This window comes from Sphingomonas paludis (assembly GCF_053502515.1).
Map to the genome: position 1 here is coordinate 732724 of NZ_CP187558.1, position 113374 is coordinate 846097.

A 113374-nucleotide genomic window follows, 5' to 3' on the forward strand; every position below is an offset into this window, starting at 1 on the left:
CGCTGGGTCGATCTGCTGGCGACGCCGGAACGCGACGCGGGCGGGGCCATCACCGGCTATATCGGGGTCAGCGTCGACATTACCGAACGGCGTCACATGGCGGAGATGCTGGCCGAAACCGATCGGCAGCTGGGGCTGCTCGCCACCCATGCCAGCGACGCGATCTTCCGCATCGGCCTGGACGGGATCTGCCGCTATGCCTCTCCGGCGGTGCGCGACCTGCTGGGCGTGCCGTCAAAGGTGGTCGTGGGCTACAACATGCTCGACCGGTTCCATCCCGACGATGACCAGCGGGTACGCGATACCTTTGCCGCGCTGGCGGCGGGGCAGAGCGACCAGCTGGTCGTCGATTACCGGACCCGGTTGTTCCTGCCCGATCAGCCCTGGCTGTGGGTGGAGGCGAATTGCAGGCTCGTCCGTTCGGCCAGCGGCGCGCCGGAGGAGATCATCGCGTCGGTCCGCGACATCTCCGCGCGTAAGGCGCTGGAGATGCAGTTGAACGCCGCCCGCCAGCGCGCCGAACAGGCAGCGGCGGTCAAGGCGATGTTCCTGGCCAATATGAGCCATGAAATCCGCACGCCGATGAACGGGGTGCTGGGCTTTGCCGATCTGCTGCTTCATTCCGACCTGCGCCCCGAACAGCGCCGTCAGGTCGAACTGATCGCCGAATCCGGCGGGTCCATGCTGCGGCTGTTGAACGACATCCTCGATCTGTCAAAGATGGAGGCGGGCCGGTTGCAGGTGCTGGCCGAACCGGTCGATCCGGTGGCGCTGGTGCGCGGCGCGGCGGCGCTGTTCGAACCGGTGGCTGCGGACAAGGGGCTGGCGCTGACCGTGACCATCGATCCGGCGATGCCCGGTGCGGTGCTGACCGATTCGCTGCGGCTGCGCCAGATCCTGGTCAATCTGATCGGCAATGCGGTCAAGTTCACGCAGCACGGGTCGGTCGATATCGTGCTTGCGCCCTGCGACCGCGCCGGTCAGCCGAACCTGTGCATCACCGTCAGCGACACCGGCATCGGCATCCCTGCGGATCAGCATGACGCGGTGTTCACTGCCTTTGCCCAGGCGGAAGCGGGCACGGCGCGGCGATTTGGCGGAACCGGGCTGGGGCTGGCCATTTCGGCGCAGCTGGCCGAACTGATGGGCGGGCGCATCTCGCTGGACAGCCGGCCGGACGAGGGGGCGTCCTTTACGCTGGCGTTGCCGCTGCGCCTGGCGAGCACGCCCGGCGACGATCTGCCGCTGCCCCTGCCCGAGCGGCCCGCGCCCGCCGTCCGTACCGTGACGTCGCCGGTTGCCCCCGTCACCGGCCTGGCCGGTCCGCGCGTGCTGGTGGCCGAGGATCACGACATCAACCGCGCGCTGATGGCCGATATCGCCGTTGCCGCCGGACTGAACGCCGATTTCGCGGTCGATGGCGAACAGGCCGTCGCGATGGTGGTCGCCGCGGCCTTTGCCGGCCGGCCTTATGCCGCCGCGCTGATGGACGTGCAGATGCCGGTGCTGGACGGCCTTGCCGCGACGCGAAAGCTGCGGGCAGCGGGTTTCGATGCCGCCCGGCTGCCGATCGTCGCGCTGACCGCCAATGCCTTTGCCGAGGATGTGGAACGGTGCCTGGCCGCCGGGATGCAGGCGCATCTGGCCAAGCCGGTGTCGGTCGCGGCGGTCCGCGACACGCTGGCCCGGTTGCTTGCCGATCCACCGGCTGCCGTGCCGGGCGGTGCCGCCGCCATCGTTCCCGACCCGGCATTGGCGGCGCAATATGCCGAACGGCGCGATGCGGCCGTCGAACTGGCCCGCAGGGTGGCGGCAGGCGGCGGTGATGCGTCGACGCTTGCCGATACGCTGCACAAGCTGGCTGGGGTGGCCGGCCTGTTCGGTCAGGGCGCGCTTGGCGATGCGGCCCGCGATGCCGAACATCGCCTGCGCGGCGCATCGCCCGATGCCGTGGCCGCCATCGCTGCCGACTGGCTGGCCGCCGCCGGGGTCAGCCCGCAATCAGCCGATGCGCCCGACCGATCGCAGCCAGCAGCGCGTCGGGCGGCACCGGCTTGACCAGCACGTCGACTGCGCCCGCAGCCTTCGCCTGTTCGGTCAGCGCCGGATCGACCGATGCGGTCATCAACAGCGTGGGCAGCGCCGCCAGCCGGTCGGCATAACCGGCCATCACCGCCGTTCCCGTTGCATCCGGCATGTGCTGATCCATCAGCACCACGCCCGGCGGCACCGTATCCGCCACCGCCAGCCACGCCGCCCCGCCATCGAAACAGCGCAGTGCCAGCCCGGGCATCAGCCCGAGCAGCAGCGCGGTCGAATCGCGGATCATCGCATCGTCGTCGATCAGATAGACGTTGATCGTCATTCCCGTTCTGCCCTTGCCCCTGGCCCGCGTTCCGGTCCGCCGATTGGCGAATGGCGCCGAACCGGTTATGGACCCGTCAATGCCCAATGAAACCCCCGAAACCCGATCCGTCCGGCTGCTGCGCGTCGGCGAACAGGTGCGCCACATCCTGTCGGAGATCCTGCAGCGCGGCGACGTGCATGACGACATGCTGGCCAGCCACATGGTCAGCGTCACCGAAGTTCGCATGTCGCCCGACCTGAAGCATGCGACCGTGTTCGTGAAGCCGCTGCTCGGCAAGGACGAGGCGGCGGTGCTCAAGGCGCTGCGCACCAACACCGCCTATCTGCAGCGCGAAGTCGCATCGCGGGTCCAGCTGAAATATGCCGCCCGGCTGAAATTCCTGGCCGACGAAAGCTTCGACGAGGGCAGCCGCATCGACCAGCTGCTGCGCGACCCGCACGTCGCCCGCGATCTGGACGGCGAGGACTGACCCGCTACCAGCGGCAGAAACGGTCCACGGCCATCCGGTAGCTGTCGGCATAATGGTGCTCGACGGCGCGGGCATAATCGGCCGCCCCGGCCTGGCTCGCGGCGATGCTGCGCTCGGTCGCTTCGCTGACCATCGCCCAGGTGGCGGCATCGCCCGCCGCCTCGCGCACCCGGTCGCGATAGAATTGCGCGACCTGATCCGCGCTCAGCCGGTGATTGTGCCCCGCCTCGTTCGGCACCCGGGTCAGCAGGTCCATCACCCCCAGCCGGTCGACCATCCGCCAGCCGGGATAGGGGCTCCGGTCGGCATAATCGTGCACGAACAGCGCACGGCCCGGTACGGCGGCAAATCCGGCCAGATAAGCGAAATGGTCGAAACAATAGAACCAGTAGGGCACGGCATCGCGCCCCGGTTGCGGTTCGGGGACGAACAGCATTCCCTTCTTCATCACCTCGGTGAACATGAACAGGCTGTCGCCATAGGTGTGATAGGCAAGCTGGGCGCACATGCTTTCGAAATAGGCGCCAGGCTCGCGGATGGCGGCGTGCCATTCCAGCGTGGTGACGCCCGCATCCGCCGCCGCTTCCTCGATCAGCGCGGCAATGGCGGGATTGAAGATCACGCCCTCCAGGTCCTCCGACGACAGGATGACGGTGCCGCAATTGCGGGCACGCGCGTCGGCGATCATCCGTTCCAGATGGCCGGTATCGCCGTTCAGCAGCGCCCAGGCAGCCGGATGGTGTGCCGGATAGCCGGGCTGGGGCTCGTACCAAACGCCCCGCGCGGCCAGCGCGTCGGCATTCAGGTTCAGCAGATGCTGAAGATAGGTCGATGCGGTCTTGTGAAACCCGATATGCACGATCAGCCGCATGGGCGCCTGTCCTCCCGATCGCGGCCCGGTCTAGTCCGGCATGGTTAACAGTGTGGAAACGCGGGCGGGGGCTGGCATTGCGCCGCGCCAGCCGCCAACAAAGGGTCATGGCCAAGCTCTATTTCTACTATGCCTCGATGAACGCGGGCAAATCGACCACGCTGCTCCAGGCCGATTTCAACTATCGCGAGCGCGGCCAGCGGACGATGCTTTTTACCTCTGCCGTCGATGATCGGGCGGGCCGGGGCGTCATCGGATCGCGCATCGGCCTGTCGATGCCCGCGCACTGCTTTGCTCCCGCAACCGACCTCTATGCCGAAATCGCCGCCGCCCATGCCGATGCGCGCATCGATTGCGTGCTGCTGGACGAGGCGCAGTTCCTCAGCACCGCGCAGGTCGATCAGCTGGCGCGGGTGTGCGATACGCTCAACATCCCGGTCCTTGCTTACGGTCTGCGCACCGATTTTCTGGGCCAGCTCTTTCCCGGATCGGCCCGGCTGCTCGCCATCGCGGACGCGCTGATCGAGCTGAAATCGGTATGCGAATGCGGACGAAAGGCGACGATGAACCTGCGCGTCGATGCCGATGGCAATCCGGTGGCCAGCGGCGCGCAGACCGAGATCGGCGGGAATGATCGCTATGTGGCGCTTTGCCGACGTCATTTCATGGCGGCGCTGGCGGGTTAGGGCGTGCGGCTGGCGTCGATCGCGCCCTTCAGCGCCTCGGTCCGCGCGATCAGTTCTCGCCGTTCGCTGCCCGACAATCCGGCGCTGCGATAGCGCCGCTCGGCCGCCGCGATGACCGCCGCCTGTCGCCGGAGCGCACGTTCCTCCCCGCGCGTGATCTGGCCGCTGCGCCGCGCCGTGCGCAGGTCGCGTCTCAGGTCGGACAGCATGGGGCGGACGCCCGGATCGGCGGGGGGCGGGGCATCGGGCACGGCGGACCGGCCCCCGTCCCAGATCTGGGCACCGGCGGGGGCCGCCGCGACCATCAGCACCGTCAGGACCAGGAATCGCATGTCATCCTCCTGAACCGCAATCCAGCATGGCGGCGATGAACGCTGCATTGACGTGCGCGCGGTCAGGGGCCACCTGCCGGGGATGATGGATACCGTCTATACGATCGCCACCTGGCTGATCCCGCTGATCATCGCCATCGTGTTTCACGAAGTGGCGCATGGCTGGGTGGCGCGGATGCTGGGCGATCCCACCGCCGCGCGGCTTGGGCGGCTGTCGTTCAACCCTATCCGCCATGTCGATCCGTTCGGCACGGTCGTGCTGCCCATGGCGCTGGCGCTGGCCAGCCTGCCGATGTTCGGCTGGGCAAAGCCGGTGCCGGTGCGGCGCGAACGGCTGCGCAACCCGCGCTGGCACATGATGCTGGTGGCGCTGGCGGGGCCGGGGATGAACATCGCGCTCGGCCTGCTGGCGACGGCGATGCTGGGGGTCGTCATCGCATTCAGCGGCGGGGAATTGCCCGTCGGCGTCATGGGCTTCGTCGCGCAGAACCTGTACAATTTCATCGTGATCAACGTGTTTTTGTCGATCTTCAACCTGCTTCCCATCCCGCCGTTCGACGGGGGGCATGTGGTCGAAGGGGTGCTGCCGCGCGCCGCCGTTCCCGCATGGAACCGCATCGGGCGGCTCGCACTGCCGGTGCTGATCATCCTGCTGGTCGTGCTGCCGATGGTCGCGCCCCAGGCAAACGTGCTGCTGCGCGTCGTCGGGCCGATTGCGCAAGAGGTGATCGGCTGGATGCTGTCGCTGATCCAATGAGCGTGCATGGCTGGATCATCCTCGACAAGCCGCTGGGGCTTGGCTCGACGCAAGGGGTGAGCGCGGTGAAGCGCGCGCTGCGCCAGGGCGGTTATGGCAAGGCCAAGGTCGGCCATGGCGGGACGCTCGATCCGCTGGCGACCGGCGTGTTGCCCATCGCCATCGGCGAGGCGACGAAGCTCGCCGGCCGGATGCTCGACAGCGACAAGGTGTACGACTTCACCATCCGCTTCGGCGAACAGACCGACACGCTGGATGCCGAAGGCCGGGTGATCGCCACCAGCGACGTGCGCCCCTCTATGGCCGAGGTCGAAGCGGTGCTGCCCCGCTTCACCGGCCCCATCGACCAGGTGCCGCCCGCCTATTCCGCGCTGAAGGTGGACGGGGAGCGCGCCTATGACCGGGCGCGGGCGGGCGAGGACGTGGTGCTGGCCAGTCGTTCGGTGGTGGTGCGGTCGCTGACAGTTCCTCCCCTGCAAGGGGAGGTGGCAGCGCGAAGCGCTGACGGAGGGGTGACAAGCCATCGTGAGGGCGACACCCCTCCGTCGCGCTGCGCGCGCCACCTCCCCTTGCAGGGGAGGATCGACGAAATCACCCTCTCGGCCCACGTCTCCAAGGGCACCTATATCCGCAGCCTTGCCCGCGACATCGCGCTGGCCCTCGGCACCGTCGGTCATGTCACCATGCTCAGGCGGACAAAGGCCGGTCCGTTCGGGCTGGATTCGGCGATATCGCTGGACATTCTGGCCGATGCTGCTAAGGACCGCGCGCTTGAACACCATATCCTGCCGTTGAGGGCGGGGCTGGACGACATCCCGGCTTTCTCCCTCTCCCCCGATCAGGCAGGGCTGCTCCGACAGGGGCGGGTTCTGGTCGGGACTGCCGCAGCCGATGGCCTGTGCTTTGCGATGCTGGACGATGTGCCGGTTGCGCTGGCAGAGGCGATGTCCGGGGAAATCCGGGTGGTGCGCGGCTTCAATCTGGATTGATGTCGAGGGAAACGCATTCATGACGATTACCGCAGAGCGCAAGGAAGCGCTGATCAAGGAACATGCCCGCGCCGACAGCGACACCGGCAGCCCGGAAGTTCAGATTGCCATCCTGTCGGAGCGCATCGCCAACCTGACCGAACACTTCAAGACCCACGCCAAGGATAACCATTCGCGCCGCGGTCTGCTGATGATGGTCAACAAGCGCCGCTCGCTGCTTGATTATCTGAAGAAGACCGATGCCGATCGCTACACCACGCTGATCGGCAAGCTCGGCCTTCGGAAATAATGCAATCGTTCGGCCCGCCTCGGCGGGCCGTTTACGTATTGCGTTATCCCGGCGAAAGCCGAGATCCAGAGCCGCAAGCGCATCCTGCGTGGCTCTAGGCTCCTGCCTTCGCAGGAGCACGGACAAGAGGGGCGGCAATTCGGCCGACCGTCTTTGGGGCACGACAGCCCCGTGACCGCGCGGGCCGGTGAAGCCCGCAGATAGGCCCCCGCCTGCATAGGGCAGCGGGAGTGAAGGAAATCCAATGTTCGATCACAAGAAAGTAAGCATCGAGTGGGGAGGCCAGACCCTCACCCTCGAAACGGGCAAGGTTGCCCGTCAGGCCGATGGCGCCGTCATCGCCACCCTGGGCGAAACCGTGGTGCTGTGCGCCGTGACCGCCGCCAAGAGCGTGAAGGAGGGGCAGGATTTCTTTCCCCTGACCGTTCACTATCAGGAAAAATTCTCGGCCGCCGGGCGCATCCCGGGCGGCTTCTTCAAGCGTGAACGTGGTGCGACGGAAAAGGAAACGCTGGTTTCCCGCCTGATCGACCGTCCGCTCCGCCCGCTGTTCCCGGATGGGTTCTACAACGAAATCAACTGCATCGCGCAGGTGCTGTCCTATGACGGCGAAAACGAGCCGGACATCGTGGCGATGGTCGCCGCGTCGGCTGCGATGACCCTGTCGGGCGTGCCCTTCATGGGCCCGATCGGCGCGGCGCGCGTCGGCTATGACGGCACCGACTATATCCTCAACCCCTCCGACAAGCAGGTCGAGGAAGGGATGCTGGACCTGGTCGTCGCCGCCACGCACGACGCGGTGATGATGGTCGAATCCGAAGCCAAGGAACTGTCGGAAGAGGTCATGCTGGGCGCGGTGCTGTTTGCGCACGACGCCTGCCGCACGGTGATCGAAGCGATCATCAAGCTGGCCGAACAGGCGGCCAAGGAGCCGTGGGAGCTGAAGCAGCAGGCCGATTCGGCCGAGGTGAAGGCGCGGCTGAAGTCGATCATCGGCGACGACCTGAAGGCGGCGTACCAGCTGACCGACAAGTCGGCGCGTCAGGATGCGATCAACGCCGCCCGCACCAAGGCGCGCGAAGCGATGGCCGACCTGAAGGACAGCGATCCCCAGGCCTATCTGGCGTCGCTCAAGCTGGTGAAGAAGCTGGAGGCGGACATCGTCCGCGGCGCCATCCTGGACACCGGGATGCGCATCGACGGTCGCACCACCACGCAGATCCGCCCGATCGTCGCAGAGGCGCATTTCCTGCCCCGCGCGCACGGTTCGGCGCTGTTCACCCGCGGCGAGACGCAGACGATCGCTACCTGCACCCTTGGCACCAAGGATGCGGAACAGATGATCGACGGTCTGGGCGGCCTCTCCTACCAGAGCTTCATGCTGCACTATAACTTCCCGCCCTATTCGGTCGGTGAAGTGGGCCGCTTCGGTGCGCCGGGCCGCCGCGAGGTTGGACATGGCAAGCTCGCCTGGCGCGCGCTGCACCCGGTGCTGCCGTCGAAGGAGGATTTCCCCTATACCATCCGCATCACCAGCGACATCACGGAGTCGAATGGCTCGTCGTCGATGGCGTCGGTCTGCGGCGGATCGCTGGCGATGATGGACGCGGGCGTGCCGATCAAGCGGCCGGTGTCCGGCATTGCCATGGGTCTGATCCTGGAAGGCGACAAGTTCGCCGTCCTTTCCGACATCCTGGGCGACGAGGATCACCTGGGCGACATGGATTTCAAGGTGGCGGGCACGTCCGAAGGCATCACCACGATGCAGATGGACATCAAGATCGCCGGCATCACCAAGGAGATCTTCGAAACCGCGCTGATGCAGGCCAAGGAAGGGCGTGCGCACATCCTGGGCGAAATGGCCAAGGCGCTGGGCGAAACCCGCACCGAGCTGTCGGCCCATGCGCCGCGCATCGAGACGATCACGATCGACAAGTCGAAGATCCGCGACGTCATCGGCACGGGCGGCAAGGTGATCCGCGAGATCGTGGCGACCACCGGTGCCAAGGTCGATATCGACGATGAGGGCATCATCAAGGTGTCGTCGTCCGACCATGCCCAGATCGAGGCCGCGATCAACTGGATCAAGGGCATCGTCGAAGAAGCGGAAGTCGGCAAGGTCTATACCGGCAAGGTCGTCAACCTGGTCGATTTCGGTGCGTTCGTGAACTTCATGGGCGGCAAGGACGGGCTGGTCCACGTCTCCGAAATCCGCAACGAGCGCGTGGAAAAGGTGTCGGACGTCCTGAGCGAAGGCCAGGAAGTCAAGGTCAAGGTGCTGGAGATCGACCCGCGCGGCAAGGTTCGTCTGTCGATGCGCGTCGTCGATCAGGAAACCGGCGCCGAGCTGGAGGATACCCGCCCGGCACGCGAACCGCGCGCTGAGCGTGGGGAGCGCGGCGACCGTGGCCCCCGCCGTGAAGGCGGTGGCGGCGACCGGGGCGGCCGGGACCGCGACCGCGGTCCGCGCCGCGACCGCGGCGATCGTGGCCCGCGCCCCGAGCGCGCCGAAAAGGATGACGGCGGCGACATCGGCCTGCCGTCGTTCATCACCGAGGAATGACGCACCCATAACGGGTTGAAGTGATTAGGGGGGTCTGGCGACAGGCTCCCCTTTTCATTATGGCGGTTGCGGGCAGCCCCTTTTCGGCGCCATCTGATAAAGCTGCGCCGGATCAATGCTCTAAGTGGAAAAGGGGGCTGAATGCAGTCGACGCATGTTCGAAAACGGCAACGCTTCCTCGAGCGGCTGCCCCTGTTTGCGGATCGGCCCGCCGTCGCGCTGGCGCTGACGCTGATCATGAGCGGCGTGGCAATCGCGCTGCGCTTCGCCACCGATACGCTGCTGCCCTCCGGCTTTCCCTATGTCACCTTTTTCCCGGCCGTCATCCTCGTCTCGTTCCTGCTGGGCGTGCGGATGGGATTGGTGTCGGCGGTACTGTGCGGCCTGGTCGCCTGGTATTTTTTCATCCCCGAACTGGGCAGTTTCCGGCTGCAAGGATCGGGCCTGGTCGCGCTCGCCTTTTACGCATTCGTCGTCGGCACCGACATCCTGCTGGTGCATTTCCTGCAACAGGCCAATGTCGGTCTGGCGGCCGAGCGCGAGGTCAGCCGCTCGCTGGCCGAAACGCGTGCGCTCCTGTTCAACGAACTTCAGCACCGCGTGTCGAACAATCTGCAGGTTGCGGCCGGGCTGTTGTCGCTTCAGCGGCGCGGCGTCGCCGATGTGCAGGCGCAGGCCGCGCTGGACGAGGCTGCTCGCCGGCTGGCGCTGATCGGCCGGATCAGCCGACAGCTCTATCATGCCGACGGCGCCGCCCGTTCGCTGCACGAATTCCTGAAACCGCTCTGTGCCGATATTGTCGAGGCGAGCGGCCAGACCGGCATCGAATGCCGGATCGAGGCGGAACAGGATGCCGCCGTTTCGCCGGATCAGGCGGTGCCCCTGGCGCTGATCGTGGCGGAGGCGATGGCCAATGCGATCGAACACGGCTTTGCCGGGCGAGATGCGGGCATGATCCGCGTGCTGCTAAGCCGGGATGGGAGTGGGCAGATGCAGGTCGATGTCAGCGACGACGGCCACGGCCTGCCCGATGGCTTCGATCTGGCCAACAGCGACAGCCTGGGCCTGCGCATCGCCGCGATGCTGGCCAGGCAACTGAACGGCACGTTCGAACTTTTCGCGTCCAGCGGCACGACCGCCCGCCTGGTCCTGCCCGCCTGAACGGAACGAAGCGGCGCTTCCCGCGCTTGAGGAAGGATATCCCCCAAGACGGAGAAGCAGCATGGACGACGCCCGCATCTGGTCCTTCGAAGAAAGCCTGTGGACCGGCGATGCCGATCACTACCGCGAATCGATCGATGCCGAATGCGTCATGGTCGTCCCGGCCGAACCCCATGTGATGACCGGCGAACAGGCGATCGCCGCGGTCAGCGAAACGCCGCGCTGGGCACAGGTCACCCTGTCCGACCGGCAGGTGATGCGCCCGCAGGAAGGGCTGATCGTGATCGGATACAAGGCCGTGGCATCGCGCGGCGATGGCGAAGCCTATACCGCCTGGTGCACCTCCACCTATCGCCGGCTGGCGCACGAAGAATGGCGGGTCGTTCAGCATCAGCAAACGGTACCGCCCGTCGCCTGATCAACCTTCGCTCCTGAGCGGGCGGGCGAGCAGCGCGCCGATCACGTCGGCCACGTCCGCCCCGTTCAGCAGCGCGCAGACCGCATCGACCACCGGCATTTCGACCCTGGCGGCGCGGGAGGCCTCGGCCAGCACCGGCGCGGTGGATGCACCCTCCGCCACCGTCCGCCGGTCGGTCAGCAAATCGGCGGCCCGCCGTCCCTGACCAAGGCCAAGCCCGAGCGAGAAGTTGCGGCTGCTGGTCGATGAACAGGTCAGTACCAGGTCGCCCAGCCCCGACAGTCCGGCCAGCGTTTCCGCCCGCGCACCCAGCGCCAGGCCGAACCGCGTCATTTCCGCAAAGCCGCGCGCGATCAGCGCGGCGCGCGCATTCTGGCCCAGCCCCGCCCCCTCGACAACGCCGCACGCAATGGCGAGTACATTCTTGACCGCGCCGCCCACCTCCGCCCCGGTCATGTCGTCGGTGACATAGGGGCGGAAGGTCGGCAGGGCGATCAGTGCGGCCAGATCCCGGGCCAGCGCCGCATCCGCCGCCGCCAGCGTCACCGCCGTCGGCTTTCCCGCTGCGACTTCATGGGCAAAGGTCGGGCCGGACAGCACGGCGATCGGTGCACCCGGCACCGCTTCGGCGGCGACATGGTGCATCAGTTTCAGCGAGCCTGCCTCGATCCCCTTGCTGCACAGCATCAGCGGCGCGGCGATCGGGGGCAACCCGGCCAGCACGCCGCGCATCTGCTGGGCCGGGGTCACCACCAGCACGGCGCGGCAATCCGCCAGCATGGACAGCTCGCCGGTCATCGCAATGGCCGGGGACAGCGCGACGCCCGGCAGATACAGGTCGTTCTGGCGCGTGGTCGAAACCGCGTCGATCACCGCCGCGTTGCGCGCCCACAGCCGCACGTCGCGCCCCGCCATCGCTAGCACCTGCGCCAGCGCGGTGCCCCACGCGCCCGCGCCGATGACGCCGACGGGCGCGCTCATGCCTTCACCCCTGCGCCGCGCACGGGCGCTGCATCGGGATCCAGCGGCCAGCGCGGCCGGGCGGGCAGGTCCAGCGGATCGGTCAGCCCGGCGGCGAACCGCTCCGCCCCGGCCCAGGCGATCATCGCCGCATTGTCGGTGCACAGCCACAGCGGCGGCGCGACAAAGGGCAGGCCATGCGCCGTCGCCAGCGCCTCCAGCGCACCGCGCACCGCCTTGTTCGCCGCGACGCCCCCCGCCACGACCAGCGCGGTTGGGCGCGCGTTGCCATCCATGATCCTCCCCTGCAAGGGGAGGTGGCGCGCGGAGCGCGACGGAGGGGTGTCGTCCTCACGATGGCTTGTCACCCCTCCGTCAGGCCTGCGGCCTGCCACCTCCCCTTGCAGGAGAGGATCGGCAGTGGCCGCGGAAAACACCTTGCCCAGCGCGATGCGGGTGCGATCGACCAGGCAATCGACCGCTGCCTGCTGGAACGATGCCGCAATGTCCTCCGGCCGATGGCGCCCAGATTCGACCGCGCGCAGCACCGCGCTTTTCAGGCCCGCGAACGAGAAATGCGGCTCGCCCGTGCCGACCAGCGGGCGGGGTAGCGGCACGGCTTGGGGATCGCCCATTGCCGCCAGCCGCTCGACAGCCGGTCCGCCGGGGTAACCAAGGCCCAGCAGCTTGGCCGACTTGTCGAACGCTTCCCCCGCCGCATCGTCGATGGTCGTCGCCAGCCGCCGATACTGGCCGACGCCCTGCACCAGCAGCAACTGGCAATGCCCGCCGGACACCAGCAGCAACAGATAGGGAAAGGCCAGATCCGCATCGGCCAGCCGCGGGCTGAGCGCATGGCCCTCCAGATGATTGACCCCGATCAGCGGCTTGCCCGCCGCCAGCGCCAGCGCCTTGCCGGTGACGAGACCCACCATCACCCCGCCGATCAGGCCGGGTCCGGCCGTCGCGGCAATGGCATCGACATCGCCCAGCGTGACGTTTGCCTCGGCGAGCGCCTGTTCGATCAGCGGCCCCAGCATCTCGACATGCGCGCGCGCCGCGATTTCGGGAACCACCCCGCCATAGGGCGCGTGCGCCGCCTCCTGCCCCGCCAGCTTGTGCGCCAGGATGCGGCGGTCGCCGGTCACTAGCGCGGCGGCGGTTTCGTCGCAGCTCGATTCAAGACCCAGGATCAGCATGGCTTTCCCTTAGCCCCGCCACCCGCTAGCACAAGCCATGGCTCTCTCCGCTCCCTTCCGCCTCGGCACGCGCGGCTCCCCCTTGGCACTCACTCAGGCCAACATGACCCGCGCCGCGCTGATCGCCGCGCATGGCTGGGATGACGCGGATGTAGAGATCGTCGTCATCAAGACGACCGGCGACCGGGTTCAGGACCGGGCGCTCGCCGAAATCGGCGGCAAGGCATTGTGGACCAAGGAACTGGACCGCGCGCTGTTGGAGGGCGAGGTCGATGCCTGTGTCCATTCGATGAAGGACGTGGAGACGATCCGCCCGACGCCGATCGCGCTTGCCGCCATGCTGCCGCGCGCCGATGTGCGCGACCGGTTGATCGGGGCGGACAGCATCGATGCGCTGAAACCCGGCGCGGTAGTCGGTACCAGCTCGCCGCGCCGCGCGGCGCAGCTGCTCAACCTGCGGCCGGATCTGTCGATCACGCTCCTACGCGGCAATGTCGACACCCGGCTGGCGGCGGTATCGGGCGGCACGGTGGATGCGACGCTGCTGGCTGCTGCCGGGCTGGAACGGCTGGGCAAGGCCGATGGCACGGCCGTTCCGCTCGACGTGATGCTGCCCGCCCCGTCGCAGGGGGCTGTGGGCATCGAGGTGAGGGGGGAGGACGAACGCTCGCGCGCGATCATCGATGCGATCAACCATGCCGATACCTGCATTTGTGTCGGAGCAGAGCGGGCGATGCTCGCGGCACTGGGCGCGGATTGCCATTCGCCCGTCGCCGCGCTCGCCCGGATCGAGGGGGATCAGGTGGTGCTCAAGGCCCAGCTGTTCAGCATGGACGGCGCCGAAACCGTGGCCGGACAGGCCAGCGGTGCCATCGGCGACATCGCCATGTCGGAGGCGCTGGCCGCCGACCTGCTCGCCCGCGCGCCCGAACCCGTCGCCCGGCTGTTCGCGGGGCAATGATCCGGCCCATCGCCGTGCTCCGCCCGGAACCGGGCAATGCAGCGACGGTGGATCGGATCGAGCGGGCGGGGCGGCGCGCCATCGCATCGCCGCTGTTCGGGGCAGAACCGCTGGCATGGTCCGTGCCGGACCCCATCGCCTTTGATGCCATCGTCCTGACCAGCGCCAATGCCGCGCGGCTGGCCGGGCCGGGGCTGGGCGCCCTGTCGCACCTGCCCGTGCTGGCGGTGGGGGAGGCGACGGCGGATGCGGCGATTGCGGCCGGGCTGAACGTTTCGGCGACCGGCGGCGGCGATGCCGAGGCGCTGGCCGAACTGGCGATCGAACGCGGCATCCGCGCCGCACTGCATCTGGCTGGCCAGGATCACCGCCCCCTGCCACCGGCGGTCGTGCGGGCGACCGTCCCCGTCTACCACATGGTGCCGCTGACCCCCGATCTGGCCGCGATTATGGGCGCCATCGTCCTTGTCCATTCGCCTGCGGCCGGCGCGCGGCTGGATATGCTGGTCAGGGAACAGGGGCTGGACCGGACGGCGATTGCCGTCGCAGCGATCAGCGAAAGCGCGGCGGCCGTTTGCGGCACCGGCTGGGCCGCGCTTGCCGTTGCCGCCCGCCCGCGCGAGGCGGCACTGCTCGACGCCGCCCTTGCGCTGGACGATTGACCCGGTGCGGCGCGACGGGGATAAGCGGGCATGATGATGCCGACCAGCGATCCGATCAGCCCGTCGTCCGTACAGCCCGGCCGGGCGTCGCGCGGCGGCTGGCTCGGTGTGCTCATTGCCTTTGTCGCCGGGCTGGCCGCGATGGCGGCTGCGTTCTGGTATTTCGGGCCGCAATTCGATCGCTGGCGCAATCCGGCCGATCAGCCGGCACCCTTGCCCAGCCCGGCGTCCGACGATCCCCAGCTTGACCCGGCCCAGCGCAACAGCCGCGTCGCTGCGCTGGAGGCGCGCGAAACCGAACTGGCCGAACGGATCGCCGGGCTGGAACAGCGATTGGCCAGCGTCGACACCGACACCCGCCTCGCCTCCAGCTTTGCCAGCCGCGCCGAAAGCCTGCTGATCGCCTTTGCCGCCCGCCGTGCCATCGATCGTGGCCTGGCGCTCGGTTATGTCGAGGGGCAGCTGCGCACGCGTTTCTCCGCGTCCGAGCCACAGGCGGTTTCCACCGTTGTCGCCGCCGCGCGCGAACCGGTGACGATCGAGGAGCTGCGCGCCGCGCTCGACACGCTCGCCCCGCGTCTGCTGGCACAGGGCCGGTCCGAAAGCTGGTGGGATGCGCTCCGCCGCGAACTGGGCCAGCTGGTTATCGTCCGCCAGGAAACGGCCCAGAGCACGCTGCCCTCCGACCGGCTGGCCCGTGCCCGCCGCCTGCTGGATGCAGGGCAGGTTGAGGCCGCGCTGGCAGAGGTCAGCCGGATGCCCGGCGCATCCGATGCCAGTGCCTGGATGGCAGCCGCCGGCCGCTTCATCGAGGCGCGTCGCGCGCTCAATGCCCTGGAAACGGCGGCGATCCAGGGGCGGGTGATCGCACCAGCACTGCCTGCCACGCCTTCCCTGCCCAGCGCCCCTGCGATAGAGACGCCCGCAGAACCGGTGCCGGTCCCCGGCACCTGAACAAGACGATACAGGAGCGGATGATGGCCGATATGGGCCGTTTCGACTGGGCCGATCCCTTCGGCCTGGATTCCCAGCTGACCGATGAGGAGCGGATGGTGCAGGGTGCTGCCCGCGCCTATGCGCAGGAACGGCTGCTGCCGCGCGTCACTCGCGCATTTCTCGACGAAAGCTTCGACCGGGCGATCATGCACGAAATGGGCGAGCTTGGCCTGCTCGGCCCGACCATTTCCCCGGAATATGGCGGCGCTGGCCTGGGCTATGTCGCCTATGGCCTGGTCGCGCGCGAGGTGGAGGCGGTGGATTCGGGCTATCGCAGCGCGATGAGCGTGCAGTCCAGCCTGGTGATGCACCCGATCAACGCATATGGGTCCGAGGCGCAGAAGCGGAGATATCTGCCCAGACTGGCCAGCGGCGAATGGGTCGGCTGTTTCGGCCTGACCGAGCCGGATGCGGGCAGCGACCCGGCGGGGATGCGCACCCGCGCCGAAAAGACCGCCAACGGCTATCGGCTGACCGGCGCGAAGATGTGGATCACCAATTCGCCCATCGCCGATGTGTTCGTCATATGGGCGAAATCGGACGCGCATGGCGGCAAGATCCGCGGCTTCGTGCTCGAAAAGGGGATGGCGGGCCTGTCCGCGCCGAAGATCGAGGGCAAGCTGTCCCTTCGCGCCTCGATCACCGGCGAAATCGTGATGGACGGGGTCGAGGTGGGCGAGGACGCGCTGCTCCCCAATGTCGAGGGGCTGAAGGGGCCGTTCGGTTGCCTCAACCGCGCGCGCTACGGCATCGCATGGGGCACGATGGGCGCGGCCGAGGCGTGCATGAACGCCGCCCGCCAGTACACGCTCGACCGGCACCAGTTCGGCCGGCCCCTCGCGGCCAATCAGCTGGTGCAGCTGAAACTGGCCGACATGCAGACCGAAATCGCGCTGGGGCTTCAGGCCGCGCTTCGCGCAGGGCGGATGTTCGACGACGGTACGCTCGCGCCAGAGGCGATCAGCATCATCAAGCGCAACAATTGCGGCAAGGCGCTGGCCATCGCGCGCCAGGCGCGCGACATGCACGGCGGGAACGGCATTTCCGCCGAATTCCATGTGATGCGCCACGCGATCAACCTGGAAACGGTCAACACCTATGAAGGGACGCATGACGTCCATGCGTTGATCCTGGGCCGGGCGATCACCGGCATCGCCGCCTTCTGATGACGGCGATCCCCGATCGTCAGCCTGTGCTGGAGGGCGAGCTGGTCCGGCTCCGCCCGACGGTCGCTGCCGACTACAACCCGCTGTTCGCCATCGCCAGCGATCCGCTGATCTGGGAAGTCCATCCGGCGCACGACCGCTGGCAGGAACCGGTGTTCCGCGCCTTTTTCGATGTGGGCCAGGCATCGGGCGGGGCGCTGACCATCCTCGACCGGGCGACCGGTGCGGTGATGGGGTACAGCCGCTATGACAACTGGCTGCCGCACGCCGACGAGATCGAGATCGGCTGGACCTTCATCGCCCGCGCCTATTGGGGCGGCACCTACAACCGCGAGATCAAGCGGCTGATGCTGGATCACATCCACCGATATGTCCGCACCGCGACATTCATGGTGGGCGCGGACAATATCCGCTCGCGCCGGGCGATGGAAAAGATCGGCGGCGGCTTACGCCCCGGCACCCAGGACCGGGTGATGGCGGGCGAAGTAAAGCCGCATGTCGTGTACGAGATCGCCCGCCCGTGAAGCCGCTGGCCGGGGTCCGCGTGCTCGAACTGGCGCGCATCCTGGCCGGGCCATGGTGTGGGCAACTGCTCGCCGATCTTGGGGCGGAGGTCGTCAAGGTCGAGCGGCCGGGCGCAGGCGACGACACCCGCCACTGGGGTCCGCCCTTCGTCACCGGGCCTGACGGCGAACCCCTCGATGCCGCCTATTTCCACGCCTGTAATCGCGGCAAGATCAGTCGCTTCATCGACATCACCACGCCGGATGGCCGGGCGCAGGTGCGCGCGCTCGCCATGGAAAGCGACGTGGTGATCGAGAATTACAAGGTCGGCGGGCTTGCCCGCTACGGGCTCGACCACGCCAGCCTGAGCGCGCTCAACCCGCGCCTGATCACCTGCTCCATTACCGGTTTCGGCCAGACCGGCCCCTATGCCCCGCGCGCCGGCTATGACTTCATCATCCAGGCGATGGGCGGGGCGATGTCGATGACCGGCGAGCCGGATGGCGCGCCGCAGAAATCGGGCATCGCCTATGCCGATCTGTTCACCGGCGTCTATTCCGCCGTCGCCATCCTTGCCGCCCTGCGTCAGCGGGATGCGACGGGCAAGGGTGCGCATATCGACATGGCGCTGCTCGACACACAGGTTGCGGTCCTCGCCAATCAGGCGCTGAACTGGATGGCCAGCGGGGTGACGCCGCACCGGGCTGGCAATGGCCATGCCAATCTCGCCCCCTATCAGGCGTTCGAGACGGCGGACGGGGCGCTGGTCGTCGCGGTCGGCAACGACGCGCAATTCGCCCGGCTGTGCACCGTGCTGGGGCTGGAGGGGGTGGCGGCTGACTCCCGCTTCGCCACCAATCCCGCCCGCGTCGCCAACCGCGCGGCGCTGATCCCGCCGATCGCCGATGCCATCCGGGGCTGGCGCAAGGCGGATCTGTACGAAGCGCTGGAACGGGCCGGCATCCCGGCCGGGCCGATCAACACCATCCCCGAAACCTTTGCCGATCCGCAGGTCGTGGCACGCGGGCTGGCGATCCGCCCCGACGGCCTGCCGGGCCTGGCCAGCCCGATCGTCATCGACGGACAGCGCATGGTGGCCGATGGGGCAAGCCCGGCGCGGCCTTATTCGTCGTAAAAACGGGATCCGATGATCCGTTCGTCCCGAGTAGCCTTCGAGCCTGTCGAGAAGGCGTATCGAGGGACAGCATTGGCGCCTGTCTCAATACGGCGTCTCGTCTTCGCTTGACGCCTACTCGACACGAACGGGATGGGGGGTAGCGTCGGTCTCCACCTCCTCGCCCCGCATCTCGGTCAGCACCTGCCACCCGGTGATGAACAGCGCCGCCGCCAGCGGGCCGACGACGATGCCGCTCAGCCCCAGCGCCTCGATGCCCCCCAGCGTCGTCACCAGGATCACCCAGTCGGGGATGCCGGTGTCGCGTCCGACCAGCAATGGGCGCAGGATGTTGTCGACCAGCCCGATCAGCACGACGCCCGACACGACCACCACCACGCCCTGCCAGATCAGGCCGACGGCGAACAGATAGATGGCGACGGGCACCCAGATGATCGCCGGGCCGATGGCGGGCAGCAGCGAGGCGATGGCCATCAGCACGCCCCAGAGCAACGATGCGGGCAGGCCGACGATCCAGAAGGTGATCGCGCCCAGCGCACCCTGCGCCAGCGCGACCAGCCCCGACCCCTTGATCGTCGCGCGCACCACGACGACGAACCGTTCGGCCAGCCGGTCGGCCACGCCCCGCTCCAATGGCAGGGCGCGGACGACCGACGGCCCGATCATCTCTCCGTCACGCAGCAGGAAATAGGTGACATAAAGGCCGACGCCGAACACCAGGAAAAAGGTCGCGGCATTGGCCCCGATCGACAGCGCCTGCCCGGCCAGCATCGACGCGCTCTGGCTGACCACGCGGGTCAACTCGGCCCGGGCGCGCTCGAAACTGCCATATCCGGCGCTGTCCAGCCAGCTCTGGATGCGTGCAGGCAGCGCATCGTGCACCTGTTCGAAATAGACCGCGAAATTGATCTGGCCGCTGCGAATCTGGTTGAACACGCCCGCTGACTGATCGACCACCATCGTCGCGATGACGATGGCCGGAATGACGACGGCAACGGTGATGATCAGCAGCGTGACCGATGCGGCGATGTTGCGGTGCCCGGGCCACCGCGCCAGCGCCCGCTGGAACATCGGCTGAAACAGCAATGCCGCCAGCGATGACCAGAGCAGCGCGCCCATAAAGCCCGACACGATCAGCACGAACCCGATCGTCGCCAGCGCCAGGAACAGGAACAGCCCGCCCTGTTCTACCTTCCCCCGGTCGATGGTCACGCGATCCGCTCGCCGTTCAGCAGCCGGGGCAGCTTGCCGCTCTCGCCGCGGGCCTCGGCCATCAGCCGGTTCTTGATCGGGGGCAGCTTGTCGATGGCGCTCATCCCGAACCGGCGGATGGCAGACGCGGCCTTGCCCGGCACGCCATAGATGCGCGTCAAGCTGTCGGTCGCCAGCGCGACGAGGAAAGTGTCGAGACCACGCCAGCGCTGATACCGGTCGAGCAGCTGCGGGTCGCCCAGATCGAGGCCCAGTCGCTTGCCCTCCACCAGCACCTCGGTCAGAGCGGCGGCATCGCGAAAGCCCAGATTGACGCCCTGGCCCGCAATCGGGTGGATGCCGTGGCCCGCATCGCCGACCAGTGCCAGCCGCTCGGCCGTGATCCGCGCCGCATGGTGAAAGCCCAGCGGATAGCTGGATCGCGGCGCAAGACCCCAGATTTTGCCCAGCACGCCGCCCATCCGCTTTTCCGCCTCCGCCAGATAGGCGCGCTCGGACAGCTTCAGCATCCCCGGCGCCTCGGCCGCCTCCACCGTCCAGACCAGGGCAGACCGGTGCCCGTGTTCGTCGTCCAGCATCGGCAGGATGGCGAACGGACCTGCGGGATAGAAAATCTCGAACGCCACATTGTTATGCGGGATTTCGTGATGGAATGCGGTGATCATCGCCACATGGTCGTACGACCAGCGGGCGACCGGGATCGCCGCCGCCTCGCGCGTGGGGGACGGGCGGCCATCCGCTCCTACCAGCAACGCCGCGCGAACGCTGGTCCCGTCGCTCAAGGTCGCGGTGACGCCGTACGGTCCGCGATCGACCTTGACCGCGCGAGTCTTCATCCGCTGATCCACCAGCGCTGCGTCGCGTGCGCCCTGATAGAGCGCGGTCTTCAGCCGCCAGTTCTCGACCATGGTGCCCAGCGCATCGTCCCCGCCCTCGGTCAGGAAGTCGAGCGTGCCGCGTGCCAGTCCGTCGGTCGCGCGGATCGCGGTGATGGGGCATCCATGCTCGGCGATGATGCCGGTAACCCCGATGGCCGACAGCATCCGCCAGCTCGAACTCGACACCGCCGATGCGCGTCCGTCGAACGACGCGGCCAGGATCACCTCCGGATCGGCGGGGTCGACGACGATCGACGACAGGCCATGCGCATCCAGCGCGATGGCGAGCGCGCTGCCGACCAGCCCCCCGCCAAGGATGAGCACATCTGCGGTGGCGGTTGCGGCGGCGCCGTCGGTCTGTTCCATGGCGCTTCATCTAATGCGGCGCGTGGCCGCTGCCAATGCCGCCTTCGGTCTTGCCTGCTTGACGCAGGACTCGCCCCAAGCGAGACTCTGCGGCCTACACCTCGTCATCAATGCAGGACTTCGACCATGGCCAGCCGCACGCCCCCCATGCTGATGCGCACGGCAATCCGCGACGGCGCGATGCGCAGCCTGGCGCTGGTCGGGGGCGCGGTGCTGCTCATCGCGACCGTCCTGCTCGCCGTCGCCCTGGCGACCTATTCGCCCGGCGATCCGGCGCTGAACACCGCCGCCGGGGGGATGGTCGCCAACCGGATGGGGGTGGTCGGTGCCTATGTTGCCGAACTGACGCTGTTCCTGTTCGGCGTGCCGGGCGCGTTGCTGCTGCCGCTGGGGGCAGTGATCGGCTGGCGGCTGGTGCGCGGCGACGACCTGACGGGATGGCAGGCGACGGTGCGCAACGGATTGATCGGCGTGGTGCTGGCCGGCATCGCCCTCGGCCTGTTGTGGCGCGATGCGATGGCCGATCTGCCGGCGGGCTGGGGCGGGGTGATCGGGCTGGGCATCGCCGGTGCCGTCCGCGCGCTGATCGCTCTGTCGGGCGAACCGCTGGCGGTATTGTGGGGTGCGCGGGTGCTGTCGCTGGTCAGCGGCATCGCCGGATTGATGCTGGTATCGCGTGCGCTGTCGCTGGTCTGGCCGCGCCCGTCGCTGCGCCTGCCCAGCCTGCCGCGCAAGGCCGCGCCGACCGCTGTCCCTGCGCGCGCCCGCATCCCCGCCGACGTGCCGTTCGATGTCGACGGGCCTGAGGACGAACCGGCCGACGAACCCGCACCCCGCCGCCCGGTGTTGGTCGATCCGCGCCCCGCGCCGGTCATCGCCGACCGCCCGGCCCCGCCCGCCATCGCCAAGCCCAAGCCGGTTCAGGCGAGTTTCGACCTGAAGGACAACAGCTACACCCTGCCGCCCATCGAGTTGCTCAAGCCCGCGCCGCCGCGCAAGAATGCCGGCGCGGACCGCGCCGCGCTGGAACGCAACTCGCGCCTGCTCGAAACCGTGCTCGACGATTTCAACGTCAAGGGCCAGATCGTGAAGGTCTCGCCCGGCCCGGTCGTCACCATGTACGAACTGGAACCGGCGGCGGGCATCAAGGCCAGCCGCGTGATCGCGCTGGCCGACGACATCGCCCGCAACATGAGCGCGATTTCCGCCCGCGTCGCCACCATTCCGGGCCGCAGCGTCATCGGCATCGAACTGCCCAATGCGAACCGCGAGATGGTGAGCCTGCACGAACTGGTCGCCAGCCAGTCGTTCGAGGATCTGAACGCCCAGCTGCCAATCGTGCTGGGCAAGAATATCGCGGGCGATCCCGTCATCGCCGATCTGGCTCCCATGCCGCACCTGCTGGTCGCGGGCACCACCGGGTCGGGCAAGTCGGTCGGCCTGAACGCGATGATCCTGTCGCTGCTCTATCGTCTGACCCCCGATCAGTGCCGGATGATCATGATCGACCCCAAGATGCTGGAACTCAGCATCTACAAGGGCATCCCCCACCTGCTCGCCGATGTCGTCACCGAGCCGCCAAAGGCCGTCCGCGCGCTCAAATGGGCGGTCGAGCAGATGGAGGAACGCTATCGGATGATGGCGAACGTCAATGTCCGCAACCTGGCCAGCTTCAACGAAAAGGTCCGGGCCGCCCGCGCCAAGGGCGAAAAATTGGGCCGCCGGGTGCAGGTCGGCTATGAGGACGGCAAGCCGGTCTATGAGGAGGAGATCCTCGACCTGACGCCGTTGCCGCAGATCGTGATCGTGGTCGACGAACTCGCCGACCTGATGATGACGGCAGGCAAGGAGGTGGAGTTCCTGATCCAGCGGCTGGCGCAAAAGGCGCGGGCGGCGGGCATCCACCTGATCATGGCGACGCAGCGCCCCTCGGTCGACGTCATCACCGGCGTCATCAAGGCGAATCTGCCCCGCCGCATCAGCTTCCACGTCACGTCCAAGATCGATTCGCGCACCATCCTGGGCGAACAGGGCGCCGAACAGCTGCTGGGCAAGGGCGACATGCTCTATATGTCCGGCGGCAAGCAACTCGCCCGCATCCACGGCCCCTTTGTCAGCGATGAGGAGGTGCAGGCCGTGGCTGATCACTGGCGCGCCCAGGGCGAACCCGATTACATCGACGCCGTGACCGAGGAGCCGGAGGATGGCGGCTTCGCGCTCGACGGTTCGCCCGTCGACGGCGAAAGCCCGGAGGACAACCAGTATCGCCAGGCGATCATGTTCGTCGCGTCGAACCAGAAAGCCTCGACCAGCTGGCTCCAGCGCCAGATGCGCATCGGCTACAACTCCGCCGCGCGCCTCATCGAGCGGATGGAAAAGGACGGGCTGGTCGGCCGCCCCGATCATGTCGGCCGCCGCGAGGTACTGATGGACGAGGACGGCCGCCCGCTCAATTGAGCGCAACCCGATGGGTTCACCGCGCGTTCAATGCCGCCCGGCTAGCCCGCCCGAATGATCTGGAGAATGACCCCGATGTTCCGATCCCTTGGCACCGCGCTCGCGCTGTCCGCCCTGGCTGCGCCCGTGGCCATCCACGCCCAGGCCCAGGGGACGACGCTGGCCGATGTTCAGCGCCATCTGTCGGCAACCGAAACCATGACTGCGGCATTCAGCCAGGAGGATCGCAACGGCAAGGTGCTGACGGGCACGCTCACCCTGAAGAAGCCCGGCAAGATCCGGTTCCAGTATCAAAAGGGCGTGCCGCTGCTGATCGTCAGCGACGGCAAATCGCTCTATTTCCTGGACTATCAGGTGGGCCAGAAACAGCGCTGGCCGGTCGGCAATTCGCCGCTGTCGATCCTGCTCAACCCCGATCGCGACGCATCGAAATATGCCCGCATCGTGCCCAGCGTCGATCCGGGCGTCGTCACGGTCGAGGCCTATGATCCCAAGCGCCCCGAATATGGCCGCATCCGGCTGATCTTCGTGCGCAACGCATCGGCTCCGGCCGGATTGATGCTGCAGGGATGGGTGGCCACCGATTCGCAGAGCAATCGCACCACGATCCGCCTCAGCCAGCAGAAGTTCAACGTCGCCATCCCCGACAACAGCTTCCGTTTCAACGAACCGCGCAAGCCGACCCGCCCGGGTTGAACGCATCCGTTCATATTCACGCAAGCTTGGCGGGGATAGAAGGATGGCGGTGGCGGAACCACCGACCGGGATTCCCCCCTGTTGCCCGGCCTGGTTCCCACCGCCTGCGTGACGAACGCACGGTTGGCCCCTGTTCCATGCCCCCGGAACAGGGGCCTTTACGTTTCTGGTTCAGGCCGGTGCAGCAACCCAACAAAGCCTTCCCGCCAATCTGGCGAAAGCCATCCGGGCCCGCTACATCCGCGGCATGGCCAGCCTGCGCATCGCATCGTGGAACATCAATTCCGTCCGCTTCCGCATGGAAATTGTCGAACAATTCCTGCGGGAATCGGCGCCCGACATTCTCTGCCTTCAAGAAACCAAGGTCATCGACGGCGATTTCCCGCACGCCCCGTTCAAGGCGCACGGCTATGATCACATCGCCATCAACGGCCAGCGGATGCATCACGGGGTCGCCGTCATCAGCCGCGTGCCGCTGGCCGAGGACGACCGGCTGGATTGGCAGGCGAATGGCGAGGCGCGGCACATCGGCGTCCGGCTGGCGAACGGCCTGCGCCTGGAAAATGTCTATGTGCCCGCAGGCGGCGACATTCCCGACCGGGACGTGAACCCGAAATTCGGGCAGAAGCTCGACTTCATCGAACGCATGACCCAGTGGTCGGCGGGGCTTTCGGGCCAATCGGTGCTGCTGGTCGGCGACTTCAACATCGCGCCCTTGGAAAGCGATGTGTGGAGCCACAAGCAGCTCCTCGACGTGGTCAGCCATACGCCCGTCGAGGTGGACGCGCTGGCCCGGCTGCAGGCGGCGAACGACTGGGTCGATCTCGGCCGTCACTTCGTGCCCGCCCCGGCGCGGCTCTATACCTGGTGGAGTTACCGGGCAAAGGACTGGCAGGCGTCGGATCGCGGCCGCCGGCTCGACCATATGTGGGCCAGCCGCGATGTCGCGGCAAAGGCGGTCGCCCACCGCGTCCATGAACCCTGCCGCAGCTGGCTGAAGCCTTCCGATCACATCCCCATCGAAACCGAGTTCGACCTTTGATCGATCCCGCCCGCCGGGTCGCGCGCGCCATGGATGCGCTGCGCCGGGGCTGGCCGGTCACGCTGGCGGGGCCGGACGGTGCCCTGTCGCTGCTGGCCATCGAGACGGCGGACCCGGGGCGGCTGGCCGCGTTCGACGCGGCGGACCAGACGGCGATCCTGATCAGTTTCGGCCGGGCCGCAACGCTCAAGCTCGCCAATCAGCGGGCGGCTGCTGCGCCCGATGCGCCCGTCTGGGTCGAACGCGCGCCCTGGATCGACCTGCGCATCGCCACCGCGCTTGCCGACCCGCAACTGGATCTGGCGACGCCGATGAAGGGGCCGTTCCGCGCCATTCCCGGTCATGCGCCCGCCGCCGCTGCCGCCGCGCTAATCCTGGCCCGCAATGCCGGGCTGCTGCCCGCCTTTTTCGCAGGCCTTGGCGATCCGGCCGATCCCGATGCGATCACGCCCGACGACATCGCCGCCCATGACGATCCCGTCCGCCTGACCATCGCCACGCGCGCCCGCCTGCCGGTCGCGGTTGCCGAAGATGCGGAGATCGTCGCCTTTCGCACGCCGGAGGGGCCGGGCGAACATGTCGCGCTCTTGATCGGTCAGCCGGACGGCAATCCGCCGCTCGTCCGGCTGCACAGCGAATGCCTGACCGGCGATGTGCTCGGCAGCCTGAAATGCGATTGTGGCCCTCAGCTTCAGGCGGCACTGGCCGCGATCAAGGCCAATGGCTGGGGCATCCTTCTTTACCTGCGTCAGGAAGGGCGCGGCATCGGCCTCATCAACAAACTGCGCGCCTATGCGCTGCAGGATCAGGGCTATGACACGGTCGATGCCAATACCCGGCTGGGCTTTGCCATCGACGCCCGCGATTTCCGCGTGGCGGCGCGGATGCTGGCGCTGATGGGGCAGAACAGGGTGCGCCTGCTCACCAACAACCCGGAAAAGGTGGCCGGGCTGGAGGCGACAGGGATCCAGGTTGCGGAGCGCGTGGCGCATAAGCTGCCGCCAAACCCGCACAACGAACGCTACCTCGCCACCAAGCGCGACCGGACCGGGCACCAGCTTTAGGGCCGGGCCCTATCCCGCCCTCGCCCATCCTGAGCCTGTCGAAGGATCTGCGCCAGCACCGCCGCCGCCCGAACGCTTCCAATGTTGGACTTGCCCTGCTTAGCTGGTCGGCATGACGCGTCGACGCGCCCGGTCCGTCTGTGCAATTCCGCCTGCGGGAACGATCAGGGGGCGATTTTCGCCGACGTAGCACCACCTTCGCCACCTTCCGACCACCAGGGGCGCATCGCCGCACGCCCGAACCAGCGCCCGAATCAGTGCCCGCCGCGACAGGCGAGCGCGTCCAGGATGTCGTCGATCCGCGCCGGATCGCCCGCCGCGACGACCTCGCCGTTGCTGCCCGCATGCAACGGATCGCCCGACCAGTCGCACATCCGCCCGCCCGCGCCCTCGACCACCGGCACCAGCGCGGCGAAATCGTGCAGCTTCAATCCCGCCTCGACCACCACGTCGATCCAGCCGCTGGCGACGCTGGCATAGTTGTAGCAATCCCCGCCCAGCACGGTCGATCGCACCGCGCCGTCCAGATGCTCGAACGCATGCAGCTGATCGTCGGTGAACAGCGCCGGGCTGGTCGTCGCCAGCAGCGCATCGGCCAGCGCTTGGCAGGTCCGCGTCCGCGCCGGCTTGCCGTTGAACAGCGTCTGCCGCCCCACCGCGCCGACCCAGCGTTCGTTCAGCACCGGCTGGTCGATCACGCCCAGGACCGGCCAGCCATCCTCGATCAGCGCGATCAGCGTGCCGAAAATCGGCCGTCCGGCAATGAAGGCGCGCGTCCCGTCAATGGGGTCCAGCACCCAGACGCGTCCGCTCGTCCCCTCGCGCACGCCGAACTCCTCGCCCTCGATGCCGTCCTTGGGCCGTTCGGCGACAAGCAAGCGGCGCATCGCTTCCTCGGCCTCGCGGTCGGCCAGGGTGACGGGCGACGAATCGGCCTTGGTGCTAAGGCCCGCTTCGGCGCGGAAATATCGACGGATGACGGTGCCTGCCGCATCGGCCAGCTGGCCGGCCAGGGCAAGATCGTGGGAGGAAACAGCCATGCCGCCTGCTAGCCGCTTGCCGGTCCAAGGGCCAGCCCGTCACGCAAACGCAACACGCAGCTGTCACCCGGTTGTCATGCGCATCCTGCTTGCCGCCGCCTTTTTGTTCGCGCCGATCCCTCTGGCGGCACAGACCCGCATCCTGCCCGATCGCCCCGCCGATGCGGTTGCGGCCGTCGGCGGTGTCCCGGTCTTTGTGGTGAATGAGGGGCCGGAACCGGCCGAGGTCCCGCTGCCCACCCGCATGTCGGTGATCGCTGCGGACGGCGCTGCGCTGACCCTGTTTCGGGAGGGGGATGCAACCGTCACCGTTCCGGCGGGCGGCTTTGTCCGCGCCCGGTATCGCAATGTCGATCCGCGTGCCGTTGCGCTGGCCCGGGCTTCCATGCCCGCAGTGCCGCCGCCACCTGCCGATCCCATCCGCGCGCCGCTACCCACCAGCCCGGTCGAATCGGTCGACCTGCCCCCCAGTGAGGCCGACCCTGCGGATGGCGGGGTCGTGGAGTCCGATCGCGATACCGAAGCCGAAACGGTCATGCCCGATGCCGGCCCGGCGGCCGATCGCGGCTTCCTGACCCGGTTTCGGCCGCACGAGCCGGTGTATGGCGCATTCGGGACTGGCGATGACGGGGCCAAGCTGCAACTCAGCCTCGCCTTTCAACCCTTTGCCGATGACAGCGCGCTGTCGAGTTTGCGCGTTGCATGGACGCAGACGCTGTTCTGGGCGATTCAGGAGCCCTCCGGCCCGATCCGCGAACAGCTGTACAGCCCGGAAGTGTTCTGGCAGCAGCGGCTGGCCGATGGCTGGAACGGCGCGGTCGGGTGGCGGCACGATTCCAACGGCAAGGGACCGGCGGGGTCGATCGATGCCAACCGCATCTATGCGCGCGTCACTCGCAGCTTCGACCTTGGCGATGGCTGGTCGGCCAGCGTCACGCCCCAGGCGTGGTTCTATGTCGGGACTCAGGGGATCGCCCCCGATCTGGCGGACTATTGGGGCTATGGGGCCGTCGGCGCGGGCGTTGCACAGGAAGACGGGCTGAAACTCGCAGCAACGATGCGCGGCAACCCGGCAATCGGGCGCGGCGCGGTGGAGGGGTTCGTCTCCTATCCGTTGAACCGCATCGGGGGCGGCGTGGGTATTGCCGTCTTCGGTCAGGTGTTTACGGGTTTCGGCGAAAATCTTAGCGACTATCGCGTGCGCTCCACCGCCGCGCGTCTTGGAATAGCCTTTGTGCGGTAATCGACATCCATCGCGCGCCCGGCTAGATCGGCCGAAACGCCTTTCCGGAGTGAACGCCATGCGCCGTATTGCCCTTGCCCTGATCGCCGCTGCCCTTGTCGCCATGCCGGCCGCCGCCGCGCTGAAGCAGGGGGCCAAGGCGCCGATGTTCGTCACACAGGGCGCGATGGCGGGCAAAGTGACGAAAGTGGACCTGAAGGCCGAGCTGAAGCGCGGTCCGGTGGTCCTGTATTTCTTTCCCGCCGCCTTCACCAGCGGCTGCAATGCAGAGGCAAAGGCGTTTGCCGATCAGCTGGATCAGTTCACGGCGGCCGGCGCGACGGTGATCGGCATGTCGGCCGACGACGTGCCGACGCTGCAGCGCTTTTCGAACGAACATTGCGCGGGCAAGTTTCGCGTCGCCACCGCCAGCCCGGCGCTGGTGAAGCAGTTCGACGTTGCGCTTGGTCGGGAAATGAACGGCCGGGCGATCACCAACCGCACCAGCTATGTCATCGCGCCCGATGGCCGCGTGCTGCTGGCGCACAGCGACATGAGCCCGATGTCGCACATCCGCGAGACGCTGGCGGCGGTAAAGGCCTATCGCGCCCGCTGACACCCGGCGCGACAGTCCAGTGCAAGCGGTGCGACCTTTACCGGGTCGTTAACCGCTTGCTCACCGGAAATTAGGCATTGATGGGTAGGTCGATGGCGTAACAATCGCGGATTGGCCTGATTTGCAGGCAATCGTTCGGAAAGGAAGGCTGTGGCCGGTCACGCTGCCATGACTCGATCTGACACATCGACGGGCGGTTCGGCATTGTTCGATCGCATCGGCGAATTCCTGGTCGATCAGCGGCTGGAGCCGACCCCCACCAACTATACCTTCGCCTATCATGTGCTCAGCGATCCCGACAGCGCGGTCGCACAGGCGGTGGCGCGGCTCACCGACGGCAGCATCCGGCTGACCAGCCAGGAGGTCGAGCAGCTGGGCGGCCAGATCGAATCCGGGCCGGCAGCTACCGATCCCTCGACCGAAAAGCGCCGCCTGGTCGAAGGGCTGGTCGCCCGTGCCCAGATGCAGGTGCAGGGGTTCGAGGACATGATGCGGCTGATGCAGGTCGAAACCGCCGATTTCGGCCGCGACCTCGCCGAAAGCGCAGCCGCTATGGCCAATCCCTCTACCGAGGGCGACCTGTTCGAACAGGTGATCGACAAGGTCAAGTTCGTGACCGGATCGATGCTGGAGCGCGTCCGTATCGCCGAATCCCGGCTCGATCAGGCCACCCGCGAGGCAAGCGAGCTGCGTGCCAAACTGGAGGAAGCGCGCGACAATGCCCGCCGCGATCCCCTGACCGACCTGCCCAATCGCCGGGCATTCGAAGAAGCGTTCCAGGCGCGTGCCGCCGCCGGCGAGCCCGTGGTGGTGGCGATCTGCGATATCGACCACTTCAAGTCGGTCAACGACCAGTTCGGTCATGCGGTCGGCGACCGCGTGTTGAAGGCGATCGGCAGCACGCTGTCGACCCATTGCAGCGGCCAGTTCGTCGCGCGCTATGGCGGCGAGGAGTTCGCGTTGCTGTTCGCCGGAATGGACGCCGACGCTGCCGCCCGGATGCTGGACGAAGCCCGGTCAATGGTTGCCCGCAAACGCTATCGCCTGCGCGAGACGGATATGCCGGTGGGCGAACTGACCTTTTCGGGCGGGATGACCCGCCTGCTTCCCGGCGAGCCGCTGTCCGACGTCTGCCTGCGCGCGGATATGCAATTGTACCGCGCGAAAGAGGATGGCCGCAACCGCATCTGCGTCGATTGGCAATAATTGCTGTAAATCGGCGTCAAATCCGCAAAATTTTCGGCGCCTGACGCCATCTTCTGCGCTGCGATCCCCTAAGTATCTGCAATACAACGACTTTGAAAACTGGCACGCTCCCTGCAAATCCATTGGCATCGGCGGCGGAATGGTCCGACACGCCGGAAAATCAGGGAGTTTTCCAATGACCAATGTTTCCAACGTGATGCGCCAGGCGGTTTCGGTGTTCGGCGCGCTGCTCGTCACGGTCGTCCTTGTCGCGTCGGCGACCCCGGTGCTGCCGATCGCGTGACCGGGGCCATGACCCCCAATCCCTTCGGGCGGGAGCGCATTCCCCGGCGCTGACCCGCCCGAACCGGGGCCAAATTGGCGGGAACCCATCTCGCCCTGCGGCCGTTCCCAGTGCAGCCCCTGCAAGGAGACGGCCCATGTCAGACATCATCGACCCCGTTCGCGAGGACGCGCTACCCGGTTCCGAGGCGGAACTGACGCCCAAGCCCGAATGGCAGCCGCGCCATCCCGGATCGGATCGACTGGCAGGCAAGGTAGCCCTGATCACCGGGGCGGACAGCGGCATCGGCCGCGCCGTCGCCGCGCTGTTCGCCCGTGAAGGTGCAGATGTCGCGATCCTGTACCTGAGCGAACATGAGGATGCTGCCGAAACCGCGCGGATCGTCGAGGCCGAGGGTCGCCGGGCACTGACGATTGCCGGGGATATCGGTGACAAGGCGTTCTGCGATGCCGCCGTCGCCCAGGTCGTCGATCATTTCGAGCGCATCGATATCCTGGTCAACAATGCCGGCGAACAGCATCCTGACAAGGACATCGCCGACATTACCGAACATCAGTTGCGACGGACGTTCCAGACCAACATCTTTGGCATGTTCTTCATGACCCAAGCGGTCCTGCCCCATCTGTCGGACGGATCGGCGATCGTGAACTGCACGTCGGTCACCAGCTATCAGGGCGAGCCCGAACTGCTCGACTATTCATCGACCAAGGGGGCGATCACGTCCTTTACCCGCGCGCTGTCGCAGAATCTGGCGGAACGGAACATTCGCGTGAACGGGGTTGCGCCTGGCCCGATCTGGACCCCGCTGAACCCGATGGGGGGCGCAACCCCGGAAAAGCTGGCCCATTTCGGCGAATCGACGCCTATGGGCCGACCCGGCCAGCCGAACGAGGTGGCGCCCGCTTTCCTGTTTCTGGCGTGCGACGATGCCAGCTACATGACTGGCCAGGTGCTGCATCCCAATGGCGGCACGGTCGTCAACGGATGAACCGTCCGGAGCGGACCGGCAGTTGCCCGTCCGCTCCGCCACGGCATCCCTTTGTCAGCGGACAAATACCAGCATGTGATCGATATTGTGCGGCTGACCGAACAGCTCCTCTTCGCTGATCGGACGAACCCCCTGCTCGTAATCGACGATGTTCAGCGAGAATCCTTCCGCCAGGATTTCGTGCAGGAAGCCGCGGGCATCCTCGAACCGTTGAATGGTGAATTCCATGAACAGCGTCAGCGGCTTCTTTTGCGCCAGAATGCCGGACATGCCGCGCCACACATGATGCTCGAACCCTTCGACGTCGATCTTCATGAATGTCGCGTCCATCGCGCCGGGCACTTCGTCCAGACGCATGACGGGAATGTTGACCGCCCCCTGCTCGTCGCTGCCCTTCAGGATATGGCCGCCGCCCGGCTGGTTCTGATCGATCACCATGCGGGCAGTGCCGTTGGTGTCGCCAAGCCCCGCCTCGTAAACCGTGGTGTAGCCCGAAAAGCCGTTCACCTCGACGCTCCGCCGCAACCGGCTGGCCATCCGGGGATTGGGCTCGAACGACAGGACGCGGCCTTCCGAACCGGTCAGGTCGGCCAGCAGGATGGTGAAATAGCCGAGATTGGCACCCACATCGAGGACGGTGGTGCCGCGCGGGACCATGCGCATCATCGCCTCGGTCACCCACATTTCCCAGAACCCGTCCAGCAGCAGATGGCTTGAAATGCCGACATCGGCCGTATCGACATACATTTTGTAGCGGCCAAGGACCCGGGCCAGCGCGGTATGGTCCCCCAGATAGGCGTGGCGGCACAATGCCCGGATCTCCGCTTCCGTATCCGTCCGGGGATACCGATGCAGCCGCCAGATATCGTAGATATACGCCTTGTTCATCCGTTGATCCTTTGTTGAGAGGGGGCATTGATCAAGCTGGGCCGGAGCCGTTGGACCATAGCGGCAATGCGCGCTGCGATCGGTGGCTTGCCCATGGCGGGCGCGGCGGCCAGGCGGTCGACCAGATGTTCGACGCTGCACGGCAATCCGGTCAGCGGATCGGCATAAAGCGGGTAATCGATCAGGGCGATGGCCACCAGTTGCTCCAGGGTCAGCTTTCGTCCCCGCCGCTCCGGCGGCCACAGGTCGCGGGTCAGTCCCCAGCCCGCATAAAAGGGCCGCCCATGCACCACCACCTCACGCCCGCGCAGCAGCGCCTCGAAACCGGCAAGCGACGACCAGCAATGCAACACGTCGATCCTCGGCAGCAACGCGGCCAGATCGGCATCGGGAAGGACGGCATCGGCCAGCCGGCGGGTGTCCGCCACGTCGATCGCGCCGGTCCTCAAGCCCGCAACCACATCCGGATGCGGCTTGTATATCAGATAGGCGTGCGGTTCTTCGGCCCTCGCGCGGGCCAGCAGCGCCGTCATCGTGGCACCCGGCGGGGCGGCATGGCGGAGCGACAGATCGTCGCCCACCTGTCCGCAAACCAGCGCGATGCGTCGACCGGCGGGCAGATCGGCCGTGGTGCCGGTCAGGTTATATTTGGTGATGCCGAGCCCGCAGAGTCGATCGATCAGGCGCCGCGCACGGGCACAGGCTTCGTCATCGGGGTGCTGGTTTGCCAGGCATTGTTCCAGTTCGCTGGCCCTGGCCGGATCGTAATGTGGGGCCAATCGGTCGATGACGATCGATCCCGGCTGGACCAGTGCTGCGCCAAGGCCGCTTGAGCGAATGAACCCGTCCTCGCACCAGGCGACCGGGACATCGGCCCGTGCCGCGCCGTCCATCAGGCCTATCGGGGCACGCGACGGCCAGGCAAGGATCGCACCGTTTCGGGCCTTGGCCGCACGGACGGCAGCCGCAGCGCCCGCCGCGACCGGAACGGGCGGATCGGCGGGTACGAACGAGTGCATCCGCCGCCGTTTCCAGCGCGAAATGCCGGTCATGGTGCCGATGCCTCGGGTTTTCTCGATCCGACGACGCCATTCGCCCAGATAATCGACCCATGCTTCGACCGCCCAATGCGTCGAGGGATCATAGGGGCTGGGCCATCCATCGGCAGGGCCGATCGCGGCGCTCAACAGCGCAAGGGCCGCCTCGCCCGACACTGGGGCAATGGTTTCGCCCGTCACCCGGGACGTCGGCACGCTTGCAGCAATGGCGGAGAGGACGACGGCGTTGAGGGACCCATAGATCAGGTGGGTCGCGCCGGAAACGATTGGCCAGGGGTCGCGGCCCGGATCGGCGACCACCGTTGCCACGCCGGGCGCGAAGCTGTCCGCCGCCGCCCGGAGCAGCGCGGGATCGCCCCCGGTCAGCACGATGGGAGCGGTCGGTTCGTCATCGGCATACCGCCAAAAGGCACCCCCGACCCGCGTCGTCGCAATCTGCCGTGCCAGGTCGACCATCCGTTCGCCCGACGGTGGCGGCCCATCGGCCAGCCGCCTTGGCCAGCGCCGTTCGGGGCGGGCAAAGGGCGGTTCGCGGAGAAAGGGGGCTGGCACCGGCATCAGCGGGTCAGGATATCCACCGTAACCGCGGGCGATACGAATTGATTGAGCAGCTGCACCAGCTTGCCGAACTGAACGGACCGGGCATTGGCAACCAGCAGCACGTCCTTTTCCCGCATTGCAAAGCGCTGAACGGCGAAATAGCTGCGCGGATCGAGCAGGTTCAACCGGTAGATGACCGGCACTTCCCGCATCGTGCCGTCGGCGTCCCGTTCGATGACATGGCGGAACACGAACACGCCGCGCGCATCGCCGCGCTCGTCCAGCGGCCCGCCTGCCCGCGCCAGCGCCTCGGCCAGGGTCAGCTGGTCGCTGTCGAACGGGATTTCGGCAACGCTGCGGGCGGCACCCAATACGGTCAGGGTCCGGGTGCTGCGGACCAGTTCGACATGATCGCCCGGTGCCAGCCGCACATTGGCCGGGCCATCGACCCGGATGCGGTCCAGCCGTTCCACCGCCGTCACCTGGCCCCGGGTCAGCCGGACCTGGGTGTCGGCGGCCCGGTTGGCAGGCCCGCCCGCCTCTGCGATCAGATCGAGCAGCCGTTCGCGCGCCACCGTCAGCGGTCGCCGGCCCGGCTGCCGGATGTCGCCCGACAGGACGACGCTGCGCATCGGGCCGCGTTCGACGGAAACCAGCACCTGCGGCCGCTGCGACACGCGCGCCAGCCGTGCCTCGATCTCTGTGGCCAGTTCGTCGGTCGTGCGGCCCAGCGCATCGACCGTGCCGATATAGGGCAGCGTCACTTCGCCCCGATCATCCAGTTCGATAACCGGCAGCCGCTGGTCCCCCGCACCGGGCGGCGCTTCGGCCGCGTCGCCGTCGCGGCCCGCGCTGGGCGAGCCGAACAGGGCATAACCGATTTCAAAGACGGTGATGCTGATCCGGTCGCCCGGCATCAGCGCGGACGACAGGGGCGGGGCATCGGCGATGGACCAGGCGTCGGGCGCCGGGGCCGCCATCTCGCCAATGCCGCCGGGGCCGCCGATATCGACCACCCGGATCGGCGGGCCGGTGTCGGGCGGGGCAAGCACCTGGCCGACGGTGGGCGCGGCGCTGGGCAGGGTGGCACAGCCGCCCGTGGCCATCAGCCCGACCAGGACCAGCGCCCTCGGGATGGGACCGGCGTTCATCGCGCCATTCCCGCCACCTGGGCATACATGGCGGCCAGCCGGTCCTGATAGCTTTCCATCGTGAACTGCCGCGCCTGGACGATCCCCGCCGCCGACAGCCGCTCGCGCAGGGCGGGATCGGTATCCAGCGCGTGTAGCCCACCGGCAATCGCGCGCACGTCGTACGGATCGACCTGGATCGCCGCATCGCCCGCCACTTCGGGCAGGGAACTGGTGTTGCTGGTCAGGACCGGTGTTCCCAGCGTCATCGCCTCCAGCACGGGCAGGCCGAATCCCTCGTACAGGGAGGGAAACGTCACGGCCCGTGCGCCGCGAACCAGCTTGAGCAACAGGCTGCGCGGCAGATAGTCCAGGCGGCGAATGGTGCGGAAGGTGGTCTTCAGCGGCTGCAGCTCGTCGCGCTGGAGCATCCGCAACTCGACCTCGCTACCCCAGGCGCGGGTACCGACGATCACCAGCGGCGTGCGCGTGGCCAGGCTCAGATACGCCTCGATCAGCCGCCCGACATTCTTTTTCGGCTCGACCGCACCAAAGAACAGGAAATAGCCGCGATGATCGAGGTTGAAGATGCTTTTCAGCGACCGTGCCAGATCCGCTTCGGATTCGTCTGTCGCGCCGGGGGGCAGGCGGACGGCCTGGAACGTGTTGATCGTCTTGGCTTCCGCTTCGGGGAAGAATTGCACGATATCGCGGCGGCTCGCCTCCGACACGGTGCAGATCGCATCCGCCCGACGCGCGACGGCACGCATCAGCCGGAAATAATACCGTTTATTGTCCAGGCTGGCATAGGGGAGTTTCAGGGGCACCAGATCATGCAGCGTATAGATGTTGCGCGCGCCCGCCACCTTGATCGGGAAAGGGTAGGTCCAGTGCATGATCGCCGGCGGATCGGGCATTTTCACGGTCAGGAACGTGCCCGTCCGGCGGAAATTGCGATAGGCGAGGTCGAAGAGGTCGGGGACGGTGAACAACCGGTCGAACTGCGGCAGGCGATGGCTGAACTGGCTGGTCAGCACGCGCCCGGTGGCCATGATCTCCCGCGGGCGGCGTCCGCGCACCGCCGCCGCCAATTCCCGGTACCAACCGAAACTGCCCGGCAGGGGCGACCGGGTCTGATGTTCGTTGCCCATCGCTTCATAGAACATGATGTCGCGCAGCCGCCGGTTGAACGGCGCGCGCAGCCCGTACAGCCCGTCGACCTGCCACTGCATGGCGTTCAGCGCGCGCGCCAGCGATGCCCCATAGGTAGCGACGCCGGTGCCGCGCGGCAGCGCCAGATTGAAACCGTCGATCATCACACGCAACGGGCATCTCCGATAGGCGGGGAGGAGGAAACAAGCGACTGATAGAGCGACCGCAGGGCATCGCCATGCGAAGCCCGTGAATAGCCCCGGGCGAACTGCACCCCACCCGCCGCCACCGAATGCCGCAGCGCCGCATCGCCGTCCAGTCGGTCAATGCCATCCGCGATCGCATCGATCGACAATGGATCGACAAGGATCATTGCGTCCGGCGGCGCATCGGCGATGCAGGGCAGGGGGCTGGCCAGCACCGGCACCCCGGCGGCCATCGCCTCGATCACCGGCAGGCCAAACCCCTCGGCCAGCGACGGCATGGCCAGCATGGCTGCATGGCTGGTCAGCGCGGCTGCAACCAGGTCCGGTTGCCAGTCCAGGCGGATGACGCGCCGGCCATCGATCATCGCGGCCACGCGCCGGGCCGCCATGGCATCGGGCCAGTGACCCTCGGGGCCGGCCAGCACCAGTGGCAGCGACGTTTTCGATCGGCGATGCGCCAGGATCAGCCGTTCGATATTCTTGCGCGGCTCGATCCGCCCCAATGCCAGGATATAGCCACCCGCCAACAGCCCCGGGGGCAGGTCCGCCGTCTGACCTCCGGGCGGATCAATCGACGGACGGCACAGCAATACCGGCGGCCCGCCCGGTCCCAGCCACTCTGTCAGTTCTTCCCGCACCGTCGCGGACACGGCGGCAAAGGCATCGGCATGGCGTGCCGCCCGGGCCAGCATCCGGCGAAAGCGGTCGGGCGGAACCGCGCTCAGTTCCGGGTGATGCAGCGGAACCAGATCATGGACCGTATAGATGTTGCGGGCGTTGGCCGCCCGCATGGGCTGAAGGAATGACCAATGGCACAGGTCCGGAGCATCGGGCAGACGAAGGGGGGTGAACGTGCCGGTCAGCGTGAACCGGCGCTGCGCACGCCGGAAAACGTCGCGCGCCTGCCAGTCCGCCATGCTGCGTCGGACAGGCGGCCAAGGCCAGCCACCCGACGGCCCGGCGTCGCAGATCCGGCCGACCGCCGTGCCGCTGGCGGCCGCGTCGGCTGCCAGCGTCTCGCGGTATCGAACGATCCCCGTGGGTCGGTCCCACCCCGTCGAACGCCGATCGATCGCAACCCGCAGCATGGCCGCTTTCACTTTCCTGCCATGCGGGTTACGACCGCGCGATGATCCGGTTCCATCAGGTCACCAAGCATTACCGCACCCGACATGGCCGGCGCACGGTGCTGAATGCCGTCGATTTCACGCTGGAACGCGGCGAGGCGATCGGCATTTGCGGACATAACGGCGCGGGCAAATCCACGCTGCTCCGGCTGATCGCCGGGGTGGAGCGACCCAGCAGCGGTCATGTCGAACGCACCATGTCGGTGTCCTGGCCGCTGGGCCATGCCAACAGTTTTCAATCCAGCCTGACCGGCGCGGACAATGTCCGGTTCATCGCCCGCATCTATCGCCGTCCCGTCGATGCGGTGCTGCGCTATGTCCAGGATTTCGCCGAACTGGGCGATTATCTGGACATGCCGATCCGCACCTATTCGTCGGGGATGAATGCCCGGCTGGCCTTTGCGGTATCGCTGGCGGTGGATTTCGACTGTTATCTGGTCGACGAAATCACCTCTGTCGGGGACGAACGCTTTCGCGCCCGGTGCCACGACGCGCTGATGGAACGGCGCGAGCGCGGCACGCTGGTCATGGTGTCGCACGATCCGGGCACGCTGATGGCCTATTGCAACCGGGGTGCCGTGCTGGATGCAGGCGCGCTGACCGCCTATCCGGGCATCGACGAGGCGCTGGCCGCGCACTTCGCCCTGCAAATGGCCAATGCCGCCGAATGATGCACGAGCGCGCGACATCGATCAGGATTGATGCTCGCGGATGCCGGCGATCACCAGATATGCGATGCCATAGGCCAGGCTGAGACAGGCAAAGACGATCAGGGTGGTTCGGATGGGACGGGGCCCCCAAGGCTTTTCCGGCAGGTTGGGATTGACGACCGGAACGACGAACAACCGGTCCTTTTCGGCACGGACGCGCGCTTCCTCAAGCGTCGCCCGGGCGGCCTCGTAGCGCTTGGCTGCGAAATCCTGGCGCAGGCGAAGCTCTTCATAGGCGCCGACCCGGTTCGAGGTCGCGCCCGGAGCGCCGGCGATGCGGCCACGCACCGCGCCCAGCGACTGTTCCAGCGCACGCAGCCGCGCCCGCATCGCCGCGATCTGGGGACTGTCCGGGGCAAGTTGGCGTTCCATGTCGGCCAGCAGGGCACGCTGCCGATCGACCGATGCGACTCGTTCCTGCTGATCGCGCTGTTCGGCCAGGCCGCTGGCTTGCGGATCGACATCGCGGTTTACGGATCGCAGCCCGGTGATCCGTGCCTGAACGCCCGCCAGTTCCTGTTCGGCCGCGATCATTTCCGCCCTCGCCAAGCGCATCCCGGCATCGACCACCCGGGCATTGAACGCATTGACCCGCGCTTCGCCGATATCCAGCAGGGCGTTGGCCATGCGCTGCGCATCCTGCGGGGCGAAGGCGCGAACCTCCATGCGGGTCAGATCGTCTTCGGTGCTATAGGTCACGTCGACGCGGCTTCGATAATAATCCAGCAATGTCTCGGCCCGGGGATTTTCGAACCACAGTCGGAACACGGGATCGGTGCCGGGCCGACGATACACCTGGACCAGGTCGATGCCGCGCGCCTTCAGCGCCGGGATCACATCCATCGACAACAGATATTCCCGGATGTTCTGCGCCTCGGACTGGCCGGCGGACAGGGGAGCGGCCATGCCCAGCAATTGGCCGATCCCGCCCATGGAAGGGCCGCGCGGCTCGACGCTGCGGATGATGAACGACGCCTCGGACCGGTATTGGCTGGATGCGAACAGGCTCAGGTACAGCGCAACGATCAGGGTGGGCAGCACGACGAACAGGGTAAAGGCGCCCCCGGTCCGGCGGTACAGGCGGGCGGCCGCGCCGTCGGTCGACAGCGTTTCCACCGGCTGTTGCGTTCGTTGCAGCATCCAAGTCGTTCCAGTTCGTTCAGCCGAGCTCGATCCGCGAGCGCACATAGCGCAGGGCAGCAAGGCCGGTCAGGGTGAGGGCCGCGCACCAAGCGATGCAATAGCCAATGTCGAGATCGGGAGAGCGATAGCCCGAAAACTGGCCCTCGCGCAGCAGTTCAAAGATCGGCACGGTCGGCATCCAGCGCACCAGATCGGCCAGCGGTGTCGGCAGCCAGCTCAATACGAAAAACGCACCGGACAACGGCATCGACAGATACAGCAGCGGATGGATCAGCCGGCCGATGACCGGCATTTCATGCGACAGGGCAGTGACCGCCATGCCCAGGCCAAGCGAGAACCAGACCATCAGCGCCAGTGCCGCCAGGACGGCCGCCCAATCCGCCGGCAATTCGCCCAGTCCCAGCAGTACCGCTGCCCCCAGCAACAGGGCCAGCACCGCCGCCGTGCTGATCGCTTCCAACAGGCTGCGCGCGATCAGCATGTCGGGGATCGTGACCATTCGGTGGTGCAGCAGCGGCCGGTTTGCCTCCAGCACGGTTTCGGCGCGCGACACGACCGATCGGAACATGATGAACAGGATATAGCCGCCCAGGGCAAAGGGAACGGGCCGGATGCCGCCGGACGTCGGGTGATGGGCATTGCCGTGCAGCACGGCGACCGCCACTGCCAGCAGGATCGGTTCGGCAAAGATCCAGAGATAGCCGATGTTGTCGCGGCCGAACCGGGTGTGCAGTTCGCGCAGGATCAGCGCGCCCACGACCCGGGCCTGGGACTGCATGCCATCGATCAGAGGCGATGCGCCGATCATGCCAGCTGGTCCAGAAAGGGCAGGACCCTGCCGAAATGGTCGTCCCAGGACGGCGGCTGCCACAACGCCATCCGGTGCCGCTGGGCCGTGCGCAGGGCCGAATCGACAGCCGCGTGATCCAGGATTGCCGCCAGCCACCCCGGTCCATCCAGCGGATCGCGGTAATCGGGAACGTCGCCGGCCACCTCGCGGTACACGCCAAGGTCGCTGGCGATGACCGGGACGCCGCTGGCCAGTGCCTCGATCACGGGCAGGCCAAATCCTTCCGCGAAACTGGGCATCAGCAGCGCCCGTGCGCCGCTCATCAACTGGTTCAGCGCCGCATCGCCCAGTCGTGCGGACTCCACGACATGCGGGCGAAGCGCCCGGCACCGGTCGAGCAGGTCGACGATATTCTCATTCTCCCACCCGCGTCGGCCCACGATATGCAGCTTGGGAATGGCCGATGCGGGCATGGTCTCCGCCATCCGACGCCACAGGTGAAGCAGCAACAGGTGGTTCTTGCGCGGCTCGATCGTGCCGATGCACACGAAATAGGGCTCATCGGCCAATGGCGCCGGTCCTGCCCGGCCGGGCAGGTCCAGCCCCAGCGGGGCAACCAGAATGGGCGGGGCCGTGCGGTCGGCGGGGACGAACCGTTCGATCTGGCGGGCGGTGTCGTGCGAATTGACGATCAGCGCATCGGCATGGGCTGCGGCATGGCTCAGGCGCAGATCGTGCCGCCGGGTGCCGCCGGGGCGGGCATATTCCGGGTGGGTGCTGGGAATGGCATCATGGATGAACAGCACCAGCCGATCACCGGGGCGCGCCCGCCGGGCAATGCGGGTGGGAAGCCGTTCCAGGTGCCGATGCGACACGATCAGCCGGGTGATCGGCTGATCCGTCCTTGTCCGGGGGGCGGGCAGCAGCGCATCGCGCAGCGCGCCGCGCAACACGGTGCCGGGGGCGGGCAATCCGCGATCCCAGGACCGCCGGATGGCATCCACCAACCGGGCGGCGGTCGAACGCCGGATCGGGCGAAAGCCGATGCCCGGCCACCACGCCTCGAACTCGACATGACTGACTGGCCAGCCGAGCAGGGCGTCGGCATAGGCCAGCTCGGTCCGATCGATGCCGGTCGGCGTCGGATGGCGACTGCGCGCCAGCAAGCGGGACAGATCAAGCCGCACGGCACGCACCGGCCCTGTCCGGCTGGGCACCATCGGTGCCAGCTGGCCCCGTTCCATCAGCATGGGGTTTGCTTCAGTCGCTGGACGCTGTTGCGGACCAGCAGGGCCAGCCCGTCCGGGCTGTGAAAACCGCCGTTCACCAGCGCATGCTGGCGAAGATAGGCGGTGAAAAGGTCGAAATAGCCCGGGACCGGCGATCGCGGATCGGCCCAGAATTGGTCGACCGGCCGGTCGTCGACCAGCCCAGCCAGGCCATAGACCGCCCGTGCCAGCACGCAGACCGGCTTGCCCGCGGCCAGCGCCAATGGCCCGACCGTGCTGTTGACGGTCACGACGCCGCGGCACGCCAGAAGCAGGGGGTGAAGGTCGCCCTGTTCGATGAACGCCACCCGGTCGCCGATGCCGTGCCTTGCTGCCAGCGCAGCGGTGACCGAGCGCATCCGGCCCAGATCGGGGTCGAGCGGGTGCAATTTGACCAGCAGCATCGTGCCTGTCGGGGCATGGGCCGCGAAACTGGCGATGGTCATCGACAACGCATCGGCCATGCTGTCGAACGGGGAATGGTGCACCAGCTGGGCATCGCCATCCAGTTGCAACGGCATCAGAAAGAATGGCCGTCCGGCAACAGCGGACAGCGCCTCCCCACTATTCCTCCGCTCCGCTCCGCGCCGCCACCAGCGACGGGTCCAGCCCAGTCCTTCGGCCAATGCACTGGCCGGACGATGCGATCGATAATGCCGAAACGCCACCGCCCCCAGGATCGACGCACTCGAATATGCCATCGCTTCACGAGCGCGCCGTCCAAAGCTGGCGGCGACCGGCTGGACAGGCACCGGATTGTCGGCCAGCGCTGCCCGCATCGCATCGATGGACCGGGGCAGGGCGCTATGGCCGTTCACCCCGCCGCTTTCCAGGGTGACGTGATCGGGGCGCAAATACCCTTCCTCGAATACATGGACGCGGATCCCTGCGGTCCGCGCTGCCAGGATCGCTGCGCGGTGCGCCGGGCGGCAATCGCCGAACAGCACCAGATCGGTAACCCCCTGACCCTGCATCCGGGCGGCGATCCAGTTCGGCCACGCGTCGCTGCGCCCCGCATAGGCGGTCGCATCGCCGATCCGCCAGTCCAGCCAGTCCCCGCCGCACAGATGGACGCGGGAAGCGCGGTGGCCACCGGCCCGAAGCGCTATGGCAAGCATCCGGAAGAACGGGCCCGGCAACCCTTGCAGAAACAGGAAGTGCCGAGGGTGCGGCCGAAAGCGAATAACGGGCGCATAACTTGACGCGCGTACCGGCGACAGGTCGCTTTCCCGGAACATCATGACGGATCAGCCAATGGGTACCGCCGCCGGCATTGCGCCCGAGCTGTCCCGCACCAGCCGGTGGATGGCCAGCACCTCGGCCAGCAGCTGTTCCAGCCGGTCAAGGGGCCACTGCGTCGCGGCATCGGACCATGCCTGGTCGGGATCGGGGTGGGTTTCGATGAACAGCCCGTCGATGCCGGCTGCCGCCGCCGCCCGGGCCAGCGCGGGCAGGGCGCTGCGCACGCCGCCGGAACGGCCGTCGAGTGCGGCAGGCTGCTGCACGCTGTGCGATGCGTCGAATATCACCGGATGGCCGCTGGCCCGCATGACGCCCAGTCCGCGCATGTCGACAACCAAGTCCCGGTAACCGAAACTGGTGCCCCGTTCGCACAGCATTACCGCACGCTGCCGGTCCATGCCGGCGGGCAGCGCATCGGCAACCTTGTCGGCCGCGCGAACGACGTCCTCGGGGGCCATGAACTGGCCCTTCTTGATCATCACCGGCCGGCCCGATGCGCCGGCTGCACGCAACAAATCGGTCTGTCGGCTCAGAAAGGCGGGGATCTGCAGGATGTCGGCGACCTCGGCCGCGATCGGCACCTGCCAGGATTCATGCACATCGGTGATGATGGCCATGCCAGTGCGCTCGCTCACCTGGCGAAGCATGGCCAGACCCGCCTCCAGCCCCGGGCCGCGCTGCGATCCGCCCGACGTCCGGTTCGCCTTGTCGAACGAGCTTTTGAACACCGGCCTGAATTTCAGCCGATCGGCAATCGCCGCGATGCGATCGGCGGTAACGAACAGCAGGTCCAGGCTTTCGGCCATGCACGGACCAGCAATGACCAGCGGCTCGTCCAGCGGGGCGATAAGCGGATGCTGGTCGGTCAGGTCCATATCGCCGCAATAATGCGTCGCTGATGCCGTGCAAAGCGCGTTATGGGTGGCAGAACAACCTTTTATCGCCGATCCGGGTGTGTTGGTCGCCCGCCAGCCCGCCATGTCATGGCGTCGTTACTCCGACACGGCGGCGACATTGTCATCGGCATTCCGGTCGACATATTTCGTATAGGGATCGACACCGGCGAATTTCGGCTGCCTGTTGGTCACCAGCCGCACTTGCTGGCGCCCGCTCCTGAGCGGCCGGCGCTCCATGACCACCACGTCCTTGGCCGCAAAGGCACCGACGCCCGGCCGTTCGGCGAACAGGCCGACATCGATGGTGTCCGCCAGCGGTGCCTCGGTTTCCCGGCCCTTGCCGTCCGCGTAATATTTCCTCGCCTCGATCGTCAAAGTGGTTTCATGGCGCCCGCCGCCGATCGCCCGAGCCTTGGCCTCTGTGACCTTCAGGTCGTAGAGCGTGATGCGTTCGAACAGGTCGGCGACCAATTGGCGTTCCTGGGCATTGCGGGTCAGTCCGTTCAGCCCGGCCAGCAGGTCGGTCGATGCCGCATAGGGCGCGCCCTTGAACCGATACCGGTCGAGCAGGCCCGCCAGCATCGCGTTCATCCGATCCTCGCCCAGCCGATCCTGCAGCAGATACATGACCAGCGAGCCCTTGCGGTAATGGATATAACCCTGGTTCTCGACACGGAGCAGCGGCAGCTCCTCGATCACTTCCCCCCCCCGCGAACGCAGGTAGTTATCGAGTTCATATTTCAGGAAGCGGCGGATCTTGTCCTCGCCATACAGCTTCTTCATCACCATCAGCGCCGAATATTGCGCCATGGTTTCGACGAGCACCGTCCCGCCCTGCTGATCCGCGCTGATCAGCTGGTGTGCCCAATATTGATGGGCGACCTCGTGCGCGGTGACATAGGTGACGTAATCGATTTCGTCGGCGTCACTGTTGTCGGCGATGAAGCCGAGCGATTCCGAATAGGGCATCGTGCCCGCAAATGCCTGGGCAAAGCTGGCATAGCCCGGAAATTCGATCACGCGGGCATAGTCGAACTGATAGGGTCCGAAATTGGCGCGGTAATAATCGAGCGATGCCTTCATCGCCTTGAGCATCGTATCGGTGTTGTAGCCGTGCCCCGGGTGATAATAGACGGCCAGATTGACGCCCCCGCCCGCATCCATCGTCTTTTCCGCATAGCGTGCGGACTGGACCGAAAAGAAGCTGAGAATGGGCGCTGTCGAGACGAACCGCGCAGTACGACGGCCATCGGCGGTCGCGTCCGCGACCTTGCGGCCCGGCGCGATCGGCGTCTGGTCGGCATCGGTGGTAACGGTGATGTCGCTGCGCACCCAGTCCGCATTGCCGACATAGTTGCGCATGCGGGCCGTCTTGTCCTCCAGCTTGGCGGGACGCAGCTCAGGCGTCAGGCCATAGCGCCGCCGCTTGACCCTGTCCTGCAGCAAGATGCTGCGATCCATGCCGATCTGTGGCGCGAATTCGCTGTTGTCCAGGAAGGTGCCGTTGGCAACCAGCCGCGTATCCTCGCCATTGGCGCGGAAACCCCGTTGCTCGCGAAGCGTTTCAAAGCGCAGCGTGCCGACCGCCCCCGGGGCCAGCGGCGTGGCAAAGCGATAGATGCGGTATTTGAAGGCGGCATCATTGCTGGCCAGCGATGCGCCGGGCACTGCGACGGACACGATCTTGGTCTGCTGATCCTGCAACCGGACGTGAAGGTCGCTGATCGGCGCGCCGGTATCGTTGACGAAGCGATACTCGCCCTTGACCACGGCCCGTCGCCGGGCCGGGTAGAGCACGACGTCCAGCTTGATATCGGTCAGCGCGGGCTGCGCCACGCTTTCGTACTTCAGATATTTCTTTTCATAGTCGGCGAGCAGTTTTTCCTGATCGTCATTGTTCCGGTACACGTTCAGGACGTTCATGTTGTAATAGATCCACGCCCCGCTGGCGGCCGCCACGACGACGCCCAGGCCAAGCAGCAGCCCCGGCCCGCCCGCCAGCCGTGCCGGCATCCGCTTGAGCCGCGGCGTCAGCCGGTCCTCCGTCCCGCGTCGCCACAACAGATGCGCCAGCACCGCCAGGATCAGCGCCCATGCGCCCCAATAGAGCCGCAGCCACCAGCCGGCGGTACCGCCGATCTGGTCGCCGTTCATATCCGAAAAACGCGCCGCCCCGGTCGATCCGTACAGATAGAGCGGATGGTCAAAGCCGATGTTCGACAGCGTCAGCGTCGCCACGACGTAAACCACCATCAGGCCCCAGCCGAGATATTTGTTCGGCACGATCGCCTGAATGAACACCGCCAGGATCGCCAGGATCACCATGTCCACGCCAAGCGGCAGCAGATACCAGGTGAGATAGCTGCCCAGCGCCAGGTCGGTCTGCCCCCGGAACAGCTGGACCAGGATCGCGGCGACAACCGAAACCGCGAGCGTGGCGAACAGGACCAGCGCTACCGCCAGCGTCTTCGGCACCAGATAGGCCCAGTTCGGCAGCGAGGTCGCATCGACGATCTCATGCATCTTGCGGTCGCGGTCGCGCCAGACCAGCTCGCCCGCATAATAGACCGCGATGATGATCGGAATGATCGTGAACGACCCGATCAGGATCGGGATCAGGGCGAAGGTGAGCGGCCGGGCCGGCGTGCCGTAGATTTCGTTGCCAAAGATCAGCCCGCTGATCGAATTGAACAGGCCGATGGTCATCAGTACGAAAAAGGCCGGGCTCTTGAACACCTGTGCCATTTCGAACCGGCACCGCGCCCACAGCCGGGTGGCATTGGCTGCGTCGGGATTGGTGGCCGGCAGGCGGGCGACCAGCAGCGGCTCGCCGACGGGCACTTTGGATGGTTTCGACGAAGCCGCACCCTTTTCGATGAAGCGGAAGCGCCAGATGGCGATGAGCAGCGCAACGATCGATACGCCAATCCACATCAGCCGGTTGGCCAGCAGCATCCCCGCAAACGGGGGCATCATCGTGTTCGCCTCGGCCGCGGTCCAGTAGCGGGTGGTATAGCCGACGGCACCCAATCCGAACGGCTCGATATAGGCTGCCGTTTCCCGCCATTCGGGCTGGGTGGATACCAGGGCCAGGAGGACGGTGTAGAGCACCAGGAACAGGATGACGCCGACATAGCTCCACATCATCGACCGGGTCAGGGTCGCCACGCCGAAGAAGATGGCGGAGGTGAGCAGCAGGTTCGGCAGCGCAAGCACCGCAAAGGCATAGGCGTAATGCGACAACAGGCCCGGCCCCAGCGTTTCCGCATCCACCCACGGCATTGCCGATCCGACGATCATGCCCATCGGAATGGACAGAAACGCGACGCTGGCGATGATCCACGCGCCGACGAACCGGCCCATCAGATAGGAAAACTTCGACACCCGCGTCGTGCGGACGATCGGGCCGAACCCGCTTTCATCGTCGCGCACCACGACATTGGCAACGAACGCGACCGTGACGAACATGAAGAACAGCGAAAAGATCTGATAGATCTGCATGATCGCCTGCGGGCTGTTCTTGTGAACATTGCCGCCCGATCCGACCGAGATGTTCGGCGTGGCCACCGCGCCGAACGCGAACAGGAAGAACAGGATGAACACCACCCAGAATACCGGGTTGCGGAACTGGTAGCGGAGTTCGAACGCCGCGATTTTGCCGAACATCTGGTTTTCTCCGGATCAGGCGGCGGCGGGGACGGGCGCGGCGGCGCGGCGCGTCCGGGCAAGCGTCGAGAAATAGACATCCTCCAGCCCGCCCGAGACCGGCGTGAAGCCGTCACCCGGATCGCCGGGTGACAGGATGTGAATGATCGTCCGGCCGGCGAACAGGCGGGTCGAGATCACCTCGTGACGCGTCTTGTAATCGTCCAGTGCCGCGCGATCGATCGTCTTGGCCCAGATGGTGCCGCGCGACCGGTCGATCAGGTCCAGCGGCGCCCCTTCCAACTGGATGCGGCCATCGGCCAGCACCGCCATGCGCGGGCACAGGTCCGCCACATCCTCGACGATATGGGTGGACAGGATGATGACGACATTCTCGCCGATTTCCGCCAGCAGGTTAAGGAAGCGGTTGCGCTCCTCCGGATCCAGGCCCGCCGTCGGTTCGTCCACGATGATCAGTTCGGGGTTGCCGATCAGCGCCTGGGCAATGCCGAAGCGCTGGCGCATGCCGCCGGAGAAACCGGCAATCGCCTTCTTGCGGAATTTCCAGAGATTGGTCTGGTTGAGCAGCGTCTCGACCGTTTCCTTGCGTTCGCGGGCATTGGCTACACCCTTCAGCACCGCCATGTGATCCAGCATGTCATAGGCAGAGACGCGCGGGTACACGCCGAAATCCTGGGGCAGATAGCCAAGCGTCCGCCGGAGCGCCTCGGGCTGTTTCAGCACGTCGATGTCACCGAAGGTGATGCTGCCGCTGGTCGGCGATTGCAGCGTGGCGATGGTGCGCATCAGCGTCGATTTACCCGCGCCATTCGGCCCGAGCAGGCCGAACATCCCCTTGGGGATCGACAGGGTCACCCCGTCCAGCGCCCGCGTGCCATTGGCATAGATGTGCGTGACGTTGTTGAGTTCCAGCATGACGACTCCCCCCTTGAATGTCGTCACGATACCAATGGTGTATTATAATGCTAGTGCAGTTATTCAGCGGGGGCGGCGCTGTCCAGCCATGCCGCCACCCAGACAAGGGGTGCGTTCCAGTTGATCGCGACTTCGTTCAGCTCATAGGCGCCGATATCGTCGGCCCAGCAGGTCTGGTGCGTGCACCGGCCCTCCAGCTTCTTGCCATCGGGCGAGGACAAGCGGCTGTTGGGGCCGCCGGACAGGACGCCGGGCGGCGGTGGCGGCAGGCTCGGGTCTGCGGATGGTGCCCAGAACCGGTGATGGGGATTGCGCATCGCCCGATCGCCGAACCCCGACACATAGCTTTGATCGAGCGGATTGCGGCCGAGGAGATAGTCCATCGCGTCGACCACTCCGGCGCGATAATCCGCCCTGCCGGTCAGGTCATGGGCCAATGCCAGCAGGATCGCACGGTTCAACAGGCTGGAATTGGAACCCCAGGGCAGCGATGACGGGCCATAGGGAATGGCATATCCCACCGCCTGCCGTTCCGCCAGGAACCGGTCCGCCCCGGCGATCAGGTTGCGTTCTATGGACTGGCGATGGGGTTGGGACAGGTCGGCGCGGCTGACCAGCAGGCTGATCGCGCCCAGGGTCGCGGTGGAACCCCAGCTGGGTTCGGCATATGGCTGTTCCCCCAGCAGCGGCGAGGATTCCAGCATCTTGCGCGCATCGGCATCGCCCGTTGCGGCATAGAGTTCGGCAGCGGCCCAGAAGAACTCGTCGGCCAGGTCTCGGTCGCCATAGCCGCCCGATCCGGTGAACGGCGCAATTGCCCAGACCTGCGGGTTGCGCCGGGCCGCTGTCCATGCCGATCGTGCGGATGCCAGGCAGCGGTCGGCGAATGCCGGGTCGACGGCACGAAACAGCCGCGCGCACTGCGCGGTGACCGCGGCAAGGTTGAGCGTTGCGGCAGTCGATGGGGGAAACAGCACCCGCTTTTCCCGATCCAGGTGCGGCGGGGTGGGCAGCGGCGTCCAGCGTTCGTCGCCCATCTTGTGATGCGCCATCCCCCCCGCATCGATTGCGGTGAACGTCAGGCCCGCCTGCGCACGCATCTGGCCCACCGGAACGGACAGGCGGGTGCCGGCCGGGACCTGCATCTTCATCAGCCATTCCAGTTCGACGCGCGCTTCGTCGAGCAGGTCGTCCACCCCGTTGCCGCTTTCGGGGATCAGCGCGGTTGAATCGCCGAACACTGCGGAACGCCCCCGCCACCGCGCATGTTCGGCCAGGTTGAGCAAGGTCCAGACGCTAATGCCGCCATTGACGACATATTTCCCCTGATCGCCCGCGTCATACCAGCCGCCGGCGAGCTCCGGCGTGCGGTCGCATCCCGGCCAGTCATTGCCGAATTCGTCCCGGCCAGCGACGCAGCGGGCGGTCTCCCCGACATGCCCCGCTGGTCGCGCCCAGCGGGCCCCGCCGGCGAATTTCGCGTCGATCGGGACGCCCGCCCGCTGTTGATAGAAGAAGTTGAACGCGGCCCGTGCCAGTTGCCCATAGGGCGCGGCGGCGATGGCAAAGGGTCGGCTGGCCGCCTTGCCGGATTCCAGGCGAAAGCCGTCGCCGGACAGGCCCGCGGCATCGAAGCGGATGCGATGGACCACCTGACCGGAATGACGATCAGGGCCGAACGGCTCCGTCTGTCCTTCCGTAACCACCACACCCGCCGCATTGCGCAGACGCCAGCGCATGGGCTCGCTGGGTGCGCCGGTCAGGATGGCTGTCTGGCCGGGGGCGGCAAGCACGGCCAGCTGGTTGACGCGGATCGCCGGGGCATCGGCCGGACCTGTCTGCGCCAACGCCATTGTGGTCGGCAGGGCTGCCATGGCCGCCGACGCGAGCATCCGGCGCGTCATCATCATCCCGTCCATCGAAGTCCCTCCTTGCCCGTCCGCCCGCGCCGGGCGCGGCATCAAAGCTGCGCCAGCATCTGTGCCAGCGTTCCCCGCATCCGCTGCATCATCCGATCGTCCGCCTGGCCCAGCACCCCGCGCGCCTGTTCGGGCAGATGGTCGGCGGCATGGCCGTCGAACACCAGATGATCAAAGGTGTGGCGCCACGCGGCCCTCTGATCCTCGGGCATCTGTCGCAGGGCGACGATGGCGTGCATCAATGCGCCATAGGGATTGGGCAGATCCCGCCGCCCCTCGTTCCACCAGTAATTGACGAACAGGTTGAACCGTTCGAGCGATTCCACTCCGTGCCACCAGTGGAACGGGATATAGATGGCATCGCCGGGTTCCAGCACCGCCACCCGCGCCTCGGCTGCCGCCTTGGCATAGTGGGGAAACCGTTCGAGGTCGGGATCCGTCGTGTCGACCAGGCTGACCGGGGTTCCGGCCGGCGTCAGCTCGATCGGCCCCAGATACAGGTTCGGCGTCTGATCCGGCGGAAACAGGGTGAAGCGCCGCCGCCCGGCAACCACCACGCCGATATTTTCCATCAGGTCGTAATGCGGGGCGACGCGGATGCGGTTGCCGATCCATGCGCGCGCCGGGGTGCCCGCCGGGGGGAGCGGGCTGGCGTTGTGCGCCACGAAATCGGGCATCAGTTCGTTCAGCACCTCGGACTGGACGGCGATCGAAAAGGGATCGTCGATCGCCCGGTCGTGGAGCAGCCTGTCGAAAAACGCATCCAATCCGATTTCGCCCCGGGTAAAGTTCAGTGCCAGATAGTCGGGCGTGTAGAAGAACCGCCCCCCGATTTCCGGCGCGCCGACCAGCACCTGCACCGGCCGCCGGGGATGATGGGCAAGAAAGGCCTGCGCCAGCGCCTCGTCCGATTCCCGCGCCGCGCGCACCGCCGGCCAGTCGGCGGCGTGGCCGCGAATCACCACGGGTTCGCCCGCAGCCTGAACCTCGGCGATGAAGCGGTCGCGGTCGATCCGGTCGATCTCGCGGATCGGGCGGGGCGGGGGCAGGGCGGTCACGATGCCTTGCGCAGCACCTCGCCCGACGCACTCCCCTCCGCGATCAGGAAATCGCGCTGCGTCGGCATCCGGCTGGCCGTGTCGGCGATCACGGCGCGGATATGGGCCAGACGATTGAGCGTTTCTTCATCGGGCAACAAATCGGCGGCCGGATGATAGCCGCCGGGTTCGACGCCCTGACCGGCCATCACCGACAGCCAGCTGGTTTCGGTGAACAATTCCTCATGTTCGCGGAACACGCGGCCGTTGGATCGAAACATCGCCAGTTTTTCCTGCAGGCCGTCGGGCGGGGTCAGCGTGCGGCAATACCGCCAGAAATCGGAATCGTCGCGTTCCGTCGCCTTGTAATGCAGGATCAGGAAGTCACGGATATCCAGATATTCCTTGACCGATTCCCGGTTGTAGCGATCGATCTCCCGCTCGTGAAAGCCGCGTGTCGGGAACAGCGTCATCAGCCGGGCTATGCCCGACTGGATCAGGTGGATGCTGGTCGATTCCAGTGGCTCGAGGAACCCGCCGGCCAAGCCCATGGCGACGACATTCTTGTCCCACGCGCGGTGGCGGTGACCGGCGGTGAACCGGATCGGTTTCGGATCGGCGAGAGCGGGCGCATCCAGATTGGCGAGCAGCGTCGCCGCCGCCTCATCGTCGCTGATATGGGCGCTGGAATAGACATAGCCGTTGCCCGTGCGATGCTGCAGCGGGATGCGCCATTGCCATCCGGCAGTGCGCGCCGTCGATCGGGTGATAGGTTGCTGATCGCCGGAACTCTCGCACGGCACCGCCATCGCCCGGTCGCACGGCAGCCAGCGCGTCCAGTCCTCATATCCCACCTCCAGCGTCTGCCCCAGCAGCAGCGAGCGGAAGCCGGAGCAGTCGATGAACAGGTCGCCTTCGATCTGGCGGCCATCCTCCAGCACGACGGCGGTGACATGGCCTGTCTCGGGATGCTGGTCGACCCGGGTGATCCGCCCCTCCGTCCGGGTCACCCCGCGCTGTTCGGAAAACCGGCGCAGGAAGCGAGCATACAGCCCGGCATCGAATTGAAAGGCATAGGCGATCTTGGACAGCGGCGAATTGCGCGCATCGGGTTGCGGGCGCAGGAATTTCGAATTGCGCGCGGCCACGACCGACAGCGAATAATCGTCCAGTTCGGACGTGTCGCCCAGCATCCGCCCCTTCAGCCAGTGATGGTGGAATTCGATCCCCATCATGTCGATGCCATAGGTGCCGAAGGGGTGGATGTAGCGGTGGCCGATCCGTCGCCAGTCGACGAACTCGATCCCCAATTTGTAGGTCGCGTTCGTTTCCCGCATGAACTGGTTTTCATCGAGGCCCAGCAGCGCGTTGAACAGCGTGATCTGCGGGATGGTCGCTTCGCCGACGCCGACCGTGCCGATCGCATCGGATTCCACCAGCTCGATGGACAGGTCGGGCAGGCGGCCCATCACCTGTGCCATTGCCGCGGCCGTCATCCATCCGGCGGTGCCGCCGCCGACGATGACGACCCTGCGCAGTCGATCGTCCCTCATGATGCCAGCCCCATCTGCGCCTGGCGATGATGGTCCAGAATGCGGTCGATGAACGCCTCGTGCGCGGGCAGCTGCGCCACGGTGCCGGCAATCTGCTGGCGATAGCCCTCCATCAATTCGGTGACGGCGGCATCGTCCAGCGAATCGGCGATCGGATCATAGCCGTCCGGGATCTGGCGCTGCCCCAGCATCACCGCCACCCAGCTGGTCGGCGAGAATAATTCGAATCCGTCGCGGAAACTGCGCGCCCGATTTTTGAACAGCGCCATCTTGTGCGCCAGCGGTTCGGGAATGGCCATGGTGCGGACATGGTTCCAGAACGCCGAATCGTCGCGTTCGGTGGCGTGATAATGCAGGATGATGAAGTCGCGCAGATCCTCGAACTGATCGCGCATCACCTGATTATATTCAGCGCGCTCGACGGCATAATCCCCCCGGTCGGGGAACAGCGCGATCAGCCGGGCGATACCGGTCTGGATCAGGTGGATGCTGGTCGATTCCAGCGGCTCGATGAATCCTGCGGACAGGCCGATCGCCACCACGTTGCGGTTCCATGCCTGGCTTCGCCGACCCGTCTGGAACCGGATGGTGCGCGGATCGGCCAGCGGCTCGCCCTCCAGATTGGCAAGCAGCGTCGCCGTCGCCTCGTCCTCGCTGACATAAGCGGTCGAAAAGACATGGCCGTTGCCGGTGCGGTGCTGCAGCGGAATGCGCCATTGCCAGCCGGCATCATGCGCGGTCGCGCGAGTATAGGGAGCGGGCGGCCCGACATTGGCGCTGGGCACGGCGACCGCGCGGTCGCACGGCAGCCAGTGGCTCCAGTCCTTATACCCCGTGGCCAGTGCCTCCTCGATCAACAGCCCGCGAAAGCCCGAGCAATCGACGAACAGGTCCCCGGCGATCCGTTCGCCCTGTTCGAGTTCGACCGAAGCGATATCGCCGCTTTCGCCGTCCCGGTGCGCCGTGACGATGCGCCCCTCCACCCGGGTGACGCCGCGCGTCTCGGCATAGCGCCTGAGATAACCGGCATAGAGCGATGCATCGAAGTGGAACGCATAGCTCATTTCCCGGATGATCGACTGGGCATTGGGTGCCGGCCGGGCGAAACGGCCGTGTGCCGCCGCCATCGACGTCATCGAATAGGCCGAGATGTCGGGCATCGGCCGCCGCGCCCGCTCGCGCAGATACAGCTGGTGAAAGGCGACGCCATTCACCGGGTGACCGTAATGGCCAAAGGGGTGAAAATACCGGTCGCCGCGCCGCGCCCAGTTCACGAACTCGATGCCCAGCTTGAACGTGCCCTGGGTCGCCGCGATGAAATCGTTCTCGTCGATGCCCAGCATCTGGTTGAACGTCTGAATGGGCGGGATCGTCGCCTCGCCGACGCCGACCGTTCCGATCGCATCGGATTCGATCAGTGTGATGCGGGTGTGGCCATTGGCGACCGTGCGGGCAAGCGCCGCCGCCGTCATCCAACCGGCGGTGCCACCGCCGACAATCACCACATGCCCCAAATGCCCCGTCATCACCGCTCCCCGGATTGCACGGCTGCTTCCCCGGCAACCTGCCATGCTGCGCGCCGCATGTGCACAACATACCCGACCGGCGCCGACTTTTCCGATACCGACTTTAAGGACCTTGGCCAGTCTGCGTCAAACCCCCCGCAACCTGTGTCAGGGAAGCCACAGCGGTTAGATTATTATATGTTCTGGCATCTTGCTAACGCTACCATTAGCCGATACCAGTTGAGGCAAGCGCATATCGGGGGCACCGGTGGCGTTGGGGAAAAACGAACAGGGGAGGGCACGATGCGTCGCATTGACGGTCTGCAGTCTGAATACGCCAATTCAAACAAATTCGGTAAATTGCTGCGGGGAAGCGCTTCGCTGGTCGCGATCTGCGTGATGGCCGCTGCTGCGCCCGCCATGGCGCAGGACGCCGCAGCCGATGAGGCCCAGGCCCAGGATGCGCCCACCGGCGACGACGTCATCACGGTGACCGGCATCCGCGCCAGCCTTGCCAGCGCCCAGACGATCAAGCGCGATTCGGACACGGTTGTCGATGCCATCACGGCTCAGGATATCGGCGCGCTGCCCGACCGTTCGGTGACCGAGGCGCTCCAGCGTATCCCCGGCGTGTCGATCAACCGCTTTGCCGGCTCCAACGACCCCGACCACTTCTCGGTCGAAGGGTCTGGCGTCGTCATCCGCGGCCTTTCGTTCGTTCGTTCGGAATTCAACGGCCGCGACACTTTCTCCACCGGTGTCTATGGCCAGGCGATCAACTTCGCCGACGTGCCGGCCGAACTGCTCGGCTCGGTGATCGTCGCCAAGAACCTGACCGCTGAGATGATCGAAGGCGGCCTGTCGGGCACCGTCGATCTGCGCACTCGCCTGCCGTTCGACCGTCGTGGTCTGCACGGCGGCTTCAGCATGGAAATGAACTATGGCGACCTGGCCAAGCAGGCGTCGCCCAACCTGACGGCGCTGCTGTCCAACACCTGGGAAACCGGTGCCGGCACCTTCGGCCTGCTGGCGAACGTTTCCTATTCGCAGCTGCTCAGCCGCTCCGACGGTATTCAGGTCACCAACTTCCAGCGCCGCGACAACCGCCTGGCGGTCGAGGCAAATTCGACGGACAACTCGGTGCTGCGCTGCGCCAACGGTCTGCCGGTTCCCGGTGCGGTCGACAACCGGTCGCTGCCGCCTGCGGGTTCGCTGTGCGGCGTCGGCCAGACGGCTGGCGCTGATGGCTTCGCCGATGTTGCCGACCTGCTCTATGCGCCGCTCGGTGGCCAGTTCCGTACCCAGGATTATGACCGCCAGCGCGAAGGCATCGCCTTGGCCGGCCAGTGGGAAAGCCTGGATCGCCGCGCCATGCTGACGGCTCAGTTCCTGCGCACCCGCGCGACCCAGACCTGGGGCGAGCATACGCTGGAATCCGCGCCCGACCTGTCGGATTACAACACTTTCCCGTTCGGTTGCCGTCCCAACGAAGCCGGCCCGAACGTCGTGCAGCAGGGACTGCCCACCGGCGGCCCGACCACGCGCGCGCAGTGCCCGGTCAGCGGCCCGCTGGCGTTGCAGAACTATCAGTATGACGACGACGGCATCTTCGAAAGCGGCTACATCACGCTGCCGGGTGCTGGCTGGCGTTCGCAGGATTCGGGTTGCGACGTTGGTGCGCGTCCCACCAGCTGTCAGCCGTTCCGCACGCCCGTCGGTGGTATGCAGCAGTCGCTGTCGCGCCGTCAGGTCTATGACGAAAACATCGTCGCGGACTATGGTCTGAACTTCAAGTTCACGCCGAATGACCGCCTGTCGTTCCAGGTCGATGCGCAATATGTGACTGCAGCCAAGAACAACGTCGATTTCAGCGTGTTCGGCTCGACCTTTGCGGACCAGGAACTGGATATTTCCGGCCGCCTGCCGACGCTGGTCAATCACCGTCCGCTGTGGATGGCGCCCGACTGGTCGGGTGGCAACAACCCGGACGGCAGCCCCTGCACCAATCCGGGCACCTGCACCCCCTGGGCGCCGAACAACGGCGTCACGGACGAAGCCTATTTCCGTAACAAGGCCAATTACTACTGGCGCGCCGCGATGGACCACATCGAGGAATCGCGCGGCGAGCAGGCCACGCTGCGCGGCGACATCCAGTATAATTTCGGGGAAGAAAGCTTCCTGAAGCGGCTGAAGGTCGGTGCCCGCTATGCGGACCGCGATCAGGACATCCGGTTCGGCGCCTATAACTGGGGCGTGCTGTCGGAAACCTGGGGCGGCATTGGTCCGATCTGGATGGACGGTCCGGCAGGCACCACCAACACGCGTGGCGCCAGCAACTCGACGTTCTTCTCGTTTGATAACTTCTTCCGTGGCGCAACGCCCGGTCCGATCGGCGGCTATTATTACAATGGCAACCTGATCGACAATTACGACCAGGCGGCAACTTTCCTGCTGGGCGTCAACCAGGCCTGGACCAATCCGGGCACCGGCTGGCGTCCGAGCGCGCAGCGTCCGGGTGCGGTCGATGGCTATCTGGCGAATGAAATCCAGGCGGTCAGCGAGCGGAACGTCAACGCTTATGTGATGCTCAGCTTCGACACCGACCGGGGTGCCGGCGGTCTGGCGCTGAGCGGCAATGTCGGCGTCCGGTTCGTCGATACCGCAGTCGACTCCGCCGGTGCATTCCGCTTCCCGCTGCCGAACGAAGTCGGTGTGGAGCAGGATTTTGCCACCCGCTGCGCTCCCATCCAGATCCCGCCGCGCGGCGATGCGCCGGCGCGTGAGGATATTCCGAACGGTGTCTGCGATCTGGGTCCGGAAGGCTATGCCCGGCTTCAGGCATTCGCCAACGGCGCCAGCACGCCGAATGTTGCGCGCAACAATTATCAGTACTGGCTGCCCAGCTTGAACCTCAAGCTTCAGCTGACCGATAACCTGATCGCCCGTTTCGCCGGTTCGCGTGCGCTTGCCCGCCCCGGCATGGCGGACATCCGCAACTTCTTCACGTTCGGCACGAACAACAACGATCCGACGCGGCTTCAGGGTTCGGCGGGCAATCCGTTCCTGCGCCCCGCCGTTTCGGATCAGTTCGACCTGACGCTGGAATGGTACTTCGCCCGGGTCGGCTCGTTGACGCTCAACGGCTTCTACAAGGATATCAAGGGCTTCTTCTATCAGAACATCGCCCAGTATTCGTTCACCAACAACGGCCAGACCTTTACGGCAAACATCCGCCAGCCCGACAATTTCGACGGTTCGGGCAAGGTCAAGGGCTTTGAAATCGCCTATCAGCAGACCTATGACTTCCTGCCCGGCTTCCTGAGCGGGCTGGGCTTCAGCGGCAGCTATACCTTCATCGATAGCGAGGGCCTGCCGGGCAACCGTCCGATCTTTGGTCCGGGCAGCAACCTGAACCCCGGTCCGTTGCCGCTGGAACAGCTGTCGCGTCACAACGTGAACGCCGCCCTCTTCTATGAAAAGGGTCCGATCTCGCTGCGTGGTGCGTATAACTGGCGGTCGCGGTTCCTGCTGACGGCTGCGGACGTGATCCATCCCTTCTATCCGATCTACAATGACGAGACCGGACAGCTGGATGCGTCGCTGTTCGTGACCCTGTCTCCGGTGATCAAGGTGGGTGTGCAGGGCGTGAACCTGCTCAACGAAACCACCCGGACGCTGCAGCAGTTCGAAGGGGTGCCGAACGCCTATCTCGGCCCGCGCTCCTACTTCATCAACGATCGTCGCTTCTCGTTCATCATTCGCGGAAGCTTCTGATCCGAAACACTTGATGCAGGGGGTCTTCGGCAACGAAGGCCCCCTTTTTCTTTGCGCGAGCCGGACGACCAGGCCAGAATGGCCGCCGCGCGACAAGGAGAGGGTATGCGTATCACCGCTGCAGCAGGGCTGCTTTTTTTCGGAACCGCTTTGACAACGCTGACAGGATCAGGCGCAGCGCAGGACGGGCAGGCGCCCGATGCGGGGCTTCGCCTGTCGGAGCGCGGCTACCTGACGGCCGACGGCTTCGATGTGATCGTGTTCGACGACATCTATCCTGACGGCCACCAGACCGGGGTAACGATCATCCAGCAGGGGCGCCGGGTCGCTGCAAATGGCGATGTCCGGCTGGACGCCATGCCCGGCCAATGGTCGCCGATGCCCAAGGGGGGCGAGCGCAGCGTCGATGCAGCATCGCGCAGCATAACCCAGCGACTGTCCTTTCCCGATCCGGGCAAGAACGGGCGGGGATTCAATCCGATTTTCTATCCCCCGGTCGATCTGTCCTATGCCGTGACGGTTACCCCGGCCGGCGGAAACCGGTTCCGCATCCGGGTCGACCTGGACAAGCCGTTGCCGCGCGAATGGGTCGGTCGCGCCGGCTTCAACCTGGAATTGTTTCCGACCGATCTGTTCGGCAAGGCCTGGTTGATGGACAAGACCGGCGGCATTTTTCCGCGCCAACCGAATGGCCCCATCGTTCGTCAAACCGGTCCGACCGTGCCCGTGCCGCGCAACATGGAAGCCAATGGCCCGGTTCAGGATCCGAACGGCCAGGCCCTTGGCGCGCCATTGGCGCGGGGCCGCAAGCTGGTCGTTGCGCCGGAAACGCAGGGGCAGCGGATCGTGATCGAGGGAACGACCGACATCGAACTGATCGACGGCCGCAGTGCGCACAATAATGGCTGGTTCATCGTCCGCGGCGTCCTGCCTGCGGGCAAGACCGCCCGCGCGCTGGAATGGACGGTGACGGTCGACAGCCAGCCGGACTGGCAGTCGGCACCGGTGATCCAGGTCTCGCAGGTCGGCTATGCCCCCGCCCAGTCCAAGCGCGCCTTGTTCGAGCTGGACGCCCGCAGCGGCGGCGCTGGAGAAGCCGTGCTCTACCGACTGACCGAGCGCGGCGAAGAAGCCGTGCTGCGCAGCATGCCAGCCGAATGGGGCAAGTTCCTGCGCTATCGCTATCTGGCGTTCGACTTCACCTCGGTGACGGAAGAGGGAATGTACCGGATCGGCTATGGCGATCAGCGTTCGCAACCGTTCCGGATCGCCACCGATGTCTATGCCCGCGACGTGTGGCAACCGACGCTGGAGACGTTCCTGCCGGTTCAGATGTGCCACATGCGCGTCAGCCAGAAATATCGGGTCTGGCACGGCCACGACCATCTGGACGATGCACGCATGGCGCCGGTCGGCCTGAACCATTTCGACGGTTATGTGCAGGGACCGGACACGCTGACCCGCTTTCAGCCGGGACAGGCAGTGCCCGGCCTGAACAGCGGCGGCTGGCATGATGCGGGCGATTATGACCTGCGCGTCGAATCGCAGATGGGCACGGTGTGGCTGCTGGCCAAGATGGTCGAGGAATTCGACCTGGATTACGATGCGACCAGGATCGATCCCCAAGCCAAAACGGTGGAGATCCATGATCCTGATGGCCGCAACGACGCCATCCAGCAGATCGAGCATGGCCTGGCCAGCGTGCTGGGTGGCTATCGATCGCTCGGCCGGCTGTATCGCGGCATCATCACCCCCAGTCTGCGGCGCTATGTCATGCTGGGCGATGCGGGCAGCCATAGCGACAATGTGCCGATGCAGCCGGTGGCCGGCCTGGGTGTCGATGCGAATGGCACGCCGGTCACCTCGGACGACCGCTGGGTGTTTACCGAGGACAATCCAGAGCGCGAGCTGCATGCGGCCGCGGGCCTCGCCGGTGCGGCGCGCGCGTTGAAGCGCGACAATCCGGCCCTGGCGGCAGAGGCATTGGCCGCCGCCCGCGCGATAACGGATGCGGCGATCGACCGCGGTGGCGATAGCCCCAACCGGATTTTCGCCTTGGCCGAACTGGCTCTGGCCACGGGCGAGCAGCGCTATGTCGACCGGATCGTCGCCCTGTCCGATCTGGTGCTGAAGGACATATCGAAAACCGGGTGGATGCTGTCCGGCCTGCGGGATCGATTTCCCGCCGCGTTTCGCAGCCAGCTGGACGCTGCCGTCCGCGATTACCAGGCGAAGGTGAAGGCGGATGCCCGCACCGACAGCCCCTATGGCATCCCCTACAAGCCCCAGATCTGGGGCGCGGGCTGGGACATCCAGCGGCGCGGCGTCGAACAATGGCTTTTTGCCAAGGGCTGGCCCGATGCCGTCGATCCGGATAGCTGGCTGAACGCGCTCAACTTCGTCCTGGGGGTGCATCCGGGGGAAAATACCGCAAGCTTCGTGTCGGGGGTCGGCAGCCATTCGGCAACGGTCGCCTATGGCGTCAACCGTGCGGACTGGAGCTACATTCCAGGCGGCGTCATCTCTGGCACCAACCTTATCCGTCCCGACCTGCCCGAACTGAAGGTCTGGCCCTATTTCTGGCAGCAGACCGAATATGTGATGGGCGGCGGCGAGACGAATTTCATGTTCCTGGCCCTTGCCGCCGACCGGCATTTCGCCGGAAAGCCGAGGCGCTGATGGCGGAGGCCGGGCACGCAACCTGCTACAGGATGGTGCTTCGCTGATGCCGGGCTGGGCCATTCTGGCCGTGGTCGGGCTGTCGATCGTCGGCGTGATCGCGGCTGTCCTCAAGGCGCGGCTGCCAGCGATGTTCGTCCTGCTGGCCGCAGCGTTGCTGAGCGGGCTGGCGCTTGGGGCCGACCCGGCGGCCGTGGTGGCTGCAGTGCGAAAGGGCACGGGCGAAGCGCTGGGCTTTGTTGCGGTGGTCATCGCGTTGGGTGCCATGCTGGGCGCGATGCTGGAGGCATCGGGCGGCATCGGCACCATCGCCCGGACGCTGTTGGAGGCCTTTGGCGAACGCCGGGCAATCTGGGCGCTGGTCGTCATCGGCATCATCGTCGGCATTCCGCTGTTCTTCGACGTGGGGTTCATCATCCTGGTGCCGCTGATCACGGTGCTGGCCAAACGAGCGGGGCGCAGTGTCGTCCTGTACGCATTGCCGGTGCTGGGCGGACTGATGACGATGCATGCGCTGTTGCCGCCCCATCCCGGGCCCGTGGCGGTGGCTGAGCTGATCGGTACCGATTACGGGTTGCTTGCGCTCTTTGGCCTCGCTTGCGGCATTCCGGCGGCCATCGTTGCGGGGCCGGTTTATGCGCTGTGGATGGAGCGGAGGGGGTGGTTGCCCGACGCGACGCCGCCCATGCTTGCGGAACCGGAGCCGACGGTCAGCCCGATGGGATTCTGGACCGCATTGAGCGCGATGTTCGTGCCGCTGGTCCTGATCATCGCGGCAACGGTTGCATCCGTGGTGCTGGCCGAAGGGCCGGTGCGAAGCGCCATCGCGTTCGTCGGACACCCCTTTGTCGCCTTGACCATCGCCTGCGCCCTCGTGTGGCTGTTGCTGGCGCGGGCGGGCACATCGCTGGATACCATCGGGCGGGTGATGGGCAAGGCCCTGGAGCCTGCAGGTGTGCTGGTGCTCGTGGTCGGCGCAGGCGCGGCCTATAAGGAAGTGCTGATCCAGTCCGGCGCCGGGGAACAGGTGACGGCACTGGTCACGGCCGCCCAGCTGAGCCCGATCCTGTTCGCCTTTCTGCTGGCCGGGTTCGTCCGGGTGGCCCAGGGTTCCGCCACCGTCGCCATGGTGACCGCCGCCGGATTGTCGGCCCCGTTGATCGCAGCAGCCGCGCTGAACCCTGCCCAGATTGCGCTGGTGACGGTGGCGATCGGCGCCGGGGCCAGTATCGCCAGCCATGTCAACGACACCGGTTTCTGGCTGGTGAAGCAATATCTGGGATTGAGCGAACGCCAGAGCTTTGCCAGCTGGACAATATCGTCCAGTCTGGCCGGGCTGGTCATGCTTCTAGTTGCGCTGATGATCTGGCCGCTCGTCTGATAGGGAACTGACATGCACATCACTCGCCGCACCCTGATTGCCGCTGCAGCAGCGCTGCCGATGGCGGGACGCGCATCGGCCGCCCTTGCTGCCCGAGTGGGCCGGATCGATCGACTTGACCCCGGCCTGGACGCCATCGTCGATGCCGATGCCCCGATCGAGGTGCTTGGCACGGGCTATCGCTGGGCAGAGGGGCCGGTCTGGGTTCCGTCGGGCGGCTATCTGTTGTTCACCGATGTGCCGGGCAATGTGATCTGGCAATGGCGGCCGGGTGGCGGCGCGCCGGTGCGGTTTCTTGACCCGTCGGGTCCCAGCCCGATTCCCGCTGGCGTGCGCGAGGCAGGGGCCAATGGCCTGACGCTTGACCGACAGGGCCGGTTGCTGATGGCCGGCAGCGGTTCCCGGTCGATCGAGCGAATGGATCTGGCGACCCGCGAGCGCACGGTGCTGGCCAGCCGCTTTGACGGCCGCCCGTTCAACAGCCCCAACGATCTGGTCGAGGCGAGCGACGGCAGCATCTATTTCACCGACCCGCCCTATGGCCTGGCCGATGGCGATGGTTCGCCGATGAAGGCGCATCAGTTCAACGGCGTGTTCCGGCTGGACCCGGATGGCCAGGTCACGCTGGTCGAAGGGCGGCTGTTCCGCCCCAACGGCATTGCGCTGTCGCCCGACGAACGCATCGTCTATGTGACGCAATCGGACGGCACGTCGCCGTCCCTGTTCGCCTATGACCGCTTGCCGGACGGCAGCATCGCCAATCGCCGTGCGGTCCTGACCGGACTGCGCGAACGGATTGCCGCTGGCGAGCCCGGTCTGCCGGATGGGTTGAAAGTGGCCAGCGACGGCACATTGTTCGTTACCGGGCCGGGCGGCGTGCTGGTGGTGACGCCGGGGGGGGAGCATCTGGGCACGATCCGCACCGGCAAGCCCATCGCCAATTGCACGCTTGCTCCGGATGGCTGGCTGTATCTGACGTCGCAGGACATGCTGGCACGGGTGCGGACCCGCGCCCGCCCGGCACGCTGATGCATGACGCTGCCTGATCCAATCGCATTTGCGTCGGAATGGTGCAGCGCCTGGAACGCGCATGATCTGGACCGGGTGCTGGCGTCGTTCAGCGACGATATCTGTTTTTCGTCGCCCGTCGCTGCCCGGCTGGTTCCGGCAAGTGGCGGTACGATCAACGGCAAGGCGGCCCTGCGCGCCTATTGGGCGCACGGGCTGGCGGCGATACCCGACCTGCATTTCGAGATCCTGCAGGTCTTTGCCGGGATCGACGCGCTGGTCATCCGGTACCGGAACCAGCGCGGCGACGAGGGGTGCGAGGTACTGACCTTTTCCGGTGGTTGGGTCGTCCGCGGTCATGGCACCTATGCCTTGACCGCGGACTGACCCGGCTCGGATCGATGATCCCCCGCCTTATTTGGCGCAGGAAACGGTCACGTCGGCATCCATACCCAGGGCGACCCGACCCAGGCTGAACGTTGCCTTGCCGTCCGTCGACAGCTGAAACGGAACATTGACCTGGGCCATGTCGGCCCCGCCGGCGCGGAAGCATTGCAGCGGCACAGCCACCGTCCGCCATTCGCCCACGGGCAGCTGGGCCAGTTCCGGCGCATTGACGCTGGCCGACCGGCCATTCGCGCTGGTCAGGGTAAAGCGCATGGCAGAGGTCGGCTTTTCGTCGATGCGCAACGTCGTCAACAGCATGACTTCGCCATTGGTCTCGCGGGACAGGTCGACCGGGGTGAAGTTGCTGAGCTGCACCGTCTGTTGTGTGCCGCCGCTCAGGGTAAAGCGCCGCGCGCCTTCCTGGATGCCGTAATCGACGGGCACGACGGTAATCCGGCCGTCCAGCGCGGACGCCGATCCGGTGGTCACCCGCGTGCCGCCATTGCCGTTGGCACCGCCTACGATCAGCGACCAGCTGGATGCCGGAATACCGCGCGCGAAATAGACGCCGGCATCCCCGGCATCGGACACGCCCGCATCCTCTGACAGCGGCTTCCATGTCGGCTGGGCCGACCGGGCCGATAGCCCGTAACCGAACGGATACAGGGTCGGCCCGCCATGCACCGCATTGGCGGGCCATGCGGTGGGCAGCTTTCCAGTGAAGTCGTACCGGGCCTGGCCGTTGCGGCCGGCCACCATCACGTCGGCGACCCCGGCACCCTCCGATCCCGGCAACCACGCGACGACAAAGGCATCGGCGGTGTTCAGCGCAGGGTTCATGTAGAGGGGCCGACCGGTGATCATGACGGCAACGACGGGAACCCCCTGTGCCTTCAGCTTCTTCATCGTCTCGATGGGGCCAGTCAGCTCGGTCTTCAGCTGCAGCGATTTGATGTCCCCCTGAAACTCGGCATAGGGGGTTTCACCGAACACCACGATCGCGACATCGGGCTTGCTGGCATAGCTGCCATCGGGGGACAGGGCGGCCTTGCCCCCTGCATCCCTGACCGCGGTTTCCAGCCCCTTCCAGATGCTGGTCGCGCCGGGGAACTGGCTGTTGTTCAGGCCCGTGCCCTGCCAGGTCAGCGTCCAGCCGCCCGCCTGCCGGGCGATATCGTCCGCCGCATCGCCCGCCACAAGGACGTTCGCGCCCGGCTTGAGCGGCAAAATCGACCCCTGGTTCTTCAGCAGCACCAGCGACTTTGCCACCGCCTCGCGCGCAATCGCCCTATGTTCGGGCGCGCCCAGCAGATCCCACTGACCGGAAAAGGGCCGCGCGGACGGCTTGCCCGCTTCGAACAGGCCAAGCCGCATCTTGACGCGCAGCACGCGGGCAACGGCATCGTCCAGCCGGTCCATCGGCACCTCGCCCGTCTTTACCTGAGCGGTCAGCGACGCATACAGATCCTTCCAGCTGTCCGGCGCCATGTACATGTCGATGCCGGCATTCACCGCCGTGGTGCAGCTGGCATTGGTGCACCCCTTCAACTGGCCGTGCGCATTCCAGTCGGTGACGACAAAGCCGCCAAAGTTCATCCGCTCCTTCAGCACATCGGTGACAAGGCCGCGATGCCCGGCGATCTTGACCCCGTTCCAGCTGGAAAAACTGGTCATCACCGTCCCCACGCCCGCTTCGATCGCCGGGACGTAAGGGGTGCCATGGATGCGGATCAGCGTCGCTTCGTCAATCGCGGCATCCCCCTGATCCCGGCCATCGGTGGTGCCGCCATCGGCCAAATAATGCTTGGTGCTGGCGATGACATATGGTCCCTTCAGCATCGGGCCGCCATCGACCGGGCCCTGCAGCCCCTTGATCATCCGGCCGACATAGCTGGCGACCAGTGCGGGATCGGACGAATAGCCCTCATAGGCGCGACCCCAACGATAATCCTGCGGCACGGTGATGGTGGGCGCAAAGGTCCATTCCTGGCCCGTGACACGGATTTCGATGGCGGTCGCCTTGCCGATCTTTTCGATCAGATCGGGGTCCCGCGTCGCGCCCAGACCGACATTGTGCGGGAACAGCGTCGCCCCGATGATGTTGGAATGGCCGTGCACCGCGTCGGTGCCCCAGACGATCGGAATGCCCTGTTTCCCGTCGCTTTCGTCCATCGACGCGGCGTAGAATTCATCGGCGAGTTTCAGCCAGTCCTGCGCCGGGCCAAGATCGTTGCCATAGGGGCCGGAATTGCCGCCGTTCAGGACGGATCCCAGATGATATTTGCGCACATCCTCCGGCGTGACCGATGCCAGGTCCGCCTGAAGGATCTGGCCGACCTTTTCCTCGACGCTCATCCGGGCGATGATGGCTTTGATCCGCGCTTCGTGATCGGCATTGACGGGCACCGTCCATCGCGGCGCCGGCCATTGTTCGGGATGCACGCGTGCTGCGTCCGGCACGGCGAGCGAATCGGCAATGGCCGTTTGGGCCACCGGATCGCCCGACCGCACCGCAGTGGTCGCGCATCCTGCCATCAGCAACATCATGGTGGCTGCGCCCGCGCCGCGAATAAGCATCATTCTCTCCCCAGTTTTCATTGGTCGCGCCGTTCATGCCTCAGCTTGACAACGCTGACAAGTTCCTGTCATCCCGACATCAGTGTTCTGCGGGCCATCGGTCCGTCCGGTTCCTGCGGGCACTCTTTCTCCCCTGGGGCGGCCAATGGTCGCCCCCTTTTCCATCGGGCTGATCCTCACGGCTGCGCAGGGGCGGCGACGATCCTGCGGGGGGAAGGGCGATGATCAGCACCAGAGCGGCCAGCGCGCTGACCAGGATGGCTGGTCCCACCGATCCGCTGCCCGTCAGGCTCAGCACGATGATCTGGGGCGACAGCGCCTGAGCCAGTTTCCGGGCGATCGAACAAAGCGCATAGGTACGGGCCTCATATGCCGAGCCGCCATCGGGCGATCGTTCGACCACCACCGGCACCAGCGCCCAGAACATGACGGACATGCCGTTGCCGGCGGTGATCGCCAGCGTGATCGCCGCCAGATGACCCGGCACGCCAAGCGGCAGAACGATGAGCAGCGCGGAAAGCGCGTTCAGCGCACCGGCGACGATCAGGACCGGCACCCGCCCACGGCGTCGTGCCGCCGCCGCCCATAACGGCGTGGCCAGCAACAGCGTCAATCCCGGCAGGAACGCCGCCAGATAGCCATGCCGCAGCGATCCCTCCTCCTCGAACAGCAGCAACAGCGACTTGTTCACCACGGTCACCGCGACCCCTGCTGCCAGGATGGTCAGCAACAACCGACGCAACGGCGATGACCGGGCGAGCATGACCGGCAGTTCGGCCAGGGTTTCGCGCAAGGACAATGGCGAGCCGGCATCCACCGGCCGGACCCGTTCACGCACCCCAAGCGCGGTGGCCGCAAATGCCGGCAGGGCCAGGACGGTCAGGATCAGCGCGCCCTGGCGGAAATCGGCGACGCCGACGTCGTTGCTCGGCATGGCGAAATAGACGCCCGCCGCGATCATGCCGCCCACTGCTGCGCCCTGCATCCGTGCCCCGGTCAGGCTCAGATGATCGACAGGACGGTCGGATATGCGTGCGGTCAACGCGGCATAAGGAATGTTGCCCAGGCTGTAGGTCACCCGCAGCAGGATGTGGAGCAGCAGGATCGCGGCGAACAGCGCCGTGCCGGTCAGCGGCAGCGGGGCAAAGGCACAGGCGAGCATCACCCCGGACAATGGGCCACCGATGGCGACCCAGATTCGCATCGGACGGCTGCGGCTCATGCGGTCGGCAAGCGCACCGACGGCCGGATCCGAAATCCAGTCCACCACCGATCCGATCAGAAAGATGGTCGATGCCGCGCCCGCGGACAGGCCGAGGCCGCGCAGGTAGAAGAAGAGCAGGAACAGCTCCATCGACTGCCATACGAAGTTGAAGCCAAGGTCTCCGGCGGCATAGGCGATGCGTTCGCGCCGGGTGATCATCGCATCGTCTAGTCCGCAGGTGGCGGAGCGACCGAATCGCGAAGCTTCAGTTCATGGGCATGCAGGTCGCATCCGGCGACCGGTTCGCCCGCCAGCTGGCGGATCAGCATGTCGGCGGCCCGCGCGGCCATGACATAGACGGGCTGGCGCACCGTGGTGATGCGGGGCCAGGTGATCCGCGAAACCTCGGAATCGTCGAACCCCGTGATCGACAGCTGTCCGGGCACGTCCAGGCCCATGTCGCGTGCGGCCATCAGCGCGCCGACCGCCATATCGTCATTCTGGGCCAGGATGGCGGTGGGTCGGTCGGGCAGGGACAGCAGTTCGCGCGCAGCCGCCATGCCGGTTTCGAAGTTGAAATACCCTTGCGCGCGCGGCGCATCGGCGATGTTCAGGCCATGGGCAGCAAAGGCCTGTTCAAACCCCGTCAGGCGCGCGGTGCATGCCGAATGGGTCGGATCGCCCAGGATGATGCCGATGCGCCGATGCCCCATGGACAGCACATGATCGGCGATCGCCCGCGCAGCCGCGACATCGTCCAGCAGATTGTTGTTGCCCGTTTCCAGCATTGCCGTCGGAGCGATGCGGGCAAAGGGCAGTCGCGCCGCGCTCAGCTCCTGCAGGATTTCCGGATGATCCGATGCCGGTGGGGCCAGCACGACGCCGTCCAGCGCAGCCGATCGCAGCAAGGCGGTCACTTCATGTGCGCGGCCGGCGATCGAATGGACGGGCAGCACGATCAGCCGGTACCGTTCCTCGCGCAGGCGGTCGAGCACCCCCATCTGCAGATCGACGACGTAACTGGGGCTGGGTTTTTCATAAACGAGCCCCAGCAGGTAGGAGCGACGACGGACCAGCCCCTGCGCCAGCATGTTGGGATGATAATCCAGCGCCCGTGCAGCCGCGGTCACGCGTTCGCGCACCAGCTGGGTAACATGCGGTTCGTTGTTCAATACCCGCGACACGGTCTTGGTCGACACGCCAGCATGTGCCGCAACCTCGCGGATCGTTGTCCTTTTTGCCCCTGTCACCCGCTCCCCCGTGGCCTAACTGTCTGACCGGAAAGCGGGCCTGCGTCAATCAATGCGGGGCGGCCCAATCGCGCGCGGCAACCAGGTCGGCGACGAAGCGCGCCCGTTCGCTTGCCGCGACGGCGGGATCGGGCAGTCGCAGCAGATAGCTGGGATGGACGGTGATCCAGCCATGCCCGCCATCGGCCAGTGGGAACGCCCGGCCGCGCTCGCGCCCGATCGTCACCGCCCGGCCCGTCAGCGCCCGCGCCGCCGATGCGCCAAGCGCAATGGTCAGACTGGGCCGGACGATCGCCCGTTCCTGATCCAGCCACCAACAGCACGCCGCGATCTCCGACGCGACCGGGGATTGGTGGATGCGCCGTTTGCCGCGAGGTTCGAACTTGAAATGCTTGACGGCATTGGTGACGTACAGCCGGGCACGATCCAGCCCGGCCTCTGCCAGCGCCTGATCCAGCAATTGCCCGGCCGGACCGACAAAGGGTCGGCCTGCCACATCCTCCTGATCGCCGGGCTGTTCGCCGATCAGCATGATGTCGGCACCTGCCGGCCCCTCGCCGAACACGGTCTGGGTCGCCGGTTGCCACAGCGGACAGCGGCGGCACGTTGCCGCTTCCTGCCGCAAGGCATCCAATGCTGCATCGGCATTGCCGCCGGTCGGGGACGGTGCAGTTTCGATCATTCGGCTCTCCCGGCCATGGGCATCGGCAATCAACTGGCCGATCAACGCGGTTTCGGCCATGTTGTGCCAATATTTGCGCGGCATTTCCTTTAGCATCGCCCCAATCTTGACCCGGGCGGGATTGAAGATCGCGCCGTAATAGCTTTTCCATACGGCCTCGACCGGATCGTCGTCCGGGGCATCGCTGCGGGCGGCACCCGGCCCCTCGGTCAGCACATGGCCGTCCCAGTGGATCGACAGTGCAGGCGTCAGGATCGACCAGCGCATCGATGCGAACCGATCGACGAAAAACCGGGCATTGTGGCGAACGATGTGATGTTCGGGTTCGAACCACGCGACAAAGCGTTCGCCGTCATCGTCCAGCATCGTCCGGAACCGGACAAAGGCCCGCATCTTGTGTATGTCCCGCCGAACCGATTTGGCCATGTCCTCAAGCTGGCGCAGCGCCGGATCGGCGCGGTCGTCGATCAGCCGAGGCTGCCGCTGAAGCCGGATGAGCATGGCATAGGCGCGTGCGAACCGTTCGGGATCGCTGTGCTGGATGACCGAGCGGGCCAGATCGACAAATGCCCTGGGCACGCGCAGCGGCGGCCGACCGGAAAGGGGCGGGGGTATTGGCCGATCCTCTCCGAACAAGTCGCCGGGATCGCCTGCGACGCGCCAGACCACGCCGTCGGGCGCCACCCCGGCCTCGGCCAGCGCTCGCGCCCGGTCGCGCCAGCCGTCGAAATCGTCCGGCTCGGCCAGCGTGACCTGGTGCGTCACGCGGCGAACAATTCCAGTTGTTCGACCCTGGGCCTCAGCTGCGCTTCCACGGTCAGGCTGTCGCTTAGCAGCACCGGACGCCAATCTTCCGCAATCAGGAATGGTCGCAGCTTTGCAATCGAAACGGTCAACCGGGCAATGTCCGCCAGCCGCAAGCGGCGATAGCGCCGGGCCGACAGGATCGCGCCGACCGCCTTCACGCCCAAGCCGGGTACCCGCAACAGCATCTCGCGCGGCGCACGGTTTACATCGACCGGAAACCGGTCGCGGTGTTTCAACGCCCAGGCGAGCTTTGGGTCGATATCCAGCGGCAACATGCCCGTGCCGGGATCGGCGGCATCGGCGACTTCGGTCGGGGCATAACCATAGAACCGCATCAACCAATCGGATTGATACAGCCGATGCTCGCGCATCAGCGGCGGGCGCTTCAATGGCAGGACCGTGCTGGCGGACGGGATCGGGCTGAATGCGGAATAATAAACACGGCGCAGCGCAAACCGGTCATACAGACTGGCGGCACGGCCAACGATGTCGCGATCGGATGCGGCATCGGCCCCGACGATCATCTGCGTCGATTGGCCGCCAGGAGCAAAACGCGGTGCCGAGCGATATCGTTTGCGGGCATCGCGTGCATCCAGGATCGATCGGGCCATGCCGTCCATTGCCCCCTCGATCTGCGGCTGCGACTTCTCCGGCGCCAGTCGCTGCAACCCCGCCATGGTCGGCAGTTCGACATTGATCGAAATGCGATCCGCATGCCGCCCCGCCGCCTCGATCAGTTCGGGATCGGCATCCGGAATGGTCTTCAGGTGAATATAGCCCCGAAACTGATGATCCTCGCGCAGCGACCGCGCGACCTCGACCATCTGTTCCATGGTATAGTTGGACGAATGAATGATGCCGGAGGAAAGAAACAGCCCCTCGATATAATTGCGGCGATAGAAATTGAGGGTCAGATCGACGACCTCGCGCGCGGTGAAGCGGGCGCGACGCACATTGCTGCTCTTGCGGTTGATGCAATAATGGCAGTCGAAGATACAGCTGTTGGTCAACAGGACCTTCAGCAGGCTGATGCACCGTCCATCTGGCGTATAGGCGTGGCAGATGCCGGAACCGGTCGTCGAACCCAATCCCTTGCCGTCGCGCGAGTTGCGTTTCGTCGTGCCCGACGATGCGCAGCTGGCATCATATTTCGCTGCATCCGCAAGGATTTCCAGCTTTTGTCGAGTGTCGAGTTGCGCCATTCGTTCTTTTTATGTTCGCCCGAGGCGAGACGCAAGGGGCGGTGCCCCATCCGGCCTTATTCCAGGGGCAGATCGACCTCTGCCTCACGCCGGGCCCTCGATTCGGCCTTTGACTGGCGAGCAGCGCGAACGAAACATCCAGTGCCGCCGCCTGCGCCGACCGTCGAACAGCTGCCGGTGCCGAACTCGCCTACCCGCAGCGCCTCTTCCTGCCGAACCGCCCAGCTTTCGTTGCGGGGTGCGATTTCAGTCTCACGCAGATTGCGGGGAATGCGAAAGCGTTCGGTTTCAGGCAGTCGGCGACAGACATAAATCTCTTCGCCGTTGCTGTTGGTCGGACATTCATCGTCACCGAAAATGTCGAGTACGCCGCCATTCACCGACTGTGCAGCGGCCGGGCCGGCGGGGATGGCCGCCATCAACGTTGCCAGGGCAATCAAGGCAGTTCGGGTCATGGCACAGCTCCTTTGCAGCAGGATAACGCATAACCCGGCGAAAGGTCACCCGTTTCCGTTCGGCTCAGACTCGTTTGGAAAGCGCGATGGCGGCGCGGCAGCCCATGCGGATCACGCCCGACAGCACCGGATATCCCACCGCCTGTTCAGCACCCGCTTCCAGCGCCGCATCCTTGTGCTCCAGTTCCTCCGCCCGGAACTCGGCGACGGCAGCGGCCAGTTCGGGATCGCTGTCGCCTAGTTCGTCGAGCTGGTCCTGGTAATGCCGGTCGATCTCGGTTTCGACCGCAACGGTGCACGCCATCGCAGCCTTTGGCCCGATGGCGGCGGTCACAGCACCAAGCGCGAACCCCGCCATGTCCCACAGCGGATGAAGCACCGTCGGGCGTACCCGGCGCTCGGTCATCATCCGGTCGAAAAAGGCACGGTGCCGTTCTTCCTGCCGGGCCATGCCGGCAATCGCCCGCGCCGCCTCTCCGCGGTCGCCCATCACCGCCAATTGCCCGGCATAGATGCGAGTTGCGCCATATTCGCCGGCCTGGTTGACCCGGATCATGGACTGGGTGTCGGGTCGGGGACGGGGAGCTGCAAGCGTCATAACGGCTTCCTTCTGGCCAATAGCAGCAAGATGGTGAGCGCGCCGCCAACCGACAACAGGGCATTATACCCCGCCAGCGAAATGCCGATCAGCGTCCATTGCGGCTGATCGCAGGAAATGACGGGCATGGCCAGGATATCCTCGATCGTCCCAGTGCCCGTCATGGTCGAAGCGCAGGGTGCCAGATTGGGCCACCAGCCATATTCGATCCCCGCATGGTATGCGCCGATCAGGCCGCTGATCAGGATGGCGACCGCCGCTAGGCCGACCAGCGCCGAACGCTGGCTGCGCCCGGGTACCGCAAAGCCGAGTGCGGCCAGCACGATGGCGGCATAATGCGGCCAGCGCTGCCAATGGCACAGTTCGCACGGATACAGGCCGCCCAGATATTGCGAGGCCAGTGCCCCGCCGATCAGCGCCAGCGGCAGGACGAATGCGATCAGCCGAGCGGTCCGAAAGGGACGGTGCATCAACCGGATCGCCGCCAATCAGCGGCCGCCGGCCGGTTTGCCTGCCGCCGGTTTCACCGCGGCCTGACGCACATTCGGCCCCAGCCGCCCGATCGTCTGCAGCGCGTAATGCAGCTGGAAATCCTCGATCCCCTGCTTTTTCAGCTCCTCCGGCGTGGCGGCGAAGCGGGGATCGTCCTTGGCATCGTCCTCGAGCAGCTTGTCGTCCGCCTTGGCTTCGTTGACCAGGTGGCGACGCAGATCGGCCTCGCGGATCACCCGGCGCGACCGGCGGTCAGCATCGCTGATCTGCGGCACGACGAGGTCGGGATTGATGCCCCCTTCCTGCACCGAGCGGCCGGACGGGGTGTAATAGCGCGCGGTGGTCAGGCGGAGTGCCGATTCGGGTCCGACCTGGATCAGCGTCTGCACCGATCCCTTGCCGAAGGTCGTCTCGCCCATCACCAGGCCGCGATGATGGTCCTGAACCGCGCCCGCCACGATTTCCGAGGCAGAGGCGGTGCCTGCATCGACCAGCACGATCAGCGGCAGGCCGCCGGTCAGGTCACCCTTCACCACCGTCCGGCCCGACTGATACCGGTCGGGCTGGTCGGCGAAATAGCGTTCGATATCCCCCTTGTCCCGGCCCCGCTGCGATACGATTTCGCCGTTCGCCAGGAAGATATCGGACACCTCGACCGCCTGGCTGAGCAGGCCGCCGCCATTGTCGCGAAGGTCGATGACATAGCCGAGCGGCTTCTTGCCCAGCGTCTTGTCGATGGCGGCAATGGCCGCGCGGGTTTCCGCACCGGTGGTGCCGGAAAAGGTGTTGATGTTGATGACGCCGATGCCGTCCTTCACCTCCCACTTCACCGCTTTCTGCACGATGGTTTCCCGCGTCAGCAGGACGTCCATCGGCTTGTCGCGGCCGGGGCGGACGACGGTGATGGTCAGCTTGCTGCCCGGCGGACCGCGCATCGCGGTGACGGCGGCGTCCAGCGTATCGCCGTACACCAGCTTGCCATCGATATGGGTGATATAGTCGCCGGCCTTGATTCCGGCGCGGAAGGCGGGGGTATCCTCGGTCGGGGCGATCACCTTGACCACGCCGTCCTCCAGCGTGACCGACAGGCCCAGCCCGCCGTAATTGCCCTCGGTTGCGATGCGCATGTTTTCGAAGGCGAGTGCATCGACATACGAACTGTGCGGATCGAGCGCGGCCAGCATTCCCTGAATCGCGCCCTGCATCAGTGTCTTGTCGTCCACCTCCTCGACATATTGGGCCTTCACCCGGGTATAGACGTCCATGAACGTGTCGAGTTCGCGGTAGCTGGCGGTATCGACCTGGGCCATGGCGCCGGTGGCGACGGGAACCAGGGCGAGGGCACCGACAAGGGCCGTGGCCTGAAGCAGCGGGCGGATCATAGGGCGGATCGCTTTTCGATTGAGCATGACACCAGACTAGCGGCTTGAGGATCGACTAGCAAAGGCCCGACGCGATGAACGCCCGATGAAGCGCGTTCAGGGCGTGGTGACACGCGCGACCTGGCCATCGCCCTGCGGCGCGGCGATGATGTCGCGGGTCGTCGTCCCCTTGTTCACCACATTGGTCTGCGGATCGCCGACCGAAGAGCGGACGCCGACATCGGCGGTTTCGGCCCCGGCGGCCTGAAGCATCGAGGTTTCGGTGGCGCTGCGCGGTGCAGGCTTGCCGAACAGCGCCTCCAGCGCGTCCTGTTGCGGACCGGTTTCCTGGGGCCGGGCGGCACCGGGCTGGGGCGGAACCAGCGCATAATCGGGCGGGATGACCAGCGGTGCCTGGCGCGCGACGGCAAACTCGTCGGGTCGGTTGCGGTCAAGGCCGCCACGACCGCCGCACGCGGCGGTGCTGATCACGATGCCGGCAAGCCCGGCGGCAAGGATGGCCTTACGCATTGACATTCTCCGTCGCGGAATCAGCGGTGCTGCCCGGTTGTTCGGGCTTGTCGCGCACAAGCAGGGCGCGCGCAAGCAGGATGAGCACGCCGATGCTGATCGCGGCATCGGCGATGTTGAAGACGAGGAAGGGTGACCAGTCGCCGAAATGCAGGTCGGCATAATCGACGACATAGCCGAAGCGGATGCGATCGATGATGTTGCCGATCGCCCCGCCCAGCACCAGGCCGAGCGCGAACAGATCCTGCCGGTTCGTCTCCCGCGTCATCCACCAGGCGACCCCGGCGGCGATCACCCCGGTCATGACGACCAGGCCCCAGCGCATCAGGTCGTTCTGCGCCTGAAGCATTCCCATTGACACGCCCTCGTTCATCACGAAGCGCAGGGTGAAGATGGGCAGGACGGCGATTTCCTGCCCCTCCTGCGTCAGGCCGAGCGGGCCGGTGACGATGTATTTCATCACCTGATCCGCGATCAGGACGATGAGGGCGGTGATGCCGCCAATGCCGAACAGGGTGCGGGTCATGCGATTACCTCCGCGCAGCGGTCGCACAACGCGCCATCCTCGACAACCTCGGGCAGCAGCCGCCAGCAGCGCCCGCATTTGTGATGCGTCGTGCGGGCGACGGCGATGGTTTCATCCGCGCCGTCATGCACGGCGGCGACGATGAAGATTTCGGCCAGTTCGTCCGCCGGGCGCAGCAGATGCGGCACCGTCACCTCCGCCTCCAGGCTGGAGCGGATGACTTTCTCGCGGCGGAGCGGCTCGATCGCCTCGGTCACCGCCTCGCGCTGGCGGCGGATGTCCGACCATTCGGTCATCATCGGATCGTCACCCGGCAGCGCGGGCAATTCCGGCCATTCGAGGAAGTGGACCGAGCCATCGTCCGACGGGAAGCGCGCCTGCCAAACCTCCTCTGCGGTGAAGCACAGGATCGGCGCGGCATAGCGGACGAGGGCGTGGAACAGCACGTCCATCACGGTGCGGCAGGCGCGGCGCTTCACGCTGTCCGGCGCGTCGCAATAGAGGCTGTCCTTGCGGATATCGAAGAAGAAGGCCGACAGGTCGTCCTGCGCGAATTCGATCAGGGCGCGGCTGTAGCGGTTGAACTCGAACGCTTCGGCCGCTGTGCGCAGCTCGACATCGAGTGCGCCGAGGCGGGTGAGGATATAGCGCTCCAGCTCCGGCATCTTCTCGACCGGCAGCTTTTCCGCATCGGTGAAGCCCGCCAGCGCGCCGAGGAGATAGCGGAAGGTGTTCCTGAGCTTGCGATAGGCATCGCCGGTGCCGGCCAGCACTTCCTTGCCGATGCGCACATCCTCGAAATAATCGGTCTGCGCGACCCAGAGGCGGAGGATGTCCGCGCCGGATTCGTCGATGACTTTCAGCGGATCGACGACATTGCCCAGGCTCTTGGACATCTTGCGGCCCTGGCCGTCGAGGGCGAAGCCGTGTGTCAGCACCGCGTCATAGGGCGCGCGGCCGCGGGTGCCGCATGACTCCAGCAGCGACGACTGGAACCAGCCGCGATGCTGGTCGGACCCCTCCAGATAGAGGTTCGCGCGGGCGCCCTCGCCATAGCGGGCCTCGACCACGAAGCTGTGGGTGGAGCCTGAGTCGAACCAGACATCAAGGATGTCGGTGACAATCTCGTAATCTGCGAGGCTGTGGTCGGGGCCGAGCAGCGCCTGATGATCGGCGGTGTACCAAGCGTCCGCGCCGCCCGCGCGGAAGGCGTCGAGGATGCGGGCGTTGACGGCGGGGTCGCGGAGACAGTCGCCGGTCTGGCGATTGACGTAGAGCGCGATCGGCACGCCCCAGGCGCGTTGGCGGCTGATCACCCAGTCGGGGCGACCCTCCACCATCGAACGGATGCGGTTGCGGCCCTTTTCGGGGACGAAGCGGGTGCGGTCGATGGCGTCGAGCGCGAGGTTCCGCAGGGTGGGGGCGTTGCCGGGGTTCACCACCGGCCCGAAGCCTGCGGTTTGTGCGAAGGCGGGGAGTTCGTCGGCGGCGTGGCCTGCCACCCGATCGCCCTGAGCTTGTCGAAGGGCTGTCCTTTCTTCATCGGAAGAAGAAGGCAGGGCTTCGACAGGCTCAGCCCGAACGGATTGGGATTTGCCATTCCCATCCATCGGGATGAACCATTGCGGGGTACAGCGGAAGATGATCCGCGCCTTTGACCGCCAGCTATGCGGATAGCTGTGCTGGAAGGGGGCGGCGGAGAGCAGCGCGCCTGCTTCGCGCAGGTCCGAACAGATCGGGCCTTCGGGTGCGTTGAATTTTGGGTTGATGACGCTCAGCCGCCGCTCGTCCGCACCGCCGAGCCACGCCCAGTCGTCGCGATAGCGGCCATCGTCCATCACCGCGAAGACGGGTTCGATGCCGTTCGCCTTGCACAGGGCGAAGTCGTCCTCGCCGTGATCCGGGGCCATGTGGACCAGGCCGGTGCCGGCGTCGGTGGTGACGAAATCGCCGGGCAGGAAGGGCCGCGGCTTGGCGAAGAAGCCGCCGAGATGATGCATCGGGTGGCGGGCGCTGGCTCCGAAGAGTTGCGCGCCTTTCACCACTTCCCATTCACTCTCATGGAGCGAGAAGATACCGGGATTGCGATCACCACAGCGCTTCAGGAACTCGGCGGCGAGTGGCTCGGCCACCAAATATGAATTCACCGTTCCGCAGTCGGTGATTAGGACATAGTTTACGTCAGACCCGAAGGCGAGCGCCTGATTGACCGGGATCGTCCAGGGAGTGGTCGTCCAAATCACGGCGAACGTCTTAAGGTGAGACTTGGCAAGTAGTGCCTGGATTGCAGGAGCGTTGGGCGCCTCGACAATCTCGAACGCCACGTCGATCTGGGTCGACGTCACATCCTCATATTCAACCTCGGCCTCGGCCAGGGCGGTCTTTTCGACCGGCGACCACATCACCGGCTTGGCGCCCCGATAGAGCTGGCCCGACTCCGCGAACTTCAGGAGTTCGCCCGCGATCGTCGCCTCGGCCTCGTACTTCATCGTTAGATAGGGGTCGGTCCAGTCGCCCATGACGCCCAGGCGCTGGAACTGCGCGCTCTGCACGCCCACCCAGTGCTGGGCATAGGCGCGGCATTCGGCGCGGAATTCGGACGAGGGCACCTCGTCCTTCGACTGCTTCTTCTTGCGATACGCCTCCTCGATCTTCCATTCGATCGGAAGACCATGGCAATCCCAGCCGGGAACATAGGGCGCGTCCTTGCCCATCAGGGATTGCGAGCGGACGATGATGTCCTTCAGCACCTTGTTCATCGCATGGCCCATGTGAATGTCGCCATTCGCATAGGGCGGGCCGTCGTGCAGGATGAAGCGTTCGCGCCCCTGCCGCTGTTCGCGAAGCCGGTCGTAAATCCCGATCCGCGCCCAGCGATCGAGGATCTGCGGTTCCTTTGCCGCAAGGCCCGCCTTCATCGGAAAGTCGGTCTGGGGCAGGAAAACGGTGTCGCGGTAGTCGCGCTTGCTGTCAGTGCTGTCGGTCATAGGAACTGCGCGCATTAGCGTGAGGGAGGCGGGGTGACAAACCGTTTGCGCAACGCCGGGCGCCGGGCGGTTGACGGCCCAGTTTTGACAGTTTTGACGAATTGAGCGGGAGGCTGTGTCGGTTGGCAGCGGTGGGCCGGGCGGGGTGACGCGGCGTCATTGCACCAATGAAGCAGCGAATTTCCTACATTGCCAGGGGGTTAGCGAGCGAGTGCCACCCGTGCGGCGTCGCAATCGCGGGCCATTCGGTCCTTCAGTGCCTCCAGATTGTCGAACTTCGCCTCGGGCCGAATGAAGTCGATGAATTCGACCTCGATCCGCTGGCCGTAAAGGTCGCCGGAGAAATCGAAGAAATAGGGTTCGAGCAGTTCGGTCGCCTGCCCCTCGATCGTCGGGCGGATGCCCAGATTGGCCGCGCCGTCCAGCACGCGCCCGTCGCACAGATGGCCGCGCACCGCATAGATGCCGTAAGCCGGGCGCAGATACTGGCCCATGCGCAGATTGGCGGTGGGATAGCCGAGTTCCCGCCCCAGCTTTGCCCCATGTTCCACCACCCCCTCGACCGCGAAGGGGCGGGTGAGCAGCCGGGCCGCCTCGCGCGGGTTGCCCGCCTGAAGCGCGGCGCGGATGCGGCTGGACGAAATCACCTCGCCGTCGCTGACCGGGGCGACGGTGCGGACGTCGAACCCCAGTTCCGGGCCAAGCGCGGTCAGCGCGCGGACATCACCGTCGCGCCCCCGGCCAAAGGTGAAATCGGCCCCCGTGACGACACCCGTCGCGCCGATCCGGTCGACCAGCCGTTCGGCGCAGAATTGCCGGGCGGACAAGCCCGCCAGGTCGGCATCGAAGGCAAAGACCAGCATGGCATCGGCCCCCGCCTGGCCGAACAGCCGTTGCCGTTGATCCAGCGTCGTCAGGCGAAAGGGCGGCGCATCGGGGCGAAAGAAGCGAACCGGATGCGGGTCGAACGTGGCGATGATCGCCGGGCGGCCAAGCGCATGGGCCCAGCGGATCGCCTGATCCGCCACGGCCTGATGCCCGGCATGAAATCCATCGAAATTACCAAGCGCGACGATGCCGTGACGAAAGGCCGCTGGCAGCGCCGAGCCGCCGTCAAGCCGCTCCATGGCCGCGCGCTATAGGGGCAGGCCGGGGCAAAGCCAATGCCGTCGGGAGGCGGTAGTGGGCGCTTGTTTGGCGGGGGAGCGGGCCGGTGCCGTAACTCAAACGATCAACCCTGCACCAGCCCGCGCCGCCAGCTGACGATGAAGGACGCGATCAGATAGCCCCACATCAGCACCACCATCAGCGTCCAGCTGGACACTTCGGGCACCAGCATCAGTCGGGCCAGCAGCGCCCAGCAGAACAGGCCAAGCTGCATCGTCCAGAAACAGATCGCCCCGGTCTGGGCAATCACGCTGCGGGTCAGTTCGTCCGCGCGGCGCCAGACGCGCAGGTTCAGCCAGGTCTGCCAGGCGAGCACCGCCAGCACGCCGATGGCGACGGGCACGCGCTGCGCGGCGATATCGCCCAGGTTCACGAACAGGACGGGCAGCGCCAGCATGATGCCGGCCAGGGCGGCGACTACCCCCTGATTGCGCGCGCTCCACAGCGATTCGGGATCGGGTGCGTCGCCCGGCTCGATCGATTTGTCGATCATCCGGGCATAGCGCGACGGGCTGGACGCGGCGAACAGGGTCATCAGCCCGGCCAGGATCAGCACGGCCGCCAGCAACAGCGTCAGGATGTCGATGAACGGCCACTCGCCCGCAATGTCGACGCCGCTCCGCTTGATGAAGCGGCCGACCAGCCATCCGCCCACCCCGCCGACCACGGCCCCCGCCAGGAACATGCCAATGATGCGGACCAGCAACCGCCGACCCGGTTTGCGTTCAGTTTCCATGATCGTCGTTCCCGTCATCACCCGTTCCTTTGCCCATCAGCGGTTCGGGGGGCGTCCAATCGTCGATGAAGATCGAATCGACGCCCGTGCCGAACAATCTGGCCAGCCTGAGCGCGAGCGGCAGGCTGGGGTCGTATCTGTCGGTTTCGACCGCGTTGATCGTCTGGCGCGACACGCCGAGCATCCGGGCGAGATCGCCCTGGCTGATCCCGGCTTCGGCCCGCATCACACGCAGCCGGTTCTTCACGCCCGCACCTGACAAACACTCTGGTCCATATGACAAGAGTGTTTGTCATGATCCGGGGTGGCGTGTCAAGAGTGTTTGTCAGGGTCCGGATGAAAAGCGCGGCAGGGCCTGCACTCTTGATTCCGCAGTGCACACCGACTATTAACAACTGTGTAAGTAGGGAAGGTGGCGATGGCGACCCAGGCTGAACTGATTCGATCGGAACCCGTGCAGAAGGCGGCGGCGCCTGCGGTCAATCCCGGCGTGCCGATGCGGCGTAACTGGGGCGCGGCATGGGCGGCGACCCGCGCGCTGATGGCGAATGGCGACGACACGGTACAGGTGTTCCGCATCATGCGCGCGCTGAACGGCGATGTGACGCTGCGCAATTACCGCCGGATGCTGGCGCATCCTCAGGGCGGCAAGATCGCCTATCGCCGGCCGGAACTGGCCGAGCGGTTCTGCGACCGGGTATGGCTCGATGCGCTGCCCGAAGGGACGGTCGGTGCGCATTACCGCGCGTTCCTGGATCGCACCGGCTTTTCGGCCAAGGGGCTGGCGGACATTTCGGTGGCCGACAACGAGGGCTGGCAGTCGATCGAGCATCCGGTCGCATGGATGGGCCGGCGCGAGCGCGACATTCACGACATCTGGCACGTTCTGACCGGCTATACCGCCGAGGAGCATCTGGGCGAGGCGTGCCTGGTCGCGTTTTCCTATGCACAGACGGGCGGGCTGGGCTGGGCCGCGATCGGCGCGGCGGCGGCGCTGAAGAGCCTGAAGGTGACCGGCGAGCGGCTGTTCGCGGCGGCGGTGATCGAGGGGTATCGCCACGGCAAACGCGCGCAGTGGCTGCACGGCGAGGATTACGAGGCGCTGCTGGCCGAGCCGCTGGACGCGGCGCGCCGCCGGCTGAACATCGCTGAGCCGGTGAAGTACAAGGTGGCGCAGGCGCGGCTGCGCGAACAGGGCATTCAGGGCATCTGAACCCCGGCGCGATTGACCCTGGAATATACGGATCGTATATGGTTCGTATATTAAAGGAGGACGGCGGCGCATGGGCATCGTAAAGATCGAGGACGAGCTGCACGAAGCGGTGCGGCGGGCGAGCGCGGTCATGTGCCGGTCGATCAACGCGCAGGCCGAATTCTGGATGAAGATCGGGATGCTGGCCGAGGCCAATCCGGCGATGAGCTTTACAGAGATCGTGCAGATGGAGATGCAGCGGGCGCGGATCGAGCCGGATCAGGCCCGTGTCGCCTGACCTGATCAAATCGCCCGCCGAACTGGCGCTGATGCGGATATCCGGCCGGTTGCTGGCACGGGTGTTCGAGATGCTGGACGGGATCGACCTGACCGGCCTGTCCACGCTGGCGATCAACGACCGGGTCGAACGGTTTATCGCCGACGAATTGCAGGCAAGACCGGCGAGCAAGGGGCAGTACGGCTTTGCCTATGTCCTCAACAGCTCGATCAACAATGTGGTGTGCCACGGCGTCCCCGATGCGGCGACGATTATCCGGGGCGGCGATATCGTAAATTTGGACATCACGCTGGAAAAGAACGGGTTCATCGCCGATTCCAGCAAGACATACATGGTCGGCAGTGTCGCCCCGCACGCCCGCCGGCTGGTGCAGGTGGCGCAAGAAGCGATGTGGAAGGGGATCGGCGCGGTGCGCGCGGGCGCGCATCTGGGCGATATCGGCCATGCCATCGAACGGCACGCGAAGAAGCGCGGTTATTCGGTGGTGCGCGATTATTGCGGCCACGGCATCGGGCGGGAAATGCACGAGGAGCCGTCGGTGCTGAATTACGGACGGCCCGGCACCGGCATGATGTTGCGCGAGGGCATGGTGTTCACCATCGAGCCGATGATCAATCAGGGCACAAGGCGCGTCTCGACGCTGGACGATGGCTGGACGGTGGTGACCGACGATGACCGGCTGTCGGCGCAGTTCGAACATACCGTGGCGGTGACCCGCACCGGCGTCGAGGTGTTGACGCTGCGCAAGGACGAGCGGGTGAAGCTGGCGGCGTGAACGCTGTTGTCTTCCGGGCGTTTCGTGCGATGGCCGGCCAAGGGAGTAGCGTGATGGCGGGACTGATCTGGCCATTGGTTCTGGGCGGCATGGCGGCCGCGATGCCCGGCAGGCAGGAACCAAGCTGCGGCGTGGACACGTTGCAGATCACGGAAATGCCGGCGGATCGCGACGTTGGCGTGACCGTGGCCGACGAGGTAGGAGGACGGCTGCGTTTCAAGCGATGGTCGTTGATCACCGGCGTCTTGCCCCGATGATCAAGGGCATCGCCGCCAGCCAGATCGCGCTGTCCGATGGGCGCATCATCGACCTGTTCTATGGCGGCGGACGGAAGGTGCGGACGGAACCCTATTCGCTCTTTTCGCCGGGCGAAACCGCAAGCGCGCCCCCGGCCATTCAGGGCGTGACACCGTTGCAGACAATCAGGGTGGATGTAGATGGCACCACCCGTCAAACGATCTTCATCGGCCTGTGGCGGTTGCCCAAGGCGTCCATCGTCGCAGGGTTCATCGAAAAGGACGGCGTTTCGGGTACGCCCATCCCCATCCTGACCAGCCGGGAGCCGATCAAGAGCATCGGCTATTTCCCTTACCTGCACAGTTCCAACGGCCTCGTGACACTGACCCAGCCGACGCCCCAGGGTATGCGCTGGACCGAATGGGAGCTGAATACCCGCGACTGGCCCAATATGCTCGATTGGCGAAAACAGTCGAACAGGGACGTTACTGAGCCAGCAATGCGCTCGCCTTTGCCTCGCCCTCGGCCTTGATCGCGCGGGCCTTTGCCTCGGCCTGTTCGGTGACGACCTCTGCCTCGCGCTTCAGCGCATCGGCGCGGACCTGAAGCCGTTTGGCCTCATAGGTGCCGAGCTGGCCCGCCTCGTTCAGCAACCCCTGGGCCTCAGCGTCCATGCCGGCGGTGACGTTCCCGGCCTCTGCCATCACGGATTCGGCGCGCGCCTCGGCTTCTTCGCGCAACTGATCGGCCTGTTTTTCCTGCGGCGTCTGCGGCGCGCAGGCGGCGAGCGTCAGGGCAGCGAGGATCAGGGTGGTGCGGATCATGCGAAAATCTCCTGTCGGCGCTGCTTTAGTCGATGCGCCGGGGAAATGAAAAGCGCGCTGATGCGTTTTGGGTTCCCGATGAAGTGAACCCCGCGTAACGCTGCCCCCCGTGCTGACCCGCCTGACCCTGACCGAGTTTCGCAACCATGCCGCGCTGGAGCTGAACCCAGGGGCGGGGTTCGTCGTGCTGACCGGCGACAATGGCGCGGGCAAGACCAATGTGCTGGAGGCGGTGAGCCTGCTTGCGCCGGGCCGCGGGCTGCGCCGGGCCGCGCTGTCGGCGATGGCACGCGACGGCGGGCCGGGAGGCTTTGCGGTGGCGACGATGCTGGCGGGCGGCACGCAGCTTGGTACGGGCACGCGCGCCGATGCGCCGGAGCGGCGGATCGTGCGCGTAAACGGTGCGGCGGCCCCGGCGGCGGCGCTGGCCGAATGGCTGAGCGTGCTGTGGCTGACCCCGGCGATGGACCGGTTGTTCGTCGAGGCGGCGTCGGAGCGGCGGCGGTTCCTGGACCGGCTGACGCTGGCGCTGGCCCCGCGCCACGCGACCGAGGTGACGCGGTACGAGGCGGCGATGCGCCAGCGCGGGCGATTGCTGGCCGACGAGCGGCCCGCCGATCCGCAGTGGCTGGATGCGCTGGAGGCGCGGATGGCCGAGCATGGCCGGGCGGTGCACGCGGCGCGCGCGGCGACGGTGGCGATGCTGGGCGAGCGGCTGGCCGAGGCGCCCGCCGACCGGTTTCCGGGGGTGGCGGCAACGCTGACCGGATGGGACGAGCAGGCTGACCTGGCCATGCTGTTGCGGCGCGGGCGGGCTCGCGATGCGGCGGCGGGTCGTGCGATCGAGGGGCCGCACAGGGTGGACCTGTCCGTCACCCATCTGGGCAAGGGGCAGGCGGCGGCGAATTGTTCGACCGGCGAGCAGAAGGCGCTGCTCCTGTCCATCCTGCTGGGCCATGCCGCGCTGGTCGAGGAACGGGCAGGCGCGCCGCCGGTGCTGTTGCTGGACGAGGTCGCGGCGCATCTGGACCCCCATGCTCGCGCCGCATTGTTCGACCGGCTGGCGGGGCGGGGTCAGGTGTGGATGACGGGCACCGAGACCGCGCCCTTTGCGATGCTGGGCGAACGGGCGAGCTGGATCAGGATCGGCGGGTGAGGGAGCCGCCGGAACAGCCGCTGTTCACGGTGGCGGGCAACGCCCTGCGCCTGCTCGACACCGGGCCGCGCCGCTATGCCGCGCTGATCGCCCTGATCGACGGCGCGGCCGAGCGGCTGGACGTGCTTTATTACATCTACGAGCCGGACAATGCGGGCGCGGCGGTGCTGGACGCGATGATGCGCGCGGCGGAGCGGGGCGTGGCGGTGACGCTGATCGTCGACGGGCTGGGTAGCGATCCGGCGGCGGACCGGGATTTCTTTCGCCCGCTGGCCCAGGCGGGCGGTGCGGTCCAGCTGTTCATCCCGAAGTTCGGCCGCAAATACCTGCTACGCAATCACCAGAAGTTCGCCATCGCCGACGATGCCCGCGCGATCATCGGCGGGTTCAACATCAAGGCGGATTATTTCGGGCTGGCCGACAAGGGCGCGTGGCGCGACCTGGGCCTGCATGTCGAGGGGCCGGCGGCGGCGCGGCTGGCCCGGTATTTCGACGGGCTGGCGCGGTGGACTGCGCGGCCCAAAGCGCCGGTGCGGGCGCTGAACCGCCTGCTGGCCGACTGGAGCGAGCCGGAGGGGGCGGTCCGCTGGCTGATGGGTGGCCCGACACGGCGGCTGTCGCCATGGGCGCGGACCGTGAAGCGGGGGATGCGACGGGCGCGGCGGGTGGACATCATCGCGGCCTATTTCGCGCCGGGTCCGGGGATGCTGCGGCGGCTGGGCCGGGCGGGCCGGCGGGGGCGGGTCCGCATCATCCTGCCCTCCGTCACGGATAATTGGGCCGCGATCTGGGCATCGCGCTTTACCTATGCCGGGCTGCTGAAGCGGGGGGTGCGGATCTTCGAATATCGCCGGACCAAGCTGCATACGAAATTGCTGGTGATCGACGATGCGGTGCATATCGGATCGGCCAATTTTGATTTCCGCAGCCTGTTCCTGAACCTGGAGGTGATGCTGCGCATCGAGGACGCAGGATTCGCCGCCCATGTCCGCGCCTATATCGACGGGGAGGTCGCGGATTCGCAGGAGGTCACCCCGGCGATGCACAAGGCGCGGTCGACCCTGACGCGCCGGATCGGTCAGGCCATCGCCTATTTCGGGATGAGCGTGCTCGACCCCATCGTGTCGCGGCGGCTGGTCGGGTGGGGCGAGCGGACGCGTGCCCGCCTGTCCCGGTCAGATCGTGGACGAGGCCGCGACCAGCCAGTCGGGCGAGACGGCGATGATCGCCGCCTCCACCGTCTTGTCGAAGCCGGTGAGGATCGCGGTCCCGACCCCCAGCAATAGCCAGCCGAGCACCCGTCGGCCGCCGGAACCCGCCCCCATCAATCGCCCGCGCCAACGCGCCATCACGCTTCGCCCGGCAAGGGCGATGAGCAGAAGGACCGTGGCGATGCCGAGGCCAAAGGCGAACATGACGGCGGCGACCGCGCCCAGGCTGTCGCCCTGTGCCGCGAGCAGGGTCGCCGCCCCCAGCGTCGGGCCGACGCACGGGCTCCAGACCAGGCCGAGCAGCACGCCGATCGCCGCCTGTCCGGCAAGGCCGTGCCGCTCAAGCCCGGACTGGCGTTCGCTGGCCCAGCCCGAAAGCGGACCCGCTGCGCTGGCCAGCACCGCCTGTGCGCGGGGCACGAGCAGGAACAGGCCGAACAGCGCCAGCATCACCGCGCCGAACAGGCGGAACAGATCGCCGTCCAGACCCGCCGACACGCCCGCCGTCGCCAGCAGGAAGCCGGTGCCAGTAAAGGAGACGACAAGGCCACCGGCCAGGGCAAGCGGCCCCAGCCGCCCCGCCTGTGCCGCGCCGCCAAGCACGATCGGCACCAGAGGCAGGACGCAGGGCGACAGGATCGTCAGCGCGCCCGCCGCATAGCCGAGCAGGGGGTTGAGGCCGCTTGCCATCGGTTCAGCCCACCGTGCCCGCGATCACCGCGCGGACCTTGTCCGCATCGGCGGTATAGGCCAGGCGGCCGGTTTCCGTGGCCCCGCGAAAGCCGATCAGGGTGGACTGTTTCTGAGCGCCGAACCCCTTCCACACCGATTTCTGCGTGTCATAATCGACGCGGAACACCACCAGATCCCGGTAGCGGGGATCGGCGGTGACGGAGGCGATGACCTTTTGCTGGGCGGCGCAGATCGGGCACCAGGGCGCATGGACGTCGATCAGGATCGGCTTGCCGGCCTTTTTCGCGGCATCAAACGCCGCCTGGGTAAAGGGGCGGGCGACGGCGGCCGGGGCAGGAGCAGGGGCAGCCGCGACGGGCGCAGCGACCAGCGCGGGCAGGGCGGCAATGCCGGCCACGCCAAGCGCGGCGGCGATCAGGGGGGCTTTCATCATTGGTCTCCGGACGGGTGCGCCATCCCGCCAGCCGGGCGCGCTGGACGGGAGTTCGCCGGTCCGTCGGCGATGGTTACCGGCACCGGATGGAAACGGCGCGTTTCGATCGTCGCTGTAACCGGCCCGGTGATCGGCGCGAATGGCGATGCTCGACACGAACACGGATTATGGGACGACGATGATCGCCGATGACGACGCGCTGGCGCGGTTGATGGCGCTGGCGCAGGGCGGCGACCGGGCGGCGTACCGGGATGTGCTGGCCGCCAGCCAGCGCTGGCTGGAACGGCATTTCGCGCGGCGGATCGCGCCGGCGCTGATCGACGACCTGGTGCAGGACACGCTGATGTCGGTGCATCGCAAGCGGGCGACATACGACCCGGCGCGACCCTATCTGCCCTGGCTGGCGGCGATCGCGCGCTATCGGTGGGTGGACCAGCTGCGGCGCGGATACCGCGCGGACGAAACGGAACTGCCCGCCGATCTGTCGGTGGGCGACCATGAGGATGCGGTGACGGCCGCCATCGGCATCGACCGGCTGCTGGCGATGCTGCCGCCGGGCCAGGCGCTGGTCATCCGGCTGGTCAAGATCGACGGCCTGTCGGTGGCGGAGGCCGCCGAACAGGCGGGCCAGTCCGTCCCGCTGGTCAAGGTGAACATCCATCGCGGGCTGAAACGGCTCGCGGCATTGATCGAGAGTGAGTGACGATGCGTGAGGCGTTGAACATCGACAGGTTGGTCGACGGGCTGACCCCCGTGCGGCGGGTGCGGCCGGGACAGGGCATGATGCTCGGGCTGGCGCTGGCCGCCACGGTGGCGGTGGCCATCGTCCTGTGGGCCGGCATCCGGGCTGACATCGCGGCGATGCGGCCGCTGCCCATCGTCGTGCTGCGGTCCGGCACGCTGATGCTGCTGGGTCTGGCGACGCTGAAGGCGGTGACGGCGATGGTGCGGCCGGGCATCGGCAATACCCAGCGCGGCTGGGCATGGATGGTGGCGGTGGCGCTGCTGTTCCCGCTGGCCAGCGTGATCGGCATGATCGACGAGGGGCGGGTCCCCGTCGAGGCGATGATGAACGATGCGGCGCGCGACTGCCTGATCCTCAGCCTGTCTGGCGCGCTGGCCATCGGCACGGCAATGGTGCTGTGGCTGCGCCGGGGCGCAGTGGTCGATCCGGCGCGGGCCGGATGGTTGACCGGGCTGGCGGCGGGCGCCTTCGGGACGCTGGCCTACAGCCTGCACTGCGGCGAGAATTCGGTGCATTACATCGCGCTGTGGTACGGGACGGCGGTGACGATCAGCGCGGTCGCCGGGCGGCTGGCGGTGCCGCCGCTGATCCGGTGGTGAGGGGGTAGGGCATCGATTACCCCATGGTGACCGCTTCAAGCCCCTCCCCTTCAGGGGAGGGGTTGGGGTGGGGCGATCCGCCGGACTGGTCGCTTGCGGCGCGCCCCCACCCCCGGCCCCTCCCATGAAGGGGAGGGGGGATCTAGGTGATTGTACACCGCGTTTTCGTCAGCGCCGGTTCGGCACCACCACCCCGGCGCGGGGGACGACGCGCATCGGGCAATCGTCCATCACGACCTGAAGGCCCGCCGTCTCGGCGCGCGCAGCCGCTTCGTCATTGACGACGCCCAGCTGCATCCACACCGATTTCGCGCCGATGGCGATGGCTTCGTCCACGACCGCGCCCGCCGCTTCGGCATTGCGAAAGATTTCGACCATGTCGACCGGCTCGGCAATGTCGCCAAGGCTGGCGACGACGGGCTGGTCGTGGATCATCTGTCCGGCAAGGCCGGGATTGACCGGGATGACGTGCCAGCCCCAGTCGATCAGAGCGCCCATCACGCCGTAAGCGGCCCGTTCCGGCTTGTTCGACGCGCCGACGAGCGCGATGGTCCTTACCCCGTCGAGCAGCGCCTTTTTGCCCGCGTCATCGGTGATCGGCATCGCTTATCTCCCTTGCTGGGCGATCCAGTCGCTGACCATGGCCGCCAGATCGTGAAACACCGCGCCCTCCGGCCCGGTTCCGGCGGCCGGGGGCTGGCCCGCATCGGAGCCGATGCGGATGGCGAGGGTGAGGGGCACGCGCCCCAGAAACGGGATGCCCAGCCGCTCAGCCGCCGCCTGTGCCCCGCCCGAGCCGAAGGGGTCGGAAATTTCGCCGCATGCCGGGCAGGCATAGCCCGCCATGTTTTCGACCAGGCCGATGATCGGCACATTCGCCTTGTTGAACAGGTCGATGGCGCGGGTCGCGTCGATCAGCGCCAAGTCCTGCGGCGTGGAGACGATCACCGCCCCCGCCGGCTTGTGCTTCTGGATCATCGTCAGCTGAACATCGCCGGTGCCGGGCGGCAGATCGAGGATCAGTGTATCGGTGCCCGCCCAGTCGCCATCGGCCAGCTGGCCGAGCGCACCGCCCGCCATCGGGCCGCGCCAGGCGATCGCCTGACCCTCCGCGACCAGCTGGCCCATCGACAGCAGGGGCACGCCGTAGGGGGTGGGGACGGGGATCAGCGTCTTGTCACGCGCCTGCGGCTTGATGCCCTCTACCCCCATCAGCCGGGGTTGCGAGGGGCCATAGATGTCGGCGTCGATCAGGCCGATGCGGTGCCCAGCGGCCTTGAGCGCGATGGCGAGATTGGCCGAGACGGTGGATTTGCCGACGCCGCCCTTGCCGCTGGCCACCGCGATCAGGCGGCGGTTCACGCGTTCGGCCGTCTGGGCCACGCGCACATCGTCGATGCCGGGCGCACCCAGCGCTGCGGCGCGTACCTCGGCAGCCAGGGCGTCGCGCGTCGGTGCATCCAGGCCGGTCACGTCGAGGACGATGCTGGCCCGGCTGCCGTCGATGCGGACGGTGGCGCGGCCAGCGGCGACGGGAGCGATCAGGGCGGAGAGGCTGGCGGCGTCGTTCATCAATGGCGCAGATAGTCTTTCGCATGCGTGTTGCCACTGTAATTCGCTGCGCGCCTGCCTATAAAGGGGATATGCGAACCCTATTCGGCTGGAAGCCGCGCTTCGGAATCCTGAACAATGACGGCGGCAAGAGCCCCTGGGGCAGCCAAGGCGGCGGCGGGTCCGGTGGTGGTTCCGGCGGCGACGGCCCGCGCAACCCGTGGAACCCGCCACCCGGCGGCGGGCGACCGCGCGGCAACGCCACGTCGCTGGACGAATTTTTGAAGCGGACGCGCGGCGGCGGTCCGAAACTTCCGATGCCGGTGACGCGCAACATCTGGTTGCTGATCGCGCTGCTGGCGCTTGGCCTGTACGTCATTTTCACGAGCGTCCACACCATCGGCCAGGGGCAGCGCGGCGTCGTCACCCTGGTCGGGCGATACAGCGAGACGCTGGAACCCGGGTTCCGCATCACCGCCCCGTCGCCGATCGCCGCGGTCGAGGTGGTCGATGTCGACCGGGTGCGCGAGGAACGCTTTCCCGAAGGCACGGCCGAAAACCTGATGCTGACCGGCGACCAAAATATCGTCGATGTGACCTATACGGTCCGCTGGCGGATCAAGAGCGCAGAAAACTTCGTGTTCCAGATCGCCGATTCCGAAGGCACGGTGAAGGCGACGGCGGAAAGCGCGATGCGTGCCGCCGTGGCGAACGTGACGCTGAGCCAGGCGATCGGCGACGGCCGCAGCGCGATCGAGGTCGATGTGCAGAACCGGATGCAGGCGATGCTGGACGAATATCGCGCCGGCGTCGAGGTGACGGGCGTGGCGATCAACCAGGCACAGGCCCCGGCCGCCGTCGATGATGCGTTCAAGCAGGTGAGCGCCGCCCAGCAGCAGGCCCAGGCCAACATCAACAATTCGCGTGCCTATGCCCAGCAGGTGATTGCCCGGGCACAGGGCGATGCGGCGCAGTTCGACACCATTTATGAACAATATCGGCTGGCCCCGGACGTGACGCGCCGCCGCCTCTATTACGAAACCATGGAGGAAGTGCTGGCGCGGTCGAACAAGACGATCGTCGAAACGCCGGGTGTCACCCCCTATCTGCCGCTGCCCGCGCTGAAGGGGCAGCAGAACAGCCCGCCGCCCGAGGCACGCCCCGCCCAGCCCGCCCAGCCGCAGGGAGCCGCGCAATGACCGCATGGTATCGCAATCCCGTCGGCCTGGGCATCCTGGCCACTCTGGCGCTGGTGCTGATCTTCAGCTCGTTCGGCATGGTGCCGGAAACCCGGCAGGCAGTCGTCCTGCGGCTTCAGCAGCCCGTCGGCGTCGTCAACCCCTATCGCCCGAACGAGGCGCCGGGCGCGACCGGTGCGGGCGTCTTCTACAAGATCCCGTTCATCGACCGCGTGGTGTGGGTCGACAAGCGGGTGCTGTCGATCGACCTGGACGATCAGCCCGTGCTGTCGATCGACCAGCTGCGATTGCAGGTGGATGCCTTTGCCCGGTTCCGCATCGTCGATCCGCTGCGCATGGTGGTGTCGGTGCGCACCGAAGAGGGCGCGCGGCAGCAATTGCGCACCATCCTGGCATCGTCGCTCCGCAACGAATTGTCCAAGCGGCCCTTCGCGGCGCTGCTCAGCCCCGAGCGCGGCCAGTTGATGGACAATATCCAGGCGGCATTGAACCGCCAGGCCCGCCAGTTCGGGGCGGAAATTGTCGATGTGCGCATCAAGCAGGCGGAATTGCCGAGCGGCAGCCCGCTGGAAAGCGCGCTGGAGCGGATGCGCACCGCCCGCAACCAGGAAGCGCGGACCATCGAGGCGCAGGGCAACCGCGAGGCGCAGATCGTGCGCGCGAATGCCGAGGCGCAGGCGGCGCAGATCTATGCCCAGTCGTTCGGCAAGGATCCGCAATTCTATGACTTCTGGCGGGCCATGCAGTCCTATCGCCGCACGTTCGGCGCGGACGGCAATTCGACCAGCGGTGAGACGTCGATCATCCTGTCGCCGGACAATGAATATTTGCGCCAGTTCGAAGGGCGCGGCCAACGCTGACGAACCGTTCATATTCAAATCCGGTTCAGCGAGGATCGGGTTAAGAACCAAGGCGACCGGATCCCCAGTCCGGTCCAATCGAGAGGAATAGCAACTGTGCGTTATACCTACGCAATCACTTCCGCCCTGTTGGCCGGTGGCGCGGCCGCCACGCTGATCCTGCAGACGCCGGTCGGCGCGCAGACCGCCCAGAACGAGCCGGGCGCCATTCAGGCACAGGCCCCGCGCGGCGGCGCGCCGATGAGCTTTGCCGACATGGTCGCGCGGCTCCAGCCCGCCGTCGTCAACATCTCCACCACCCAGCGCGTCCAGGTGAACGCCAATCCGTTCGCGGGTACGCCGTTCGGCGACCTGTTCGGCGGTGGCCAGGGCGGTCGCCCGGTCACGCGCGAGGCGCAGTCACTGGGATCGGGATTCATCATTTCCGCTGACGGCTATGTCGTCACCAACAACCACGTCATTTCCGCCGACGGCAACCGCAATGCGGTGGTCGAATCGGTGACCGTCACGCTGAACGATCGCACCGAATATACCGCCCGGGTCGTGGGCCGCGATCCCGCATCCGACCTGGCGGTGCTGAAGATCGAGGGCCGCAACCTGCCGTTCGTGCGGTTCGGCGACAGCAATCAGGCGCGGGTCGGCGACTGGGTGGTGGCGATCGGCAATCCGTTCGGGCTTGGCGGATCGGTGACGGCCGGGATCATTTCCGCCGTCAACCGCGTCGGCAGCGGCGCCTATGACAAGTTTATCCAGACCGATGCGTCGATCAACCGGGGCAATTCGGGCGGTCCGCTGTTCGACCTTCAAGGGAATGTGATCGGCATCAACAGCCAGATCCTGTCGCCGACCGGTGGCAATGTGGGCATCGGTTTCGCCATTCCGGCGGAACAGGCGAGCCCGATCGTCCAGACGCTGATGCGCGGCCAGGCGGTGCAGCGCGGCTATCTGGGCGTCGGCATCCAGCCGCTGACCCCGGATATCGCCGATGCGCTGGGCCTGCCCAAGGATCGCGGCGAGCTGATCCAGCGGGTCGAGCCGGGCGAGGGCGCCGACAAGGCGGGCATCCGTCAGGGTGATGTGATCGTCAAGGTCGGCGGCAAGGACGTGACGCCCGAGCAGAACCTGTCGTCACTGGTCGCGGCGGTGAAGCCGGGCGAGCGGGTGCAACTCGAGCTGATCCGCGACGGCAAGCGCCAGACGGTGACCGCCGTCGTCGGCACCCGTCCGCCCGAGGAGCAGATCGCCGGGTTCGACCCCGATGCCGAACAGGGGATGCCGGAGGATGATGGCAATCAGAACGCCAATGTCTCGCTGGGCCTGAACGTCACCCCGCTGACCCCGCAGATCGGGCGCAGCATCGGCGTGCCGGCTGATGCCAAGGGCGTGGTGGTCGTCTCCGCCGATCCGGCCAGCGACGCGGCGGCCAAGGGGCTGCGCCGCGGCGACCTGATCGTCACGGTCAACCGCACGCCGGTGGCCACCGCCGCCGACATGACCCGCATCGTCAACGAAGCAAAGGCGGCGGGCCGCAGCAATGTGCTCCTCTATGTCCAGCGGCGTGGCGGCGTGACCGGCTATATCGCGGTCAACATCAGCCGCTGATCCAGCTGACGCGCCATTGAAAACAGGCTAGACCCCCTTTCGGCATCAGTCGGAAGGGGGTTTTCCTTATGAGCGATACGGGCGTTCTGTTCATCGGAGCCGGGACGGGGAGCGCGGAGCCGCAGTCGCTGGTGCTGAAACGCGCCAATCGCCACGGGCTGATCGCGGGGGCGACCGGCACGGGCAAGACGGTGACGCTGCAGGGCCTGGCTGAGGGTTTTTCGCGTGCGGGCGTGCCGGTGTTCGTGTCCGACGTGAAGGGTGACCTTTCCGGCATGGCGATGGCCGGATCGCCGATGGCCAAGGTCCACGCCCCCTTCACCGCGCGGGCAGCGGAAATCGGCGTCACCGATTATGTGTATGCCGACAATCCGGTCACGTTCTGGGACTTGTTCGGCGAGCAGGGCCACCCGATCCGCGCGACAATTTCGGAGATGGGGCCGCTGCTGCTGTCGCGGCTGATGGGTCTGAACGAAACGCAGGAAGGGGTGCTGACCATCGCCTTCACCCTGGCGGACGAAGAGGACCTGTTGCTGATCGACCTGGACGACCTTCAGGCAATGCTGGTCCATTGCGGCGAGCGGGCGGACGAGCTGACCACCCGGTACGGTAATGTCAGCAAGGCGAGCCTGGGTGCGATCCAGCGGCAATTGCTTCAGCTGCGCAGCCAGGGCGGGGCCAATTTCTTTGGCGAACCGGCGCTGGACCTGGCCGATTTCATGAAGCTGGACGATGCCGGGCGCGGCGTCATCAACATCCTGGCCGCCGACAAGCTGATGGCGTCCCCTCGGCTCTATGCGACGTTCCTGCTGTGGATGCTGTCCGAGCTGTTCGAGACGCTGCCCGAGGTGGGCGATCCCGACAAGCCGAAGCTCGTCTTCTTCTTCGACGAGGCGCATCTGTTGTTCGACGATGCGCCCGATGCGCTGGTCGACAAGATCGAGCAGGTGGTGCGCCTGATCCGGTCCAAGGGCGTCGGCGTCTATTTCGTTACGCAGAACCCAATCGACGTGCCGGACAGCGTGTCGGGGCAGCTCGGTAACCGGGTGCAGCACGCGCTGCGGGCCTTCACGCCCAAGGAGCAGAAGGCGATCCGGGCGGCAGCGGAGACGTTCCGCGCCAATCCCGGCGTGGATGTGGAGACGGCGATCACCGAGCTGAAGGTCGGCGAGGCGCTGGTGTCCGTGCTCCAGCCAGACGGGTCGCCCAGCCCGGTGGCGCGGACGCTGATCGCGCCGCCGCGATCGCGGGTCGGGCCGCTAAATGCCAAGGAACGGGCAATCATGCTGACCGTCGACCTGGTCGGCGGCAAATATGACGAGGCCATCGACCGGGAATCGGCGGCCGAATTGCTGGATGCCAAGATGGCGGAGGCCAAGGCCGCAGCCGCCTCAGCCAAGGCCGAGGCGGAAGCGGACAAGGCCGAGGCGGAGCGGGCCAAGGTCGAAGCACGCATCGCCAAGGAGCAGGAGCGCGAGCGCATCGCAGCTGCGCGGGAACAGGAGCGGGCCGAACGCGCCGCCGCGCGGGAATCGGCGAACAGTCCCTGGACCAAGGCGGTGACCAGCGCGACCCGGTCGGCCAGTTCGGCGGTGGGGCGGCAGGTGGCGAACGAAGTGACCAAGGCGATCTTCGGTTCGTCGCGGTCGAAAAAGGGTGGTGGCATCGTCGGGGGCCTGGTGCGCGGCGTGCTGGGCGGGCTGTTCCGGGGATAGGTCGGGCGGCGGGGAAGTGCCCTTCGACAGGCTCGGGACGAGCGGGGGTGGGAGTTCCGATCGCTTTATGGGAGCTTGCGAAAAGCAAGGCCTCGGGATGGCGGACGACCGTCCTTCCCTCTTTCGCGGGAACACGGGGTCAGCGTTGCCTCTCAATTTGCATGGGGGCACGTGTGCGCAATGCGTTCGCGGCTGCGAGAAGCCCCTTTGTCCGCATGAACCTGCGATAAACGGCGATTTTCGTCGGTTTATAGGCTCGGTTGGACCTTCAGCCGAGAATTTTGGACGACGAGCCGTGGATGAGACTCCCGATGCCGGTCGTTGGCGTGGGGTGGTTCAACCAAGGCGAGAGGAGCACGCCATGAAGATCCTGATGACGGCCGCGATGGCGGCGACGATGCTGACTGCTGGTCCGGCCATTGCCGGTGAGCGCGAGCGGGGCGATCGCTATGCGGCGATCTTCACCGACAGCAACTCGCATTACCTCGATTACAAGACCAGCCTGTCCGAGGCGAAGCGCGAGCTGGAAAATGATCTGCGCGGTGCCGACAGCGAATCCGACCGGATCGAGGCTTATGCCGAATACGAAACCGAAGTGCTGGATGCCGAAAACGATTTCCGCAAGGAAATGGCGGAGCGCGGTGTCGTCCTGCCGCGCGGGTCGGTGACGGTCGAGGAGGAACTCGCCGTCGCGATCCCGTCGCGCTATCGCGGTGTCGGCGGCTATTGATCCGTCCAACTGAGTTCAGGGGCCGTTCCCGACGATCGGGGGCGGCCCTTTGCTATGTGCGGACGCTGGCCCAGGGGCCGGTGATCGCGAGCGTGCGAGTGGGCGAATAGAGGTTCACGAACAGGGTGCGGCCGTCGGGTGAGAAACAGGCTCCCGCCGGTTCGGTATCCACCCGTACCTGGCCGATGGTATAGACGCGGCCTTCCGGCGTGATACCGCGCAGGCAATCCATCGGATTGTCGATATATTTGTCCTCGCACACCAGCAAATGGCCCCAGGGGGCGATGGTGATGTTGTCGGCATAGTCGAGCACCGAGGGGTCGGTCGATTCGACGAAGAGCTGGATCATGCCGGGATCGTCGCGCTCACCTGTCTGCCCTTCCTGTGCGCTAGGGACATAGCGCAGGATCTGGCCGCATTTGCGCGCGCCGCCGGAGGTGCAGGTGAAATAGAGTTCGCCGTTCCCGAAATGCACGCCTTCCGATCGGGCGAAGCGCACGGCGCCTGCCTTGTGCATGCGCAGGCGCAGGTCGCCATCCGGGTTGTCGGGGCCGTCGACATCGATCCAGACCACGCGCTTCCACGCACCGGGCGTCCAGCGGCGAGCGGTATCGGGCCAATTGCGGCCGTCCCCGCCCTCCGGTGCGTCGGCAAAACCCATCGCCTGCAGCCGACCGCCCGCCGACAGCCGCCCCTTCACATTCGGCAAGAAGCGATAGAAGACGCCGTCCTGTTCGTCCTCGGTCAGATAGACGATGCCGGTGCGCGGATCGACGGCGGCGGCCTCGTGCTTGAAGCGGCCAAGGCCGGCGAGGGGCACGGCATCGGACAGGCCGTTCGCGCGGGCGGGCACCTCGAATGCCCAGCCATGATCGCGAGCGCGGCCGTTGCCGGCCTTTGCCGTCGTTTCCTCGCAGCTGATCCAGCTGCCCCAGGGGGTGATGCCGCCCGCACAGTTCACCGCGGTGCCGGCAAGGCTCAGATGCTGGCCGACCAGCCGGTTGGTGCGGGTATCGACGATCAGGGTGGAGGTGCCGCCGGGCAGGGTGCCGTCATAGGTCGAGAGGCGTGCCAGTCGGTCGACCAGCGCCTTGTCCCCGCCGGTCGGACCGCGTTCGATGGCGCTGTCCTTCAGTTCGTGATTGCGGACCAGCGCGACGCGGCTGCCGCTCAAGGGGATCAGGCCCATGCCGTCGCCCGCGTCGGGCACGCGGAAGCCGTCGTCCATCCGCTGACCGAACTCGGACAGGATGCGATAGGTAAAGCCCTGGGGCAGGTCGATCAGCCCGGCGGGATCGCGGACCAGCGGGCCGTATCCGGGCACTTCGCTGCGATAGGGGACGTCCTGGGCCAGCGCGGTGCGGGCGGCGAAGCCGGCAAAAGCGAGCGAGGCGAGGCCGGCGGTGAAGGTGCGGCGGGAGGGGGTGAGAGTCATATGTCGCGTTTATCGGGCGGAGGGATGACAGGGAAGTGAAAGGGGCGCGAAGAAGAGAGGGCCCTCACCCTTCCGCACCTTCGGTGCTCCCTCCCTCTCCCGCTTGCGGGAGAGGGAAGGGGCCCGGCGGGAAGCGGTGGGATAGGTGAGGGCTTTGTCCTTTACCTCCCCCACCCCCGGCCCCTCCCCTGAAGGGGAGGGGAGAAATGGGTGTCAGTCCGTCAGGCCGAGCTGCCAGAGGAGGAAGGCCTGTTCCTCGGCATCCTCGCGGAGCGATTCGAAGCGGCCGGATTTGCCGCCATGGCCCGCGCCCATGTTCGTCTTGAGCAGCAGCACGTTGCCGTCCGTCTTGGTCGCGCGCAGCTTGGCCGCCCATTTGGCGGGTTCCCAATAGGTGACGCGCGGATCGTTGAGGCCGCCGGTGATGAGCAGCGGCGGATAGGCCTTGGCCTCGACATTGTCATAGGGGCTGTAGCTGCGCAGCAATTCGAACGCCGCCTTGTCGGTGATCGGGTTGCCCCATTCCGGCCATTCGCCGGGGGTGAGCGGCAGGCTTTCGTCCTGCATGGTGTTGAGCACATCGACAAAGGGGACGTGCGCGGCGACCGCGCCGAACAGTTCCGGTGCCTGATTGACCACTGCACCCATCAGCTCGCCGCCGGCCGAGCCGCCCGAAGCGGTCAGCTTGCCAGCCGAGGTGTAGCCGCGTTCGATCAGCCCGCGCGCGACATCGACGAAATCGTTGAAGGTGTTGGTGCGCTTTTCCAGCTTGCCGTCGAGATACCATTGATAGCCCAGATCGTCGCCGCCCCGGATATGCGCGATGGCATAGGCAAAGCCGCGATCGAGCAGGGACAGGCGCCCGGTCGAGAAGCCCGGCGGGATGGCATAGCCATAGGCGCCGTAAGCATAGAGATGCAGCGGCTGGCTGCCGTCGCGCTTGAACCCTTTCTTGTAAACGACCGACACCGGCACCTGCGTGCCATCGCGGGCCGGGATCATCAGCCGTTCGGTTTCATACTGGCTGGCGTCATAGCCAGACGGAATCTGCTGAACCTTCAGCACCGTCTTTTCGCCGTCGGACAGGCGATAGTTCATCACCGTGCCGGGCGTGACCATCGACTGATAATTCAGGCGCAGGGTGTCGACGTCATATTCCGGGTTTTCATCAAGGCCCGCGACATAGCTCGCCTCGTCAAAGGCGATGCGCGTCGGTTCGCCGCCCGAATAGCGGTGGATGAAGATTTGATCGAGGCCGTTCTCGCGCCCCTCCACGACGAAGAAATCGGCGAAGGTGGACACGTCCGTCATGTAGAAGGTGCGCGACGGGGCGATCAGTTCCTTCCACTCGCCGGGCTTGTCCAGGCTGGCGGTGACCAGCCGGAACTGGGTGTCGGTATCGTTGGTGTGGATGAACAAAGTGCCGTCATGCTCCTCCACCGAATAGCTGACGCCAGCTTTGCGTGCGCGGACCAGGATCGGCTGGGCATCGGGCTTGTCCACCGGAATCAGCCGGATTTCGCTCGTTACCTGATCGCCGGTTTCGATGAGGATGAACTTGCGGCTGTGGGTCATGCCGACGCCCGCCTGGAAGCCGTCATCCGCCTCCTTATAGATCACCCGGTCGTTTTTCGGATCGTCGCCCAGGCGGTGGTAGAAGATCGTGTCGGTCCGCCAGTTTTCGTTGGCGTTGCCGTAGAAGAAGCCCGAGGAATCGCCCGACCAGACGATCGCCGATTTCATCCCGGGAATGACGTCGACCAGGTCCTTGCCCGTCGACAGGTCGCGGATGCGGACGGTGTAGCGTTCCGCCCCGCTGTCGTCGGTGGCATAGGCCATCAGCCGGTCGTTGGGCGCAACCTCGATCGCGCCGAGCGAGAAATATTCCTTGCCCTCGGCAAGCGCGGGTTCGTCGAGGATCAGCTCGTCCGCACCGCCTACGACAGGCCGCCGCCACCATTTGCGATACTGCGCCCCTTCCTCGAAGGCGCGCCAGTAGAGATAGGCGCCGTCCTTGGCGGGCACGGAGCTGTCATCTTCCTTGATGCGGCCCTTCATCTCTTCGTAAAGCGTGTCGACCAGCACCTTGTGCGGGGCCATCTGCGCCTCGAAATAGGCGTTTTCGGCGTTCAGATAATCGAGCACGTCCTTGTCATCGACGGTCGGATAGCCCTGATCCTTCAGCCAATGATACGGATCGCTGATCGTGATGCCGTGGCGTTCATAGCTGTAGGGGCGCTGAGGCGCGACGGGCGGTTTCACGTCGGTCATGGTCACTTTCTGAGCTGATGCGGGGGAGGCGGCAGAGAGGATGAGGGCAATGCCGGTGAGCAACTGGCGCATGGATGGCTCCGGTCAGGGCGCTGGCCGTGGAACGCCCGGCCGCCTATGTTAGCTTGCATCATCTTCTAGACGGGAACCCGCCCATGTCCACCACTGCCGATCGCCTGAAGGCGCTGCGCGAACAACTTGCCGCCGTGTCGCTGGAAGGGTTCGTCGTGCCGCTGACCGACGAGCATATGAGCGAATATGTCGGCGATTATGCCCAGCGCCTCGCCTGGCTGACCGGGTTTCAGGGATCGGCGGGCAGTGCCGTGGTGCTGCCGGCGGAGGCGGCGATCTTTACCGACGGGCGCTATACGCTGCAGGTTCGTGAACAGGTGTCGGGCGAGCATTTCCAGTATGTGCAGGTGCCGGACACCAGCATTGCCGACTGGCTGAAGGCCCATGCCGGACAGGGTGCGCGGATCGGATATGACCCGTGGCTGCATACCCGTGCCTGGGTGGAGGAAGCGCAAACGGCGCTGGCGGCGCGGGGCGCGGAACTGGTGCCGGTGACCGACAATCCCATCGATGCGATCTGGGCGGACCGACCGCGTCCGTCCGACGAGCGGCTGGAGGCGTATGACGATGCGCTGGCGGGCGAAAGCTCGGCATCTAAACGGCAACGGATCGCCGACTGGCTGGGCGAGCAGGGGGCGGATGCGGTGGTGATCGCCGCGCTCGATTCGATCGCCTGGACGCTGAACGTGCGCGGGCGCGACGTGGCGCATACCCCGGTCGCGCTCGCCTATTCGATCGTCCATGCCGATGGCACCGCCGATCTGTTCGTCGCACCCGACAAGCTGACCGACGCGGTGCGCCGCCATCTGGGCAACGGGGTGCGGGTGCATGACCGGGGTGCGTTTGCAGGCACGCTTGGCGGATTTGCCGGCAAGGCGGTGGTGGCCGATCCGGGGTTCTGCGTCGCGGCGATCTTCGATGCGCTGGATGCGGGCGGGGCGTGCGTCCTGCCGGTGCGCGATCCGGTGGTGCTGGCCAAGGCGGTGAAGAACCAGGCCGAGATCGACGGGCACCGCGCGGCACAGGCACGCGACGGCGCGGCGCTGGTCCGGTTCCTGAAATGGTTCGAGGAGACGGCACCGGCGGGCGGGCTGACCGAATTGTCGGCGGCGGCGCAGTTGCTGGCGTTTCGGCAGGAAACGGGCGTGCTGAAAGACACGAGTTTCGATACGATTTCCGCGACCGGCGCACACGGGGCCAGCCCGCATTACAAGGTGACGGAGGAGAGCAACGCGCCGATCCTGCCAGGCCAGCTTTATCTGGTCGATTCGGGCGGGCAATATGCCGATGGCACGACCGACGTGACGCGAGTGATGCCGGTGGGCGAGCCGACGGCAGAGATGCGCGACCGCTTCACCCGCGTGCTGAAAGGGCATATCGCGATTGCCACCGCTGTGTTTCCGGAAGGGACGACCGGCGGGCAGTTGGACAGTTTCGCGCGGCGGCCGCTGTGGGAGGCGGGGCTGGATTTCGCGCATGGCACCGGCCACGGCGTCGGCGCGTACCTGTCGGTACATGAGGGGCCGCAGCGGATCGCCAAGCCCAATTATCCGGGCGGCGGTCCGGCCGAGCCGCTTCGCGCCGGTATGTTCCTGTCCAACGAGCCGGGTTATTACAAGGCGGGCGAATATGGCATCCGCATCGAGAATCTGGTGCTGGTCGAACGGCGCACGATTGCGGGGGCCGAGCAAGCGATGCTGGGGTTCGAGACGCTGACCTTTGCGCCGATCGAGCGGACGCTGATCGACCCTGCGCTGTTGACGGCGGATGAGCGGGACTGGCTGAACGCCTATCATGCCGAGGTGATAGCGCGGATCGGGCCAGCGCTGGATGCGGAGACTGGCGCATGGCTGGCGGAGAAATGCGCAGCGATCTGACGGGGGGTTGCGTGCCGGTGGTCCCATGAAAAAGGGGGCGGCCCGGTGGACCGCCCCCCAAATCGTTCATGCCGGTTCGATCAGAACGCTGCGCTGACCGAGAACACGATCGTGGCGTCGGCGATCTGGCCGCCATCCAGCGTCAGGAAGTTCGGGGCCAGATAGGCACCGTCCGCCGCGCTGATGTCGGTATCGATGTAGGAGACGCCCAGCGTCAGCCCCGCAACCGCGACGTCGGCGCCCAGCGACCAGTCGAAATAGGTGCCGGTCGGCGCGATCGACGTGCCGTTCGGGCCAAGGCCGGGGTTACCGTCCGAATAGCCGATATGCGCCTTGAGCGTCACCGGCGCATCGGTGACGGCATAGGTCATGTCGCCCGAGAAATAGGCGTTGTCGGACTTGTCGCCCGGATCGGTGAACACGCCGGACGCAGCCGCCGCACCGTTGATGTACCAAGTACCCAGCGCTTCCTGCGGCGGAGCATAGGCGACGCCGGCGGTCAGGCCGACCGGGCCGACGGTGCCCGACAGCTTGGCATAGAATTCGGCGAAATCGGTTTTGTCGGCACCGCCCGGATACATGTACCACACCACGCCCGTGTCGAGCGTGCCGCCGTCGCCCACCGGCACCTTGAACCCGCCGATCAGGTCGAGTTCGGTGTTCGAGCCGCCGAAGGTGCCCCAGCCGGCCAGGTTCGAACCCCATGCGCCGAAATAGAAGCCGCTTTCATGGCCGACGGTGATGCCGCCCTGCACCGCCAGTTCCTTGTCGGTCTGCGACACGCCGCGGAAACGGTAATCGGAAACCAGGGCGACGCTGCCCGAAACGGTGAATTCCGACGGAACTTCGGTTTCATCCTGGGCGAATGCCGGCGTGGCTGCGGTGAGCGCTAGGGCGCCCAGCAAAAGGTGAGAGAGGCGCATGGTATCCCTTTCGTCTTGATCATACGTAAGGCTCCGCCTGCGCTGCGCTTCGTCGCATCTGTTCCGCACCATGCGGCCGTGCGATCCTGCGTCACGGCAACAAGATTGCCGATGCCGGGCCGTTTGCGCAACAGAATTAAGACAGCAAGGGTACCATTCACAGGGTCAGTGTTGCATCGCAGCAACAAATGTGGCGCGTAAACCCGCGCCGACCTGGCTAAAGGCTGGAAAAGGAGGTCCGGATCGGACCTATCGTGTCCGGTCCGCTCCGAATCGGGCGGTCGGGATCAGCGGAGTTCGAGAATCGCGTCGACCTCGACCACCGCACCCAGCGGCAGGGTGGGCACACCGAATGCGGACCGGGCATGACGTCCCGCATCCCCGAAGACCGACACCATCAGTTCGGACGCGCCATTGGCCACTTTCGGCTGATCGGTGAAGCTGCCCGCGGAATTGACGAACACGCCCAGTTTGACGACCCGAGCCACGCGTCCGAGATCGCCCGACAATGCGGCTCGCGCCTGGGCCAGGATCATCATCCCGCAGCGACGGGCCGCTGCCTGGCCAAAGGCAAGATCGCGGTCCTCGCCCATCCGCCCGGTCATCAGCGCGCCATCCTCCGCAAAGGGCAGCTGGCCCGACAGATGCAGCAGGCCGCCCGCGATGACGGCCGGCACATAGGCCGCGACCGGCGCGGCCGGGGCGGGAAGGGTGAGGCCGAGTTCGGCCAGGCGGGCATCGATCGTCTGGGTCATGCCGCATCGTTGCCCGCAGCGACCGGCGGGCGTCAAGCGGCGATGGCGTGACCCATCGCAAAGCGTTCGCGGATCCAGGGCAGCGCCAGTCTCCAGTCGTCGATCCGGGCATGGGCATGGGGCGCGGCGCGGGCGTGCCCCGCCGCATCGGGACAGCCGACCAGGTGCAGCCGGTGCACCTGCGGCGCATGTTCGGCCACCGATTGATGATGCGTTGGCAGATCGTCGACGAATACCGTGACCGGATGGCCATGTTCGGCGATCAGCCGGCTGACCGGCACGCCCTTGCCCCCCTGATTGGTGACGACCCGGTGCGCGAGACCGTACCGGCCGAGCTGTTCGATGCGGCGGTCGCGGTGATCGTCGGTCAGGTTGGTCAGGATGACGATATCCGCCTCTTGCGACAGCGCCTGGATTGCTTCGATCGCGCCGGGGATCGCCGTCTGCCGGTGCATCTGGGTCGAGAAGAAGCCGCCCAGATAGGTCCATGCATCGGCCTGCGGGATGATCGACCCGTCGTCGCGGCGACGCATCGCCCGGCCGAACTCGCCATCGTGCAGCACGAAATCGATGGCGTGCTCGCTGTCCAGCCAGTCGGTGAAATGGCGGGACATGTGCAGCAGCACTTCGTCGCAATCGCAGATCAACAGGGGTTTCATGACGCCTTCAGTCGTTTGCCCGCGCGGATCAGCGCGTCGGGCGTCGTGTCGGTGGCCCCGGCACAGGCGATCAGATCCGCTTCATGCGCGGCCAGATGGTCGATCACCGCCGCCAGCAGGGCGGGATGCCCCGCGCGCGCCCGCAGGGTGGCGGCATCCAAGCCGGTCAGATCGACGAACCGCGCCGTACGGCCGGGATCGCCGAGAATCCAGGCCAGCGCGTGAAGCGCGACGACCGCGGGTTCGTCGGCCAGATTTGTTTCGCTGCGCGCCATCGCCTATGCCGTCATCATGACCGAACCGGATGGCCCCCCCGTGGCAAAGAACGTGGTGATTGTCGAGGATAACGAGTTGAACCTGAAGCTGTTCACCGATGTCCTGCGGGCCAACGGCTTTGCCGTCGATCCGGTCAGTGACGGGCGGGTGGCGATCGACCGGGTGCGCTCGGTCAATCCAGACCTGATCGTGACCGACATGCGGCTGGGTCCAGTGAACGGGCTGGACCTGATCGGCGAGGTCAAGCGCGACCTGGCATTGCGGCATATCCCCGTGCTGGCGCTGACCGCCTATGCCGGGCCGGACGAGGAAGCGCGGGCGCGCGACGCAGGCGCCAGCGGCTATCTGTCCAAGCCGGTGTCGATGCGCCAGTTCGTCGATGCGGTGCGCACGCTGGCCGGGTAAATCCGCCATCGCGGGTGACCGGCACGATGCGGCGGTCTATCCCGGCAGGAGCGGCATGATCGGCGGACAAGCAAAAACCCGCCCCCGGCTGGCGGGAACGGGCGAATGCCGTCCAGAGCGGGCCACAGCGCGGCCGCGCGGGGATTACTTGATCTTCGCTTCCTTGAACTCGACATGCTTGCGCACGACGGGATCGTACTTGCGGAAGCTCATCTTTTCCGTCTGGTTGCGCGGGTTCTTCTTGGTGACATAGAAGAAGCCGGTGTCGGCGGTGCTGACGAGCTTGATCTTGACGGTGGTCGGCTTGGCCATGACCAAAATCCCTGTGAATCGAAAAAAGGAACAGCGGCGCACAAGGTGCGGCCGCTGGCAGGGGAGTGCGCTTGGCGGATTCGCGCGGGCATGTCAAGCTGGCCCGCCGGGTTTACGGCCGGTTAACCACGGCCGGGTGATGGTGCCCCGTGCCGAAAGCCGGCAGGGAGGACGGGATGCCACAAGCGCATGATGCCGGCGGTGCCGGTTCCGGAGCCGAAGGGGTCGCCCGCGTGATCGGGCGGATCGATGCCATCGCAATCACGCTGGGCGCGGCCAGGGCCGACGAACTGGCGCGGGCGGTGGAGGCCGTGCGTGCCGAGGCGCAGGCGCTTGGCCTGTGCGGCGCGGTGCCGGTGATCCACGCGATCGAAGCCGCCCTGGCGCGCGGCGAGCGGGCCGCCGGGCTGGCCGGATGGCTGGCGCTGCTGCGCGATGCCGTGGACTGTGGCCGGATGGACCCGGATGCCGAGCGCGTCTTTGCCGCGGCCTGTTCGGTGCGCGCGATTCGCGCCGCCCATTGATCCTGCGACCGGGCGACCAGGCATGAGCGGTCTGATCCCGGCCTTTGTCGCTGTCTTGCTGCTGACGCTGACCGACCGCCCGCCGATGCTGGCGGCGATGCTGGCCGACCGGTTCAACGGGGTTCTGGCGCTTTTGACCGGACTGGCGCTGGCACAGGCGACGATTGCTGGGCTGGCCGCGATTTTTGCCGCTTCGGTGCATCCGATGATGAACGATGATGCGCAGCGGCTGTTGATCGGCATTGCGCTGATCCTGGCCGGATTGGCGGGGGTGATGCCGCTGCGTCAGCCGGGGGGACTGGATGAATGGCGGACGGGCCCCTTCGTCACCGGACTGCTGGGCGGATTCAGCCTGAGCTGGGGCGACCGCGCCTATTTCATGCTGTTCGCCATCGCCGCATCGGCGCCGAGCCCCTGGCCGGCGGCGCTGGGCGGATGGCTGGGCGCGATGAGCGGGCTGTTCGTCGCCATGGCGATCGGCGCAAAGGCATGGGCGCGGGCACCGGTGCGACCCGCCCGGCTGGCGCTGGCCTCGCTGCTGGTGCTCGCGGGGGCGGGGATGGCGATCAGCGCGCTGATGTAAATGCCCATAAGGCGGCAAAAGAATCTGCCCTTGCCATGGACCCTTTCCGACCCGATTTCGTTTGGGAGGCGAACCGATTTTTTCGCTTACGAAACCATCGAAGGAGAATTCCATGGCTGACGTCAGCCCGGCGCTCGATACGCCCACCGATCTGAAGGACAATGCGACCAAGACGGTTGCCGATGCGCTGAACGGCCTGTTGGCCGACAGCTATGCCCTGTACCTGAAGACCAAGAATTTCCACTGGCATGTCAGCGGCCCGCATTTCCGGGACTATCACCTGATGCTGGACGATCAGGCGGCGCAGATCCTGGCGACGACCGACGACATTGCCGAGCGGGTGCGCAAGACCGGCAACACGACGCTGCGGTCGATCGGCGACATTGCCCGGCGCCAGACCATCAAGGACAATGACAAGGACTTCGTGAAGCCGGAGGACATGCTGGCCGAACTGCGCGAGGACAATCTGGCGCTGGTCCGCTTGCTGCGCGAGGCGAAGGAACTGGTCGAAGAAGCCAAGGACAATGCCACCGACGGCCTGATCGACGACTGGACCGACCAGGCCGAGGAACGCGCCTGGTTCCTGTTCGAGGCCAGCCGCAAGGGCTGATCGCCAGCAGGCCAAAGCAAAACCCCGTCCGGCACCGCGCCGGGCGGGGTTTTTGTTGGCGTGCGCGGTATCGTGGCGGAACTGACCGGCGGTTCATCCGCTGTCCCTGAAGGATGGACAATTTCAGGAGGCGGTTATGTTGCGTTGGGCTTTGATTTTTCTGGTGGTCGGGCTGGTGATGGCGCTGCTCGGATTTGGCGGCATCGGCGGTGCGTTTGTCGAGATCGCCAAGATCCTGTTCTTCGTTGCGCTGGCGGTGTTTGCCGTGCTGCTGGTGCTGGGCTTCGTCGGCGGCAAGAAGATCGCCGGACGATAGGTCTAGGGACCGACCGTCAGCAGCCACCAGTCGGGCGGGGCGCCGTATCGCAGCGGCAGGATGCTGGTGCCCCAGCCGCTGGTGGCGATGATCATCCGCCCGCCTTCGCGGATCACGCCGCAGCGATAGCGCTGGCCATAGCGGGACGGGACGATCGGTGCACCGATGATTGGCAGCACGACCTGGCCGCAATGGGTGTGGCCGACCAGCACCGGGCCGAGTCGCGCGGGCAGCATCGGCACGATGTCCGGGCTGTGCGTCACGGCCAGCGGTGCGCCACCGGCCCGGTCGAATGCTGCCAGCGATGCAGGGATGTTTGCATGGCGGGTATGGATATCGTCCACCCCGACCAGCGTCAGCGGGCCGAATGCGGCAGCTTCGTTCGACAGCACGCGGACACCCCGCGCCCGAAGCGCGGCGGCCAGCGACGCGCCATTCCGCCAATGATCGTGATTGCCCAGCACCACCACCACGCCCAGCGGCGCGCGGAACGCGGCGATGGCGTCGGCAATGGCAGCATCATCGTACCAGCGGGTCGACAGTATCCGGTCGCCGACCAGATCGCCCGCAACCAGGATCAGGTCCGGCTGCGCGGCATTGACCTGTCCTGCCAGCCGCCGAACGCGGGCGGGCGGCATGTCCGGCCCCTGGACATGGATGTCCGAGACGAGCGCGACTCGGAGCGGCGCGGCACCGGTCGGCCAGTCGGGCAGCGACAGGCGAGCGGTGCGCATGACGGGATCGGCAAGGCTGTTCCAATAGCCCAGGCCCGCCAGGGTCGTGCCGATCAGCGTCAGGACAAGGGCGATGCGGTACAGGCGGCGGCGCATGGCCAGCCTCTAGCGCGGGCGGATCCCAACCGCCATCTAACCGGCATGCATCGTGGACATTCACGCCCAATGACCAAACCCTTTTATCTGGCCGGGTTGTAAATCGCCGATGCGCGCCTTTGCCGAGCTGATCGACCGGCAGGTCTATACCCGGTCCCGCAACCAGAAATTGCGGCTGATCGCGGACTATCTGCGCGCGACGCCCGACCCTGATCGCGGCTGGGCGCTGGCGGCGCTGACCGGCGAGGTGGATATCAAGGGGGTGAAGCCCGCCATCGTCCGCGCGCTGGTGGAGGAACGGGTCGATCCGGTGCTGTTCCGGATGAGCCGCGATTATGTCGGCGATACCGCCGAGACGGTCGCGCTGATGTGGCCGGCGCGGGGCGGCGATGCCGATGCGCTGGGCGTGGCGGCGGTGATCGAGCGGCTCAACTGCCTGAGCAGGGCAGAGGCGCCTGCTGAACTGGCCCGGATGCTGGACGCGCTGGATGCGGACGGACGTTATGCGCTGCTCAAGCTGGCGACCGGCGGATTGCGGATCGGGGTGTCGGCGCGGCTGGCCAAGACGGCGTTCGCGCAGGCGTTCGCCCTGGACGTCGATGAGGTCGAGGAACTGTGGCACGGCATCGCGCCGCCCTATGCCCCGCTGTTCGACTGGGCCGAGGGGCGGGCGCCCGCGCCGCGTGTCGAGGACGTGCCGGTGTTCCGCCCGTTCATGCTGGCCCATCCGCTGGAGGACGGGACGGTCGACCTCTCCGACTATGCCGCCGAGTGGAAATGGGACGGCATCCGGGTGCAGATCGTCCATGCGGGCGGCGAAACGCGGCTCTACAGCCGGGGCGGGGACGACATCACCGGCAGCTTTCCCGAGATTGCGGCCGATTTCCGCGTGCCGGGGGTGGTCGATGGCGAACTGATGGTGCGCGGGACCGTGCAGGGCGGGGAGGAGGGCGGTGCAGCCAGCTTCAATGCGCTGCAGCAGCGGCTGGGGCGCAAGACGGTGTCGGGCAAGATGCTGGCCGACTATCCGGCGTTCGTCCGCCTCTATGACATATTGTTCGACGGCAAGACGGACCTGCGCGAGCTGGGCTGGGCGGAGCGGCGTGCGCGGCTGGAGGCGTTCGTGCCCCGCCTGCCCGCCGAGCGCTTCGACCTGTCGACCGTGATCGAGGCGGCGGATTTCGATGCGCTGGCCGCCATCCGCGACGGCGCGCGCGATGCGGCGATCGAGGGGGTGATGCTGAAACGGCGCGACGCGCCCTATGTCGGAGGGCGGCGCGTCGGGCTGTGGTATAAATGGAAGCGCGATCCGCTGACCGCCGATTGCGTGATGATGTATGCCCAGCGCGGCAACGGGAAACGATCGAGCTTCTACAGCGACTATACCTTTGGCTGCTGGACCGAGGACGGCGATTTGCTCCCCGTCGGCAAAGCCTATTCGGGGTTCACCGACGAGGAGCTGAAATGGCTCGATCGGTTCGTTCGGGCGAACACGGTGAACCGATTTGGTCCGGTGCGCGAGGTGGAAAAGACGCTGGTGCTGGAAGTGGCGTTCGATTCGATCCACGAGAGCAAGCGGCACAAATCGGGCCTCGCGATGCGATTTCCCCGGATCGTGCGGATCCGGCGGGACAAGCCCGCGGCGGAGGCGGACCGAATCGCGACGTTGCTGCGGATGGTGGGGTGAGTTGGGGTTTGTTTGGGTGCCGAAATAGGGTCTGTGTTACGCATTACAGTGACAGCTTCCGGGCACTCGATTCAGTATCTATTTGGCGAAATGTGGGTGGAAAGCGGACCTTGTGCCTTGATCGATCTCGCAGCAAAATGTTTGAATGACAGACGATCAGGTTCGCGTGAGAGCAAGCATTCGGTTTCTCTCGACGGAAGAGGGCGGTCGAAGTTCACCGCTGCTGGGCGGCGGCAGCTACAGACCCAACCACAACTTCTTTGGCCCTACGACCGTGACATGTGCATGGGCTTCATCGAATTACCGGAGGGCCAACAAGTCGCGCCCGGTGATACCGTCCAAACCGAAATGACCTTCTGGATTTATCCAGCAGTTAAGCCCGAAATTTGGAGCGGTCGGCAATGGCGCATAGAAGAGGGCGGCAAGCTGGTGGCGGTGGGCACGATCCTTGAAGTGCTCGATCCCGTTGGCTGAATGTCCGCAATTGGGGCGTTTGCTGAATGGCAGCTTCTAAGGCTAGAAGGGCCGAAAGCTGACATCGGGCGTGGACGCTACTTTTTTCGGTAAAGGGCACCCTCACCCTTCCGGGGCTGCGCCCCTCCTTCCCTCTCCCACTTGCGGGAGAGGGAAGGGGCCCGCCGCGCAGCGGTGGGAAGGGTGAGGGTGTTGGGTGGGTCGTAGCCTGCGCCGCTTCACCCTCTCCAAGCTGCGCTAGCCCGCCTTGCGGGCAAGCTTCGCTATCCTCCCCCGTCAAGGGGGAGGAGGGGGTTAACCCGTTGGCTAGGGTTTTGGGGCAGTAGTCGGCCGGATATTCTCCCTTGCGGCAGGCTGGCATGGATGGGTTGAAGGTTTCCGGTGACACGTTCGCGTTCGAGGTGTCTGCCGTGCTGGGCGATGACGGCAGGCTGACCAAAGCGTGCGTTGCCCAAGCGCTGGCCAACATGGAGACGCATGGTCTGGTGATCCTGACCGGGCTGTTGTCGGACCAGGAAGCGGATGTCGCCGCCGAACTGATCCGCCAGACGATCGACGATCCGGCGCGCAATCGCTGTGCGTTCGCCAGCCAGACGGACAACCGGTATCGGCGGCGCGATTTCTGTTCGCTGCCCGCTACGCCGGCGGTCATGGGCTTTGCCGCGACGCTGGCCCGGCGGCTGGAGGGCGTGCTGTCGCACTATTGCACGCCGGACCATCCGCTGCTCGAGGTGACGACGCTGACCAGCTATGCCGGGTCGTCGCACCAATATGTCCACCGCGATCCCAGCGGCGTCATCAGCCTGTTCGCGGCGGTGGAGGATGTGTCGGCGGCGCAGGGCGGGACGGTGTTCGTGCCGGGGACGCAGGTGTTTGCGGGTAGCGTAAAAAAGCACGATGCGGTGGCCGAAGCGCGGATGGAACTGCTCCGCGCGCGCTGGAATGTCCACATCCTTTTCCATAACCTGAAAAAGCTGTGGGCGATGCGCGGCAGCCGCGGGACTCCGCTGGCACCGGGCGAGTTCCGCGACCGGGTATTCTCGACGCACTGGGACGAGCATCAGCCGAACCTGTTGCGGTTCCTGACCGGCAAGAACCCGCTGTTCAGCGTGCGAACGCTGACGCCGGGCACGGTGTGGCGGCTGATCCGGGATGGCCGGGCGCTGGATGCTGACTATCGGGTCGTGGCCACCGCGCCGCGCAAGGGGACGGTGATCCTGTATCAGAGCGACATGCTCCATGCCGGGCCGGACAATCGCTCGCCCACGCCCCGGCGGCTGTTCAGCATGAGCATCGCGCGCGAGGCGATGGATGCGAAGCGCTGGCACGCAGGCTATTCGCCGCATCCCGACTTGATGGCGCGGCCGGTCTCGTTCGGGGATTTGGTGGATGACCAAACCGTGGCCGCTGAGGATGCGATGGCGAATTGATTTTGGCGCGAAGGCTCTTCCTTAGCAGAAGAGCCCTCACCCTTCCGCGCCTGACGGCGCTCCCTCCCTCTCCCGCTTGCGGGAGAGGGAAGGGGCACGCCCCGAAGCGGTGGGAAGGGTGAGGGTTTTTGGGCTTCTTCACCCTTTCCAAGCTTCGCTATCCTCCCCCGTCAAGTGGGAGGAGGTTTAGGATCAGCCGCCGTAGAGTGCGTCGAGGCGGTCGGCGTAAACCTGTTTCAGGACGTGGCGGCGGATTTTCAGGCTGGGCGTCAGCTGCTGGTTTTCGATGGCGAAGGGTTCGTCGGCGACGATGAAGCGGCGGACGCGCTCGACGACCGACAGGTCCCTGTTCACTCGCTCCACCGCCGCGCCCATCGCCTTCATGAACTCGTGATGCTGGGCCAGTGCCTTGAAATTGCAGGCGGTGGCGCTGCGCGCGCACCATTGCTGGACCCATTCGGGATCGGGCACCAGCACCGCGACCATATAGGGCTTTCGGTCGCCATAGATCATCGCCTGCAGGATTTCGGGTTGCAGGGTCAGCATCCCTTCCACCCGTTGCGGGGCGACATTGTCGCCTTTGTCGTTGACGATGATGTCCTTTTTCCGGTCGGTGATCCTGATCCGGCCCTTGGCATCGATCTCGCCGATATCGCCGGTGTGGAGCCAGCCGTCCTTGAGGACGCGGGCCGTTTCCTCGTCGTTGCGCCAATAGCCGTGCATGACCAGTTCGCCGCGCACCAGGATCTCGCCATCCTCGGCGATGCGCACCTCGGTATTCTTGAGCGGCGGGCCGACCGTGTCGTGCTTCAGGCCAACCGACGGGCGGTTGCAGGAGATGACCGGCGCGGCCTCGGTCTGGCCATAGCCTTGCAGGAAGGTAAGGCCGAGCGCGTCGAAGAAGATGCCGATTTCCGGGTTGAGCGGAGCGCCGCCCGACACCATCGCCTTCATCCGTCCGCCGAAACGCTGGGCGATCTTGGGCTTGAGCGTGCGCGACAGGATCAGGTTCATCGGCTGGTCGAGGATTGGCACCCGGCCCGTATCCGCCCGCTTGCCGCCGATGGAAACGGCGCGGTCGAGGAGGTAGGTGGAAAGCTTGCCCTGCTTCTCGATCGCCTTGCTGATCCGCGTGCGCAGCACTTCGAACAGGCGGGGGACGACGACCATGATCGTGGGGCGCGTTTCCTCGATATTGCTGGCGAGCTTGTCCAACCCTTCCGAATAATAGATTTGCGCGCCGAGGCCGATGGGGAAATGCTGTCCGCCCGAATGCTCATAGGCGTGGGAGAGCGGAAGGAAGGACAGGAACACCTCCTCCTCCCATCCGAAATCCTCGCTGATGACGGCGACGCAGCCCTCGACATTGTGCAGGATCGCGCCGTGATGCTGGCACACGCCGCGCGGCGCGCCGCCGGTGCCGCTGGTGTAGATGATGCAGGCCAGATCGTCGCGCTTCAGATGTGAGGAGGCGGCGGCTGCGCTTTCGGGCGTCGTCGGGTGGGCGTCGATCAGCGCCTGCCACTGATGCTGTTCGAACGGGCCCGCCTGGCCGCCGCGCAGCTCCTCCATCGCGATCAGATGGTGACAGCAATCGGAGCGGAGCAGCGCCGGGATCAGCGTCTTGGCGAGCTTGGTGGTAGAGACGATGGCGGCGGCAGCACCGCTATTGTCGATGATATGCTGATGGTCGCGCTCGGTATTGGTGACATAGGTGGGGACGGTGATGCAGCCGGCCGCCATGATCGCCAGGTCGCTGATGCACCATTCGGGGCGGTTTTCGCTGACCAGCATCACCCGGTCGCCCGGTTTCAGGCCCAGGGATTTGAGCCCGGCGGCAAGCGAGGCGACCCTGTGCGCGGCCTCGGCCCAGCTCGTCGGATGCCATTTGCCGCCCGACTTGGCCCAGAGGAACGGTTTGTCCCCCTGTTCGCGGGCACGGGTGAAGAACAGGGTGACCAGATTGGGGAAATGCTCAAGCTGGCGCGCTGCTGCCACGGACGATCCTCT

The 113374-nt window shown here is 66.4% G+C and carries 105 protein-coding genes (1 of these 105 cut by a window edge); 52 read left to right on the forward strand and 53 right to left on the reverse strand.

Annotated elements, in window-relative coordinates; all coding sequences use genetic code 11:
• Positions 1–2058 carry the 3' portion of a PAS domain S-box protein gene (locus ACPVPU_RS03490; RefSeq protein WP_448659546.1) on the forward strand. 1554 nt of this gene lie to the left of the window's left edge, so 2058 of the gene's 3612 nt are visible here — the last part of the coding sequence; its start codon lies beyond the left edge, outside the window; it ends in the stop codon at positions 2056–2058.
• Here the strand turns inward: ACPVPU_RS03490 and ACPVPU_RS03495 are convergent.
• The gene (locus tag ACPVPU_RS03495; protein WP_448659548.1) at positions 1991–2365 is read right to left on the reverse strand and encodes a response regulator transcription factor; all 375 of its coding nucleotides are present in this window, start codon (positions 2363–2365) and stop codon (positions 1991–1993) included. The genes ACPVPU_RS03490 and ACPVPU_RS03495 overlap by 68 nt on opposite strands.
• 79 nt (positions 2366–2444) lie before the next feature.
• Here ACPVPU_RS03495 and rbfA point away from each other — a divergent pair, with 79 nt between their 5' ends.
• Positions 2445–2837 carry a 30S ribosome-binding factor RbfA gene (gene rbfA, locus ACPVPU_RS03500; RefSeq protein ID WP_448659549.1) on the forward strand — a complete coding sequence of 131 codons (393 nt, stop codon included), beginning with the start codon at positions 2445–2447 and terminating at the stop codon, positions 2835–2837.
• Between the two features lie 4 nt (positions 2838–2841).
• Here the strand turns inward: rbfA and ACPVPU_RS03505 are convergent, their stop codons facing one another.
• Positions 2842–3708, reverse strand: coding sequence for a hypothetical protein (locus ACPVPU_RS03505; protein ID WP_448659550.1), 867 nt, complete (start codon positions 3706–3708; stop codon positions 2842–2844).
• A gap of 107 nt (positions 3709–3815) precedes the next feature.
• Here ACPVPU_RS03505 and ACPVPU_RS03510 point away from each other — a divergent pair, with 107 nt between their 5' ends.
• Positions 3816–4394, forward strand: coding sequence for a thymidine kinase (locus tag ACPVPU_RS03510; RefSeq protein WP_448659551.1), 579 nt, complete (start codon positions 3816–3818; stop codon positions 4392–4394).
• On the opposite strand, the gene ACPVPU_RS03515 is transcribed toward ACPVPU_RS03510, so the two are convergent.
• Positions 4391–4726, reverse strand: a complete 336-nt coding sequence (locus ACPVPU_RS03515; RefSeq protein WP_448659552.1) for a hypothetical protein — start codon at positions 4724–4726, stop codon at positions 4391–4393. The genes ACPVPU_RS03510 and ACPVPU_RS03515 overlap by 4 nt on opposite strands.
• A gap of 82 nt (positions 4727–4808) precedes the next feature.
• On the opposite strand from ACPVPU_RS03515, the gene ACPVPU_RS03520 reads away from it, so the two are divergent.
• From ACPVPU_RS03520 to ACPVPU_RS03545, 6 genes are all read left to right on the forward strand, one after another.
• Entirely contained in the window at positions 4809–5483 is a 675-nt protein-coding gene (locus ACPVPU_RS03520; protein ID WP_448659554.1) for a site-2 protease family protein, read from the forward strand.
• The gene (truB, locus tag ACPVPU_RS03525) at positions 5480–6472 is read left to right on the forward strand and encodes a tRNA pseudouridine(55) synthase TruB (protein ID WP_448659556.1); all 993 of its coding nucleotides are present in this window, start codon (positions 5480–5482) and stop codon (positions 6470–6472) included. Before ACPVPU_RS03520 ends, truB begins: the two co-directional genes overlap by 4 nt.
• 19 nt (positions 6473–6491) lie before the next feature.
• Positions 6492–6761 (forward strand): 30S ribosomal protein S15, encoded by a 270-nt coding sequence (rpsO, locus tag ACPVPU_RS03530; RefSeq protein WP_448659557.1) that lies wholly within the window; start codon positions 6492–6494, stop codon positions 6759–6761.
• 244 nt (positions 6762–7005) lie between these two features.
• Positions 7006–9324, forward strand: a complete 2319-nt coding sequence (gene pnp, locus ACPVPU_RS03535; protein WP_448659558.1) for a polyribonucleotide nucleotidyltransferase — start codon at positions 7006–7008, stop codon at positions 9322–9324.
• A gap of 141 nt (positions 9325–9465) precedes the next feature.
• On the forward strand, positions 9466–10485 hold the full coding sequence (locus ACPVPU_RS03540; protein WP_448659559.1) for a sensor histidine kinase: 1020 nt from the start codon (positions 9466–9468) through the stop codon (positions 10483–10485).
• Positions 10486–10546: 61 nt separating this feature from the next.
• On the forward strand, positions 10547–10903 hold the full coding sequence (locus ACPVPU_RS03545) for a DUF4440 domain-containing protein (RefSeq protein ID WP_448659561.1): 357 nt from the start codon (positions 10547–10549) through the stop codon (positions 10901–10903).
• On the opposite strand, the gene ACPVPU_RS03550 is transcribed toward ACPVPU_RS03545, so the two are convergent.
• Together ACPVPU_RS03550 and tsaD are read right to left on the reverse strand one after the other, a co-directional pair.
• Positions 10904–11884 carry an NAD(P)H-dependent glycerol-3-phosphate dehydrogenase gene (locus ACPVPU_RS03550; protein WP_448659562.1) on the reverse strand — a complete coding sequence of 327 codons (981 nt, stop codon included), beginning with the start codon at positions 11882–11884 and terminating at the stop codon, positions 10904–10906. It abuts the gene before it with no gap.
• Positions 11881–13062, reverse strand: coding sequence for a tRNA (adenosine(37)-N6)-threonylcarbamoyltransferase complex transferase subunit TsaD (gene tsaD / locus ACPVPU_RS03555; protein WP_448659564.1), 1182 nt, complete (start codon positions 13060–13062; stop codon positions 11881–11883). Before tsaD ends, ACPVPU_RS03550 begins: the two co-directional genes overlap by 4 nt.
• Before the next feature lie 37 nt (positions 13063–13099).
• Here tsaD and hemC point away from each other — a divergent pair, with 37 nt between their 5' ends.
• From hemC to ACPVPU_RS03585, 6 genes are read left to right on the forward strand one after another with little or no spacing between them, the layout of a single operon-like run.
• A complete protein-coding gene (gene hemC, locus ACPVPU_RS03560; protein ID WP_448659565.1) occupies positions 13100–14023 on the forward strand; it encodes a hydroxymethylbilane synthase in 924 nt (307 codons plus the stop codon).
• The gene (locus ACPVPU_RS03565; RefSeq protein WP_448659566.1) at positions 14020–14685 is read left to right on the forward strand and encodes a uroporphyrinogen-III synthase; all 666 of its coding nucleotides are present in this window, start codon (positions 14020–14022) and stop codon (positions 14683–14685) included. Before hemC ends, ACPVPU_RS03565 begins: the two co-directional genes overlap by 4 nt.
• 30 nt (positions 14686–14715) lie before the next feature.
• Positions 14716–15639 (forward strand): hypothetical protein, encoded by a 924-nt coding sequence (locus tag ACPVPU_RS03570; protein WP_448659567.1) that lies wholly within the window; start codon positions 14716–14718, stop codon positions 15637–15639.
• A 23-nt stretch (positions 15640–15662) separates the two neighbouring features.
• Positions 15663–16847 carry an acyl-CoA dehydrogenase gene (locus ACPVPU_RS03575; RefSeq protein WP_448660402.1) on the forward strand — a complete coding sequence of 395 codons (1185 nt, stop codon included), beginning with the start codon at positions 15663–15665 and terminating at the stop codon, positions 16845–16847.
• Positions 16847–17371, forward strand: a complete 525-nt coding sequence (locus ACPVPU_RS03580; protein WP_448659568.1) for a GNAT family N-acetyltransferase — start codon at positions 16847–16849, stop codon at positions 17369–17371. Before ACPVPU_RS03575 ends, ACPVPU_RS03580 begins: the two co-directional genes overlap by 1 nt.
• Positions 17368–18486: a CaiB/BaiF CoA transferase family protein gene (locus ACPVPU_RS03585; RefSeq protein ID WP_448659569.1), complete on the forward strand. Its 1119-nt coding sequence runs from the start codon at positions 17368–17370 to the stop codon at positions 18484–18486. The genes ACPVPU_RS03580 and ACPVPU_RS03585 overlap by 4 nt, the downstream gene beginning before the upstream one ends.
• A 114-nt stretch (positions 18487–18600) precedes the next feature.
• On the opposite strand, the gene ACPVPU_RS03590 is transcribed toward ACPVPU_RS03585, so the two are convergent.
• Together ACPVPU_RS03590 and ACPVPU_RS03595 are read right to left on the reverse strand one after the other, a co-directional pair.
• Positions 18601–19698, reverse strand: coding sequence for an AI-2E family transporter (locus tag ACPVPU_RS03590; protein ID WP_448659570.1), 1098 nt, complete (start codon positions 19696–19698; stop codon positions 18601–18603).
• Positions 19695–20942, reverse strand: a complete 1248-nt coding sequence (locus ACPVPU_RS03595; protein WP_448659571.1) for a UbiH/UbiF/VisC/COQ6 family ubiquinone biosynthesis hydroxylase — start codon at positions 20940–20942, stop codon at positions 19695–19697. The genes ACPVPU_RS03590 and ACPVPU_RS03595 overlap by 4 nt, the downstream gene beginning before the upstream one ends.
• Before the next feature lie 126 nt (positions 20943–21068).
• Between ACPVPU_RS03595 and ACPVPU_RS03600 the strand changes: the two genes are divergently transcribed.
• The 4 genes from ACPVPU_RS03600 (at position 21069) to ribA (ending at position 26201) form a co-directional block, all read left to right on the forward strand.
• Positions 21069–23399 (forward strand): DNA translocase FtsK, encoded by a 2331-nt coding sequence (locus ACPVPU_RS03600; protein ID WP_448659572.1) that lies wholly within the window; start codon positions 21069–21071, stop codon positions 23397–23399.
• A 75-nt stretch (positions 23400–23474) separates the two neighbouring features.
• Positions 23475–24095, forward strand: coding sequence for a LolA family protein (locus ACPVPU_RS03605; protein ID WP_448659573.1), 621 nt, complete (start codon positions 23475–23477; stop codon positions 24093–24095).
• Positions 24096–24342: 247 nt separating this feature from the next.
• Positions 24343–25137: an exodeoxyribonuclease III gene (locus ACPVPU_RS03610; protein WP_448659574.1), complete on the forward strand. Its 795-nt coding sequence runs from the start codon at positions 24343–24345 to the stop codon at positions 25135–25137.
• Between the two features lie 29 nt (positions 25138–25166).
• Positions 25167–26201: a GTP cyclohydrolase II gene (gene ribA / locus ACPVPU_RS03615; RefSeq protein ID WP_448660403.1), complete on the forward strand. Its 1035-nt coding sequence runs from the start codon at positions 25167–25169 to the stop codon at positions 26199–26201.
• Positions 26202–26455: 254 nt separating this feature from the next.
• On the opposite strand, the gene hisN is transcribed toward ribA, so the two are convergent.
• Positions 26456–27241, reverse strand: coding sequence for a histidinol-phosphatase (hisN, locus tag ACPVPU_RS03620; protein WP_448659575.1), 786 nt, complete (start codon positions 27239–27241; stop codon positions 26456–26458).
• A gap of 76 nt (positions 27242–27317) precedes the next feature.
• Between hisN and ACPVPU_RS03625 the strand changes: the two genes are divergently transcribed.
• The 4 genes from ACPVPU_RS03625 (at position 27318) to ACPVPU_RS03640 (ending at position 31556) form a co-directional block, all read left to right on the forward strand.
• Complete coding sequence (locus tag ACPVPU_RS03625; RefSeq protein ID WP_448659576.1) at positions 27318–28484, forward strand: phospholipase A; 1167 nt, start codon at positions 27318–27320, stop codon at positions 28482–28484.
• 58 nt (positions 28485–28542) lie between these two features.
• Positions 28543–29079, forward strand: a complete 537-nt coding sequence (locus ACPVPU_RS03630) for a peroxiredoxin (RefSeq protein WP_448659577.1) — start codon at positions 28543–28545, stop codon at positions 29077–29079.
• Positions 29080–29247: 168 nt separating this feature from the next.
• On the forward strand, positions 29248–30285 hold the full coding sequence (locus ACPVPU_RS03635) for a GGDEF domain-containing protein (RefSeq protein ID WP_448659578.1): 1038 nt from the start codon (positions 29248–29250) through the stop codon (positions 30283–30285).
• A gap of 419 nt (positions 30286–30704) precedes the next feature.
• A complete protein-coding gene (locus ACPVPU_RS03640; protein WP_448659579.1) occupies positions 30705–31556 on the forward strand; it encodes a glucose 1-dehydrogenase in 852 nt (283 codons plus the stop codon).
• A 54-nt stretch (positions 31557–31610) separates the two neighbouring features.
• Here ACPVPU_RS03640 and ACPVPU_RS03645 read toward each other — a convergent pair whose 3' ends face one another.
• Genes ACPVPU_RS03645 through ACPVPU_RS03665 form a run of 5 tightly spaced genes read right to left on the reverse strand, consistent with a single transcriptional unit; the run spans position 31611 to position 37618 of the window.
• Positions 31611–32444, reverse strand: a complete 834-nt coding sequence (locus tag ACPVPU_RS03645) for an FkbM family methyltransferase (protein ID WP_448659580.1) — start codon at positions 32442–32444, stop codon at positions 31611–31613.
• Positions 32441–34060 carry a capsular polysaccharide export protein, LipB/KpsS family gene (locus ACPVPU_RS03650; protein ID WP_448659581.1) on the reverse strand — a complete coding sequence of 540 codons (1620 nt, stop codon included), beginning with the start codon at positions 34058–34060 and terminating at the stop codon, positions 32441–32443. The genes ACPVPU_RS03645 and ACPVPU_RS03650 overlap by 4 nt, the downstream gene beginning before the upstream one ends.
• Positions 34060–35193 carry a polysaccharide biosynthesis/export family protein gene (locus tag ACPVPU_RS03655; protein ID WP_448659582.1) on the reverse strand — a complete coding sequence of 378 codons (1134 nt, stop codon included), beginning with the start codon at positions 35191–35193 and terminating at the stop codon, positions 34060–34062. Before ACPVPU_RS03655 ends, ACPVPU_RS03650 begins: the two co-directional genes overlap by 1 nt.
• Complete coding sequence (locus ACPVPU_RS03660) at positions 35190–36488, reverse strand: glycosyltransferase family 4 protein (RefSeq protein ID WP_448660405.1); 1299 nt, start codon at positions 36486–36488, stop codon at positions 35190–35192. Before ACPVPU_RS03660 ends, ACPVPU_RS03655 begins: the two co-directional genes overlap by 4 nt.
• Positions 36488–37618 carry a glycosyltransferase family 4 protein gene (locus ACPVPU_RS03665; protein WP_448659583.1) on the reverse strand — a complete coding sequence of 377 codons (1131 nt, stop codon included), beginning with the start codon at positions 37616–37618 and terminating at the stop codon, positions 36488–36490. Before ACPVPU_RS03665 ends, ACPVPU_RS03660 begins: the two co-directional genes overlap by 1 nt.
• Positions 37619–37659: 41 nt before the next feature.
• Between ACPVPU_RS03665 and ACPVPU_RS03670 the strand changes: the two genes are divergently transcribed.
• Positions 37660–38328, forward strand: coding sequence for an ABC transporter ATP-binding protein (locus tag ACPVPU_RS03670; RefSeq protein WP_448659584.1), 669 nt, complete (start codon positions 37660–37662; stop codon positions 38326–38328).
• A gap of 21 nt (positions 38329–38349) precedes the next feature.
• On the opposite strand, the gene ACPVPU_RS03675 is transcribed toward ACPVPU_RS03670, so the two are convergent.
• The 11 genes from ACPVPU_RS03675 to ACPVPU_RS03725 form a co-directional block, all read right to left on the reverse strand.
• Positions 38350–39507 (reverse strand): lipopolysaccharide biosynthesis protein, encoded by a 1158-nt coding sequence (locus ACPVPU_RS03675; protein ID WP_448659585.1) that lies wholly within the window; start codon positions 39505–39507, stop codon positions 38350–38352.
• Positions 39508–39526: 19 nt separating this feature from the next.
• Positions 39527–40318 carry an ABC transporter permease gene (locus ACPVPU_RS03680; RefSeq protein ID WP_448659586.1) on the reverse strand — a complete coding sequence of 264 codons (792 nt, stop codon included), beginning with the start codon at positions 40316–40318 and terminating at the stop codon, positions 39527–39529.
• On the reverse strand, positions 40315–41544 hold the full coding sequence (locus tag ACPVPU_RS03685; protein WP_448659587.1) for a glycosyltransferase family 4 protein: 1230 nt from the start codon (positions 41542–41544) through the stop codon (positions 40315–40317). The genes ACPVPU_RS03680 and ACPVPU_RS03685 overlap by 4 nt, the downstream gene beginning before the upstream one ends.
• Positions 41544–42707 (reverse strand): capsule biosynthesis protein, encoded by a 1164-nt coding sequence (locus ACPVPU_RS03690; protein ID WP_448659588.1) that lies wholly within the window; start codon positions 42705–42707, stop codon positions 41544–41546. The genes ACPVPU_RS03685 and ACPVPU_RS03690 overlap by 1 nt, the downstream gene beginning before the upstream one ends.
• A gap of 108 nt (positions 42708–42815) precedes the next feature.
• Positions 42816–43685, reverse strand: coding sequence for a 3-deoxy-8-phosphooctulonate synthase (kdsA, locus tag ACPVPU_RS03695; protein WP_448659589.1), 870 nt, complete (start codon positions 43683–43685; stop codon positions 42816–42818).
• A 117-nt stretch (positions 43686–43802) separates the two neighbouring features.
• Positions 43803–47372, reverse strand: coding sequence for an ABC transporter permease/M1 family aminopeptidase (locus ACPVPU_RS03700; RefSeq protein ID WP_448659590.1), 3570 nt, complete (start codon positions 47370–47372; stop codon positions 43803–43805).
• A 15-nt stretch (positions 47373–47387) separates the two neighbouring features.
• Positions 47388–48314 (reverse strand): ABC transporter ATP-binding protein, encoded by a 927-nt coding sequence (locus ACPVPU_RS03705; protein ID WP_448659591.1) that lies wholly within the window; start codon positions 48312–48314, stop codon positions 47388–47390.
• 32 nt (positions 48315–48346) lie between these two features.
• Positions 48347–50206: a glycoside hydrolase family 9 protein gene (locus ACPVPU_RS03710; RefSeq protein ID WP_448659592.1), complete on the reverse strand. Its 1860-nt coding sequence runs from the start codon at positions 50204–50206 to the stop codon at positions 48347–48349.
• Between the two features lie 41 nt (positions 50207–50247).
• Positions 50248–51264 (reverse strand): cupin-like domain-containing protein, encoded by a 1017-nt coding sequence (locus tag ACPVPU_RS03715; protein ID WP_448659593.1) that lies wholly within the window; start codon positions 51262–51264, stop codon positions 50248–50250.
• Entirely contained in the window at positions 51261–52796 is a 1536-nt protein-coding gene (locus ACPVPU_RS03720) for a tryptophan halogenase family protein (RefSeq protein ID WP_448659594.1), read from the reverse strand. The genes ACPVPU_RS03715 and ACPVPU_RS03720 overlap by 4 nt, the downstream gene beginning before the upstream one ends.
• A complete protein-coding gene (locus ACPVPU_RS03725) occupies positions 52793–54322 on the reverse strand; it encodes a tryptophan halogenase family protein (protein ID WP_448659595.1) in 1530 nt (509 codons plus the stop codon). Before ACPVPU_RS03725 ends, ACPVPU_RS03720 begins: the two co-directional genes overlap by 4 nt.
• Before the next feature lie 339 nt (positions 54323–54661).
• Here ACPVPU_RS03725 and ACPVPU_RS03730 point away from each other — a divergent pair, with 339 nt between their 5' ends.
• The 5 genes from ACPVPU_RS03730 to ACPVPU_RS03750 all read left to right on the forward strand — a co-directional run bounded on the left by ACPVPU_RS03730 (position 54662) and on the right by ACPVPU_RS03750 (position 63530).
• Complete coding sequence (locus ACPVPU_RS03730) at positions 54662–58075, forward strand: TonB-dependent receptor (RefSeq protein ID WP_448659596.1); 3414 nt, start codon at positions 54662–54664, stop codon at positions 58073–58075.
• A gap of 150 nt (positions 58076–58225) precedes the next feature.
• Positions 58226–60754 (forward strand): glycoside hydrolase family 9 protein, encoded by a 2529-nt coding sequence (locus ACPVPU_RS03735; RefSeq protein ID WP_448659597.1) that lies wholly within the window; start codon positions 58226–58228, stop codon positions 60752–60754.
• Between the two features lie 46 nt (positions 60755–60800).
• Complete coding sequence (locus ACPVPU_RS03740; RefSeq protein ID WP_448659598.1) at positions 60801–62135, forward strand: GntP family permease; 1335 nt, start codon at positions 60801–60803, stop codon at positions 62133–62135.
• Positions 62136–62147: 12 nt separating this feature from the next.
• Positions 62148–63164 (forward strand): SMP-30/gluconolactonase/LRE family protein, encoded by a 1017-nt coding sequence (locus ACPVPU_RS03745; protein WP_448659599.1) that lies wholly within the window; start codon positions 62148–62150, stop codon positions 63162–63164.
• A gap of 3 nt (positions 63165–63167) precedes the next feature.
• The gene (locus tag ACPVPU_RS03750) at positions 63168–63530 is read left to right on the forward strand and encodes a nuclear transport factor 2 family protein (RefSeq protein WP_448659600.1); all 363 of its coding nucleotides are present in this window, start codon (positions 63168–63170) and stop codon (positions 63528–63530) included.
• A gap of 27 nt (positions 63531–63557) precedes the next feature.
• Here ACPVPU_RS03750 and ACPVPU_RS03755 read toward each other — a convergent pair whose 3' ends face one another.
• The 15 genes from ACPVPU_RS03755 to ACPVPU_RS03825 form a co-directional block, all read right to left on the reverse strand.
• Positions 63558–66110, reverse strand: a complete 2553-nt coding sequence (locus ACPVPU_RS03755; RefSeq protein ID WP_448659601.1) for a glycoside hydrolase family 3 N-terminal domain-containing protein — start codon at positions 66108–66110, stop codon at positions 63558–63560.
• Between the two features lie 76 nt (positions 66111–66186).
• Positions 66187–67530 carry an MFS transporter gene (locus ACPVPU_RS03760; RefSeq protein WP_448659602.1) on the reverse strand — a complete coding sequence of 448 codons (1344 nt, stop codon included), beginning with the start codon at positions 67528–67530 and terminating at the stop codon, positions 66187–66189.
• An 8-nt stretch (positions 67531–67538) separates the two neighbouring features.
• Positions 67539–68561: a LacI family DNA-binding transcriptional regulator gene (locus ACPVPU_RS03765; protein ID WP_448659603.1), complete on the reverse strand. Its 1023-nt coding sequence runs from the start codon at positions 68559–68561 to the stop codon at positions 67539–67541.
• Between the two features lie 49 nt (positions 68562–68610).
• A complete protein-coding gene (locus ACPVPU_RS03770) occupies positions 68611–70008 on the reverse strand; it encodes a UdgX family uracil-DNA binding protein (protein WP_448659604.1) in 1398 nt (465 codons plus the stop codon).
• Positions 70005–71252: a putative DNA modification/repair radical SAM protein gene (locus ACPVPU_RS03775; RefSeq protein ID WP_448659605.1), complete on the reverse strand. Its 1248-nt coding sequence runs from the start codon at positions 71250–71252 to the stop codon at positions 70005–70007. The genes ACPVPU_RS03770 and ACPVPU_RS03775 overlap by 4 nt, the downstream gene beginning before the upstream one ends.
• Before the next feature lie 56 nt (positions 71253–71308).
• Entirely contained in the window at positions 71309–71707 is a 399-nt protein-coding gene (locus ACPVPU_RS03780; RefSeq protein ID WP_448659606.1) for a hypothetical protein, read from the reverse strand.
• Positions 71708–71771: 64 nt separating this feature from the next.
• A complete protein-coding gene (locus ACPVPU_RS03785) occupies positions 71772–72305 on the reverse strand; it encodes a demethoxyubiquinone hydroxylase family protein (protein ID WP_448659607.1) in 534 nt (177 codons plus the stop codon).
• Positions 72302–72775: a disulfide bond formation protein B gene (locus tag ACPVPU_RS03790; RefSeq protein WP_448659608.1), complete on the reverse strand. Its 474-nt coding sequence runs from the start codon at positions 72773–72775 to the stop codon at positions 72302–72304. Before ACPVPU_RS03790 ends, ACPVPU_RS03785 begins: the two co-directional genes overlap by 4 nt.
• An 18-nt stretch (positions 72776–72793) precedes the next feature.
• The gene (locus ACPVPU_RS03795) at positions 72794–74179 is read right to left on the reverse strand and encodes a S41 family peptidase (protein ID WP_448659610.1); all 1386 of its coding nucleotides are present in this window, start codon (positions 74177–74179) and stop codon (positions 72794–72796) included.
• A 96-nt stretch (positions 74180–74275) separates the two neighbouring features.
• On the reverse strand, positions 74276–74689 hold the full coding sequence (locus tag ACPVPU_RS03800; RefSeq protein ID WP_448659611.1) for a DUF3035 domain-containing protein: 414 nt from the start codon (positions 74687–74689) through the stop codon (positions 74276–74278).
• The gene (lspA, locus tag ACPVPU_RS03805; protein WP_448659612.1) at positions 74682–75215 is read right to left on the reverse strand and encodes a signal peptidase II; all 534 of its coding nucleotides are present in this window, start codon (positions 75213–75215) and stop codon (positions 74682–74684) included. The genes ACPVPU_RS03800 and lspA overlap by 8 nt, the downstream gene beginning before the upstream one ends.
• Positions 75212–78202, reverse strand: a complete 2991-nt coding sequence (locus ACPVPU_RS03810) for an isoleucine--tRNA ligase (RefSeq protein ID WP_448659614.1) — start codon at positions 78200–78202, stop codon at positions 75212–75214. Before ACPVPU_RS03810 ends, lspA begins: the two co-directional genes overlap by 4 nt.
• 200 nt (positions 78203–78402) lie before the next feature.
• The gene (locus ACPVPU_RS03815) at positions 78403–79329 is read right to left on the reverse strand and encodes a bifunctional riboflavin kinase/FAD synthetase (RefSeq protein ID WP_448659615.1); all 927 of its coding nucleotides are present in this window, start codon (positions 79327–79329) and stop codon (positions 78403–78405) included.
• A 104-nt stretch (positions 79330–79433) separates the two neighbouring features.
• Positions 79434–80105, reverse strand: a complete 672-nt coding sequence (locus ACPVPU_RS03820; protein WP_448659616.1) for a hypothetical protein — start codon at positions 80103–80105, stop codon at positions 79434–79436.
• Complete coding sequence (locus ACPVPU_RS03825) at positions 80095–80352, reverse strand: helix-turn-helix transcriptional regulator (protein WP_448659618.1); 258 nt, start codon at positions 80350–80352, stop codon at positions 80095–80097. Before ACPVPU_RS03825 ends, ACPVPU_RS03820 begins: the two co-directional genes overlap by 11 nt.
• 171 nt (positions 80353–80523) lie before the next feature.
• Here ACPVPU_RS03825 and ACPVPU_RS03830 point away from each other — a divergent pair, with 171 nt between their 5' ends.
• The 5 genes from ACPVPU_RS03830 to ACPVPU_RS03850 all read left to right on the forward strand — a co-directional run bounded on the left by ACPVPU_RS03830 (position 80524) and on the right by ACPVPU_RS03850 (position 83139).
• Positions 80524–81318 (forward strand): Coq4 family protein, encoded by a 795-nt coding sequence (locus ACPVPU_RS03830; protein ID WP_448659620.1) that lies wholly within the window; start codon positions 80524–80526, stop codon positions 81316–81318.
• Between the two features lie 70 nt (positions 81319–81388).
• Positions 81389–81595 (forward strand): ParD-like family protein, encoded by a 207-nt coding sequence (locus ACPVPU_RS03835; protein ID WP_448659622.1) that lies wholly within the window; start codon positions 81389–81391, stop codon positions 81593–81595.
• Between the two features lies 1 nt (position 81596).
• A complete protein-coding gene (map, locus tag ACPVPU_RS03840) occupies positions 81597–82370 on the forward strand; it encodes a type I methionyl aminopeptidase (RefSeq protein ID WP_448660407.1) in 774 nt (257 codons plus the stop codon).
• Between the two features lie 53 nt (positions 82371–82423).
• Positions 82424–82627, forward strand: coding sequence for a hypothetical protein (locus ACPVPU_RS03845; RefSeq protein WP_448659623.1), 204 nt, complete (start codon positions 82424–82426; stop codon positions 82625–82627).
• A complete protein-coding gene (locus ACPVPU_RS03850) occupies positions 82624–83139 on the forward strand; it encodes a hypothetical protein (RefSeq protein ID WP_448659624.1) in 516 nt (171 codons plus the stop codon). The genes ACPVPU_RS03845 and ACPVPU_RS03850 overlap by 4 nt, the downstream gene beginning before the upstream one ends.
• On the opposite strand, the gene ACPVPU_RS03855 is transcribed toward ACPVPU_RS03850, so the two are convergent.
• Complete coding sequence (locus tag ACPVPU_RS03855) at positions 83093–83431, reverse strand: hypothetical protein (protein ID WP_448659626.1); 339 nt, start codon at positions 83429–83431, stop codon at positions 83093–83095. The genes ACPVPU_RS03850 and ACPVPU_RS03855 overlap by 47 nt on opposite strands.
• A gap of 109 nt (positions 83432–83540) precedes the next feature.
• On the opposite strand from ACPVPU_RS03855, the gene recF reads away from it, so the two are divergent.
• Together recF and ACPVPU_RS03865 are read left to right on the forward strand one after the other, a co-directional pair.
• Complete coding sequence (gene recF / locus ACPVPU_RS03860; RefSeq protein ID WP_448659628.1) at positions 83541–84587, forward strand: DNA replication/repair protein RecF; 1047 nt, start codon at positions 83541–83543, stop codon at positions 84585–84587.
• A complete protein-coding gene (locus tag ACPVPU_RS03865) occupies positions 84584–85873 on the forward strand; it encodes a phospholipase D-like domain-containing protein (protein ID WP_448659629.1) in 1290 nt (429 codons plus the stop codon). The genes recF and ACPVPU_RS03865 overlap by 4 nt, the downstream gene beginning before the upstream one ends.
• On the opposite strand, the gene ACPVPU_RS03870 is transcribed toward ACPVPU_RS03865, so the two are convergent.
• Positions 85763–86488: a cytochrome c biogenesis CcdA family protein gene (locus ACPVPU_RS03870; RefSeq protein ID WP_448659630.1), complete on the reverse strand. Its 726-nt coding sequence runs from the start codon at positions 86486–86488 to the stop codon at positions 85763–85765. The genes ACPVPU_RS03865 and ACPVPU_RS03870 overlap by 111 nt on opposite strands.
• Before the next feature lie 4 nt (positions 86489–86492).
• A complete protein-coding gene (locus ACPVPU_RS03875) occupies positions 86493–86924 on the reverse strand; it encodes a thioredoxin family protein (RefSeq protein ID WP_448659631.1) in 432 nt (143 codons plus the stop codon).
• A gap of 139 nt (positions 86925–87063) precedes the next feature.
• Here ACPVPU_RS03875 and ACPVPU_RS03880 point away from each other — a divergent pair, with 139 nt between their 5' ends.
• Both ACPVPU_RS03880 and ACPVPU_RS03885 read left to right on the forward strand, forming a co-directional pair.
• Positions 87064–87627: a sigma-70 family RNA polymerase sigma factor gene (locus ACPVPU_RS03880; protein WP_448659632.1), complete on the forward strand. Its 564-nt coding sequence runs from the start codon at positions 87064–87066 to the stop codon at positions 87625–87627.
• Positions 87628–87629: 2 nt separating this feature from the next.
• Positions 87630–88268, forward strand: a complete 639-nt coding sequence (locus ACPVPU_RS03885) for an NrsF family protein (protein ID WP_448660408.1) — start codon at positions 87630–87632, stop codon at positions 88266–88268.
• Between the two features lie 168 nt (positions 88269–88436).
• Here ACPVPU_RS03885 and ACPVPU_RS03890 read toward each other — a convergent pair whose 3' ends face one another.
• Together ACPVPU_RS03890 and ACPVPU_RS03895 are read right to left on the reverse strand one after the other, a co-directional pair.
• Positions 88437–88871 (reverse strand): CoA-binding protein, encoded by a 435-nt coding sequence (locus ACPVPU_RS03890; RefSeq protein ID WP_448659633.1) that lies wholly within the window; start codon positions 88869–88871, stop codon positions 88437–88439.
• A 3-nt stretch (positions 88872–88874) separates the two neighbouring features.
• Entirely contained in the window at positions 88875–89840 is a 966-nt protein-coding gene (locus tag ACPVPU_RS03895; RefSeq protein WP_448659634.1) for an Mrp/NBP35 family ATP-binding protein, read from the reverse strand.
• Positions 89841–89911: 71 nt separating this feature from the next.
• On the opposite strand from ACPVPU_RS03895, the gene hflK reads away from it, so the two are divergent.
• From hflK to ACPVPU_RS03920, 5 genes are all read left to right on the forward strand, one after another.
• A complete protein-coding gene (hflK, locus tag ACPVPU_RS03900; protein ID WP_448659635.1) occupies positions 89912–91018 on the forward strand; it encodes a protease modulator HflK in 1107 nt (368 codons plus the stop codon).
• Positions 91015–91878, forward strand: coding sequence for a protease modulator HflC (hflC, locus tag ACPVPU_RS03905; protein ID WP_448659636.1), 864 nt, complete (start codon positions 91015–91017; stop codon positions 91876–91878). The genes hflK and hflC overlap by 4 nt, the downstream gene beginning before the upstream one ends.
• Before the next feature lie 96 nt (positions 91879–91974).
• Entirely contained in the window at positions 91975–93480 is a 1506-nt protein-coding gene (locus ACPVPU_RS03910; protein ID WP_448659637.1) for a Do family serine endopeptidase, read from the forward strand.
• A 68-nt stretch (positions 93481–93548) separates the two neighbouring features.
• Positions 93549–95195 (forward strand): helicase HerA-like domain-containing protein, encoded by a 1647-nt coding sequence (locus ACPVPU_RS03915; RefSeq protein WP_448659639.1) that lies wholly within the window; start codon positions 93549–93551, stop codon positions 95193–95195.
• Between the two features lie 361 nt (positions 95196–95556).
• Entirely contained in the window at positions 95557–95925 is a 369-nt protein-coding gene (locus ACPVPU_RS03920; protein WP_448659641.1) for a hypothetical protein, read from the forward strand.
• Between the two features lie 52 nt (positions 95926–95977).
• On the opposite strand, the gene ACPVPU_RS03925 is transcribed toward ACPVPU_RS03920, so the two are convergent.
• Together ACPVPU_RS03925 and ACPVPU_RS03930 are read right to left on the reverse strand one after the other, a co-directional pair.
• Entirely contained in the window at positions 95978–97360 is a 1383-nt protein-coding gene (locus ACPVPU_RS03925; RefSeq protein ID WP_448659642.1) for an alkaline phosphatase PhoX, read from the reverse strand.
• Positions 97361–97573: 213 nt separating this feature from the next.
• A complete protein-coding gene (locus tag ACPVPU_RS03930; protein ID WP_448660409.1) occupies positions 97574–99631 on the reverse strand; it encodes a S9 family peptidase in 2058 nt (685 codons plus the stop codon).
• Positions 99632–99786: 155 nt separating this feature from the next.
• Between ACPVPU_RS03930 and ACPVPU_RS03935 the strand changes: the two genes are divergently transcribed.
• Positions 99787–101580: an aminopeptidase P family protein gene (locus ACPVPU_RS03935; protein WP_448659643.1), complete on the forward strand. Its 1794-nt coding sequence runs from the start codon at positions 99787–99789 to the stop codon at positions 101578–101580.
• Between the two features lie 80 nt (positions 101581–101660).
• On the opposite strand, the gene ACPVPU_RS03940 is transcribed toward ACPVPU_RS03935, so the two are convergent.
• The 4 genes from ACPVPU_RS03940 to ACPVPU_RS03955 all read right to left on the reverse strand — a co-directional run bounded on the left by ACPVPU_RS03940 (position 101661) and on the right by ACPVPU_RS03955 (position 104192).
• On the reverse strand, positions 101661–102503 hold the full coding sequence (locus ACPVPU_RS03940) for a TorF family putative porin (RefSeq protein ID WP_448659645.1): 843 nt from the start codon (positions 102501–102503) through the stop codon (positions 101661–101663).
• A gap of 287 nt (positions 102504–102790) precedes the next feature.
• Positions 102791–103258 carry a RidA family protein gene (locus ACPVPU_RS03945; protein WP_448659646.1) on the reverse strand — a complete coding sequence of 156 codons (468 nt, stop codon included), beginning with the start codon at positions 103256–103258 and terminating at the stop codon, positions 102791–102793.
• 32 nt (positions 103259–103290) lie between these two features.
• Positions 103291–103917: an HAD family hydrolase gene (locus ACPVPU_RS03950; protein WP_448659647.1), complete on the reverse strand. Its 627-nt coding sequence runs from the start codon at positions 103915–103917 to the stop codon at positions 103291–103293.
• Positions 103914–104192: a DUF3572 family protein gene (locus tag ACPVPU_RS03955; RefSeq protein WP_448659649.1), complete on the reverse strand. Its 279-nt coding sequence runs from the start codon at positions 104190–104192 to the stop codon at positions 103914–103916. Before ACPVPU_RS03955 ends, ACPVPU_RS03950 begins: the two co-directional genes overlap by 4 nt.
• A gap of 40 nt (positions 104193–104232) precedes the next feature.
• Here ACPVPU_RS03955 and ACPVPU_RS03960 point away from each other — a divergent pair, with 40 nt between their 5' ends.
• Positions 104233–104598 (forward strand): response regulator, encoded by a 366-nt coding sequence (locus ACPVPU_RS03960; protein WP_448660410.1) that lies wholly within the window; start codon positions 104233–104235, stop codon positions 104596–104598.
• Positions 104599–104742: 144 nt separating this feature from the next.
• Here the strand turns inward: ACPVPU_RS03960 and rpmG are convergent, their stop codons facing one another.
• On the reverse strand, positions 104743–104910 hold the full coding sequence (gene rpmG / locus ACPVPU_RS03965) for a 50S ribosomal protein L33 (protein WP_066483558.1): 168 nt from the start codon (positions 104908–104910) through the stop codon (positions 104743–104745).
• A 176-nt stretch (positions 104911–105086) separates the two neighbouring features.
• Between rpmG and ACPVPU_RS03970 the strand changes: the two genes are divergently transcribed.
• The 4 genes from ACPVPU_RS03970 (at position 105087) to ACPVPU_RS03985 (ending at position 106943) form a co-directional block, all read left to right on the forward strand.
• Positions 105087–105434: a hypothetical protein gene (locus tag ACPVPU_RS03970; RefSeq protein WP_448659650.1), complete on the forward strand. Its 348-nt coding sequence runs from the start codon at positions 105087–105089 to the stop codon at positions 105432–105434.
• 22 nt (positions 105435–105456) lie between these two features.
• Complete coding sequence (locus tag ACPVPU_RS03975) at positions 105457–106017, forward strand: hypothetical protein (protein WP_448659651.1); 561 nt, start codon at positions 105457–105459, stop codon at positions 106015–106017.
• A gap of 112 nt (positions 106018–106129) precedes the next feature.
• Positions 106130–106627: a Dps family protein gene (locus tag ACPVPU_RS03980; RefSeq protein ID WP_448659652.1), complete on the forward strand. Its 498-nt coding sequence runs from the start codon at positions 106130–106132 to the stop codon at positions 106625–106627.
• A 136-nt stretch (positions 106628–106763) separates the two neighbouring features.
• Complete coding sequence (locus ACPVPU_RS03985; RefSeq protein WP_448659654.1) at positions 106764–106943, forward strand: DUF1328 domain-containing protein; 180 nt, start codon at positions 106764–106766, stop codon at positions 106941–106943.
• A 2-nt stretch (positions 106944–106945) separates the two neighbouring features.
• On the opposite strand, the gene ACPVPU_RS03990 is transcribed toward ACPVPU_RS03985, so the two are convergent.
• Complete coding sequence (locus ACPVPU_RS03990; protein ID WP_448659655.1) at positions 106946–107773, reverse strand: metallophosphoesterase; 828 nt, start codon at positions 107771–107773, stop codon at positions 106946–106948.
• Positions 107774–107882: 109 nt separating this feature from the next.
• Between ACPVPU_RS03990 and ACPVPU_RS03995 the strand changes: the two genes are divergently transcribed.
• From ACPVPU_RS03995 to ACPVPU_RS04005, 3 genes are all read left to right on the forward strand, one after another.
• Positions 107883–109460 carry a cisplatin damage response ATP-dependent DNA ligase gene (locus ACPVPU_RS03995; RefSeq protein ID WP_448659656.1) on the forward strand — a complete coding sequence of 526 codons (1578 nt, stop codon included), beginning with the start codon at positions 107883–107885 and terminating at the stop codon, positions 109458–109460.
• Positions 109461–109550: 90 nt separating this feature from the next.
• Positions 109551–109934, forward strand: coding sequence for a hypothetical protein (locus ACPVPU_RS04000; RefSeq protein ID WP_448659658.1), 384 nt, complete (start codon positions 109551–109553; stop codon positions 109932–109934).
• 359 nt (positions 109935–110293) lie between these two features.
• Positions 110294–111364, forward strand: a complete 1071-nt coding sequence (locus ACPVPU_RS04005) for a hypothetical protein (RefSeq protein WP_448659660.1) — start codon at positions 110294–110296, stop codon at positions 111362–111364.
• Between the two features lie 192 nt (positions 111365–111556).
• Here ACPVPU_RS04005 and ACPVPU_RS04010 read toward each other — a convergent pair whose 3' ends face one another.
• Positions 111557–113362, reverse strand: a complete 1806-nt coding sequence (locus ACPVPU_RS04010) for an AMP-dependent synthetase/ligase (protein WP_448659662.1) — start codon at positions 113360–113362, stop codon at positions 111557–111559.
• Positions 113363–113374 lie beyond the last annotated feature (12 nt).

Excerpts from the sequence above, each read along its gene's own strand:
- ACPVPU_RS03830 (WP_448659620.1), top strand. The coding sequence starts at position 80,524 with ATGGCGACCCAGGCTGAACTGATTCGATCGGAACCCGTGCAGAAGGCG.
- ACPVPU_RS03795 (WP_448659610.1), bottom strand. The coding sequence starts at position 74,179 with ATGATCCGCCCGCTGCTTCAGGCCACGGCCCTTGTCGGTGCCCTCGCC.
- ACPVPU_RS03740 (WP_448659598.1), top strand. The coding sequence starts at position 60,801 with ATGCCGGGCTGGGCCATTCTGGCCGTGGTCGGGCTGTCGATCGTCGGC.
- ACPVPU_RS03980 (WP_448659652.1), top strand. The coding sequence starts at position 106,130 with ATGGCTGACGTCAGCCCGGCGCTCGATACGCCCACCGATCTGAAGGAC.
- ACPVPU_RS03505 (WP_448659550.1), bottom strand. The coding sequence starts at position 3,708 with ATGCGGCTGATCGTGCATATCGGGTTTCACAAGACCGCATCGACCTAT.
- ACPVPU_RS03935 (WP_448659643.1), top strand. The coding sequence starts at position 99,787 with ATGTCCACCACTGCCGATCGCCTGAAGGCGCTGCGCGAACAACTTGCC.
- ACPVPU_RS03890 (WP_448659633.1), bottom strand. The coding sequence starts at position 88,871 with ATGCCGATCACCGATGACGCGGGCAAAAAGGCGCTGCTCGACGGGGTA.
- ACPVPU_RS03745 (WP_448659599.1), top strand. The coding sequence starts at position 62,148 with ATGCACATCACTCGCCGCACCCTGATTGCCGCTGCAGCAGCGCTGCCG.
- ACPVPU_RS03670 (WP_448659584.1), top strand. The coding sequence starts at position 37,660 with ATGATCCGGTTCCATCAGGTCACCAAGCATTACCGCACCCGACATGGC.
- rpmG (WP_066483558.1), bottom strand. The coding sequence starts at position 104,910 with ATGGCCAAGCCGACCACCGTCAAGATCAAGCTCGTCAGCACCGCCGAC.
- ACPVPU_RS03870 (WP_448659630.1), bottom strand. The coding sequence starts at position 86,488 with ATGGCAAGCGGCCTCAACCCCCTGCTCGGCTATGCGGCGGGCGCGCTG.
- ACPVPU_RS03820 (WP_448659616.1), bottom strand. The coding sequence starts at position 80,105 with ATGGAAACTGAACGCAAACCGGGTCGGCGGTTGCTGGTCCGCATCATT.
- ACPVPU_RS03655 (WP_448659582.1), bottom strand. The coding sequence starts at position 35,193 with ATGAACGCCGGTCCCATCCCGAGGGCGCTGGTCCTGGTCGGGCTGATG.
- ACPVPU_RS03550 (WP_448659562.1), bottom strand. The coding sequence starts at position 11,884 with ATGAGCGCGCCCGTCGGCGTCATCGGCGCGGGCGCGTGGGGCACCGCG.
- ACPVPU_RS03570 (WP_448659567.1), top strand. The coding sequence starts at position 14,716 with ATGATGATGCCGACCAGCGATCCGATCAGCCCGTCGTCCGTACAGCCC.
- ACPVPU_RS03880 (WP_448659632.1), top strand. The coding sequence starts at position 87,064 with ATGGCGATGCTCGACACGAACACGGATTATGGGACGACGATGATCGCC.
- ACPVPU_RS04000 (WP_448659658.1), top strand. The coding sequence starts at position 109,551 with ATGTGGGTGGAAAGCGGACCTTGTGCCTTGATCGATCTCGCAGCAAAA.
- ACPVPU_RS03940 (WP_448659645.1), bottom strand. The coding sequence starts at position 102,503 with ATGCGCCTCTCTCACCTTTTGCTGGGCGCCCTAGCGCTCACCGCAGCC.
- ACPVPU_RS03645 (WP_448659580.1), bottom strand. The coding sequence starts at position 32,444 with ATGAACAAGGCGTATATCTACGATATCTGGCGGCTGCATCGGTATCCC.
- ACPVPU_RS03775 (WP_448659605.1), bottom strand. The coding sequence starts at position 71,252 with ATGGCGCAACTCGACACTCGACAAAAGCTGGAAATCCTTGCGGATGCA.
- tsaD (WP_448659564.1), bottom strand. The coding sequence starts at position 13,062 with ATGCTGATCCTGGGTCTTGAATCGAGCTGCGACGAAACCGCCGCCGCG.
- ACPVPU_RS03650 (WP_448659581.1), bottom strand. The coding sequence starts at position 34,060 with ATGCCGGTGCCAGCCCCCTTTCTCCGCGAACCGCCCTTTGCCCGCCCC.
- kdsA (WP_448659589.1), bottom strand. The coding sequence starts at position 43,685 with ATGGACCTGACCGACCAGCATCCGCTTATCGCCCCGCTGGACGAGCCG.
- ACPVPU_RS03540 (WP_448659559.1), top strand. The coding sequence starts at position 9,466 with ATGCAGTCGACGCATGTTCGAAAACGGCAACGCTTCCTCGAGCGGCTG.
- ACPVPU_RS03920 (WP_448659641.1), top strand. The coding sequence starts at position 95,557 with ATGAAGATCCTGATGACGGCCGCGATGGCGGCGACGATGCTGACTGCT.
- ACPVPU_RS03950 (WP_448659647.1), bottom strand. The coding sequence starts at position 103,917 with ATGAAACCCCTGTTGATCTGCGATTGCGACGAAGTGCTGCTGCACATG.
- ACPVPU_RS03945 (WP_448659646.1), bottom strand. The coding sequence starts at position 103,258 with ATGACCCAGACGATCGATGCCCGCCTGGCCGAACTCGGCCTCACCCTT.
- ACPVPU_RS03495 (WP_448659548.1), bottom strand. The coding sequence starts at position 2,365 with ATGACGATCAACGTCTATCTGATCGACGACGATGCGATGATCCGCGAT.
- ACPVPU_RS03520 (WP_448659554.1), top strand. The coding sequence starts at position 4,809 with ATGATGGATACCGTCTATACGATCGCCACCTGGCTGATCCCGCTGATC.
- ACPVPU_RS03985 (WP_448659654.1), top strand. The coding sequence starts at position 106,764 with ATGTTGCGTTGGGCTTTGATTTTTCTGGTGGTCGGGCTGGTGATGGCG.
- ACPVPU_RS03625 (WP_448659576.1), top strand. The coding sequence starts at position 27,318 with ATGCGCATCCTGCTTGCCGCCGCCTTTTTGTTCGCGCCGATCCCTCTG.
- ACPVPU_RS03660 (WP_448660405.1), bottom strand. The coding sequence starts at position 36,488 with ATGATCGACGGTTTCAATCTGGCGCTGCCGCGCGGCACCGGCGTCGCT.
- ACPVPU_RS03750 (WP_448659600.1), top strand. The coding sequence starts at position 63,168 with ATGACGCTGCCTGATCCAATCGCATTTGCGTCGGAATGGTGCAGCGCC.
- ACPVPU_RS03975 (WP_448659651.1), top strand. The coding sequence starts at position 105,457 with ATGAGCGGTCTGATCCCGGCCTTTGTCGCTGTCTTGCTGCTGACGCTG.
- ACPVPU_RS03575 (WP_448660402.1), top strand. The coding sequence starts at position 15,663 with ATGGCCGATATGGGCCGTTTCGACTGGGCCGATCCCTTCGGCCTGGAT.
- ACPVPU_RS03685 (WP_448659587.1), bottom strand. The coding sequence starts at position 41,544 with ATGGAACGGGGCCAGCTGGCACCGATGGTGCCCAGCCGGACAGGGCCG.
- ACPVPU_RS03710 (WP_448659592.1), bottom strand. The coding sequence starts at position 50,206 with ATGGACGGGATGATGATGACGCGCCGGATGCTCGCGTCGGCGGCCATG.
- ACPVPU_RS03800 (WP_448659611.1), bottom strand. The coding sequence starts at position 74,689 with ATGCGTAAGGCCATCCTTGCCGCCGGGCTTGCCGGCATCGTGATCAGC.
- ACPVPU_RS04005 (WP_448659660.1), top strand. The coding sequence starts at position 110,294 with ATGGATGGGTTGAAGGTTTCCGGTGACACGTTCGCGTTCGAGGTGTCT.
- ACPVPU_RS03845 (WP_448659623.1), top strand. The coding sequence starts at position 82,424 with ATGGCGGGACTGATCTGGCCATTGGTTCTGGGCGGCATGGCGGCCGCG.
- ACPVPU_RS03955 (WP_448659649.1), bottom strand. The coding sequence starts at position 104,192 with ATGGCGCGCAGCGAAACAAATCTGGCCGACGAACCCGCGGTCGTCGCG.
- ACPVPU_RS03720 (WP_448659594.1), bottom strand. The coding sequence starts at position 52,796 with ATGAGGGACGATCGACTGCGCAGGGTCGTCATCGTCGGCGGCGGCACC.
- ACPVPU_RS03760 (WP_448659602.1), bottom strand. The coding sequence starts at position 67,530 with ATGATCACCCGGCGCGAACGCATCGCCTATGCCGCCGGAGACCTTGGC.
- ACPVPU_RS03640 (WP_448659579.1), top strand. The coding sequence starts at position 30,705 with ATGTCAGACATCATCGACCCCGTTCGCGAGGACGCGCTACCCGGTTCC.
- rpsO (WP_448659557.1), top strand. The coding sequence starts at position 6,492 with ATGACGATTACCGCAGAGCGCAAGGAAGCGCTGATCAAGGAACATGCC.
- ACPVPU_RS03780 (WP_448659606.1), bottom strand. The coding sequence starts at position 71,707 with ATGACCCGAACTGCCTTGATTGCCCTGGCAACGTTGATGGCGGCCATC.
- ACPVPU_RS03545 (WP_448659561.1), top strand. The coding sequence starts at position 10,547 with ATGGACGACGCCCGCATCTGGTCCTTCGAAGAAAGCCTGTGGACCGGC.
- hisN (WP_448659575.1), bottom strand. The coding sequence starts at position 27,241 with ATGGCTGTTTCCTCCCACGATCTTGCCCTGGCCGGCCAGCTGGCCGAT.
- ACPVPU_RS03995 (WP_448659656.1), top strand. The coding sequence starts at position 107,883 with ATGCGCGCCTTTGCCGAGCTGATCGACCGGCAGGTCTATACCCGGTCC.
- ACPVPU_RS03515 (WP_448659552.1), bottom strand. The coding sequence starts at position 4,726 with ATGCGATTCCTGGTCCTGACGGTGCTGATGGTCGCGGCGGCCCCCGCC.
- ACPVPU_RS03680 (WP_448659586.1), bottom strand. The coding sequence starts at position 40,318 with ATGATCGGCGCATCGCCTCTGATCGATGGCATGCAGTCCCAGGCCCGG.
- hemC (WP_448659565.1), top strand. The coding sequence starts at position 13,100 with ATGGCTCTCTCCGCTCCCTTCCGCCTCGGCACGCGCGGCTCCCCCTTG.
- ACPVPU_RS03600 (WP_448659572.1), top strand. The coding sequence starts at position 21,069 with ATGGCCAGCCGCACGCCCCCCATGCTGATGCGCACGGCAATCCGCGAC.
- ACPVPU_RS03850 (WP_448659624.1), top strand. The coding sequence starts at position 82,624 with ATGATCAAGGGCATCGCCGCCAGCCAGATCGCGCTGTCCGATGGGCGC.
- ACPVPU_RS03755 (WP_448659601.1), bottom strand. The coding sequence starts at position 66,110 with ATGATGCTTATTCGCGGCGCGGGCGCAGCCACCATGATGTTGCTGATG.
- ACPVPU_RS03915 (WP_448659639.1), top strand. The coding sequence starts at position 93,549 with ATGAGCGATACGGGCGTTCTGTTCATCGGAGCCGGGACGGGGAGCGCG.
- ACPVPU_RS03790 (WP_448659608.1), bottom strand. The coding sequence starts at position 72,775 with ATGCACCGTCCCTTTCGGACCGCTCGGCTGATCGCATTCGTCCTGCCG.
- ACPVPU_RS03630 (WP_448659577.1), top strand. The coding sequence starts at position 28,543 with ATGCGCCGTATTGCCCTTGCCCTGATCGCCGCTGCCCTTGTCGCCATG.
- ribA (WP_448660403.1), top strand. The coding sequence starts at position 25,167 with ATGGATGCGCTGCGCCGGGGCTGGCCGGTCACGCTGGCGGGGCCGGAC.
- ACPVPU_RS03595 (WP_448659571.1), bottom strand. The coding sequence starts at position 20,942 with ATGGAACAGACCGACGGCGCCGCCGCAACCGCCACCGCAGATGTGCTC.
- ACPVPU_RS03580 (WP_448659568.1), top strand. The coding sequence starts at position 16,847 with ATGACGGCGATCCCCGATCGTCAGCCTGTGCTGGAGGGCGAGCTGGTC.
- ACPVPU_RS03815 (WP_448659615.1), bottom strand. The coding sequence starts at position 79,329 with ATGGAGCGGCTTGACGGCGGCTCGGCGCTGCCAGCGGCCTTTCGTCAC.
- ACPVPU_RS03885 (WP_448660408.1), top strand. The coding sequence starts at position 87,630 with ATGCGTGAGGCGTTGAACATCGACAGGTTGGTCGACGGGCTGACCCCC.
- ACPVPU_RS03665 (WP_448659583.1), bottom strand. The coding sequence starts at position 37,618 with ATGCTGCGGGTTGCGATCGATCGGCGTTCGACGGGGTGGGACCGACCC.
- ACPVPU_RS03810 (WP_448659614.1), bottom strand. The coding sequence starts at position 78,202 with ATGACCGACAGCACTGACAGCAAGCGCGACTACCGCGACACCGTTTTC.
- ACPVPU_RS03835 (WP_448659622.1), top strand. The coding sequence starts at position 81,389 with ATGGGCATCGTAAAGATCGAGGACGAGCTGCACGAAGCGGTGCGGCGG.
- ACPVPU_RS03700 (WP_448659590.1), bottom strand. The coding sequence starts at position 47,372 with ATGTTCGGCAAAATCGCGGCGTTCGAACTCCGCTACCAGTTCCGCAAC.
- ACPVPU_RS03510 (WP_448659551.1), top strand. The coding sequence starts at position 3,816 with ATGGCCAAGCTCTATTTCTACTATGCCTCGATGAACGCGGGCAAATCG.
- ACPVPU_RS03930 (WP_448660409.1), bottom strand. The coding sequence starts at position 99,631 with ATGACCGACGTGAAACCGCCCGTCGCGCCTCAGCGCCCCTACAGCTAT.
- ACPVPU_RS03610 (WP_448659574.1), top strand. The coding sequence starts at position 24,343 with ATGGCCAGCCTGCGCATCGCATCGTGGAACATCAATTCCGTCCGCTTC.
- ACPVPU_RS03925 (WP_448659642.1), bottom strand. The coding sequence starts at position 97,360 with ATGACTCTCACCCCCTCCCGCCGCACCTTCACCGCCGGCCTCGCCTCG.
- ACPVPU_RS03895 (WP_448659634.1), bottom strand. The coding sequence starts at position 89,840 with ATGAACGACGCCGCCAGCCTCTCCGCCCTGATCGCTCCCGTCGCCGCT.
- rbfA (WP_448659549.1), top strand. The coding sequence starts at position 2,445 with ATGCCCAATGAAACCCCCGAAACCCGATCCGTCCGGCTGCTGCGCGTC.
- ACPVPU_RS03875 (WP_448659631.1), bottom strand. The coding sequence starts at position 86,924 with ATGATGAAAGCCCCCCTGATCGCCGCCGCGCTTGGCGTGGCCGGCATT.
- ACPVPU_RS03785 (WP_448659607.1), bottom strand. The coding sequence starts at position 72,305 with ATGACGCTTGCAGCTCCCCGTCCCCGACCCGACACCCAGTCCATGATC.
- ACPVPU_RS03970 (WP_448659650.1), top strand. The coding sequence starts at position 105,087 with ATGCCACAAGCGCATGATGCCGGCGGTGCCGGTTCCGGAGCCGAAGGG.
- ACPVPU_RS03635 (WP_448659578.1), top strand. The coding sequence starts at position 29,248 with ATGACTCGATCTGACACATCGACGGGCGGTTCGGCATTGTTCGATCGC.
- hflK (WP_448659635.1), top strand. The coding sequence starts at position 89,912 with ATGCGAACCCTATTCGGCTGGAAGCCGCGCTTCGGAATCCTGAACAAT.
- ACPVPU_RS03605 (WP_448659573.1), top strand. The coding sequence starts at position 23,475 with ATGTTCCGATCCCTTGGCACCGCGCTCGCGCTGTCCGCCCTGGCTGCG.
- truB (WP_448659556.1), top strand. The coding sequence starts at position 5,480 with ATGAGCGTGCATGGCTGGATCATCCTCGACAAGCCGCTGGGGCTTGGC.
- ACPVPU_RS03990 (WP_448659655.1), bottom strand. The coding sequence starts at position 107,773 with ATGCGCCGCCGCCTGTACCGCATCGCCCTTGTCCTGACGCTGATCGGC.
- ACPVPU_RS03675 (WP_448659585.1), bottom strand. The coding sequence starts at position 39,507 with ATGCTGCAACGAACGCAACAGCCGGTGGAAACGCTGTCGACCGACGGC.
- ACPVPU_RS03725 (WP_448659595.1), bottom strand. The coding sequence starts at position 54,322 with ATGACGGGGCATTTGGGGCATGTGGTGATTGTCGGCGGTGGCACCGCC.
- pnp (WP_448659558.1), top strand. The coding sequence starts at position 7,006 with ATGTTCGATCACAAGAAAGTAAGCATCGAGTGGGGAGGCCAGACCCTC.
- ACPVPU_RS03855 (WP_448659626.1), bottom strand. The coding sequence starts at position 83,431 with ATGATCCGCACCACCCTGATCCTCGCTGCCCTGACGCTCGCCGCCTGC.
- ACPVPU_RS03565 (WP_448659566.1), top strand. The coding sequence starts at position 14,020 with ATGATCCGGCCCATCGCCGTGCTCCGCCCGGAACCGGGCAATGCAGCG.
- lspA (WP_448659612.1), bottom strand. The coding sequence starts at position 75,215 with ATGACCCGCACCCTGTTCGGCATTGGCGGCATCACCGCCCTCATCGTC.
- hflC (WP_448659636.1), top strand. The coding sequence starts at position 91,015 with ATGACCGCATGGTATCGCAATCCCGTCGGCCTGGGCATCCTGGCCACT.